Below are 115,343 nucleotides of genomic sequence, written 5' to 3' on the forward strand. Positions count from 1 at the left end.
GACGCCATCGGCGGCGAGGTCAGCGGCTGGTCCGTCGGAGATCGCGTGGCGGTCGGCTGGTACGGAGGCAGCCTCCGTGCTCGTCACCGTTCCTCGGACCTGGACATCGACGCCCACCCCGTGGGCTTCGGCGCGGGCAGGCGGCCACCGCCGTTGCCGTTGCCGTGACCGTTGCCGTTGTTGCCGCCGGCCACGTCGCCGTTGGCGGTCTGCGGGAACCCGGCGTCATCGCCGCCGTCGTCGATGGTGGGCTCCTCCGTGGGGGTGACGTTGTCGTCGCACGGGTTGACGAAGCAGTCCTGGTTGTCCTGGTCGCCCAGGGGGTCGTCGCCGGTGTCGAACGGGTCGTCCTCGGTCGGCTTCGGCGTGGGCGTCGGGCTCGGCACGATGTTCTCGGGCACCCCGATCTCGGCCCTCTTCGGGAACTGCTCGATGGGCACGCCCTCGTGGGCGAGCGTCATGAACTTGTGCCAGGTGGCGGTGGGCGGACCGGCACCCTCGAAGCCCAGGGACACCTCGTACGCCCTCGAGTAGGGGTTGTTCCCGTTGTACTTCGTGCTCGGCCGGCCGCGGGGCGTCACCGGGCAGCTGGAGTTGATGGGCTCGACGACCGTGCCCTTCTTCGTCTTGCACTGCTCGCGGTAGAACCCGACAGCGGTGGAGATCTGCGGCGTGTAGCCGACGAACCACGCTTCCTTCTCGTCGTTGTTCGTGCCGGTCTTGCCGGCGGCCGGACGGTTGCCCAGACCCTGGCCCCTCGCGGTGCCGCTCCGCAGCACCTCCTGCATGGCGACCGTGGCGTCGGCGGCGACACCGGGATCGACCACCTGCTTGGAGGCCCGCTGCTCGCCGTAGACGACCTGCTTGCCCTGCTTGACTTCCTGCACCACGTGGTACTTGGTGTACTTGCCGCCGTTGGCGAAGATGGAGTAGCCGGCGGCCTGCTCGACAGGAGTCACCAGGGCACTGCCGATGGCGAACTGGTAGCTGTGCTCCTTGACGTCCGCTTCCATACGCTCCTGGTCGAACCCGGCCGACTCGACGAGGTTCTTCACTTCATCGAGTTGCCCCGGCAGCTTGTAGGCCATCGAGACGTAGGCGGTGTTGACCGAGTCGGCGGTGGCCTCGATCACATCGATGGAGCTGCCGAAGTTGTGGCTGTTCCTGATGCCTTCCTTCTGGATCCCGGGGATCTCCTTCGGCACCGTCTCGTTGCCCGGCACGTAGCTCTTGAGCGAGTAGCCGGCCTGCAGCCAGGCCGCCAGCACGTACGGCTTGAACGCGGAAGCGGCCTGCTTCTTGGCGTCGAAGGGTTCGTTGAACGAATCCTTGACGTAGTTGCTGCCGCCGTAGAAAGCCAGAACGCGGCCGTTCTTCGGATTAACCGCGGCCAGCCCCGCGTGGTACTCCTTCGCATTGCTCAAGCTGCTGGTCGTGCTCTGCACCGCCTCCTTGGCGGCCAGCATGAGCTTCCTGTCGAAGGTCGAGGTGATGCGGTATCCGCCGCTCCGGACCGCGTCGGGGGTGAGGCCACGGCGGTCCTTCAGCTCCTGCAGGACCTGGACCACCATGTATCCCTTGAGGCCGCCGTACTCGTTCTTGTTGTCTTCCTTGCTGAGCTTGGGGAACTTGACGGTCGGGGTGCCGTCGGCGCCCACGAGGTTGCCGTACCTGTCGGGCCACTGCTTGGCCATGTACCGGATAGTGGTGTCCCAGCGGGTCTTGAGCGCGGGTGCTTCGGGCTCCCAGTTGGGCTGCTGGATGCGCGCGGCGAGGTAGGCGCCCTGCTCGGGAGTCAGCTTCGCGGCCGTGGCCTTCTCACCGAAGTACGCCTTGGCTGCGGCCTCGACGCCGTAGGCCTTGCCGAAGTTGACGGTGTTCAGGTAGTTCTGCAGGATCTGGTCCTTGCTCAGCTTGTCGTTGAGCTTGACCGCGACGAAGATCTCCAGGACCTTGCGCTTGATGGAGACTTCCCGGTTGAGGCCGTCGTAGTAGTTACTGGCCATCTGCTGGGTGATCGTCGAGGCGCCCTGCAGTTGCTGCCCGGTCGCGGTCATGTAGAGCGCGCGGGCCATGCCGGAGATCGAGATGCCGGAGTCCTCGTAGAACGTGTTGTTCTCGATGGCCACCGCCGCGTCCCTGACCGTCTGGGCCATTCTCGAGATCGGGACGATCTCGCGCTTCGTGCCGAGCTTGGCGATCTCGGTCTTGCCGTCCCGGTAATAGATGGTGCTCTGCTCTGCGAGCGCCTCGGCCTTGGCCTGGTTGGCGTCCGGCACCGGCGTGTTGGCGTACGCGATCATGATCATGCCGAAGAGGCCGGCCGCGAGCACCACGAACCCGGCCACGACGATCTTCCAGCTCGGTATGAACCTGCGCCAGCCGCCCTTGCCGCCCTTCTCGGTCGGCGGCCCCGGAGGTTCGGGGGGGCCGCCCTCGCCCCGCCCGCCCTCGCCCCGCCTGCGCGAGCGCCGCGGCGCGTCGCTGACGATCGTCTCCTGGTTACTCAGCGTGCGCGGGTCCTGGCGGGCGCGCGAGCGCGGCGGCGGCTGGTCGCCACGGCCGGGGGACTCGTCGTACGGCTGCGCCGCCATGGCCCCGGTCTGCTCGTAAGCGGCTTCCGGACGACGCGGCGGCTCCGCCGCTCCCCATGCCGGTTCGCCGGTTTGCGGGGGAGGGCCAGCGGGCACAGAACGGGATGAGCTGGAACGACGGCGCCTTCCCGGGCGGCCCGTCCCCTCATTCATGCTGTTACTCAACACGTCCTCGCATCGTCGTCGGAACATAAACGGCGGTTGGGCGTGAGGTTCTCGCCGCCCTCGGTCATCACGCTTGGCCGGCTGGGTCAGGCGGTCCGTTGCCAAGGACGTACGAAACCGTCAGGTGGTTCCAGGAACAACCTTGGCAGACCTCGACCACGTACACCCGGAACTCATCGTAATCATGAGCCATTGCGATGAGTTCTGAAGCGACCTTTGCCTCACCGGCATGCCGTCCAAGCGAATCGCCGTAGACATAGGTCACGTTGGTGACGTTCTCCCTCTCGCAGACCGGGCAGAGGCGTTCGGTCGGCTCGCCGAAATAGCGCGCCGCGCGAAGGAGGTACGGCTGTGCGTCACAGACATCGCCGCGCGAGGATCGCCCCGCGCGTAGAGAGCGGACCACCGCCCGTTTCGCCAGGCCGTAATCCACCACCCTTCGCTGTGACCACATGAGCGCCAGACTACGGCGTTTTGCGACTCCATCCCAACGGCTTGGCATATTCGGAGATTGCAGCCATATAGCGGGGCGACGTATCCTCAGGATGTATCGGCTCGATACATCGACGCGAGAGGGGGCGGTTCCGGTGGGCGGCGGACAGGGCAGGGTCTTGGAACTGGCCGTGCTCGGGTCACTGCACGAGACGCCGCTACACGGCTATGAGCTGCGCAAACGGCTCAACGCCCTGCTGGGGATGTTCCGCGCGTTCTCCTACGGTTCGCTGTACCCCTGTCTGCGGTCGCTTCTGACTCAGGGCCTCATCGCGGAGGAGCAGCCCGCTCCTGCCACGATCGTCGGCGGCCGGTCAAAGATCGTTTACAAGCTGACCGCCGAAGGCAAGGAACGGCTGCAAGAGCTGCTGACGCAGGCCGGTCCTTCCGCCTGGGAGGACGAGAGCTTCGGGGTGCACTTCGCGTTCTTCCGCCACACCGAGGCAGAGGTGCGCCTGCGCATCCTCGAAGGGCGCCGCAGCCGGTTGGAGGAGCGGCTCGACTCGGTGCGCACGGCGCTGGCGCGCACCAGGGAGCGTCTCGACAGTTACACCCTCGAGCTGCAGCGTCACGGGCTCGAGTCGGTCGAGCGCGAGGTGCGCTGGCTGAACGAGCTGATCGCAACGGAGCGTCGGGCCTCATCCGAGGAGAGGCCCGAAGCAGATACCACGTCAACTGATGAGTAAGGGAGCGAGTGCGATGGGTTCGGTTCGCGTGGCCATTGTCGGTGTCGGCAACTGCGCGTCGTCGCTGGTCCAGGGCGTTCACTATTACAAGGACGCCGACCCGGACGTACGGGTCCCGGGCCTGATGCACGTGAAGTTCGGCGACTACCACGTCGGCGACGTCGAGTTCGTCGCGGCGTTCGACGTGGATGCCAAGAAGGTCGGCCGGGACCTCTCTGAGGCGATCGTCGCCAGCGAGAACAACACGATCAAGATCTGTGACGTGCCCCCCACGGGGGTGACGGTCCAGCGCGGCCATACCTTCGACGGCCTGGGTGAGTACTACCGGGAGATCGTCGAGGAGTCCGACGAGGCGCCCGTCGACGTGGTCCAGGTGCTCCGTGACAACCAGGTCGACGTCCTGGTCTCCTACCTGCCGGTGGGCTCGGAGGAGGCGGACCGCTTCTACGCGCAGTGCGCGATCGACGCCGGTGTCGCCTTCGTCAACGCGCTGCCGGTCTTCATCGCCTCCGACCCGGTGTGGGCGGAGAAGTTCACCGAGGCCGGGGTGCCGATCGTCGGTGACGACATCAAGTCGCAGGTCGGCGCCACGATCACGCACCGCGTGCTGGCCAAGCTGTTCGAGGACCGCGGGGTGGAGCTGCTGCGCACGTACCAGCTCAACTTCGGCGGCAACATGGACTTCATGAACATGCTGGAGCGCAAGCGGCTCCAGTCGAAGAAGATCTCCAAGACGCAGTCGGTCACCTCGCAGATCCCGCACGAGATGGGCAAGGCCGACGTGCACATCGGGCCGTCGGACCACGTGCCGTGGCTGGACGACCGGAAGTGGGCGTACGTGCGGCTGGAAGGGCGCTCGTTCGGCGACACGCCGCTCAACCTCGAGTACAAGCTTGAGGTCTGGGACTCGCCCAACTCGGCGGGGATCATCATCGACGCGGTGCGGGCCGCCAAGATCGCCCTCGACCGCGGGATCGGGGGGCCCATCCTCTCGGCTTCCTCGTACTTCATGAAGTCGCCGCCGAAGCAGTTCTCGGACGACGAGGCTCGGGAGTACGTCGAGAAGTTCATCAGGGGCGAGGTCGAGCGCTGACCCCTTCCTGATACGGCGCCGCGCCCCTCGCCCGAGGGGTGCGGCGTCACGCTACGGGCGTGCCGCAGCGGGCAGCTCGGACGGGGACGCGGGCTGCCAGGACGTCGGGTCGGCGCCGAGCTCGTCGAGCAGCGGCACCTGCTCCCTGCACCAGGGCGAGATCGCCAGCAGCCCGTTCAGCACCCCCTCGGCGAACTCCTTCCACGGCATCCACCGCGTCTCCCCCACCTCCTCGGGGTTGGGCACGACGGGCGAGGAGACCGTGACCCGGTAGACCGGGCAGAGCTCGTGCTCGACGATCCCGTTGGCCATGACGGCGCGGTAGGCGAAGGTCGGCAGCATCAGGTCGATGCTCTCCACCGCGAGCCCCAGCTCGTAGGAGAGCCGGCGCTCGACCGCCCGGTCCACCGGCTCGCCCGGCAGTGGGTGGCCGCAGCAGCTGTTGGTCCAGATCCCCGGCCAGGTGACCTTGCGGTCCGCCCGCCTGGTGAGCAGCACGCGGCCTTCATGGTCGAAGACATAGCTGGAGAACGCCAGATGAAGTGGCGTCTCGCGACCGTGCACCTCGGACTTGGGCGCGGTGCCGAGTGCATGGCCGGCGCTGTCGACCAGCACAACGTGTTCCTCAATCGTCACGCTATGAAGCGTACGAGATCACGCCGACCGCCCGGAACCCATGGGCCACCCGCAACCCGAACATCTCCCGGCATCGTAGGCGACGCGGAGGACTAGGCTTGCGGCGTGTCGTTCGTCGCCGACCTACGTGTCGTCCTGCGGGGCAGAGATTTCCGCCGGTTGTTCGCCACCCGGCTGATCTCCCAGTTCTCCGACGGGATCTTCCAGTTCGGCGTGACGGGGTTCGCCTTCTTCAGCCCCGAGAGCCAGACGACCGCGCTCGAGGTGGCCGCGGGGCTGGCCGTGCTGCTGCTGCCGTACAGCGTGCTCGGGCCCTTCGTCGGCGTGTTCATCGACCGCTGGTCGCGACGGCAGATCCTGGTGGTCGCGCCCATCGTGCGCGGCGCGCTCCTGCTGGTGACGGCGGGGCTGGTGGCCGCCGACGTGCCGGATCCGGTGTTCTACGCGGCGGCGCTCGGCGTGCTGGGGGTCAACAGGTTCTTCCTGTCCGCGCTCGGCGCCTCGCTGCCGCACGTGGTGCCGGCCGACCGGCTGATGGCGGCCAACGCGGTCGTCCCCACCTCCGGCACCGTGCTGACATTCGTGGGCGCGGGCGTCGGGTTCCTGCTGCGCGAGGTGTTCGGCGGCGCGGACCGGGGCGTCGCGCTGCTGCTGGTGACCTCCGGCGTGGTGTTCGGGCTGAGCGCGCTGGTGGCCCGGACGATGCGACGCGACCTGCTCGGCCCGCAGTACGACCCCAGGAAGCCGCAGGCACGCGAGGCCATGCGCAACGTGCTGATCGGGCTCGCGGACGGCGCGGGACACCTCCTACGCCACCGCGTGGCCGCCGCCACCGTGGGGGCGATGGCCGCGCACCGCTTCCTCTACGGCATGGCGACCGCGCTCGGCATCATCCTCTACCGCTACTACTTCACCGACGGCGACCCCGAGGCCGCCCTGCGCGGGGTCAGCCTGGTCGTGGCCACCTCCGGCGTCGGCTACTTCCTCGCCGTGATCATCACCCCGTACGCGACCGCGCGGTTCACGATCACGCGGTGGGTGTCGATCGCGCTGTCGGCGGCCGGGGTGCTGACGGCCGCGCTGGTGCTGCCGTTCCAGGAGTGGGGGCTGCCGGCCGCCGGGTTCGTGCTCGGGGTGGCCGGGCAGAGCGTCAAGATCTGCGCCGACACCACGGTCCAGCGCGACGTCGAGGACATCTACCTGGGCCGCGCGTTCTCCATCTACGACATGCTCTTCAACGGCATGTACGTGCTGGCCGCGGCCCTGGCGGCGGTGATCCTGCCCGCCAACGGCAAGTCCTACCTCGCCGTCGCGATCATCTCGGTCGGCTACCCCGTGGCGGCCGTCGCCTACCGGATGATCATCCGCCAAGGCCGTTCGACCGAGCCCACTCCGACAACGCCTCGGTAGCCGCCTCCTTGCCGATCATGCCCTTGTCGAGCCTGAGGTCGAGCAGGAACTTGTAGGCCCGCCCCACCACCGGCCCGGGACCGATGCCCAGGACGCGCTGGATCTCGTTGCCGTCCAGCTCAGGGCGGATCTTGGCCAGCTCCTCCTCCTCGGCGAGCCTGGAGATGCGCTCTTCGAGGTTGTCGTAGGTACGTGACAGCGCCGCCGCCTTGCGCTTGTTGCGCGTGGTGCAGTCGGCCCTGGTCAGCTTGTGCAGCCGGTCCAGCAGGTGACCGGCGTCGCGCACGTAACGGCGTACGGCGCTGTCGGTCCATTCCCCCGTGCCGTAGCCGTGGAAGCGCAGGTGCAGCTCCACCAGCCGCGCCACGTCCGACACCACGTCCTTGGGGAACTTCAGCTCCGTCATGCGCTTCTTGGTCATCTGCGCGCCGACCACCTCGTGGTGGTGGAACGACACCCGCCCGCCCGCCTCGTGGCGGCGCGTCTTCGGCTTGCCGATGTCGTGCAGGAGCGCCGCCCAGCGGAGGGGCCGGTCGGGCTTGCCGTCCTCCTCCTGCGCGATGGCCTGGTCGAGCACGGTCAGCGTGTGCTCGTAGACGTCCTTGTGGCGGTGGTGCTCGTCGATCTCCAGGCGGAGCTTGGGCAGCTCGGGCAGCACGTGCGCGGCCAGCCCGGTCTCGACGAGCAGCCGCAGGCCCTCGCGCGGGTTGGCGCCGCAGATGAGCTTGTCGAGCTCGTCGCGGATGCGCTCGGCCGAGACGATCTCGATGCGCTCGGCCATCTCGGTCATCGCCGCCACGGCCTGCTCGTCCACGCGGAACCCGAGCTGCGAGGCGAACCTGGCGGCCCGCAGCATGCGCAGCGGGTCGTCGCCGAAGGACTGCTCGGGGGTGCCCGGGGTGCGCAGCACCTTGGCCCGCAGGTCGTCGAGCCCGCCGTAGGGATCGACGAACTCGTGCCCGGGCAGCCGCACGGCCATCGCGTTGACCGCGAAGTCGCGCCGCTCCAGGTCCTCCTCGAGCGTCTCGCCGTACATGACCTCGGGCTTGCGCGACTTCGGGTCGTACGACTCGCTCCGGTACGTCGTGACCTCGATCAGCCAGCTGCCCTTGCGCAGCCCGACGGTGCCGAAGTCGATGCCGATCGTCCACACGGAGTCGGCCCAGTCCCTGACGATCTCCAGCACCCGCTCGGGGCGGGCGTCTGTGGTCAGGTCGAGGTCGTTGCCGATGCGGCCGAGCAGCAAGTCGCGTACGGGCCCGCCGACCAGGGCGAGCTCGTGCCCCTGCGCGGCGAAGAGGCGGCCGAGCTCGTCGGCCACCGGTGCGATCTTGCGGAACAGGTCCGTCATGGCCCGTCGCTGGCTGTCAGTCAGAGTTGAGTCGGACAAGCGGATTGGTCCTTCTTGTGCTGCCGAAACATATCCCCCGAGCCACACCGGGTCGGGGTTACCGTCGGTCTTGGGACCGTCGGGGGCCATGGAACAAGGCAAGGAGGACTATATGAAGGACGCCCTCGCGATCCACCGCTGGCTCCTCGCACACCAGGTCCATCATGAGATCGTACGCCTTCCGCGCCCCATGACTTGCGCGGAAGATCTGCCGGAGGCGGTCTCAGCGGCACCCGACAGGTGCCTGATGGTCACTGTGCTGGAGGTCGCCACGAGGGTCGGCCGCGAGGTCGTCATCGCGTTCACCTCCCCCGTGTCGGCGCCGCCACCGCTGGGAGCCATCGGCGGAGTGCTGGGTGTACGCCGGGTGCGTCCGGCCCCGGCCCACGTGGTCAACGCGGCCACCGACTACGCGAGCGGGCTGGTGTGCCCGCTGCTACTGCCGGAGTCGCTGCCCATGTTCATCGACGACCGGCTGCTGGAGGAGGACGATCCGGTCTACACGGCCACCGGCGAACGGCACACCGCACTCGCCTTGCGCGCGCTCGACCTGTTGGCACTCCTGCCAGGCAAGATGGTCGACCTCCGCGCAAAAGGATCACGTGAGGCGGTCGCGCGGCGGCACTGAGCCCGTACCATTGCGGGCGTGCGTCGTCGTACTCCAGCTCGGGCATTCGCGTGATCCGTAAGGCCACGCTGCTCTTCGCGTTGCTCGCCTTCACCGTGGTGGCGACCGCGCCGGGCGCGGCTGCCACGAAGATCACGAAGGCGAGCGACATCTCCATCTCGATTTCGTCGATCTCGCCGCAGCCGTCGACCGCGCGGGCCGATGTGATCAAGTTCACCGGCACGCTGCGCAACAACTCCGGCGCGCCGATGAACGGCCTGAGCGTACGCCTGCGTTACCAGCCGCAGAAGTTCGCCGACCGCGCCACCCTGGCCGCCTACGAGAGCGACCAGAACCCCGCGACACTCCCGGGCTACGTCTCCCCCACCTCCCGCTTCGACGTCCAGGCACTGGCCGCGGGCGCCCAGGTGACCTGGACGTTCATCGCGACGCCCGCGCAGCTCACCTCCCCCGCGATCCCCTCGTTCGGGGTCTACCCGGTGGCCGTGGAAGTGGCCCAGTTCAACGCGGGGATCACCGCGCAGCGCACGTACGTCACCTACGCGCCGCCCACGGTGCCGAAGCTGCCGCGCAACAAGCTCGCCATCGCCCTGCCCGTCATCGACCAGCCGCACCGGGCGACCGACAGCCCCCTGTTCCTGGACGACAAGCTGAGCCAGTCGGTCACCGGCAAAGGGCGGCTCGCCGACCTGGCGCGCATCGCGCAGGCGGCTTCCGAGAAGGTCAGCTGGTTCATGGAGCCCGGCCTGCTCGACGACCTCACCACGATGTCGAAGGCGAAGTACCAGGTCAAGACCAAGGACGGCGTCCAGGACAGACCGGCAAGCGCCGAGGCCGCGAGCTGGCTGACGACCATGCGCACCGCGCTGGCCGCCTCTTCGGTGTTCGCGGTCCCGTACGCCGATCCCGACGTGGCCGCGCTCGCGCACCAGGGGCTGGACGCGCAGACCGGCAAGGCCATCACGCTGGGCAAGCAGCGGCTCGGGGCACTGCTCGGCCACGAGGTCAAGACGGACGTCAACTGGCCGCCCGCGGGCATGCTCGACGCCGACGCGCTCGACCTGCTCTCTGTCAGCACGGACAAGGTCGACAAGGTCCTGCTCAACCCCACCAACCTGCCGCCGCAGCCGCCCGTGCCGTTCACGCCGGACGCCGCCGCCACGCTCGACTCGGTGAACGGGCCCATCACCGCGTTGGTGGCCGACGCCGGGCTGAGCAAGCTGTTCGAGCCGGCGGCCGGCACATCCACGCTGCTCAGCACGCAACGCTTCATCGCCGAGACCGCGATGATCGCCGCGGAGCCCGGCCAGACGTCGCCCAGGTCGATCGTCATCGCCCCGTCGCGCCGCTGGGACCCCAATCCGAAGCTCGTCACCGCGCTGCTGAAGGCCGCCGGCAAGCTGCCCTGGCTGCGGCTGACCCCGCTGGAGTCGCTGAAGCCGACGAAGCTGGCCGTCCCGCGCGCCGGTCTGACCTACACCGATCAGAACCGCAAGGACGAGCTGACTGCGAAATACCTCGCCCCGGTCAAGGACGTCACCGCGAAGGCGCAGCTCACCTCCCTGATCACGCAGGACAAGGTGCCGTCGGCCTTCGACGCGGCGGTGCTCAGACTGACCTCGTCGGCCTGGCGCAACAACACCCGCGTGGGCCGCTCGGCGTACAAGCTGGTCAGCACGGCGGTGACCGACCAGATCAAGCAGATCCAGATCACCGGGTCGGGCCCCAACCGGACGCGCACGCTGGCGGGCAGCAGCGGCGTGATCCCGATCAGCGTCAAGAACGAGCTGGGCGTGCCGATCGCCCTCTTCATCGACGTCACGTCCAACAACCTCGAGCTGTTGCAGGTCACCCCCCTGCCGAAGGACGAGCCGACGACGATCGGCTCTCGGCAGAGCGGCACGGTCCAGGTGCGGATGAACGCCGTTCCCGGCACAAGCGGCGACGCGACGGTGACCGTCCAGCTCAGGACCGCCGACGGCCAGCCGTACGGCGAGCCGCAGCGGCTGACCATCCGCACGACCGGCTACACCGGGATCGCCTCGGTGATCGTGGGCGCCGCGCTGACCGTGATGCTCGCCGCCGTGGTGACGCGGGTGCTGCGACGCAGGTCAGAACGGAAGCTCGCGCGCGCAGCCAAGACCCGGGAGAGTGAGACCGTATGAGCCGCATGCTTCGGGCCAGCGCCGTCATGGCGGCGGGCACGATGGTGTCCAGGGTCACGGGGTTCGTGCGGACCATGGTGCTGGCCTACGCCATCGGCACGTTCGCGCTGGGTGACGCCTACAACGCGGCGTACGCGATCCCGTACAGCATTCTCGACCTGCTGCTGCTCGGCGTGCTGAGCAGCGTCGTGGTACCGATGATCGTCCGCGCACAGCAGCACGACCCCGACGGAGGCCAGGCGTACGAGCAGCGGCTGCTGACGCTCTCCGCGGTGGCGCTGATCGCGGTGGCGGTGGTGGCGGTGTTCGCCGCGCCGCTGCTGATCGACCTCTACACCGGCTGGGCGCCGACCAGTCCCCAATACGTGGCCGCGGTCACGCTGGCCCGCTTCATCCTGCCGCAGCTCGCCTTCTTCGGCGTCGGCGCGGTGGCCGGCGCCATCCTCAACACCCGCGACCGCTACGGCGCTCCCATGTGGGCTCCCGTGGCCAACAACCTGGTCGTCATCGGCGTGTTCCTGATCTACGTCCTGCTGGGCTTCGGCAGCGACGTCAACATGGTCGGCACCGGTGGCCTCGCGCTGCTCGGCCTGGGCACCACGGTGGGCATCGTGGCCCAGGCGGTCATCCTCATCATCGCGCTCAAGCGGGTGGGGTTCGCCTTCGTGCCGCGCTTCGACCTGCGCAACGCCCGGCTGGGCGAGATGGGCAGGGCGGGCGTCTGGACGATCGGCTACGTGATCGTCACCCAGCTCGGCTTCATGCTGACCACCAATCTCGCCAGCACGGCGGGAGACGTGGTGGAGGGCCACGGCATCAGCCCGTACACGCTGGCGTTCCAGCTCTTCCAGCTCCCGTACGGCGTCATCGGCGTCTCGGTGATCACGTCCATGCTGCCCCGGATGAGCAGGGCCGTCGGCGAAGGGCGGCTCGACGACGTGCGCAGCGAGTTCGGGTCGAGCGTGCGGCTGATCTGCTCGCTCATGGTGCCGGTGTCGCTGCTGCTCATGGTGCTCGGGCCGGCGATCACCGTGCCCATCTACGGCCACGGCGCCAACAGCGTGGCCGACGCCGTCTACATCGGCAACGTGCTGCAGGTGTACGGCCTCGCGCTGGTGCCGTTCTCGCTGTTCCAGCTGCTGCTGCGGGTCTTCTACAGCTTCGGCGACACCCGCACGCCGGTGTTCATCGGCGCGGGCACGACGGCGGTCAACGCGGCCCTCATGCTGCTCTTCAACGCGCTGCTGCCGGCCCGCTACACCGTGATGGGGCTGGCGCTCGCGTACGCCATCGCGTACGCGCTGGGTGGGCTCGCCGCCTGGTGGCTGGCCAGCCGCCGGGTCCGAGGGCTGGGCGGCTGGACCATCGGCATGGCGCTGACCAGGATGTATCTCGCGGCCATGCCCACCGCCGCGGTGGCCCTGGCGGCGGTCTGGGTGGTCACGGGGGTGTTCACCGGGCTAGGGTTCGTCAACTCCCTGATCGTGCTGGCCGTGGGCGGGGGTCTGGGATTGCTGCTCTATCTCGGCGTCGCCCACAGAATGCGCATCCCGGAGGTCAATTCCATCGTTGGGATGGTCGCGGGGCGGGTAGGTCGGTAAAGAACGCGGGCCGATTCCACTCGGCACTACCATGGAGCCCGACACGCGCGAATGGAAGCAGGAGGGGCGTGGGCGGATCCACCCGGCATAGCGTGCCTTCGTGGGACACCACCACGCAGGTGATTCAAGTCATGAGCACGCCCGATCGGCCTAGCGGAGTGAGCCTGTGAGCACGTCGGCCGTCGAACCCGGCACCCGTCTGGCCGAGCGTTTCCGGCTCGAGGACCGCGTCAGCGAGTCCGACGGCGCCACGCTGTGGAAGGCCATCGACGAGATACTCGCGCGTCCCGTGGCCGTCCACACGTTCGCGCCCGACTTCCCCCGCGTCCACGAGGTCGTCACGGCCGCCCGCGCCGCGAGCCGGCTGACCGACCCGCGCCTGACGCAGGTGTTCGACGCCGCGGAGGAAGAGAAGGCCGCGTACGTCGTCAGCGAGTGGGTCACCGGCGAGTCCCTGACCGATCTGCTCGCCTCCGGCCCGCTGGAGCCCGAGCGGGCGGCCGGGCTGGTGGCCGAGGCGGCGGAGGCGCTCGCGCACGCCCACGAGGCGCAGCTCTACCACCTGTGCCTGCGCCCGTCCCACCTGGTGTGGACGACCGGCAACACGGTCAAGGTGCTCGGCGTGGCCGTCGACGCGGCGCTGTCCGGGCTCACCACCGACCAGCCGGCGCTCGACGACGCCGAGGGCCTCGGCCGGCTGCTGTACGCGGGGCTGACCGGCCACTGGCCGGGCGACGAGGAAGAGGGCGGACTGCCCGCCGCCCCCATGACCGACGGTCACTTCTGCACACCCCGCCAGGTCACCGCCGGGGTGCCGAGCTACCTCGACACGGTCACCGTACGCGCGTGCCTGCCCGAGGCCCGCAAGGGCCAGGGCGCGCTGGCCAGCCCGTCCCAGGTCGCCGAGGCGCTGGCCGACGTGGCCAGACCCATGCCGATCCCGATCTCCTACCCCTCGGCCCCCGCGGTGGCCTCCGCCTCCCTCACCGAGGGCCTCGACATCGCGCACCGCCAGCAGCTCACGGTCCCGCCGCTGCCGCCCACGCCGCGTCCCCCGCGTAACGGCGGCGGCAGCACGCTCAACCGGGTGCTGATGACGCTGGTCGTGCTGCTCGTCATCGCAGCCGTCGGAGTCGGCGCCTGGACGATCGGCCGCAGCCTGGGCAGCCCGACCACGCCCGAGGCGAAGGGCGGCACCCCCAGCTCCTCCACGTCGGCCTCGGCCGAGGCCCAGGTGGTCAAGCCGAAGAAGGCGCAGGGATTCGACCCGCTCGGCGACAAGGACGAGAAGTCCGACATGGCCGATCTGGCCATCGACGGCAAGCCCAGCACCCTGTGGAAGACGGAGGGCTACACCAGCGCGGACCTGGGCAACCTCAAGGAGGGCGTCGGCCTGCTGCTCGACATGGGCAAGTCCATGCAGATCAGCGATGTGGTCGCTACGCTGTCCAATGCTCCGGGTGCGACGGTCGAGCTCAAGGTGGGCGACTCGCCGGAGCTCGGCTCACTGAAGACGGTGGCCACCGAGAAGAACGCGGCAGGCAAGACCACGTTGGCTCCTGATCAGCCGGCAACCGGTCAGTACGTTTTGATCTGGTTTACTCGTGTTCCGGCAGATGCGGGCAACTTTCATGGCACCATCTATGAAGTAGTGGTGCATTCTCCCGGATCGGCATAATCAGGAATCCCTCTTGTGAACTCCCCACCCGAGACACCCTCAGCAGCGGAGCGGCCGGCGGTCACAGACGCCGAGCTGCTGACCGCGCATATCAACGGGGATCCACACGCCTTCAGCGAAATCGTCAAGAGACACCGCGACCGTATGTGGGCGGTCGCCCTGCGTACGCTCGGTGACCCTGACGAGGCCGCCGACGCCGTGCAGGACGCCTTCGTCTCCGCCTACCGCAAGGCCGCCACGTTCCGCGGCGAGGCGGCCGTCACAACGTGGCTCCACCGGATCGTGGTCAACGCCTGCCTCGACCGGATGCGCCGTAAATCGGTCCGACCCGTCGCGGACGACGAGTTGATCGAGGCCGCCGAGCGGGAGTCCCCGCTGCCTGACCAGACCCTCGAGCGCGAGGTCTCGATGGAGGTTTCGGCCGCGCTCAAACTGCTGCCCAGCGACCAGCGGGCGGCGCTGGTGCTCGTCGACATGATGGGCTACTCGGTCGAAGACGCAGCTCAGGTGCTCCAAGTGCCGAGCGGCACGGTGAAGAGCAGGTGCGCGCGAGGGCGCGCGAAACTTGCCCCAATTCTTTCGCATCTGCGGAACCGATCGGACCTCAATCGCGTCTCATCCGCGAAGGGAGCAGAACTTCGTGACGGGTGATACGCACTACGATCTGGAAATCCTGGCCGAGTTGGCCGAGGGTCTCCTAGACGTCGACACGGCGCGCCAGGTCCGCGGGCATCTCGCGGTCTGCGACCCCTGTGGGGAGCTTCTGGCAGACCTGGCGGCGGTTCGCGAGGTGCTCGCGGCGACCCCCACACCGGCCATGCCGATGGGTGTCGCACTGCGCATCGACAAGGCTTTGGCCGCCGAGGCGGACTCCCGGCGGGGAGGTGTCGGCCTCGTGGAACCACCCGACTGGGATGAGCTCATGCGGGACTCCCCGTGGGAGCGACCAGTCGAGGTTGCCACTGAAGAGGCCCCCCAACCGGCCCCAGAACCGGTACGCCTCGGAGTCGTCTCCGACGACGGCACGATCGTCCCGGCCAGGCGCCGGGCCTCGCGGCGGCGCCGATGGGCGATGCCCGCGATCGCTGCCGCGGCGGCCGCCGCGGTGGTGGGCGCGGTCGTGACCTCGACCAGCCTGCTGGTGAGCGCCGGCGGTGGCAGCGGGGCTCCGAAGGGTGGTGTCCAGGCGCAGCCCGCGCCCCAGACCACGGCCCCCTCCAAGGACCACTCGCGGGCCAAGTCGTACGGGCTGACCGACAGCGGCCACAACTACAGCGACCAGGACCTGCGTCAGCCGCTCGAAGGCATGTTCGGCTTCCAGCGCATGGTGCTCGACGGCTCCGACGACGCCGGCAAGGTCGACAAGTGCGTGAGCCGGGTGGCGAGCCGGTCGAAGCTGCCGACGTACGCGGTGGACCAGGGCCAGTACAACGGACAGGAGGCCCTCATCGTGGCTTCCTGGAAGGACAAGGCCACGCAGAAGCTGCGCATCGACATCGTGGACCCGTTCAACTGTAAGAACCTCCGAAAGCCCGCTCTGGGCCACTGGTAGGCAGAGCACGTGTAAAGAGCCCGCCCTGGCGGGCTCTTTCGCTTTGTGGGGGTTCAGTGGGTGGGCGTCGTGTGCAGGGCCGGGAATCACGGCGGCCTAGGATCTGTTGAGGCGGGTGCAACAGCAGACGAGGAAGGCGTGGAGCGTTGAGCGACGTTCGTAACGTGATCATCATTGGATCCGGCCCAGCTGGCTACACCGCGGCCGTCTATTCCGCGCGCGCCGAGCTCAAGCCGCTGGTCTTCGAGGGCTCCGTCACAGCCGGCGGCGCTCTCATGAACACCACCGACGTGGAGAACTTCCCCGGGTTCCCCGACGGCATCATGGGCCCCGATCTCATGGACAACCTGCGTAAGCAGGCCGAGCGGTTCGGTGCCGAGCTGGTGGCCGACGACGTGGTCGAGGTGGACCTGGAGGCCAACCCCAAGGTCGTCAAGACCCACACCGACACCTACTACGCCAAGTCCGTCATCCTGGCGATGGGTTCGGGTTACCGGGAGCTCGGCCTGGAGAACGAGAAGCGCCTGTCGGGGCACGGCGTGTCCTGGTGTGCGACCTGTGACGGCTTCTTCTTCCGCAACAAGGACATCGTGGTCGTCGGCGGCGGCGACACGGCGATGGAGGAGGCCACGTTCCTGACCAGGTTCGGCCGCATGGTGACCGTGGTGCACCGCCGCGACGAGCTGCGGGCCAGCAAGATCATGCAGGAGCGGGCGTTCGCGAACGACAAGATCCGCTTCGTCTGGGACTCCGAGGTCGTGGACGTGCTCGGCGACACTCACGTCGAGGCCGTGAAGCTGCGCAACGTCAAGACCGGCGAGGAATGCGAGCTGGCCACTGACGCGTTGTTCCTGGCCATCGGGCACGATCCGCGTACCGAGCTGGTCAAGGGGCAGATCGATCTCGATGAGGACGGCTACGTCAAGGTGGCCTCGCCCTCCACGGCGACCAACATCGACGGCGTGTTCGCCGCGGGAGACGTCGTCGACCACACCTACCGCCAGGCCATCACCGCCGCCGGCACCGGCTGCGCGGCCTCGCTCGACTCCGAGCGCTGGCTGGCCCACACCGAGAAGTAAGTAAGGAGCGCACCGTGAAGGCTGTCACCGACGCCTCTTTCGCAGCTGACGTACTCAAGAGCGACAAGCCCGTGCTGGTCGATTTCTGGGCCGAGTGGTGCGGCCCGTGCCGTCAGGTCGCGCCCATCCTCCAGGAGATCGCCAACGAGCACGGCGACAAGCTGGAGATCGTCAAGCTCAACATCGACGAGAACCCGGAGGTTCCGCGCCAGTACGGTGTGCTCCAGATCCCGACGATGAACGTCTACAAGAACGGAGAGGTCGTGAAGCAGATCATCGGCGCCAAGCCGAAGGCCATGCTGCTGCGCGAGCTCGACGGCATCATCTGACCCGCTCTCCCGCGGTCGCGCCCGGCCCCCCGCCCTCTGTGGTGGGGGGCTTTCGCGTTCTCTGTTGTACGGCGCTGAGTGGTCGTCAGACGGGACGTAGGGCGCGTTCCGGACTCATGGAGCCCAGGAGCCGCTCCAAGGCCACCTCGACGTCCTCACGCCACGAGACGGCGGTCTTGAGCTCAAGCCGGAGCCGCGGGAATCGCAAATGCGGACGAACCGTCTTAAAACCAACAGAAAGGAAGTATTCCGCCGGAACTACGCAACTAGGCTCTTCCCACTTGAGGTCGCCAAAAGCTTCAATGGCTTTCACCCCGCGCCTGGTCAAGTCTTTGGCCACGCCCTGGATGAGCATTCGCCCCAGCCCGCCACCCGAGAACTCCGGAATGATGTGCGCCGTCATGAGCAGCACCGCGTCGGCGCTGACCGGCGAGGTGGGGAAGGCCACGGAACGAGGGCTGTAGAGCGGCGGGCTGTAGAGCACGAACCCCGCGGGGACCCCGTCGACGTACACGATTTTGCCGCAGCTGCCCCATTCGAGCAGTGTGCCGGAGATCCAGGCCTCCTTCTCCAGCGTCGGATCGCCCGACTCCACCGCCCGCTCCCCGCTGACCGGATCGAGCTCCCAGAACACGCACCGTCGGCAGCGCCGAGGCAGATCTTCGAGATTGTCCAGGGTTATGTTGACCAGCCGGCGCGACAACTACGGCCCCCCTGTCGTTGACCCGGAAAAACGCGCGAAAACCGCGTCCACAGGTGGCATCGTAGCCCAGTGGAGATGCCGCCAGCGGACACCACGACGGTCGAGCCCGTCACGGGCGACATGTCCGGTTAGCGTAATCTGGTATTTCAGTCCGATATGACACCTAGGAGGTGGGCCGTGACAGGAGAGCTGGATCACGGTCAGACACCCGCGACTCAAGGGTCGCGCATCGACGCATACGTCGATCGGTACGCCGCGCGAGCTACCGGGATGGTCGCCTCCGAGATCCGAGCTCTTTTCGCCGTCGCGTCGAGGCCCGAGGTGGTCTCGCTCGCGGGCGGCATGCCGTACGTCACGGCTCTTCCCCTCGACATGGTCGGCGAGCTGGTCTCCGACCTCGTCACCAGGCGCGGCCCCGTCGCGCTGCAGTACGGTTCCGGCCAGGGAGACCCGCACCTGCGTGAGCAGATCTGCGAGGTCATGCGGCTGGAGGGGATCCACGCCGGGGCGAACGACGTGGTCGTCACCGTCGGGTCGCAGCAGGCGCTCGACCTGATCACCCGCATCTTCATCGACCCGGGCGACGTGGTGCTCGCCGAGGGCCCCTCGTACGTGGGCGCGCTGGGCACGTTCGCCGCCTATCAGGCCAAAGTCGTTCATATCGCTATGGACGATCAGGGCATCGTGCCCGAGTCGCTGGCTCAGACCATCTACGCGCTGGAGACGGCCGGGGCGCCCATCAAGTTCCTCTACACGATCCCGACCTTCCACAACCCCGGCGGCGTCACCCTGAACATCGCCCGCCGGCAGCAGGTGCTCGACATCTGCCAGCGGGCCGGGGTCCTGATCATCGAGGACAACCCGTACGGGCTGCTCGGGTTCGACGGGGAGCCCATGCGGGCCCTGCGGGCCGACAATCCGGACGGCGTCGTCTACCTGGGGTCGTTCTCCAAGACGCTCGCCCCCGGCTTCCGCGTCGGCTGGGCGCTGGCCCCGCACGCCATCCGCGACAAGCTCGTGCTGGCCATGGAGTCGGCCGTGCTCTCGCACTCCTCGTTCACCCAGCTCGCCGTGGGCCAATATCTGGCCACGCAGCCGTGGCAGGAGCAGATCAAGACGTTCAGGGAGCTCTACCGTGAGCGCCGCGACGCGCTGCTGGACGCGCTCGACTCCCTGATGCCCCCCGAGGTGACGTGGACCCGTCCCGCCGGGGGCTTCTTCGTCTGGGCGAGCCTGCCGGAAGGGCTCGACTCGAAGGCCATCCTGCCGCGGGCGGTGGCCGAGCGGGTGGCGTTCGTCCCGGGGACCGGGTTCTACTCGGACGGGAGCGGCGCCCGGCACATGCGGCTCTCGTACTGCTACCCGGAGCCTGACCGGATCCGGGAAGGGGTGCGGCGGCTGGCCGGCGTGATCGAGCAGGAGATGCAGCTGCGCGACACGTTCGGCACCGGCTCGGTCCGCGACCACCTGGGCGTCGACACTCCCGGCCCCGATCTGGCCTAGCGCCGCTTCTCGGGCGGGGCCTGCCGGCCCCGCCCCCTCCGCATGCCGCCGGGCGGACGCGCCATGGCCTCGGCACCGTGCCTGGCGACGACGCCATGGCGGTACGGTTGGACAGCGGCGCGTGCGATCAGCGGAGGAGAAGTGATGAGCGATCTGGGCCACGTGCTCGTGCTGGCCGGAGGTCTCTCCTACGAGCGAGAGGTGTCGCTTCGCTCCGGTCGCCGAGTCAGCGAGGTGCTGCGTGCGGCGGGCGTCGATGTGGAGACCCGTGACACCGACGCTTCCCTCGTGCCGTCGATCCTCGCGGACCCGCCGGACGCCGTGTTCGTGACGCTGCATGGTGGCGCGGGCGAGGACGGCGCGATCCGTTCCGTCCTGGAGCTGCTCAACGTCCCGTACGTGGGCGCCGACCCGGACGCGTGCCGGGTCGCGTTCGACAAGCCCACCGCCAAGGCCGTCGTGCGCTCCGTCGGCCTGCGGACGCCCGAGTCGGTCACGCTGCCGAAGGAGACGTTCCACGACCTCGGCGCCACAGTGGTGCTGGGCCGCATCGTGGAGCGCCTCGGCCTCCCCCTGTTCGTCAAGCCCGCCCGGGGCGGGTCGGCGCTGGGCGCCTCCATCGTCCGTACGGCGGAGGAGTTGCCCGCCGCGATGGTCGGCTGCTTCGCGTACGGCGACACGGCGCTGATCGAGCGCTACGTGGATGGCGTCGAGGTCGCGGTCTCCGTCGTCGACCTGGGCAACGGCCCGGTGGCCCTGCCGGCCGTGGAGATCGTCCCGGACGAGGGCGTCTACGACTACGCGGCCCGCTACACGGCCGGGCACACGGAGTTCTTCGCTCCCGCCCGCCTTTCGGCCCAGGCGGCCGCGGCCTGTGCGGAGACGGCGGTGACCGCCCACACGGCGCTCGGTCTCCGTGACGTCTCCCGTACGGATCTGATTGTCGACGCGGCCGACATCCCACATTTCCTGGAGGTCAACGTGGCACCGGGGATGACGGAGACATCGCTCCTGCCAATGGCCGCCGAAGCCGCGGGCCAGGACCTGGGCGACCTCTGCCGCACCCTCCTCCAGAACGCGGCCTCCCGCTCCCACGCCTGACCCTCTCGCACAGCATGGCGCGGTGAGCCCGGCCGATGGTGCCGGTCCACCAGCACGTCCCGTCGCCACGGCGGGCACCTTGGAGCTTCCGGCGCCTGCTTCCAGAGAGCGACCCAATGAGGCGCCACGCAGACGGCCGACCGCTACGACGCCTGGTCCCCAGAGGACGGCTCTACACAAACGGCCGACCGCTACGGTGCCTGGTCCGCCGCCCCTCCCCTCAGCAGAGGGGGCGCGCCGTCGTCGGACTCGGCACTGCACTGCCCGATGCGACGGCACGGGGACGCGGTAGCTCGTGGTGCGCCCACTCCATGCCCCTCGCGCCCGCTGGTGCCGGACGGACGACAGGGCCGGGCGTCTGTCGAGGGCGAGTAAGTAGCCTTGCTGTGTGCTGATCGATTCGATGTACCCGAAGAGCTTCGCCAGCGACAACCACGCGGGCGTGCACCCGAGCGTCCTGGAAGCCATAGCCGCCGCCAACCACGGAGACGCGCCCGCCTACGGTGACGACAGGTGGACCTCGGTGTTCGAGGACAAGATCAAGGAGGCGTTCGGCTCGGGCGCCGAAGGGTTCGCAGTGCTCAACGGGGCGGGCGCCAACATGGTCGGGCTGTCCTTGACGCTCGGCCGCTACAGCTCGATTCTCTGCGCCGACAGCGCCCACATCGCCACCCATGAAACGGGAGCGGCAGAGCGCCTGCTCGGCGTCAAGCTGGTGACGATCCCCACCGAGCAAGGCAAGCTCCGCCCGAACGACATCAAGTCACAGCTGAACGTGATCGGCAATCCGCACATCCCCCAGCCCTCGGTCGTCTCCATCTCTCAAGTCACGGAGCTCGGCACCTGCTACTCCCCCGACGAAATCGCCGCCCTCGCGGAGACCGCACATGAGGCGGGCCTGCGCCTCCATGTGGACGGCGCCCGGCTCGCCAACGCCGCCGCCTACCTCGGCTGCGACCTGAAGTCCATCACTGCGGACGTCGGCGTTGACGTGTTCAGCTTCGGCGCCACCAAGAACGGCGCCCTCGCCGCGGAGGCGGTGGTCGTCCTCGACTCCTCGCTGGCTCCTGGCATCCCCTACCTCCGCCGCCAGTCGCTTCAGCTCGCCTCGAAGATGCGGTTCATCTCGGCTCAACTGTCGGCGCTGTTGACGGACGGCCTCTGGCGCGAGAACGCGTCGCACGCCAACAAGATGGCCGCCCGGCTCGCGGACGGCATAGCCGATCTGCCCGGCGTCTCCCTGACCTACCCGGTCCAATCCAACGCCGTCTTCGCCACCCTTCCGCCCGCCCTCGCGGAGGGCCTCAGGAGCCACTACCTCTTCCACTACTGGGACGAGGCCGCAGGCATCGTCCGGTGGATGACGGCTTTCGACACGACCCCGGAGCACGTGGACGACTTCCTGGGCGACATCCACAAGGCCGCCCTCACGTAGACGCCGTGACCGCACCGGCCGCTGTTTCACGTGAAACACGCTCCCCGCTCAGCTCCCTGTTTCACGTGAAACAGCGGCCGCCGCGAAGGGACGCCCCCGCACTGTCGACCGCGAGAGAGCGGGCGCCGCGTTTCACGTGAAACATAGGTTCCGCCTGCAGTGGCTTTGGTTTCACGTGAAACACGGAATGAAAGGCCGGTCAGTCTTCGGCTTCTCTCATCGCGCGAACGGCCTCCGGCGCCATGGTGCCGATAATGCGCTCAAGGTCGTCGATGGTGGCGAACTCTACGACGATGCGGCCCTTGCGCCGCCCCAGGTCTACCTTCACCTTGGTCTCGAAGTGATCCGAGAGACGGTCGGCGAGGTGCGTCAGGCCGGGTGCCGTGGGCTTGGCCACCTGGCGTTCGCGCGCGGGCTTCCCGGCCGCCTTGGCGCTCCCCATCGCGACGATCTCCTCCACCGCGCGCACCGAGAGGAGCTCTGCCACAATGCGCTTGGCCAGCTGTATCTGCTCCTCTGGGCTGCTGAGGCCGAGGAGCGCCCGGGCGTGGCCCGCGCTGATGACGCCGGCGGCCACCGTGCGCTGGACTTCGGGAGGGAGGTTCAGGAGACGGAGGGTGTTGGTGATGTGCGAGCGAGAGCGGCCGACCTTCTGGGCCAGCTGCTCGTGCGTCGCCTGGAAGTCATCGAGGAGTTGCTGATAGGCGGCGGCTTCTTCAAGGGCGTTCAGTTGCTCACGCTGAAGGTTCTCAATGAGCGCGTCCCGGAGAAGATCGGTGTCCTGGGTGTTGCGGACGATCGCCGGAACCGCGTCCAACCCGACCTGCTGACAGGCTCGCCAGCGCCGCTCCCCCATGATCAACTCGTACTGGCCGCCTCCGACGGGCCGGACCACGATCGGCTGCAGGAGGCCGACCTCGCGGATGGAGGCCGCCAACTCCTCAAGACGCTCATCGTCAAAGACCTCACGCGGCTGGCGCGGGTTGGGGACGATCGCGTCGAGCGCGACCTCCTTGAAGTACGCTCCGGCGATCGGCTTCGGACCCGTCTCCCCCGTTGAACCGTTCGACGAGGCCGGCGCCGTCCCCGAACCGTCAACGATGGGACCGGTCGGGATGAGCGCCCCGAGCCCCTTGCCCAATCCCCGCCGCTGCTGACTCACTGCGTCTCCTCATCCACCCGGTCGATTCCGGTCACTCCAGGAGAGGTTACCGTTGCACGCCCCGCCCGGTGCCCCCTCGCCACACACGGACCGGCGGTATTTACACCGACACGGCCACAAACCCGCCAACCAACCGACCAAGCTGACCCAACGGGCGACTCTGCCTCCGGTCACATCCGCCGGGGAAGCCCTCACACTCCTCCGCCGCAGCCACCTCACCGCCCCGCTGTCTCACGAGCCCACCCCTCCGGCTCAGGGGCACATGGCACGTGGTGTCGCGGCCCGCAGTGTCGCGGCCCGTCGCATCCCGGCCCGTCACATCAGGGGCCATCGCGTCACGGCCCATCGCGCCTCGGCCCATCGCGTCGCGGGGCCGCCGTTTCGCCTGCGCGCGATCTGGCTGTGCCGTCCTCATGGTGGGGGCGCCGGTGGCGTGGAGCAGCGCAGCGCCGTCTCAGCGCCGGCGGGGGCGGCAGTGTCATCGTGGCGATGCATCGGCGCCGTCTCCGTGCAGCTAGGCCAACGCCGTCTCTGTGGTCGTTCGCTGGCGCCGCCTCCGCGGCGCTAGGCCGGCGCCGTCATCGTGACGGTGGCTGACGTCGTCTCACTGGCGGCGGGGTGGCGGCGGGCCGGCGCCGTCTCCGTGGTGGCGATGGGCCGCTCGTTGAAGCGGTGGAGGCTTCTCCTCAGGACCGCTGCGGGATGCCTACCCGCACGCGAAAACACCGCGACAGCATGCAGAACATCCGTGGCGGCATACAAGCAAGCGGGCCCGACGGAACGCACCGGGGCCGGGTGTGTTCTCTCGGCGTGGGTTCAGAGTCGAAGGGGGGCTGCGGCGAGGGCCGGTCAGGACACGGTGGCGCGGTGGGCGATTTCGCGGGCCGCGTCCATGTACGCCATCGCCCCGCTCGACCCCGGATCATAGGTCATCACCGACTGCCCATAGCTTGGCGCCTCGGACAGGCGGACGCTGCGCGGGATCACCGTGTTGAGCACCGTGTCACCGAAGTGCGCCCGCACCTCGTCCGCCACCTGAGAGGCCAGACGGGTGCGCCCGTCGTACATCGTCAGGACGATGGTCGAGAGCTTCAGCGTCGGGTTGAGGTGGGCCCGGATCAGGTCCACGTTCCTGAGGAGTTGCCCGAGGCCCTCCAGGGCGTAGTACTCGCACTGGATGGGGATCATGACCTCGTCCGCCGCCACCAACGCGTTCACCGTCAGCAGGCCGAGCGACGGCGGGCAGTCGATCACGATGTAGTCCAGCTCGACCGCGTCGTACGCCGCCAGCGCGCGCCGCAGCCGGGCCTCGCGGGCCACCAGGGAGACCAGCTCGATCTCCGCGCCCGCCAGGTCGATGGTGGCCGGTGCGCAGTAGAGGTTCGGCATGTCGGGGACCTGCTTGACGATGTCCGCCATCGGAAGGTCGTCGACGAGGACCTGGTAGACGTCCGGCACGTCGCCCCGGTGCTCCGTGGCCAGGGCCGTGGAGGCGTTGCCCTGGGGGTCGAGGTCCACCACGAGGACGCGCTGGCCGTGCATGGACAGCGCGGCGGCGATGTTCACCGACGTGGTGGTCTTGCCCACGCCGCCCTTCTGGTTGGCAACCGCGATCACCCTGGTCTTGGCCGGGCGAGGCCAGGTGCCGTCCCCGTCGCTGGGGGTCTGGGCGGCGGTGGGGGTTGCAGATGTTTCACGTGAAACCACTGAGCTGAGCGCCTCTCGTACCAACGGCGAATCGCCGGGGTTCAGGGGGGTCTGGGTCACGATGGCCATCCTTTCAACCAGTGGTGTGCCGGTGTCGGGAATTGACTGTCGCGACACGCCCTTTTCGGGCCAGCCAACCCCGTTTGGACTCTCGGACGGACGGCTGCCCGGCCAGCCCAGACCGCTTGACGCGACTGGCACAACCGTCACCTCCCTCGTCGCCGCCTGGCCCGCTCCGGCGCGCGACCCGCTACCACCCGAACCAGTGTTGCCGGCGGCTCGACCTTACCGCGCCCGACCGTCACGAGCTCGGCCGATCGGGCTCCGATGGCCCGCAATTGGGGCTCCGCCTCGGCGAGCTCCTCGGCGGCGCGCTCCCCCTTCATGGCGATCAGCTCGCCACCCTCGCGGAGCAGCGGCATGGCCCACTTCAGGAGGCGGTCGAGCGGCGCCACCGCGCGGGCGCTGGCGACGTCGAACTCGCGCTTGCCCGCCAGCTCCTCAGCCCGCCCGCGCAGCACCTCGACGTTGTCGAGCTTGAGCGCCTCGACGCACTCCTCCAGGAACACGGTACGGCGGAGCAGCGGCTCGAGGAGCGTGACCGTGATGTCCTGGCGGACGATCGCCAGCACGAGCCCCGGCAGCCCGGCGCCGGACCCGATGTCCACCAGGTGTACGTCAGGGGGCACGGCCTCGGCCACGACCGCGCAGTTGAGCAGGTGGCGGTCCCAGATCCGGGGCACCTCACGCGGGCCCAGCAGCCCGCGGACCACGCCGGGCCCCACCAGCAGCTCGGCGAACGCGTTCGCGCGATCCCAAGCCTCCCCGGTGAAGACGTCCCGCGCTATGTCCGGCGGCGCCGGAAGCTCATCGCTCACTGGTCGGTGGCCCTTTCTGGGACTGATCCGTCCTGGTAGGCGGGCAACAGCCCGGCGTTGATCTACTGCGGGGTGGTCTCTACCCCAAGGCTAGAGGTGAGATCACAGTGGAAGACTAGCGGGCCGGTCTGAAGGCGACCTTTGAGCACGCCGCCGTCGGTATGGCGATGACCGAGCCGGAGAACGTCAACAAGGCGCATACGCGCCTAAACCACAGTTTCGGTGGATGTACAGGGACAAAGGGGTACAAATGCGAAACGGCCGTCCACCTCGCATGCGAGCGGGCAGACGGCCGGATCGGATGGCGTAACACTCCTCAGGCGGGGAGGACCACCACGTAGCGGTGCGGCTCCTCACCTTCGGACTCGCTGCGAAGCCCGGCGGCCGCCACCGCGTCGTGGACGATCTTGCGCTCGAAGGGCGTCATCGGGTGCAGCGACTTCGGCTCGCCCTGATCCTTGACCTGGTTGGCGATCTCGGTGCCGAGCTTGGTGAGCTCGGCCCTGCGGCGCTCGCGATAGCCGCCGACGTCGAGCATCAGCCTGGAGCGCTCGCCGGTCTGCCGGTGCACGGCCAGGCGGGTCAGCTCCTGCAGCGCCTCCAGGACCTCTCCCCCGGGACCTACGAGCTCGTTGCCCTTGAGACCCACGACGGAGACCATGGCGCGGTCTCCCTCGACGTCCATGTCGATGTCGCCGTCGATGTCGGCGATGTCGAGAAGGCCCTCGACGTAGTCGGCAGCGATCTCGCCTTCCTGCTCCAGCGCGTTGAGATCCGGAGCCTTCTCCTGCTCGGCCTCGGTCATGGCCGGCCTCTCCTTCGTGTTCAAGACTTCTTGCTGCCGGTGCGCTTGCTGCGGGACTGGCGGCTTGGCTGCTGCCTGACGATCTTAGGCTCAGGCGGGGGCGGAGGGGCCTGCTCTTCCGGCGCAGTCTTGCGGAGCTTGTTGATCAGACCCGGCTTGGACTGCACCGGAATCTGGTTGCCCTTGGCGTCGAACTGCGGCATCGGGTGGCGGCTGTAGAACCAGTGCTGCTGACCGAGCGTCCACAGGTTGGTGGTGACCCAGTACATGATCAGACCGAGCGGGAAGTTCAGGCTGAAGAAGGCGAACAGCGGCGAGATGTACATCAGGATCTTCTGCTGCTGCGCCATCGGGTTGTCCGGCATCTGAGCCATGGAGCGGGTGACGCTCTGCCGGACGGTGAGGAAGGTGGTGCCCGAGCTGATCGCGACGAAGATACCGATGACGATCTTCTCGCCGACGTGGGCCGCCTCGAAGAACGTGGCGGGAAGCGGGGCTCCCAGGATGAGGGCCTGCTTGGCGCTGTCGACCAGCTCCTGCGTCATCCCGAACTTCGGCTGGTCCGCCGCGATCGCCCGCAGCACCGTGAACATCGAGATGAAGATCGGGAACTGGGCCACGACGGGGAGGCAGCCGCCCAGGGGGTTGGCGCCCGCTCCTTGGTAGAGCGCCATGACCTCCTGGTTCATGCGCTGCTTGTCGTCCTTGTAGCGCTTGCGGAGCTCCTGGACCTTCGGCGCCAGCTCCTGCATCTTTCGCGATGAGCGCATCTGCTTGAGGAACAGCGGGAAGATCAGGATCCTCATGCAGATGGTCAGCGTGATGATGGTGAGCGCCCACGTCAAGCCGCTGTTAGGGTCGAGGACAGTGCTGTACGCCTGGTGGATCCAGGTGATGACTTGGGCGACGGCTGTGTACAGCCAGTTGAGCCAGGACAGCTCCACCGAGCTATCTCCCTTGCGTTTCGTGGGACCGGACCGGGCGTGGGGGCACCGGGTCTATACCTCCGGGATGGAATGGGTGGCACCGCCCGATGCGCCGGACAGTCAGCCAAGTGCCGCGCAGTGCTCCGTGCGTGGCGATCGCCTCGAGTCCGTACGCACTGCACGACGGATAGAAGCGGCAGCGTGGACCGAGCATCGGGCTGATGAAGGCCCGGTAGAACCGGATCGGGATGATCAGTGCCCGAGCTGCGAAGCTCGGCGTCACCCCTTGCGGTTGCTCCGTCATTTCTGTCCACCCGTCGAGGACTCGCGCCGCCTGAGCAAACGTTCCAGCGCGGAGTCGAGCTCGGCGGCCAGGTGCTCGAATCGCGCGGACGCGGCCGGTGGATTGGCGCGTACCACCAGCAGGCTACCTCGCGGCAGCCGGTCGAGACGGTCCCGCATCAGGTGTCGGAGCCGTCGCTTGACCGTGTTACGGGTCACGGCGCCACCGACGGCCTTGCTCACTACGAAACCCACCCGAGGGGACTCTTCCCCCGAAATGGCAAAATGCACCACCAGAGTCGGGCGACCTGCGCGCTTGCCGCGCTTGACCGCCGCCTCGAACTCCTCCCCGCGCCGCATGCGGGATTGACGGGACAGCACCGTATACGCCTATCGCCCGCCGGTGAGATCCACCGGCGGGCCGAAAACGCGTGGGACGGTCAGGCCGACAGCTTCTCGCGGCCCTTGCGGCGACGGGAGGCGAGGATGGCGCGACCGGCCCGGGTGCGCATCCGCAGCCGGAAGCCGTGGGTCTTCGCGCGGCGACGGTTGTTCGGCTGGAAAGTACGCTTGCTCACGGGTGGGCTCCAGGCTTGATGGTGCGCCGCAGGGACGCTTATACACACATGGATGGCCTGCCAGGGAAGCGAGGGCACGCGAAATAGCCGTCGCGTGACAAGCCGACCGTCGTACGTTACGGGGGAAGTACCGTCCAGGTCAAACTGAACGGGTTATCCACCTTTCCACAGGCGACTTTTCCACCGCCAGACCACCGTCCACAGTATGTGCACTCAGGTACCACTAGGCTGTGGACAACGCTTGAACACAGCTGTGCACATGGATACTGTCGGCCCTTCCGGACCCGCTCAAAGGCTGTGCACAACTTGTGGATCTCCTGTGGAGGACCTGGGCACGGAGCCCGGCCTCCACGCTGTGGACGAAGGGGCCGCCGATCACAGCGGGCGGCCGCGCATGTGGATAAACGATCGCGGGGGGCCGCGAGAGGAAGGAGGGGAACCGCACCATGAACGGTGTCGACCTCGGCACGGTATGGGCGAGGGCCCTGGGCAACTTCCTCAACGAGAACGTGCCGATCCAGCAGCGCACGTGGCTGGCCATGGTGCGCCCGATCGCACGGGCCAACGACACCATAGTGCTCGGTGTCCCCAACGACTTCCTCAAGGACCTCATCGAGGGCAAGCTGCGCTCGCTCGTGACGCACGCGCTGTCACAGGAGCTCGGCCAGAACATGCGGCTGGCCGTGATGATCGACACCACGGCGCCCGAGCAGCTCCCGCGCGACCCTCATCAACAGCCTGTGACTCAGAGTTATCCCCAGGATGTGGAGAGTCAGCCGCGTTACGCACAGCCCCTGCAATCGCAGCACCAGCAGGCCTCCGAGCCGCCGCAGTTCTATTCTCCACAGCCGGAGCAGCCCCAGATATCCACCGAATATCCACAGCCGGGCTTCTCTTTTGAACAGGCGCAGCCGTACACACCGCCTGTGGAGAAAGAGCCGGAGCCGGCGCCGAACCGGTGGGAGGCGAAGAGCACCAAACCCAGCGAACCGGCCCGGCTCAATCAGAAGTACACATTCGAGACATTCGTCATCGGGGCCAGCAACAGGTTCGCTCACGCGGCGGCCGTGGCGGTGGCCGAATCCCCCGCAAAGGCGTACAACCCGCTCTTCATTTACGGCGACTCGGGGCTGGGGAAGACGCACCTGCTGCACGCGATCGGGCATTACGCACAGAGCCTGTACGACGGCGCGCGGGTCAGATACGTGAGCTCCGAGGAGTTCACCAACGACTTCATCAACAGCATCCGCGACCACAAGGCCGACGGCTTCCGCGGACGCTACCGGGCGATCGACATCCTGCTTGTGGACGACATCCAGTTCCTGGAGGGCAAGGAGCAGACGCAGGAGGAGTTCTTCCACACGTTCAACACGCTCCACAACGCCAACAAGCAGATCGTCATCTCCAGCGACCGCGCGCCCAAGCAGCTGACCACGCTGGAGGATCGGCTGCGCAACCGGTTCGAGTGGGGCCTGATCACGGACGTGCAGCCGCCCGAGCTGGAGACTCGCATCGCGATCCTCAGGAAGAAGGCCATCCAGGAGGGCCTGGCCGCGCCGCCCGAGGTGCTGGAGTACATCGCCAGCCGCATCTCCACCAACATCCGCGAGCTCGAGGGCGCCCTGATCAGGGTCACCGCGTTCGCCAGCCTCAACAGGCAGGGTGTGGACCTGCAGCTGGCCGAGGTGGTGCTGAAGGACCTGATCACCACGGAGTCCGACACCGAGATCACCATCGCCGCGATCATGACCGAGACCGCTCAGTACTTCGGCATCAGCATCGAGGACCTGTGCGGAACCTCGCGCAGCCGGGCGCTCGTCACCGCCCGGCAGATCGCCATGTATCTGGCGCGTGAGCTGACCGAGTTGTCGCTGCCCAAAATCGGACAGCAGTTCGGCCGCGACCACACCACCGTCATGCACGCGGAGCGGAAGATCCGCTCGCTCATCGCCGAGCGCAGGTCGATGTACAACCAGGTCAACGAGCTGACTTTGCGTATCAAGCGGACATCCCGCGGGGCCTGAGCGTCATGCACAGCCTGTGGAAAACACTGTGGATCTGCGAAAACACCAAATCCCGTCGGCTCTTCGCCACACAATGCCCGAAAAAATCCCCCACAGGTCCTGGGGACAACTCTGGGGACACCCTGGGGAGAACCTGGGGACTACTCGTGGATAACGTGTGGACGGCCTGTGAACAGGCGATCTGGGACTCCAGGGGTGTCCGTTTTACCCCGTGGACAACCTGTGGAAACCTCGTGGATAACCCGCCGATGCCGGTGGATGAAGGCACCAAGATCTGGGGACGGCCTGTGGGTGAAGTTTCTTCATCCCCAGGCGCGCGAGTTCTCCCCAGGCGTCACCCACATCCCCAGTGGATGAAAACAGGGCTGCTGACCAGCCGGAACGTTGGTTGTCCCCAGTTTCCACAGCCCCTAGTGTGATGACCTCTTCTATCTCTAACTAAGAAACTCAAAGACCCATAGAGGGTTCTCCCGGAGCTCAGGTGCGGGAGAGTGAAGACTTGAATCAACGACGAACCCAGGAGGCTGATCACCGTGATGTTCCGAATCGAGCGAGACGTCCTCGCTGAGGCGGTGGCATGGACGGCACGCAGCCTCCCGGCGCGCCCGTCGGTGCCCGTTCTCGCGGGCATGCGCCTTGAGGTCACCGACGAGCAGCAGCTGAAGCTGTCCGGATTCGACTACGAGGTCTCCGCCGAGGTGACGCTCGAGCTCCACACCGGCGAGCCCGGTGTCGTGCTGGTCTCCGGCAAGCTGCTCGCCGAGATCACCCGCTCTCTTCCTGCACAGCCTGTGGACTTCGTGGTGGACGGCGCCAAGGCGGTCGTCACCTGTGGCAGCGCCCGATTCACACTCCTCACCATGCCTGTGGAGGACTACCCGTCCCTCCCGGCCATGCCGCCGGCCGCCGGCCGGGTGGGCAGCGACGTGTTCGCCTCCGCCGTCGCCCAGGTCGCCGTCGCCGCGGGCCGGGACGACACGCTGCCGATGCTCACCGGTGTGCGGATGGAGATCGAGGGCGACACGGTGACCCTCGCCGCGACCGACCGTTACCGGCTCGCCGTACGCGAGCTGAAGTGGCAGCCGGGCCAGCCCGACTTCGCCGCCATCGCGATGATCCCCGGCAAGACCCTCGCCGACACGGCCAAGGCGCTCGGCACGACCGGCGCGGAGGTGGAGATCGCGCTCAGCTCCGCCGGCGGCACCGGGGAGGGCATGATCGGCTTCTCCAGCGCCGGACGGCGGACCACGACCCGGCTGCTCGACCCCGAGTTCCCCAAGTACCGCTCGCTGCTGCCCACGGAGTTCTCCGCCCGCGCGGACCTGTCCACAGGGTCGTTCGTCGAGGCCGTCAAGCGCGTGGCCCTGGTCGCCGAGCGCAACACCCCGGTGCGGCTGGCGTTCAAGAGCGGCGAGGTCGTGCTGGAGGCAGGCAGCGGCGACGAGGCACAGGCCGTCGAGGCGCTCCCGGTCGACTACGAGGGCGAGGAGATGAACATCGCCTTCAACCACCAGTTCCTGCTGGAGGGGCTGGGCGCCATCGACTCCGATGTCGCGCGGCTCCAGATGACCACATCGACGAAGCCCGCTATCCTCACGGGTGGCAAGCCTGTGGAGGACGGAGCCGCTCCGGACTACCGTTACCTGATCATGCCCATCCGCCTGTCAGGCTGAACCTGTCATCGGGGATGATGGAAGTCTGACAAGGGGGTAGACAACATGCAGATCGGCATGGTCGGACTTGGCAAGATGGGCGGCAACATGGCCGAGCGCCTGCGCCGCGGCGGCCACGACGTCATCGGCTACGACCGCGATCCGGCGATCAGCGACGTCTCCAGCCTGAAGGAGCTGGTCGAGCGCCTGCAGGCACCACGCGCGGTCTGGGTCATGGTCCCCGCGGGGAAGCCCACCCAGTCCACGATCGACGATCTCGGCGAACTCCTCGACACAGGCGACATCGTCGTCGACGGCGGAAACTCCCACTACGTGGACGACCAGAAGCACGCGGCCGAGCTGAGCGAGAAGGGCATCGGCTTCGTCGACTGCGGCGTCAGCGGCGGCGTGTGGGGCCTGGAGAACGGCTACGCGCTCATGTGCGGCGGAGCCACGGCCGACGTCGAGCGGCTGATGCCGCTCTTCGAGACGCTCAAGCCCGAGGGCGAGGACGGCTTCGTCCACGCGGGTGACGTCGGCGCCGGGCACTTCGCGAAGATGGTCCACAACGGCATCGAGTACGGCATGATGCAGGCGTTCGCGGAGGGCTGGGAGCTGCTGGAGGCCTCCGACGTCGTCAAGGACGTCAAGGGCTCCTTCAAGAGCTGGCGCACGGGCACCGTGATCCGCTCCTGGCTGCTCGACCTGCTGGTGCGGGCGCTCGACGACGACAAGCACCTCGACCAGCTCCGGGGTTATGCACAGGACTCCGGAGAGGGCCGGTGGACGGTGCAGGCGGCTGTGGACCACGCGGTCCCGCTGCCGGTCATCACCGCCGCGCTGTACGCCCGGTTCGCCTCGCGGCAGGACGACTCCCCCGCGATGAAGGCGGTCGCGGCCCTGCGTAACCAGTTCGGCGGCCACGCGATCACTTCGACAGAGGGCAGCACCGGCAAGGGCGCCGACTCGCCGGGCGCCGACGTGGTCCCGCCGCGCGAGACCGAGCGTCGGTGACCACAGCGATCCCCGAGGCGCACTAACCTCGTGGGGTGCATGTCGCCCACCTCTCGCTGACCGATTTCAGGTCGTACGCGTCCGTGGAGCTCGGCCTGGAGCCGGGCGTCACGGCGTTCGTGGGGCCCAACGGCCAGGGCAAGACCAACCTGGTCGAGGCCCTCGGCTACGTCGCGACGCACTCCAGCCACCGGGTGTCGAGCGACGCGCCGCTCGTGCGCAAGGGCGCCACGCGGGCGATCGTGCGCTGCGCCGTCCACAGGGACGACCGGCGGGCGCTGATCGAGCTGGAGATCAACCCGGGGCGGGCCAACCGCGCCAGGCTCAACCGCTCCCCCGTCTCGCGGGCGCGTGACGTCATCGGCCTGCTGCGCACGGTGCTGTTCGCCCCCGAGGACCTCGCGCTGTCCAAGGGCGACCCCGCCGAGCGCCGCCGCTTCCTCGACGACCTGCTGGTGGCCAGGGCGCCCAGGTTCGCCGGTGTGCGCGCCGACTACGACCGCGTGCTCAAGCAGCGCGGCGCGCTCCTCCGTACGGCCGCGCAGGCCCGCAGGGGCAGCAGGAGCGGCAGGCGGGCGGAGAGCGACAGCGCGTTCGCGGCGGCGGGCGCGGGCGACGCGCTGAGCACGCTGGAGGTGTGGGACGCCCACCTCGCCAGGCACGGCGCGGAGCTGTTGCGGGCGCGGCTGGAGCTCATCGAGGCGCTGCGCCCGCTGGTGGCCGGCTCGTACGCCGCGCTCGCCCCGGGCAGCGACCCCGCGACGCTGGCGTACCGCAGCACGTTGTCCACAGGTGGGGACACAGATGAGGACGGCCGGGGCGGTGAAGTCCCCGGTGAGCGCGGATCTTTCGATACACACACGTTATCCACAGACTTGGGGAAAACCCTTGAAGAACGGCTGCGGGAGCGGCTATTGGAGGTCCGCTCCGCCGAGCTGGAGCGAGGCGTCACGCTCGTCGGCCCGCACCGCGACGACCTGATACTCGGCATCGGCGACCTGCCCGCCCGCGGCTACGCCAGCCACGGCGAGTCCTGGTCGTTCGCGCTGGCGCTGCGGCTGGCGGCGTACGACCTGCTCCGGGCCGACGGCGGCGACCCCGTGCTGATCCTCGACGACGTGTTCGCCGAGCTCGACAGTCAGCGCAGACGCCGGCTCGCCGAGATCGTCGCACCCGCCGAGCAGGTGCTCATCACCGCGGCCGTGCCGGCCGACGTCCCCCCGGAGCTGGTGGGGGCGAGGTTCGACGTCGCAGAAGGGAGCGTGACCCGTGTCCGCTGACGACAATCCCGCGGCCAGGGGTGCCGCGATGGCCAGGGAGAAGCTCGCCCAGGCCAAGGCCGACGCGGCCAAGCGCGGCCAGCTCCCCCGGCGCGCGCCCAGGCGCAAGGCCGCGCCGAGCAGGGAGGGCGGCGACCCGCAGCTCTTCGGACGCGCGATAGCCGACCTGCTGGCGGACCGCGGCTGGGAGCGGTCGGCGGCCGTCGGTGGAGTTTTCGGACGCTGGATCGACATCGTCGGTCCTGACCTGGCCGCCCACACCAAGCCGGAGTCGTTCGAGGACGGCGAGGTGCTGATCGCGGCCGACTCGACGGCGTGGGCGACGCAGGTGCGGCTGCTCGCCCGCACCCTCGTACGCAGGCTGAACGAGGAGCTCGGCGACGGCACAGTCACGAAGGTCAAGGTCAGAGGCCCGCAGAACGCGCCGAGACCGTCCGGCGGGTTGAGGGTGACCGGAAGCAGGGGCCCCGGCGACACCTACGGATAGGACGTGTGGTTAGGCTCCAGGGGCGATCAGAAAGCCACAGACGCGATAAGCCCCCTTTCCGGAGGGGGGATGCTGGACTGGGGGCAAAACGAGCTAGGGAGCATCACAGGCGCGTTCCTTGCCACCATCAGGCTCCGGACCCGGTAGAATGAAGACGGATTCCGGACACGTCCGCTTGCGTGTCACCCCGGCAGCAAACCGACTCCCCTGGGTGACCGCGCATCGGGGCACTCACGACGGTGACGGGCACGGTAGGGGCAGCTTTGTATTTGATCGCCTCCCCCGCCGCGTGTCCGCGGCAGGAGGATTTTGCAGTTGTCCTACGACGCTAGCTCTATCACCGTACTCGAGGGGCTTGAGGCGGTTCGCAAGCGCCCGGGTATGTATATCGGCTCCACCGGTGAGCGCGGCCTGCACCACCTCGTCTACGAGATCGTGGACAACGCGGTCGACGAGGCCCTCGCCGGTTACGCCACCAGGATCGACATCACGCTCTTGGCCGACAACGGCGTACGCGTGTTCGACAACGGCCGTGGCATCCCCACAGGCATCCACCCGGTGGAGAAGCGCTCCGCCGTCGAGGTCGTGCTGACCACGCTCCACGCGGGCGGCAAGTTCGACAGCCAGTCCTACGCGGTCTCCGGCGGCCTCCACGGCGTCGGCTCGGCGGTCGTCAACGCGCTGTCCACCGCCATGGACGTCGAAATCATGCAGAACGGCCACTACTGGCGCCAGCGCTACGAGCACTCCAAGCCCGTCGCGCCGCTGGCCAAGGGCGAGGGCACCGACGAGACCGGCACCACGATCACGTTCTGGGCCGACCCCGACGTCTTCGAGACCACCACGTGGAACTACGAGACGCTCTCGCGGCGCTTCCAGGAGACGGCCTTCCTCAACAAGGGCCTGACGATCACGTTCACCGACGAGCGGCCCGACCACGTCAACGGTGAGCCCCTCACGGTCGAATACCACTACGAGGGCGGCCTGGCCGACTTCGTCCAGCACCTCAACACCAAGAAGGAGCCGGCGCACGCGTCGATCATCTCCTTCGAGGAGGAGGGCGACGGCATCGCGGTCGACATCGCCATGCAGTGGAACAACTCCTACTCGGAGTCGGTCTACACGTTCGCCAACATGATCAACACCGCGGAGGGCGGCACCCACGAGGAGGGCTTCCGCGCGGCGCTGACGACGATCGTCAACCGCTACGCGCGCGAGCAGAAGTTCCTCAAGGAGGGCAAGGACGACAACCTCAGCGGTGAGGACGTCCGCGAGGGGCTGACCGCGATCATCTCGGTCAAGCTGTCCGACCCGCAGTTCGAGGGACAGACCAAGACCAAGCTGGGCAACACCGAGGCCAAGTCGTTCGTGCAGAAGGCCTGCAACGACCACCTGCGCGACTGGTTCGAGCGCAACCCCGGCGAGGCGAAAGACATCATCAACAAGTCGCTGCAGGCCTCGCGCGCCCGCATCGCCGCCCGCCAGGCCCGCGACCTGACCAGGCGTAAGTCGCTGCTCGAGTCGGGCAGCGGCCTGCCCGGCAAGCTGGCCGACTGCCAGTGGAACGACCCCGAGCGGTGCGAGCTGTTCATCGTCGAGGGTGACTCGGCCGGCGGCTCGGCCAAGGGCGGCCGCGACTCGCGTTTCCAGGCGATCCTGCCCATCCGCGGCAAGATCCTCAACGTCGAGAAGGCGCGGATCGACAAGGTCCTGAAGAACAACGAGGTCCAGGCGCTGATCACCGCCCTGGGCACCGGCGTGCACGACGAGTTCGACATCGCCAAGCTGCGCTACCACAAGGTCATCCTGATGGCCGACGCCGACGTCGACGGCCAGCACATCAACACGCTGCTGCTGACGCTGCTGTTCAGGTTCATGAGGCCGCTGATCGAGGCCGGCCACGTCTACCTGTCGTGCCCGCCGCTCTACAAGATCAAGTGGGACCGCAAGGGCGAGGACGCCTCGTACGCCTACTCCGACAGCGAGCGCGACGCGGTCATCGCCGAGGGCATCGCCAACGGAAAGGCCGACCCCCGGCCGCGCGACAACGTGCAGCGCTTCAAGGGCCTCGGCGAGATGAACGCGAGCCAGCTCTGGGAGACCACGATGAACCCGGAGACCCGGCTGCTGCGGCTGGTCACACTCGACGACGCGGCGCAGGCCGACGACCTGTTCAGTGTGCTCATGGGCGAGGACGTGGAAGCCAGGCGCGATTTCATCATCCGCAACGCCCGCGACGTGCGCTTCCTCGATGTTTAAGGACATTTACCTGTGACGGACGTGAACACCACTCCCCCGGCTGAACGCATCGAGCCGGTGGACATCCAGTCCGAGATGCAGCGCAGCTACATGGACTACGCGATGTCGGTCATCGTGTCCAGGGCGCTGCCGGACGTCCGCGACGGTCTCAAGCCGGTGCACCGGCGGGTGCTTTACGCGATGTACGACGGTGGCTACCGTCCCGACCGCGGCTACTTCAAGTGCGCCCGCGTCGTCGGTGACGTGATGGGCACCTACCATCCCCACGGCGACACCTCGATCTACGACGCGCTGGTCCGCCTGGCGCAGGACTGGTCGATGCGTTACCCGCTGGTCGACGGGCAGGGCAACTTCGGTTCGCCCGGCAACGACCCGGCGGCGGCGATGCGGTACACCGAGTGCAAGCTCGCGCCCATCGCGATGGAGCTGCTGCGCGACATCGACAAGGACACCGTCGACTTCCGTCCCAACTACGACGGCAAGTCGCAGGAGCCCGACGTCCTGCCGGCGCGCTTCCCGCAGCTGCTGGTCAACGGCTCGGGCGGCATCGCGGTCGGCATGGCCACCAACATCCCGCCGCACAACCTGCGCGAGGTCGCGGCGGCGGTCAAGTGGGCGCTGGAGAACCCGGAGGCCGGCGACGAGGAGCTGCTCGAAGCGGCGATCAAGCTGGTCAAGGGCCCCGACTTCCCCACCAAGGCGCTGATCGTCGGCCGGCGGGGCATCGAGGACGCCTACCGCACCGGGCGCGGCTCGATCACCATGCGCGCCGTGGTCGAGGTCGAGGAGGACAAGGGGCGGCAGGCGCTCGTCGTCACGGAGCTGCCGTACCAGGTCAATCCCGACAACCTCGCCCTCAAGATCGCCGAGTTGGTGCGTGAGGGCAAGCTCGCCGGCATCGCCGACGTACGCGACGAGAGCTCCTCGCGGGTCGGGCAGCGCCTGGTGATCGTGCTCAAGCGCGACGCGGTCGCCAAGGTCGTGCTCAACAACCTGTACAAGCACACCCAGCTGCAGGACACGTTCGGCGCCAACATGCTGGCGCTGGTCGACGGGGTGCCGCGTACGCTCCGGCTCGACCAGTTCGTCCGGCACTACGTGGCGCACCAGATCGAGGTCATCGTCCGCAGGACCCGCTACCTCCTGCGCAAGGCCGAGGAGCGCGCCCACATCCTGCGTGCGCTGCTGAAGGCCCTGGAGCGGCTCGACGATGTCATCGCCCTCATCCGGGCCTCCGAGTCCGCCTCGGCCGCCCAGCAGGGCCTCATGGCGCTCCTGGAGATCGACGAGGTGCAGGCTCAGGCCATCCTCGACATGCAGCTGCGCAAGCTGGCCGCCCTGGAGCGGCAGTCCATCCAGGACGAGTACGACTCCCTGATGACGCAGATCGCCGAGTACAACGCGATCCTGGCCAGCGAGGCCCGGCAGCGCGAGATCATCGGCGAGGAGCTCGGCGAGATCGTCGGCCGCTACGGCGACGACAGGAAGACCGAGATCATCGCCTACGACGGCGACATGTCGATCGAGGACCTCATCGCCGAGGACGAGATCGTCGTCACGATCACCCGGGGCGGCTACGCCAAGCGCACCCGTACCGACCTCTACCGGGCGCAGAAGCGCGGCGGCAAGGGCGTGCGGGGTGCCCAGCTCCGCCAGGACGACATCGTCGACCACTTCTTCGTCACCACGACCCACCACTGGCTGCTGTTCTTCACGAACAAGGGCCGGGTGTACCGGGTCAAGGCGTATGAGCTGCCCGACGCCGGGCGCGACGCGCGTGGCATGCATCTCGCGAACCTTCTGGCGATGCAGCCCGACGAAACAGTCATGGAGGTTCTCGACCTACGCGACTACGACGTCGCCCCCTACCTTGTCCTCGCCACCCGCAGCGGGCTGGTCAAGAAGACCCGCCTGTCCGAGTACGACTCCCCCAGGACCGGCGGTCTGATCGCGATCAACCTGCGGGAGGACGACGAAGTCATCGGAGCCCGCCTGGTCTCCGAGCACGACGACCTGCTGCTGGTCTCCAAGGGCGCCCAGTCGATCAGGTTCACCGCCTCCGACGAGGCGCTACGGCCCATGGGCCGCGCGACCAGCGGTGTCATCGGCATGAGGTTCCTCGATGGTGACGAACTTCTCGCCATGAATCGGATGGCCGACGGTCAAGATGTGCTTATCGCCACGGAGGGTGGGTACGCAAAACGGACGCCAGTGGAGCAGTATCCAGTTCAAGGACGTGGCGGTAGGGGAGTGCTTACTGCGAAAATCGTGTCTTCCCGTGGCAAGCTGGTCGGAGCCGTCATGGTCAACCCAGAGGACGAGGTCTTCGCGATCACGTCCGCCGGCGGGGTGATCCGGACGAGTGCCGGCGAGATCAAGCAGTCCGGCCGCCAGACCATGGGAGTGCGATTGATGAATCTCGCTGAAGGCGACAGCGTGGTGGCCCTCGCCCGGAACGCGGAGTCGATGGAGACTTCTGTGGAAATTGAGGAAAACGGGGGAGGAGAGTAGTCCATGAGCGCCCAGGGTGGCCCCGCCAGGACAAAGGCGGCTTCGGGTAACGGACAGCAACCGAAGAAGCCCAACCAATCCGAGACATTCGGCGCGGTCGACGACAGCAAGGACACGAAGCCCGCGCAGCCCGGGCCGTCCTCGCAGCCTGCACAGCCCGGGCCGTCCGCACAGCCCGGGCCGTCCGGGCCGTCCGCGCCGTCCGCGCCGGGCAAGCCAGGTCCGGGCAAGCCGGGTCCAGGCAAGGAGGACGCGCGGTCGTCGGCTCCCGCGCCTGCGCCCGCTCCCTCTGCGGACGGTGGCAACGAGACGGTCCGCCTGCGCCCGTCGCTGGCCACGGAGGCACCGCCTGCGATCGAGCTGCCCAACAAGAAGAAGTCATCCGGTGCCTCGGGGGCCCGGCTCCCCCGCAAGGCTCACCTGGTCCTGCGCCGCGTAGAGCCGTGGTCGGCCATGAAGTTCAGCTTCGTGGTGTCCCTGGTCTGCTTCGTGGTGCTGTTCGTGGCGGTGGCCGTCCTGTACGGCGTGCTGTCGGCCCTGGGGGTGTTCGACTCGCTGGTCGACCTGGTCAACCAGCTCGGCCAGGGCGAGCAGGGGCAGAACTCGATCCCCATCAACATCGCCTCGTGGTTCGAGCCTGTGCGGATTCTTGGCTACACGGCATTGATCGGGGCTGTGAACGTCGTACTGATCACGGCGCTTTCGACGTTGGGGGCGGTCATCTACAACATCGCCTCTGACCTGGTCGGAGGCGTCGAGGTCACCTTCAGCGAGGCCGAGTAGGCGAGGCTGCTCGCGCCGGGACCGATGACGGGAACGGCGCGAGCAGCACTTCGGACACGGTAAGCTTTTCCTCGTCCGAACAACCGGTTCGCCTCCTTCCTGCGGATGCGATAACGTTCGGTGTGCGCGGGGCTATAGCTCAGTCGGTTAGAGCGCTTCCCTGATAAGGAAGAGGTCCCAGGTTCAAGTCCTGGTAGCCCCACCACGAAGTATCAGCTCAGAGGCCAGTTCCCAAGATCGGGGACCTGGCCTCTTGATCGTTTGCCATCGATTTGCCATCACGGGTGTCCGGCACCCGGTAGCAGACATCGATCCACATCGACAGGTCCCGACAGCCGGCCTCCCGTGCCGGCGGCCGAGATTGAACGCCACGAGCGTAGGTCGCGGCGGTTGGTGACAGCGTCATGGCGTGCGGCTAGGTCGGCGCCGGCCAGGCGGGTCAGTGCGGTGGAGGGCAAGGCAGTCCCCGATGACGTCGCAGCAGCGTCTGATCTCCGATTCAGTTGCTCCAAGGGGTTGGTCGACCAGACCTTCTCCAATGTTGTTGGAAGTCGGCGAAGGCGGGGATGTCGTCGGCGCTGCGGTTTAAATACTCCAGCAGGTCAAGCGGGCCAGACTGGTCCAGAGCCATCCTGCGGTGTCCTCCGCGAGAACCTTTGGTCCGGAACTCGCTGACTGTCACACTATGGCTCGCCGATGTTAGCCAGGACTTGCGTCAACAGGCTTGAGGTACACCATCTGTGGACGGACAGGAGTTTCTCCTGGTACACGGCATCACGATCCTGGTACACGGCCACGAGTCCTCCCGGTGGGCGGTCATAAGGAAGGCGGGTTGGCGGCCAGCGCCGAGCTGCCGCCTTGATGTTGAGCGCGGCGAGAATGTCAGTGGAGACGGGGACGAAATATCAGTGGTCAGATAGGTCTCCGACCAATTCCTTCTCCTTGGTGTCGACCGACACGACCGGCTCGCCCTCGGCCATGTAGGCGGTCACCTGGGAGTGGATGTACCCGACCTGGGCATTGCGGTCCGGGTGCTGGTTGCCCTCCAGTACCTCGGCGTTGCCCTGCAACGAGTTCCTTGCCTCGATCAGCAGTCGCCGTACGGCGTCTTCACTGGCCGGATGCCCCTGGCAGGGTCCACTCGGTGGCGAGCGTGTTCCCCGACAACGCTGTCCAGCGCAGCGGCGAATCCGGATCGCCCCGAGTGACCGGCGTCGCCAGCGTATCCAGCGCCCCGGGCAGCCCGGGCCGACCTGTTCGGCGCGCTTGCGGCCCGCTCCAGAGCGAGGCATCCGGCTCTCGGCCAAGGCGAGCGGCGGACGCATCGCCTGGGCCGGTAAGTCCTCGGCCGGTCAGAGCGAGATCGGATCCACCGGAGATCAGCTGCTTCCAACCGATCAGCACGCCGAATTCGAGGTCAGCCTTCCATGAGTTGGGCCAGGCGATCCCAGGCCGGGGATGAGGCTCCGGGCTGGGATTGCGCGGCCAAGCGCGCGATCGTCGGGTTGTGGACGGGGCGGGTCTCGGATCGGCTGTGGTGGTTGGTGAACCAGTTCCGGGTACGGTCCGCGAGGTCGGGCAGGCGGGGATCGTTCGGTGACCAGTCGTAGGCGGCGTCGTGTTCGAGGTAGAGGGCGTGGAACTCGGGATCGGTCATGAGCTCGCGTTTTTCGGCGATCCATAGGCGGGCGTCCTCGGGTGAGGCTGTTTGCATGAGGATCCAGCCGTCGCGTTCCAGGTGTATCTGGCGCTCGCTGACGCCGAGTTGGCGCAAGTCGTCGAGATAGTCGGCGACCTCCGGGGAGACGAAGAGCCGGTCGTCGCCGCGCAGCTGGGCGAGTTGATCGCGGGTTCGCTGCAGCTGCGCGATGCGGTCTTGGAGGTTGTGGTCGATCTCGGAGATGGCTGCCGTGAGCGCGTCCGGGTCGGCGTCAAGGAGGTCTTTGATGCGGGCCAGTGGCACGCCCGCATGGGCCAGGGTCCTGATCTTGACGAGGTCGATGGCGTCTTTGGCGGTGTAGCGCCGGTAGCCGGAGGAGTCGCGGTCTGGCTCAGGGAGCAGACCGCGCTCGTGATAGTGGCGGATGGCTTTGCTGGTCACTCCGGCGTACTCCGCGAGCTGCCCGATCGTGAGCATGTTGGACATCCTTCCACCCGGTAGGTCGTTCGGTTACGGTCAGGCCCGTCGGGTCAGGCGGCCGCCGCCGTTGCGGAAGCGCGCCTGGCCGTCGCGGAGGTCGTGGTAGGAGACCAGCAGCAGTCGCAGGTATCCGTTGAACGTCTCCAGCGGGTATCCGGCGGGTGCGAAAAGGCCGGGACGGATGGGCACGTAGCGCTGCGGCGGGGCGGAGGTCATGCCGCCGGCGAACTCGGTGAAGATCCGCTCCTGCGATTCGTCCGCCGGTTCGTAGGTCGTCCGCTCCTCGAGCTGACCGTCGACGATGCTGGCCTCGATGCGGAGCTGGTTGGAGCGGTAGGTGCCCACGTACGGGGTGAGGTCGACGTCCTGTTCCACTTCGGTGATCAGAGTGGGGATCTGGACGCCGAGATGCTCGCTCAGGAGATGCTGCAGGATCTGGTCCTGCAGCATGATCGCCCCCGGGTTGTTGCCGTAGGCGGTGAAGACCAGGTCGTGTTCGGGTACGACGCACAGGATGGACACGCCGCCGGGCGAGGCGCCGGACATGGCCAGGACGGTGGTGTCGCCGAACGGGTACCGTACCCAGCCCAGACCCATCGGCGGGACGTTCGGTGTCGCCATGTCGTGCCAGAGCTGCTGCATCAGCGCGACGGACTCGGCTGACAGGACGCGCGTGCCGGAGGGGGACACCCCGCCCGCGAGGTGGGTGCGTCCGAAGGCGAGCAGGTCGGCGATGGTGCCGATCGGCGTGCCGCCGGCCGGCCCCCAGGTGTCGGGCAGCATGAACATGCGTGTGGGCTTGGCCGCCATGGTGTCGAGGTCCAGGAAGTGGCCGACAGCCGTGCTGCGCAGGATGGCCTGCTCGGCTGAGGTGCTGGAGTTCTTCATGCCGACGGGTGCATAGAGATCACGCTCGAGCAGTTCGGGGAAGGGCATGCCGGTGACCACTTCCAGCAGGCGACCCGCGACGATCATGCCGCCGTTGGAGTAGCTGAGCTGCTCGCCGGGTTCGAACAGGCTGCCGCAGCCGCTCGCGAGGCCGTGGACGTAGCTCTTCAGGGCGTCGCGGCCCTTGTCGTCGGGGAAGAACAGGTCAGCGTCGATGCCGTTGGTGTGGGAGATCAGGTGCCGGACCAGGATCTTGTCCGCCGCGCCCGGCGCGGTCAGGGCGAATTCGGGAAGGTACGTCACCACCGGCGCGTCGAGGTCCAGCAGTCCGCGTTCGACCTGCCGCAGGACCAGCGTGGTAGTCAGGACCTTGGTGACGGAGCCGAAGAGGAATCCGGTGTCTTCGCGCATCGGTGCGCCGGTGGCGACGTTCGCGGTGCCGTGGGCGACGACGATCTGCTCGCCGGCGTGGTGGACACCGGCGACGAACCCGGGGACGTTGTTGGACTCGCAGTAGGCGGCGGCCTGCTCGCGGATCTGGGCTTCGACGGTGTGCAGTGCGTTGTTGTTCATGCAGAGCATCGTCGAACCTTGCCCTTGGGGCAGGGTCAAGCCCGGAGGACGGAAAATCGGTGAGCTTCTTCGGTCGTGAACGCGAACGCTGACGACAGCACCGCCGATCGGCACCTGAAGACCCATGGGTTCATCGTGAAGACCCTTCGGTCAGCGCGCCCTATTTGAGAAGCCTCGGGTACGCTCATGCAGCCGCGCGGCAAGAATGGGCGCGCGGCGCGCATCCGCCCGCATCAGGCGGTACCGACGCCGGGTCGAGCGTGCGCGCCCGCAGGTTTTCGGGGGCGGTGACGATCAGGGTCTTGATCTGACGCTGGGCGGTCGCGCGCTGGTCGACGGCCGAGCGGCGGGCGATGCGCAGGCAGCGCAGCGCTTCCACCCGGCCGTCGCGTTGCTTGGGGGTGCCGGTGCGGTCGCCGGCGAGTGCGGCTTTGGCGGCGGCGATGGCGTCGATCGGGTCAGACTTGCCCTGGAAGCGGCGGGTCTTGCGGTCTGGCCGGTCGACTTCGGCCAGGGTGATCCCCTGCCGGCGCAGGTGGCGGGCCAGTCCGGCTCCGTAAGCGCCGGTGCCTTCGATGCCCACGACCGTCACCGTGCCGAACGACTGCATCCAGGTCAGCAGCGCGGCGTATCCGGTGCTGGTGGCGGTGAACTGCTCGCTGCCCAGGACCCGGCCGACCGTGTCGATGACGGCTGCGGTGTGGGTGTCTTGGTGGGTGTCGACTCCGCCGGCGACTTCGTTGATCGCTGGGTCTTCGGGTGTAATGGAGTGCATCGTCGTCCTGTGCTGTTGACCGATGGGCAGGGCGGCACGCACCGGCCGGGCAGCGTGGACAAGACAGAGAAGGGGCCTCTGGCCAGGCTCCTATGAGGTCACAGGCGCCAGTCCGGTAAGTGCAGGTGAGCACCTCCCGCCGAGGCCGACAGATCCCGTTGAAGACCCGAGGTCAGTCAGAGCTTGAGTCAAACCCGGTGGGAGGTGCTCACCTACATCATCTCTGTCAGTGCTGGACAGCACCGCTCCGAGCACGAAGCCCAGGGACAGCGGCAGCGGAGTGAGCCAGGCCGTCAGAAAGCCGACCGCGGCGGCGGAGGCGAGCACCAGCCCCACCGCGAGCAGCGACACCGGCCGCCACAGGCGTTTGAGCTCCGGCCAGGACAGCTCCTCGCCGGCCGCGTACAGCAGCGGCGGCAGCACCACCAGGCTGACGATCTCGGGAGTAACGTGGATCTGCTCCGAGAACGGCAGTAGCCCCACCCCGAGGCCGGCCACGACCAGCAGCGACGGCGCGGGCACGCTGATCCGGTCGGCGAAGGTGGCCACCACGGTCGCCAAGGCAACCAGAAAAAGCACCACCTGTACGCTCTGCACCACGTCTCCTCGGCTACCCGCAACGAATGCCGACCAGACTTCCCGGCGCACCACGGCAAACCGTACCTGAAGGACAGCCCGCGCAGTGAGGCTGTCAAAGAGCGTTACGGGCAGGGGCGCAGACGCCTGGGGGCGGTGGCGCGTAGAGATGGCGTCAATATTCCGGCGCTCGCCGTATGGAACCCGTCAAGAACGACAAAACGCCGCAAATCCCGAGATTTGCTTGCTTTGGAGCCGCCCCAGCCAAAGGTGTGGCCGAACCAACCTGTCCAGATTGAGGAGTGGGGATGGCTGACGTCATCTTCGTCGCCCTGACGATCGCGGTCTTCGCGATCCTGGGGCTGGTCGTCAAGGCGGTGGAGCGGCTGTGAGCGCCGTCAACGCCGTGGGTCTCGTCGTGGTCGCCGGCCTGGTGATCTTCATGGTCGCGGCCCTGCTGTTCCCGGAGCGGTTCTGATGTCATCGACCCTGGCCGGGATCCTGTTCATCGCCTCACTCCTGCTCGCCCTCGCCCTGTGCTACAAGCCGCTGGGCGACTACATGTACCGCGTCTACGCCGGCACCAGGCATTCCGGCGTCGAACGCCTGATCTACCGGCTGCTGGGCGTCAACCCCGACGGCGAGCAGCGGTGGGGCGTCTACGCCCGGAGCGTGCTGGCGTTCTCGGTGCTGTCGGTCCTGTTCCTGTACGGCCTGCAGCGGCTGCAGAACCACCTGTTCCTGTCCCTGGGGATGAAGCCGGTCGAGCCGGCGCTGGCCTGGAACACCGCGGTCAGCTTCGTCACCAACACCAACTGGCAGGCCTACTCCGGCGAGTCGGCCATGGGCCACGTGGTGCAGACCGCGGGCCTGGCCGTGCAGAACTTCGTCTCCGCGGCGGTCGGCATGGCGGTGGCCATCGCCCTGGTACGCGGGTTCGCCCGCAGCAGGACCGACACGCTCGGCAACTTCTGGGTGGACCTGGTCCGCGGCACCCTCCGCATCCTGCTGCCCATCGCCTTGGTGGCCGCCCTGCTGCTGGTGGCGGGCGGCGCGATCCAGACGTTCGCCGGCCACAGCACGTGGACGACCCTGATCGGCGGCGAGCAGACCTTCACCCCGGCCGCGGCCGCCTCCCAGGAGGCCATCAAGGACCTGGGCACGAACGGCGGCGGCATCTTCAACGTCAACTCGGCCCACCCGTTCGAGAACCCCACGTCGTGGACGAACTGGCTGGAGATCTTCCTGCTGCTGGTCATCGCCTCCTGCCTGCCGCGCACGTTCGGGCGCATGGTGGGCGACAACCGGCAGGGCTACGCCATCGTGAGCGTGATGGCGATCATCGCGATCATCAGCATCGGCGTCACCCAGTGGGCCGAGCTGTCCGCGGGCGGCACCGTACCGCAGGCCGTCGGAGCGGCGATGGAGGGCCGCGACGTGCGCTTCGGCACCTCGAACTCCGGCATGTTCGCCACCGCCACCACCCTCACCAGCACCGGCTCGGTGAACTCCTTCCACGACTCCTACACCGCCGTCGGCGGCGGCATGCTGATCTTCAACATGCTGCTGGGCGAGGTGGCGCCCGGCGGCGTCGGCGCGGGCCTGTACGGCATCCTGATCCTGGCCGTGATCACGGTGTTCGTGGCCGGCCTGATGGTCGGCCGTACCCCCGAGTACCTGGGCAAGAAGATCGGCGCCCGCGAGATCAAGCTGGCCTCGCTGTACTTCCTGGTCACGCCGGTGCTGGTGCTGGTCGGCACGGCCGCGGCGATGGCCACCGCCACCGGCCGCGCGGCCATGCTGAACACCGGCCCGCACGGCCTTTCTGAGATCCTGTACGCCTACACCAGCGCCTCCAACAACAACGGCTCGGCCTTCGCCGGCGTCAGCGTGAACACCCCGTTCCACAACACGACGCTCGGCCTGTGCATGGCCTTCGGCCGTTTCCTGCCGATCGTGCTGGCGCTGGCGCTGGCCGGCTCGCTGGCCCAGCAGGCGCCCGTGCCCGCCTCCGCCGGCACTCTCCCGACCTACCGGCCGCAGTTCGTCGGCCTGGTCGTCGGCGTGACCATCATCCTGGTCGCCCTCACCTTCCTCCCGGCGCTGGCGCTCGGCCCCCTCGCAGAAGGACTTCGCTAGAACATGTCCACGCAGACATTGCACGCACCGGGCCACTCCCCCGCCCCCAAGGGTGGGAGGGTCGGTGGCGGCCTGCTTGACCCCAAGCAGATGATCAGGTCGCTGCCGGACGCGCTGCGGAAGCTCAACCCGGTGAACCTGTGGCGCAACCCGGTCATGTTCATCGTCGAGATCGGTGCGGTCTTCACCACTGTGCTCGCGATCCTCACTCCGTCCTGGTTCGCCTGGGCCATCGTGGTCTGGCTCTGGCTCACCGTGATCTTCGCCAACCTGGCCGAGGCCGTCGCGGAAGGCCGTGGCAAGGCCCAGGCCGCCACGCTCCGCGCGGCCAAACGCGACACCACCGCCCGCCGCCTCAAGAGCCGCGACGACCACGGCCAGTGGGACGTGATCGGCGCGAGCGAGCTCCAGCAGGGCGACTTCGTGATCGTCGAGGCGGGAGAGATCATCCCCGGTGACGGCGACGTCATCGAAGGCATCGCGTCGGTGGACGAGTCCGCCATCACCGGCGAGTCCGCCCCCGTGATCCGCGAGTCGGGAGGCGACCGATCGGCGGTGACCGGCGGCACCAAGGTGCTGTCCGACCAGATCATCGTCCAGATCACGCAGAAGCCCGGCGAAGGCTTCGTGGATCGCATGATCGCCCTGGTGGAGGGCGCGAACCGGCAGAAGACCCCGAACGAGATCGCGCTCAACATCCTGCTGGCCGCGTTGACGATCATCTTCCTGGTCGCCACCGCGACCATGCAGCCGCTGGCCATCTACTCCAAGTCCATCAACCCCGGCGTGGCGGACTCACTCGCGCTCACCTCCGACGGCGTCACCGGCATCGTGCTGGTCTCGTTGATCGTCTGCCTGATCCCGACCACGATCGGCGCGCTGCTGTCGGCCATCGGCATCGCGGGCATGGACCGCCTCGTCCAGCGCAACGTCCTGGCCATGTCCGGGCGCGCGGTCGAGGCCGCCGGGGACGTGTCCACACTGCTGCTCGACAAGACCGGCACCATCACCCTGGGCAACCGGCAGGCGGCCGAATTCGTGCCCGTGCCCGGGGTGAGTGAGGCGGAGCTGGCTCAGGCGGCCCAGCTGTCCAGTCTGGCCGACGAGACCCCGGAGGGCCGCTCGATCGTGGTGTTCGCCAAGAAGGCCTACGGGCTGCGCGAACGCCAGCCGGGCGAGCTGGCACACGCCGAATGGGTGCCGTTCACCGCTCAGACCCGGATGTCAGGGGTGAATCTGGACGGGTGGGAGGTCCGCAAGGGCGCGGCCACCGCCGTGATGAAGTGGGTACGCGATGCCGGCGCCCACCCCACCGACCAGGTGGGGCACATCGTGGACGGCATCTCCGGCTCCGGCGGCACCCCGCTGGTCGTCGCCGAGAAGGGCCGCGTGCTGGGTGTCATCCACCTCAAGGACGTGGTCAAGGAGGGCATGCGCGAACGCTTCGACGAGATGCGCCGGATGGGCATCCGCACCGTCATGATCACCGGTGACAACCCGTTGACCGCCAAGGCCATCGCGGACGAGGCCGGGGTGGACGACTTCCTCGCCGAGGCCACCCCCGAGGACAAGCTGGCGCTCATCAAGAAGGAGCAGGAAGGCGGACGGCTGGTCGCGATGACCGGCGACGGCACCAACGACGCCCCCGCGCTGGCCCAGTCCGATGTCGGGGTGGCGATGAACACCGGCACCTCGGCCGCCAAGGAGGCCGGGAACATGGTCGACCTGGACTCCAACCCGACCAAGCTCATCGAGATCGTCGAGATCGGCAAGCAGTTGCTCATCACCCGGGGCGCGCTGACCACGTTCTCCATCGCCAACGACATCGCCAAGTACTTCGCGATCATCCCCGCGATGTTCGCGGCGGTCTACCCCGGCCTGGACGCCCTGAACATCATGCGCCTGGCCAGCCCGCAGTCGGCGACCCTGGCCGCAGTGATCTTCAACGCACTGGTCATCATCGCGCTGATCCCCCTGGCCCTGCGCGGCGTGCGCTACCGGCCCTCCAGCGCCTCCAAGCTGCTGTCCCGCAACCTCTACCTGTATGGCCTGGGCGGGATCATCGTCCCGTTCATCGGCATCAAGCTCATCGACCTGCTGATTCAGTTCCTTCCGGGGATGTCATAAATGGACCGCATGCCCAGCTGGATCCGCCAGCACGTCGCCGCGCTCCGCGCGCTGCTCGTGCTCACGGTGGTCACCGGCATCATCTACCCCCTAGTCGCCACCGGCGTGGCCCAGGCGCTGCTCAACGGCAAGGCCAACGGCTCGCCGATCGGAAAGGACGGCGAGACCGTCGGCAGCGCGCTGATCGGACAGTCCTTCACCGACGCCGACGGCAACCCGGTCAGGAAGTACTTCCAGTCCCGCCCCTCGGCCGCCGGCGACGGCTACGACCCGACCTCCACCAGCGCCAGCAACCTCGGCCCCGAGGACATCATCGACGTGTTGCCGGTGCCCGGCGCCAAGGACGAGGAAGGCAACCCGGACGAAGGCAAGCAGTCGCTGCTCACCCAGGTGTGCGCCCGCTCCAAGGCGGTCGGCGCGCTGGAGAGCGTCAGCGGCGCCCGCCCGTACTGCACGCCGGACGGGGTCGGCGCGGTGCTCAAAGTCTTCCCCGACCGGGCAGTCAGCGTGAACCAGGCCTGCCCCGTCACTCCCTTCGTGACGGAGTATCAGGGCCTGAAGGTGGAGTGCGCCAAGCCGGGCGAGGACTACGCGGCCGGCCGGACCGTCCCGGTCAGAGGCGACGCGGGCACGCCCGCCGTGCCCGCCGACGCGGTCACCGCGAGCGGTTCTGGTCTCGACCCGCACATTTCGGTGGCCTACGCCGATCTCCAGGCCCCCCGCGTCGCCAAGGAGCGCGGCCTGCCCCTCGACAAGGTCAAGACGCTGATCGACGAGCACACCACCGGCCGGGCGCTCGGCTTCATGGGCGAGCCCGCCGTCAACGTGCTCGAACTCAACCTGGCACTCGACGGGAGGTGACATGCGCGGGCGGCTGAGGGTCTACCTGGGCGCCGCGCCCGGGGTCGGCAAGACGTACGCGATGCTCGGCGAGGGCCGCCGCGCCAGGGAGCGCGGCCGGGACGTGGTCGTGGGCTTCGTCGAGACCCACGGCCGCCCTCGCACCGCCGCCCTCCTGGAGGACATGGAGGTGATCCCGCGCAAGACGCTGGTCTACCGCGGGGCCACCTTCACCGAGCTGGACGTGGACGCCGTCATCGAGTGCAAGCCGAGGGTGGCGCTGATCGACGAGCTGGCCCACACCAACGTGCCGGGCTCGCGCAACGTCAAGCGCTGGCAGGACATCGACGAGATCCTCGACGCCGGCATCGACGTCGTCTCCACGGTCAACATCCAGCACCTGGAGTCCGTCAACGACGTTGTCCAGCAGATCACCGGCATCCCGCAACGCGAGACCGTCCCCGACGAGGTGGTCCGCCGCGCGAACCAGATCGAGCTCGTCGACATGTCCCCGGAGGCCCTGCGACGCCGCATGGCCCACGGCAACGTCTACGCCCCGGAAAAGGTCGACGCGGCGCTGTCGAACTACTTCCGCGTCGGCAACCTCACCGCGCTGCGTGAGCTGGCCCTGCTCTGGGTCGCGGGCAAGGTGGACGAGCAGCTCGACAGCTACCGGACCGAGCACGGTATCTCCGCCACCTGGGAGTCCCGCGAGCGGGTGGTGGTCGCGCTGACCGGCGGTCCGGAAGGCGACACGCTGGTACGCCGGGCCGCTCGCATCGCCGCCCGTAGCAAGGGCGCCGACCTGCTGGCCGTCCACGTCACCAGCTCCGACGGGCTGGCCGGCGCCGATCCCGCCAACCTGGCCCGCCAGCGCTCGCTGGTGGAGGACCTGGGCGGCACCTACCACCAGGTCGTCGGCGATGACATTCCCAGGGGCCTGCTCGACTTCGCCCGCGGTGTCAACGCCACCCAGCTCGTACTCGGCGCATCGAGAAGAGGCCGCTTCGCGCAGATCTTCTCCCGCGGTGTCGGGGTGGAGACCACCGCCCTGTCCGGCTCCATCGACGTGCACCTTGTCACTCACGAGGAGGCGAAGAAGGGCCGCAAGCACCCGGAACGCTCCCGCGCGGCGCTCAACCGAAAGCGCCGCCTCATTGGCTGGGCCGTCGCCCTGGCCGGTCTGCCGCTGCTGACCGCCGCCCTGCTCCCCTTCCGCGACGTGCTCTCGCTGCCCAGCGAGATCCTGCTGTTCCTCTGCCTGGTCGTCGGCGTCGCCCTCATCGGCGGCACCTGGCCCGCCTTCACCGCAGCTGTCGCCGGGTCGCTGCTGCTCAACTGGTACTTCACCCCGCCCGTCGGGCAACTTACGATCTCCGATCCGGAGAACCTGCTCGCACTGATCGTTTTTGTCCTGGTGGCCGCCGCGGTGAGCACGATCGTGGACCTGGCGGCCCGCCGTACCAGAGAGGCGGCCCGCGCCCGCGCCGACGCCGAGGCGCTGTCCACCCTGGCCGGACACGTGCTGCGCGGCGAGGCGGCACTGCCGTCGCTGCTCGCCCGCCTGCGCGAGACGTTCGGGCTGGACTCGGTCACTCTGCTCGAACGCCTCGGCGAGCCCACCACCGACGACCAGTCCGAGCCCGGCGCCTGGCGGATCGTCGCGACCTCCGGTGCGACCCCGTGTACTGCTCCCGCCATCGCCGACACCGACGTACAGATCAACGACACGCTCGTGCTCGCCGCCCGCGGCCGGCTGCTGGACGCCAGCGACCGGCGCGTGCTGGAGGCGTTCGCCGCCGAAGCCGCCGTCGCACTGCGGCAGGAACGCCTGCAGGAGGAGGCCGAACAGGCCAAGCCCCTGGCCGAGGCCGACAAGATGCGCACCGCCCTGCTCGCCGCCGTCAGCCACGACCTGCGTACCCCGCTGGCAGCCGCCAAGGCCTCCGTCGAGAGCCTGCGCAGTCCCGACATCGACTGGTCGCCCCAGGATCGCGACGAACTGCTCGACACCGCCCAGGAATCGCTGACCCGCCTCGACCGGCTGGTGGAGAACCTGCTCGACATGAGCCGCCTGCAAGCCGGCGTGCTCGGCCTCTCCCTTCAACCCCTCGCCTTGGAAGAAGTCGTCCCCCGGGCCATCGACGACCTCGGCCCGCTACGCGACCGCATCGAAGGCGACATCTCCATCGACCTGCCCGAGATCGTCGCCGACCCCGCCCTGCTGGAGCGCGTCCTGGTCAACCTCATGGCCAACGCCATCCGCTACAGCCCGCCCGACCAGAAGGTGCTCATCACCGCCAGCTGGCACGACGACCAGGTCGAGATCCGCGTCATCGATCGCGGGCCCGGCATCCCGCCCGAGGCCCACGACCGGGTCTTCCAGCCGTTCCAGCGGCTCGGCGACCGCGACAACGGCACCGGCGTGGGCCTGGGACTCGCGCTCTCGCGGGGATTGACCGAGGCCATGGGCGGCACGCTCGTACCCGAAGAGACACCAGGGGGAGGTCTCACCATGATCGTCCAAATGCCCATCTCGTCCAGGCGGTGACACCATGACCAAGATCCTCGTCGTCGACGACGAACCGCAGATCCTGCGCGCGCTGCGCATCAACCTGGCCGCCCGCCACTATGAGGTCGCCGTCGCAGCCGACGGCGCCTCCGCCCTGCGCGAAGCCGCCGATTGGCACCCCGACCTCGTCGTACTGGATCTCGGACTGCCCGACATCGACGGCGTCGACGTCATCCACGGACTGCGCGGCTGGACCCGGATGCCCATCGTCGTCCTGTCCGGCCGGGCCGGGAACCAGGACAAGATCGACGCCCTGGACGCCGGCGCCGACGACTACGTGACGAAACCGTTCAGCATCGAAGAGTTCCTCGCCCGCATCCGCGCAGTCTCCCGCCGCGCCGCCTTCCAGGAGGCCGAGCTGGCAAGCATCCAACTCGGCGACCACACGGTCGACCTGGTCGGCAAGACCGTGTCAGGGGGCATGCGGCTCACCCCCACCGAATGGCACATCCTGGAGATCCTGCTGCGCAACCCGGGCAAGCTCATTCCCCAGCGCTACCTGCTGACCGAGGTGTGGGGCAGCAAGCACGTCAAGGAGACCCACTACCTGCGCCAGTACATGGCCCAGCTGCGCAAGAAGTTCGAACGCGATCCCGCCCGCCCGCTGCACTTGATCACTGAGCCTGGCATGGGCTACCGCTTCACACCATGACACTCCGGCGCCGGCTTGGTTCAGGACAGTGGCGGGCTGCGGTTTCGCGGCTATCCTGGCGGACACCTTCAAGGCCACCTATCCGGTGCTGAGCCTTGCTACGCCGAGAATGTGGTCGAAGTGGCGGAACGCGAACCGGTCCAGATTCTCGATGACGAACCCCGCCTCCCGAATGGCCGCCAGGGTGTCACGGCTGGGGCGGCAACCCCCGGCAGCACGCGACCAGAGCGGGGCCGCCAGGCTCTCCAGCAGCGTCACCGCTGGATTGCCCGAGCGTTGGTGCTCGTAGAAACGCAGCTCACCGTCAGGTACGAGGATTCGCCGTACCTCCCGCAACGTCTCCTGAACGCGTGCCGCGCAGCACAACACCAGCGAGCACACGACGGCCTGACAGGACGCATCCTCGACCGGCAGGTGCCGCAGATCTCCGTCAAGGATCCGGACCGGGGTCGAGAGATGCTCGGCGATACGCTTCGCCGCCGCCCGCAGGAACGGGTCCGGCTCCACCAGCACGATCTCGTCCACGCTCTCCGGGTAGCAGGTGAGTTTCACCCCGTCGCCTGCCCCGATCTCCAGCACCCGCCCGCTCAACCCGGCCAGCAGCCGCCGGCGCTGCGGCGACGGCTCCGATCCGCTGCACACTGGTCGCGGATGGTGGAACTGCTCCATGCCCTCGGTGAAGTGTCGCCCGGTATCCGGCGGTTCGACGAGATCACCCATGCGCGCTGCCATGTCTCCTCCTGAGGACCACCACCCCACTATCGGGCCGCACGGCTCCAGGCAGGCCCCGCTTCTACGCAATTCTGACGGCTTTGGCCAGAATTCATACGCGTCCATGATGCCGAGGTCGGGACATACCACCCGTCGTAGCCTGAGGTGTGAGACGTACCGGCGGGAGTGACCGATGAACCGAACGCGTGGCCGCCGGCTGAGGGTCTACGTGGGTGCGGCGCCCGGGGTGGGCAAGACGTACGCGATGTTGGGCGAGGGCCGCCGCGGCCGGGATGTCGTGGTAGACGGCGGCGAAGCGGGGCTTACCGTCCTTGCCGATGCGTTGCCGGGAGAACCCCACCGGCGATCACACCTCTCCGCTGTGATCTCTTGCCATCAATTTGATCGTTTGACTGTCACCACGAACGTCGTGACCGCGCGGTGCCGTGTTCAAGTGCGTTCTCCGGATCCTTCGAAGACGCTGAGCATCGCCCATACGGGTGTCGCTGTGGACCTGAAGAGATGATCTGTGACTTCGGCGGGCGCTAGCCGCGCTCCTCCAACCAAGCGAGGACGGAACTGACGAAACCGTCGACGTGCGACAAGGGTTTGCCGGCGAACACCGCGTGGAGGTGCCCGACCCCGACCGCTTCGTTCCAGGCCCAGGCCCGTCGGTAGGTCTTCTCGTCGGTGGCGCGGAGGACGTCCCAGCCGTGCCAGGTCGCGACGAGTGCCGCGTCGATCGCCGGGTCGGACAGGATCGCCATGTCCCAGTCGAGGACGCCGGTCAGCTTGCCGTCCTCGCCGAAGTGGACGTTGCTGCCGCCGAGGTCGCCGTGGACGAGCCGGGCCGGGACCTCCTCGAGCGCCAGCAGCGTGTCCAGCCGCTGCCGAACTCCGTCACGCCACTTCGTCGGCAGGCGCGGAATGATCTCGTCGTTCAGGATGTCGGCCCATCCCAAGCCATCGGCATAACGGCGCGGCCTGTGGAGAACGGCCTCGAGCTCCGGCGAGATATCAACCTCGCGCAGTGCCTCCAAGAGCAGGCCGAACGCCGCAGGGTCCCCGATGCCTTCCGGTAGCCCTTCGCCGTCGATCCACGAAATCGCGACGGCTGCGCGTTCCCCGAACGTGGCCACCGCAGTCAGCGGCTCCGGCACGGCGAAAGGCAGACCGGCCGCCCCAACGGCTCGAAGAATCTCGACCCGGCGCGGCAACTCGGCGGCGGCATCGGGGCGCTTGCTGATACGCACCGCGGCGACGCCGGGGAACAGCACGACGTGGTGCATATTCCCGTGCTCGGCCAGGCGTGCGGAGCCAAGAGGAGCGTCGGGGACAAGTGCCTCAGCGATTTCCAGCAGGTCAGCGGGGACTGGATGAGACATCCGGCCATTCTGCCGGACGATCGCACGTGGCGAAGCCCCTGGGCCGCCCGGAAACCATCGGACGCCGGGAGCTTCCCCTCCCTCTGGCTCACCGCAGCGAAGACCGACGACCAGGCAGGTTGCGGCGGGCTTCGGCCACCGTCGGCAACCGCCGAGAGGAACAGGCGGTTCAGCCCAGGTTGAGGCGGGCGAGTTCGGTGCGGGTGGTGACGCCGAGCTTGGGAAAGGCCCGGTACAGGTGGTGGCTGACGGTCTTGGGGCTCAAGAAGAGCTGGGCGGCGATCTCCCGGTTGGTGACCCCCGTAGCCGCCAGGCGTACCACCTGCAGCTCCTGGGGCGAGAGTGAGGCGGCCAGATCGAGGGCGCCCTGGGTCACGGTCTCGCCCGCCGCGCGCAGCTCGGCGCGCGCCCGCTCGGCCCATGGGCCGGCGCCGACGCGTTCGAAGGTCTCCAGCGCGGCGCGCAGGCGGGTCCGGGACTCGTTCTTACGGCGGGCGCGGCGCAGCCACTCGCCGTAGAGCAGGTCGGTGCGGGCCCGTTCGAACGGCCGGTTCGCCTCGGCGTGTGCCCGTGCGGCCCGCTCCCAATGCCGCCCCGCCTCCGCGTCGTCGCGGGCGAGCAGGGCACGGCAGCGGTGCAGTACGGCGTCCGCCCACGGATGGCGGGCCGATCTCGCCCAGGACTCGAAGCGGGCCAGCGGCCCGGTGGCGCGGTCGGGAACGCCCAGCCGTACAGCGGCCTCGATCTGGTCGGGAGCGAAGTAGAAGGGCATGATCTGGTGCCGGAGCGGCCCGCGGGCCGCGGCCTCGAAGCGTTCCAGCGCGACCTCGAAGCGGCCCTTACCGAGATCCAGCAGGCCGAGCGCCCACTCGGCCCAGCCGACGATCGTCGCCACCGGATGTGCGCTGATGTGCGCGATCGTGCGCTCGGCGAGCTCGCGGCAGTCCTCCTCCCGGCCCTGGACGGCGGCCACCATGGCCATGACGCTCTCGAAGTGCGCGATGCGGTGCGTCTGGCCGATGTCGATGGCGAGCCGGCGTCCCTCGGCCGCGGTCGTGACGGCGTCGCGGAAGCGCCCGAGGTACATCTGGTGGACCGCGAGCACCGCCTGGGCGAGCGGCAGCAGCCCGATCACGCCATCGGCCCGGCATTCCTCGATCACCGACTGGGCGATGGAGAGCCCGTTGTCGAAGTCCCCCGAGATCCCGGCGAGCGAGCAGATGCTGATCCGCAGGGCCGGCATGCCGGAAGGAATCGTCACGGCCAGGGCGATGAGATCGCGAAACGGCGGCAGCGCCCGGTCCAGGTCGCCGGCCAGGAAGTCGGCCATCGCGCGGGCCGCCCGGACGAACCCGTCCAGCCCGTCCTGCGGCGTCAGAGGCAGGCCGGCCAGCCGCGCCGCGGACTCGGCGACGGCCGCCGGATCGCTGAGGTACCACGCGTTGCGTACCGCGTCCAACAGGAGGAGCGCCGCACCCTTGTGGTCCAGATCGATGATGGAGGCGGCGCCGTCGAGGAGGATCCGGTGGGCGTCGTGCACCGCACCCCGGTCGAACGCGATCCGGCCGCGCAGGCCCGCCAGCCGGGCGAGGGTCTGCGGGTCGTCGCCCAGTCGCCGCGCCTGATCGGCCAGGACCTGCGCGTGTTCCAGGGCGCCGGCGTCGGCGGCGGCCTCGGCTGCCAGGGCCAGCCGCCGGGCACGTTCGGCCAGGCCGGGGGTGAGCCGCGCCGCCCGTTCCAGGGCGGCGGCGGCCGCGGCGTGGCCCGCGCGTTCGCGGGCGCGGCCCGCCGCCTGCTCCAGCGCGGCGGCGATCGCCTCGTCGCGGCCCGTCACGGCGGCGGCCAGGTGCCAGGCGCGGCGGTCGGCGTCCTGTTCGTCGTCGAACACCTCGGCCAAGGCACGGTGCACGGCCAGACGCTCGTCGTAGGCCGCCCGCCGCGCCGCCGCCGTACGCATCAGCGGGTGGCCGAACGACAGCCGCCCACCGTCGGCCGACACGAAACCGGCGCGCTCGGCCGGGCCCAGGGCGGCGGCATCGACCCCCAGCTTCCCTGCCGCGCGCACGACCACGTCGAGATCCCCGGCGTCGTCCAGGGCCGCGATCAGCAGCATTGTCTGGGTGTCCGGCGGCAGGACCGCGATCCGCGCCTCGTACGCCTCCTGGATCCGGCGCGGCAGCGGCAGCGGTTCCTGCTCGTGCCGCAGGGATTCGGGCACCCGGGGCAGCTCGAGCAGGGCGAGCGGGTTTCCGCCGCTCGCGGCGAGGATCCGCTCCCGTACGGCAGGGCCCAGGCCGGGCGTGTGCTCGCGCAGCACCTCGCCCGCGGCATGCCGGTCGAGCCCTTCGAGCTGTAACTCCGCCACCCCGGGCGCGTGGAAGGCGTCCCTGGCCGCGAACAGCAGCGCGATCCCCTCCGAGTGCAGCCGCCGGGCCGCGAACAGCAGCGCCTCGGCCGATGGCCGGTCCATCCACTGGGCGTCGTCGACCAGGCAGAGCAGCGGGCCGTCCTCGGCCAGCTCGGTCAGCAGCGACAGCGCGGCCAGGCCGATGAGGAACCGGTCCTCCGGAGCGGTGGCCAGGCCGAACGCACCCTCCAGCGCCCTGGCCTGCGGCGCCGGAAGCCTGCCGATCCGGTCCAGGGCCGGGCGCAGCAGCAGGTGGAGCGCCGCGAAGGGCAGCTCGGCCTCAGTCTCGATACCGGTACCGCGCAGCGGCTGCATGCCCTCCGACGAGCGGGCGGCATGGTCGAGGAGCGCGGACTTGCCGATGCCGGGCTCGCCCCGCAGGATCAGGCTCCCGCTCCGGCCACTCCTGGCCTGCGCGATCAGCGCGTCGATCTGCGCCTGCTCTCTCTTCCGTCCCCACAGCACGATCAGAAGGTAGCGTCCCCGACCGGACGGGCATCAGACGCCCCACCAGACAATCGTCCGATACCGGACGGACGCCCCCGCTCCCTACCGTCGTATCGCAAGACGCGGTCCGTATGGACGCACTGGCATAGGGAGAAACGTATGGATTTTCTGATCTTTCTGCTGTTATTTGCCGGTTTGTGCGGGTGGCTCGACCACTGGGCCACCCGCAGCCCCGAGCCAAACTCCAGGAAGGGACGCTGAATGTTCGTCGGACACTTCGGTCTGGCCGCCGCGGTCAAGACGGCCCAGCCGCGCGTCCCGCTGTGGTCGCTCATGCTCGCCACCCAGTTCCTCGACGTGGTCTTCGTGGTCCTGTACCTGGCGGGCGGGATCGAGTCCTTCCACGCCGTCGCCCCGGGAACGTACGGTGAGGCGTTGATCGACGCCCAGTACACCCACTCACTGCTGGGCGCGTTGCTGCTGTCGGCGCTGTACGGCGGCATCGCCGCCTGGCGGTGGGGCCGCAAGGCCGGGTGGGTGCTGGGCGCGATGGTGTTCAGCCACTGGCTGCTCGACCTGCTCGTCCACCGTGCAGACCTCCCTTTGCTGCCCGGCAATGCCGGCGGCCTGTCGCTGCTCGGCCTCGGACTGTGGCAGGTCCCGTGGGCCACGGCCGTGGTGGAGGGGGTGCTCCTGGTGGTCGGCGCGGTCCTGTACTTCCGCTCGGTACGGGAGCGCGCCGCGATCACCGGGCGCGCGATGGTCGCCGGTGGCGTCATGGCGCTGCTGCTCGTGCTAAGCCTCGCCGTCGATGTCCTCAGTTGAGTCCTCAGTTAGGAAAGGTGCTGACGTGTTCGTTGACGTACCGGGCGGCCGTCTGGCCTACGACTCCGTCGGCGAAGGGCCGCTCGTCGTGTGCGTACCCGGCCTGGGAGACACCCGCGAGGCCTACCGGGCGCTGCGCCCGCGACTGGTGGAGGCGGGCTACCGGGTGGTGACGGCCGACCTGCGCGGCCACGGGGAGTCGTCGCCGGGATGGGACGACTACTCCCAGGCTGCGGTGGGCGGCGACATCGTGGCCCTGCTGGAGGAGCTGGACGCGCCCGGGGCCGTCCTGCTCGGCAACTCCTACGCCGGAGGCGGCATCGTCCAGGCCGCCGCCCAGGCGCCCGAGCGGGTGGCCGGCATCGTCCCGATCGACGGATTCATCAGAGCCATCCCCCTCAACATCGCCATCCGCGCGCTCCTCAGACTGATCGCCGCCTCCCCGCGGCTGTGGGGCCTCTACTACGGCACGGCGCACCCCACCGCCAAGCCCGCCGACCTGACCGAACACCGCGCCAAGCTCGTGGCCATGCTGCGCGACCCCCAACGGCGCGAGGCGATGCGCACCATGCTCCTCAACCGCGAACTCGACGCCGAGCACGTCGTCGGCCACGTCCGCTGCCCGGCCCTGGTCCTCATGGGCGCCAAGGACCCCGACTTCCCCGATCCGGCGGCCGAGGCACAGATCCAGGCGTCACTGCTGCGCGGGCAGGCCGTCGTGATCGACGACGCGGGCCACTACCCGATGTCGGAGTTCCCCGAGCGTACGGCCGAGGCCCTGCTGCCTTTCCTGAAGAACGTCTTCTGACCGGGTCTGGGCTTCGAACTGGACCTCTGGAAGATCCTGAGCCAGAACGGAGCGGCTCGATCCCCCCACCACATGCTGTACGGAACACCTTGTCGCCCCGGGGCTACGAGTGATGTACTAAAAGTGATTGCCTGTAGCGGCTCGACTCTCATCAACGGGGCCGTGGCACTCGAGATCGTGTGGCAGCGCTGAGATGTGCGTATGCCTGGTCGTCGTGCGGTCAGTGTTCCGGGAACCGGCCGCTCCAGGCGGTTTGTCGAGCCTGCGGCCGCGACACCACGCCCGCATGAGAACCAGGAGCTCGCCTATGGCCGGCTGAAGGTGTGCTGGCCCCAAATGAAGCGACGATCGCCAAGGTCCCGTGGCTGGCAAGGATCCGTCCGAGACATCTGCGCAACACCTGGGGCGTCACCGCCAGGCACTTGAGGGCCACGTTATCGAGTTCTAGATCGTCGGTACCGCTCCCGCCGTTCATGACGGAGCTGAGACCGACCGCCAAACCACAGCGGCCGGCGGCCATCTATGACATGGCCGAGTCCCGGCCCGAAAGGCCAGTAAACAGGAGATCGACGTGCTGAAGGAGACCTCTGTCGGCCTCGCGATAGTCGCATCGGCCGGAGCTCTGCTCACGAGCTCGCCTGCATCAGCGCAGATGATCCCCGCGTCCACACAAGCCAACGTGGCCTATGTCCAGACGGCGGGGACGTCCATGGGGAGCAGTTGGGGTGACCCCTGGGTTCCTCACTGCCGAATCCACCACCACCGATTCCATCGCTTCGCCTGCTTCCACCACCGCTTCCGTCACTTCCATCGCTTTGACGGATTCCACGGGAACCGGAACTTCGACTTCCACGAGAACAGGAGCTTCAATTTCAACCGGAACGCCGACTTCGGTGCCATCCGAACGGTGATCAGCAACACCAACATCAACACCAACCTCGCGCGCTGATCACAGCACGGCGCGCCATTTCGGAGACGCCGCCGAGCGGCGGGTTGCGGGCGACTTCGGAGCCACCGTCCGCCGCTCCGCGGCACAGCTTTCGAGGCCGACCGGTCCATGCCCTGACGGGTCCGATCACTCAAATGTCATCGGCGCGTACGCCAGCACGGCCCGTACACCAGGCTCGACGGCTGCGCGGAAAGCGGCGTCCAGCTCGGCGGGTGAGGCGCTGGTCTCGCCGTCCAGCCACGCCCGTAGCAGCCCCATGAACGCGCCCACCACGCAGACCACCAGCAGGTCGAGCGCGGCCGATGCTCGCGCGCCCGCGGCAAGGAGCTCGCCCCCCGAGACCTGCTCGCCCCCCGAGACCTGCTCGGCACCCTGGTCCCAGACGCCGGATTCGAGGTGGAGTCCCAGGGCGACCTGCCGTACCTGCTCTACCACGTCCGCGCCACCCGGCCGTTGAAGGGATTGTAAGAACAGCGGCCGGCCGGTGCCGAGCGTGCGGATGGTTCTGGTCGCGGAGGTGGAGTTCCGCGAGATGTCTCACGTCGGGGGAAGCGGTGCCGCTGGGCTCGTCACGTTCTCGGCCAGTCCGCGAGTTCGGCGAGCAGGAGCGCCTCGGCGAGGCAGGCGCGTTCGAAGTCGGCCAGGTGCAGGTTCTCGTCGGTGCTGTGGGCGCGGCTGGCTGGATCGCCTCCGGGGCTGGTGATGAGGACGGCGGCGTTCGGGTATGCGGCGGCGAATTCCGCGACGAAGGGGATGGCGCCGCCGCCTCCCAGGTCGACCACGTCGCGCCCGAAGGCCCGTCGGTAAGCGCGGCGTGCCGCGTCAAAGGCCGGGCCGCGGGTGTCGACCGCGTACGGCTGCGCGATCTCCGCCTCGGTGACCTCCACCTGTGCGCCCCAGGGTGCGTGGTCGCGCAGGTGCCCGGCCAGGGCCGCGCGGGCCTGTACCGCGTCGTCGCCCGGCGCGATGCGCAGGCTCACCTTGGCCCGGGCGGATGCGGTGAGGGCGTTGGCGGCTCCGGACACGGAGGGTGCGTCGATGGCCAGGACGGTCGCCGCGGGTCCGGCCCAGACTCGTTCGGCGACGCTGCCCGAGCCGAGCAGCCTGACGCCGTCGAGCACGCCCGCCTCGGCCCGGTACCGTTCGGCGGGGTAGTCCGCCTGCGGCGGGCGGCCGGTGGCGAGGCTGTCCACCGCGACGTGGCCGTCCTCGTCGTGCAGGGTGGCGAGCAGGCGGCACAGTGCGGTGAGCGCGTCGGGAGCGGCCCCGCCGTATGTGCCGGAATGCACGCTCTCCGCCAGCGTCCGCACCTCGACGACGCAGTTGGCCATGCCGCGCAGCGTGGTGGTGAACGAGGGGACGCCCACGTCGATGTTCTCCGAGTCGGCGAGCACGATCACGTCGGCGGCGAGCTTGTCACGGTGCCGGTCGAGGAAGGCGCCGAGCGTCGGGGAGCCGATTTCCTCCTCGCCCTCGACGATGACGACGACTCCGACCGGCGGACGCCCGTTGTGCGCGAGCAGCGCGGCCAGGTGGGTGGCGATTCCCGCCTTGTCGTCGGCGGATCCGCGGCCGTACAGTCGCCCACCGCTTTCGCGTGGCTCGAACGGGCTGCTCGACCACAGGGCTGTGTCGCCGGCGGGCTGCACGTCGTAGTGGGCGTACAGCAGCACGGTGGGACGGCCGGGAGGTGCGGGACAACGGGCGAGGACCACCGGCCGCCCGCCGGGGATGTCGTCCAGGATCTCCACCTCCTGGGCGGCGCCGGCGCGGAAGAGCTCTGCCGTCAGCTCCGCGCAGCGGCGCAGGTCCTCGGTCGCGGCCGGGTCGGCGCTCACCGACGGGATGCGGATGAGGGCCTCGAGGTCGGCTCGTACGTCGGGCAGCACCTTCTGTACGGCGCGCCGCAGGTCATCGCTCATTGACGATCTTCCTTTCCGATCGGGTGTCGAGCCAGGAGGGGAGCAGGGCGAGAGCCAGCACCGCGACGATCAAAGCGAACCCCGCCGGATACCCCGCGGGCCCGGCCACGAGCCCGAACCCGACGGCGCCGATCCCCATCCCGCCGTCGTAGGCGAGGTTCCACAGCGCGCTCACCTGGCCGAACGCGGAGGAGGATGATCGCGCGAGCATCAGCACGAGGGTGACGTTCTGGGCGGCGCCGAAGCCGGCGCCGAAGAGCGCCGCCCCCGCGATCACCGTGTAGGGGTTGTCGAGCCAGACGATCCCGGCCATCCCGATGACCGCGGCGATCACCGCCGGCACCAGCAGGACGGACTGGCCGTGGCGGTCGCCGTACCGGCCGGCCGTCCACCGTGCGAGCGGCATCGCGCAGGAGTGTGCGAGCAGCGCCGTCGCGGCGGTCCCTGGCGAGCCGGCGGGGACGGCCAGCGGCAGGAACGTCAGCAGCACCCCGGCCGCCAGGGTGATCATCGCGAAGGCGATGACAGGCCGGGCGAGAGCGGCGTGGCGCAGAGGGCGAAGGACGCCCCCGTGCTGCTCGACCGGCGCCGCCTCTCGAGGCAGCCAGGGAATCCCGATGAGCGCGAGCAGCGCCAGCCCCGTTCCCGCGAGGAAGACCGGTCCGTGGCCGACGAGTGGAACCAGCCACAAGCCGATCGGCAGCCCCAGGATCGCGGGGATCCCGACGGCCACGCCGTACACGCCCAGCGCCTCCCCCCGACGCTCGGCCGGAGCCAGCTCGGCCACCAGGGCGGGACCCACCACGACCACGATGGCCAGGCCGGCTCCACGCGCCAGGCTCGTGGCCAGCACCACCGGCAACGCAGCGGACAGGACCAGCAGGGCCGAGGGAACGCCGAGGAGGAGGACACCCAGCGCCATGCTGACGCGGTAGCCGTACCGAGCCAGCAACCTCGGCATGACCAGTTCCATGAGCACGGTCGCCAGCATGGTGACGCCGGTGGACAGCCCAGCGCCCATGTTCCCCGAACCGCCTGATGCCGCATACAGCGGAACGATCGGAACGAGCAGGTAGAAGCTGGTCATCGAGGCGAGCGAGGTCACCCCCAGGAAGACCATCGGACGGCTGAGCAGCGGTTGCGCACCGGTTTGAATCACCGGGACAGCCTCGCCAGGATGGCCGCCGGACGCATCGGGCGAATGCCCTATCCGGCATCCCTAGTTCTCGTCCGGATCTGAGAGCCTGGGCTCATGGTCTTCGTAGGCAGGGACGCGGAGCTGGCCGCTCTGGCCGAGGCCTACGCGCATGCTCGAGAAGGTTCTGCCTCCACCGTGCTGCTCGGCGGCGAAGCCGGGGTGGGCAAGACCCGGCTGCTCGCCGAGTTCACGGCGCCGCTGACGGGGGAGGCGTGGCTGCTCTCGGGCGACTGCCCCCAGGTGGGCGAGAACGGCCTGGCGTTCGCGCCGTTCACCGCCATGCTGCGCCACCTGCTGCGCAGGATCGGCGCGGAGGGCTTCCTCCGCCTCCTGCCCCGCGGCGAGCCCGGCGAGCTGGGCAGGCTGCTTCCGCTCCTGGGCAGGCCCGTCGGCGACGGCGATCCCGCCCTGACGCAGGCACGGCTCTTCGAGGAGATCCTCACCCTCTTCGAGAACCTCGCCGAGGACCGGCCCTTGATGATCGTCGCCGAGGACGTGCACTGGAGCGATCGGTCCAGCCGGGAGCTGCTCGACTTCCTCATCAGAAACCAGCAGGCGGCCGCGGCTTTCCTCCTGGTCGTCACCTACCGGAGCGACCACCTGCACCGGACGCATCCACTCCGCCCGGTGCTGGCCGAATGGGATCGCAGGCCGTGGACGACCCGGATGGAGCTCGGCCGGCTCGGCAGGGACGAGGTGGTCCGTCAGCTTCGCGGCCTGCTCGGCGGCGAGCCGGCTCCCGCGGTCATCGAGGACGTCTTCCGGCGCAGCGAGGGCAACCCGCTGTTCGTCGAGGCGCTGTCAGCCCGGGCGGGCGCGCCGGTGCCCGCGTCCATTCGCGACCTGCTGATCACGCCGCTCGACAGGCTGCCGCAGGAAACGCGGCGGGTGGTCCAAGCCGCGGCCGTGGGCGGCGCTCAGGTCGGCCACGCGCTGCTGCGCGCCGTCACCGGGCTGGACGACGCCCGCCTCACCGACGCGCTGCGCCCAGCGGTGAGCGCGAACCTCCTCCTGATCGAGGAGGAGGTGTACGCGTTCCGTCATGCGCTGGTCCAGGAGGTGCTCTACGACGACGTGCTTCCCGCAGAACGCGGGCGGCTTCACGTACGGTATGCCGAAGCTCTGGAGCGGGACCCGGAGCTCGCTCCGCTGGGCCGGGCGGCGTACGAGTCCGCCCTGCACTGGCACGCCGCCAAGCGCCACCCGTCCAAGACACTGGCGGCCGCTCGCCGCGCCGCCGCCGACGCCGCGGCGTCCCTGGCGCACGCGGAACAGCTGCACATGCTGCTTCGCGTGCTGGAGCTGTGGGAACAGGCGCCCGATCCGGCCATGTCCAAGTCCGACGTGCTCGACGAAGCGGTACGCGCCGCCATCGCCGCAGGCGAGAACGCGACCGCCGTCCAGCTGGTCGAGACAGCCCTCTCGGCCGAGAGCGATCCTGCGCGTGCCGGCTGGCTGATCGCCCACCGCGGCGAACTGCGCCACCTCCTCGGCATGCCGGGCGACCTGGACGATCTGCGCGAAGCGGCTCGTCTGACGCCGTGCGAGCATCCGGCACGCGCGACCGTGCTCAACCTGCTCGCCAATCGCCTCCTCACGGTCCCTCGGGAAGCCGAGGGCCGGGTCGCCGCCCGCGAGGCGCTGAAGGCGGCGCAGGCCGCGGGCGATGCCAAGGCCGAGGTCATCGCCACCGTCAACCTGACGTACGCGCAGGCACGGGCCGGCGACCTCGACGCGCAGCTGCCTCACCTGATCGAGGCCCAGGCGACGGCCCGCCGCATCGGCGACCAGGGTGGGCTCCTGCACGCCTATCGCTGTGAGGCGGACGTCCTGCAGGGCGCCGGCAGGTACGCCGAGGCGGCCGAGGCGGCCCGCCGGGGACTCGCCGCCGCCACGCGGTCGGGTCTGGCCCGAACGGCGGGCCCGATCCACGCGGGCAACCTCGCGGAGGCGCTGATCGCCCTGGGCCGGTGGGAGGAGGCCGCCGAGATCGTCGAGCACGCCCTGCGTGTCACCCCGACACCCAGCCTTCGCGCGTACCTGATGGTGCTGGCCGGCACGATCGCGCTGGCCAGGGGCGACCTCGCAGGCTGCGAGAGTGCCGCTGCCCACGCCCGCGAAGTCTTCACCAGAGGTACGTCCTACGCCCAGGACCACCTCTTGCTGGTGCGCATGGAGGTGGATCTCCGCAGAGCGCAGGGGCGCACGGCCGACGCCGCGCGACTCGTGGAGGAGGCGCTGATCAGCGGAAGAACGAGCCCGCGCTACCTGTGGCCGGTGATTGAAGCGGGCGCGTCCCTGCCCGTGCCCGGCCTGCCCGAGACCGCGGCCGCGTTGCCGGTGATCGGGCCCGTCCAGGAAGCCCACCGCCTGGCCTTCACCGCCGAGACCGGACAGCCGGACCTCTGGCCGTGCGTCGCGGCCGCGTGGAGAGATCTTCACCAGCCATACCCTCAGGCTCTGGCCCTGCTGCGCGCCGCGGAGCACGCCGCGGAAACGGGAGACCGCTCCGCAGCCTCCTCCCGTCTGACCGACGCCGCCAGGGAGGCGGACCGCCTGGGCGCGGAGCCCCTGCGTGCCCGGATCGAACGACTGGCGCGCCTGGCCCGGATCTCCCTCGCCGTACAGGGCGAGACCGACCCGGCCGAGGAGCGCGACTTCGGCCTCACGCCGCGCGAGCGGGACGTGCTACGCCTGCTCGCCGACGGCCGCACCAACCGGCAGATCGCCGAGGAGCTGTTCATCTCGGTCAAGACGGCGGGCGCGCACGTGAGCAACATCCTCGCCAAGCTCGGCGTACGCAGTCGTGTCCAGGCCGCCACGGCTGCGCACCGGCACGAGTTGATCTAGCCGTTGTTCTTCTCAGGGCGTGGGTGCGGCTCGTCACCAGGCGGCGGCAGGACGCATTCAGCCAGGCGCCGGGGGTGAGCCCACGACTGTCCTTCCGCAGGCCGCGCATCCTCACCGTCTTCTTGGCTTGACCTGTCTTGGCATGGGCAGAGTTCGAGCGCCACTTCACCCGGCAGGGTAGAGCTGGGCTCGTGCATCAGGCCCTATGGAGCGCCCTGCCGCCACGAGCACGCCTGCCTGAGATATCCGATGCTGCAGGATGGGCGCCATGATGGAGATCAACTTCCTGACCGAATCCGACCGCGCCTGCTGGGAATTGCTGGCCCGCGGTAAAGACACATACTTCAAGACTGAACGCAGCGACGACGACTACGAACGGACCTGGCGACGCCTGCTCGACGACGAGCAGATACGCGGGATCGCCGCCCGCCTGGACGGCAAAATGGTCGGCATCGCGCACTACCTGTTCCACGCCAGTGTCTGGTACGCCGGGAAATGCTATCTGGCGGACTTGTTCGTGGACGCGGAAGTCCGGCGGCGGGGTATCGCGACGGCAGTGATCGAGTGGGTGGCGCGGGACGCCAAGGAGCACGGCTTCCCAGGCCTCTACTGGAACACGTTGGTAGACGCCCCGGCTCGCGCGCTGTACGACAAGGTGGGCAAGTTCCACAAAGGGCTCATCCTCTACACCTACCGGCGTGACGCGAACCAGACCTCCACCCAGCGCTGAGGGACGACCGGCATAGGGCGAAGGCCTGATCGCGCAGACGTGCAGACCGGGGCGGCCAAGTACGCCGACAGCAGGGCGGTTCGTAGCTTTACGCTAATTATAATGAATATAGTATGCGTAAAACGCCGACGTCGCGGCGCAAGCCAAGGGAGGGAAGCACGTGAAGCTCGTGATCTTCGGGGCCAACGGCCCGACAGGGAGGCTCGCCACCGCCCAGGCGCTCGCCGAGGGCCACACCGTCACCGCGGTCACCCGGCACCCGGAGGCCTTTCCCCTCAGTGATTCCGCGCTGCACGTGGCGAAGGCGGACGCCTTGGACCCCGAGGCGGTGAACCGGGTGGTGACCGGGCATGAGGCGGTGATCTCGACACTCGGCGTCCCCTACGGCTCCGAGGTCCCCACCACGTTCTCCCGCTCCGCCGAGAACATCGTCGCGGCCATGGCCGCCCACGGCATCCGGCGCCTGGTGTGCGTGACCTCGACCGGTGTCCCCATGAAACCCCCGCCCGGCGAGACCCTCATCTACCGCAAGGTCATCATGCCCCTGCTCATCAGAATGGGCCGCCCGCTGTACGAGGACGCCGCCCGCATGGAAGAGATCGTCGCCCGGACCGACCTCGACTGGACCATCATCCGTCCCTCCGGCCTGTTCGACGGCGACGCGGTCACCGACTACACCGTCGCCCCGCCGCAGATGATCGGCCGGTTCACCGCGCGCCGCGACCTGGCCGACGCGCTCATCCGCGAGGCCGTCGAGGGCCGCAACATCCGCTCCATCGTCGAGGTCATCACCACCGAGGGGACGCCGAGCGTCTACCGCGTGTTCCTGAAGGAAGCGCTCCGCATCGGCAACGGCAGCGCTTGAGCGGCGCGCGGCCACGAACGTGGAGAAGACCGCGCTCCCGACGCCTATTGGGGGCGGAGGTGCGCGGGCTTGGCCAGGAACCGGGATCGGCCGAGGATGACAATGCCCGCCACCATGGCGATCAGACCGGCCACCTCGCCCACGAGCGCTTCCGGAGTCACCCGCAGATGCTCGGAGAAGATCGCCGCTCCCAGCACGATCCCGATGATCGGCTCGGCGGCCGTGGTGGCCGGCAGCGAGATCTGCAGCGGAGCGGCGTCGAACGCGCTCTGGTTGAGGAGCAGCCCCACTACGGCGACGCACGGCAGCACGTACGGTTGCCAGGTCGCGAGCACGCTGGGCCCGTTGCCGAGGGTGAGCAGGGTGTTGCGGGTCAGCACGTCCTGCAGCCCGTACAGCACTCCGGCTGCGGCGGCCAGCGACATCGCCTTGACTTTCAGGGAACGCCGCAGCCCGAAAAGGACCAGCGCCCCCGCGGCCAGGACCACCGGGAGCGCCGCGAGCCATCGCGTGGAGAGCGGATCTGGAAGCTGGCCGCCCTGAGGCCGCCCGGCGAAAAGGAAAAGAGCCACTCCTCCGCTCACCAGTACGGCGCCCAGTTGTAGCGTGCGGCCGAACGGCTCCTTGTAGACGACATGGGCCGTGGTCAGGGCGAACAGCAGGTTCATGGAGAGAAGCGGCGTCACCTGCGCCACGTCCGCCTCCCGCAGAGCGACGGCGCCAAGGACCTGGCCGCAGAGCATCAGCCCCATCCCGGCCAGCCACAACGGCATGCGCATCAGGTCCAGCAGCAGGCGCGCGTGCAGAATCTCCTCAAGGGGTTCGCGATAGGCGGCGTGCTGCTGGGCGACGAAGCCGATGCCGAGAAAACAGGCCGCCCCCAGAGAGATGATGATGATCATCAATGGTGTTGCTCCCGGATGTCCTGTTCGACAGGGACGGGTGCCGGGGCGGAAAGGTCTTCCCCCACGTCTTGATCGCCCATGCGTACTGTTCGAGGCGTTCTCGGATGGGCTTTGACCCAGCAGCCTCTGCGTTCCGCCTTCCCCGAAATGGCGGCTCCGTAACAGCGCAGCTCACCCTGAACAGACGTGGCCGAGGCCGCTTGACGCGCCGGTGATGAGCCGGGTTCGGGGGCCTAGCGTTCGTCGGCGGGGTAGTCGGCCGAGCGGCTCACGTCGGCCCACTTCTCGGTTTCGGCGGCGCGGATCTCGGCGGCCTTCTGGGCTGCTGCGACGGCGTCGCTGCCGAGGAGGAGGCGTCGGGGCGGGGAGTCGTCGCGGACGACGTCGATGATGATCTTGGCGGCGCGGGCGGGGTCGCCGGGCTGGGTGCCGTCGGTGTCGCGTCGGTAGCGGTGGATGGCGCCCACGGTCTCCTCGTAGTCGGGGCCGACGGGGTGGATCTCCATGGAGGAGCCTTGCCAGTCGGTACGGAACGCGCCCGGCTCGACGATGACGACCTTGATGCCGAAGGGCGCGACCTCGCTGGCGAGGACTTCCGAGAAGCCTTCGACGGCGAATTTCGCGGTCTGGTAGGCCCCCATTCCTGGGGTGCCGCCGACGCGTCCTCCGATGGAGGAGAACTGTACGAAGACTCCTGATCGTTGGGTGCGCAGGACGGGCAGGGCGGCCCGTGTGACGTTCACGACGCCGAAGAGGTTGGTTTCGACCTGGGCGCGGAAGTCGTCTTCGGCCATCTCTTCGATCGGCGCGCTGTTGCCGTAACCGGCGTTGTTGACGACGACGTCGAGACTGCCGAAGGTGTCGGTGGCCTCCTTGACCGCTCGGGCGGCCGCGGCGGCGTCGGTGACGTCCAGCGCGACCGCCCGTATCCGGTCGCCGTGGCGGGCCACCAGGTCGTCGAGCTGCTTGGGGCTGCGTGCGGTGGCGATGACCCGGTCGCCTGCTGCGAGGACGGCTTCGGTGAGGTGACGTCCGAAGCCGCGTGATGCTCCAGTGATGAGCCATGTCTTGGCCATGGGGGTTCCTTCGATCGATGCTCCCATTAACTGTCTCATCAATGTAGCACTTAAAGAGTTAATATCCGCATTTATGTGACATAGACCTCTGGCGGTGGTGGCCCCGATCACGACCACGTCATAGGTACGGGTGCCTTCGGGTCAGCGGCCGGGCAGCCGCTGGGTGATCTCCTGGAGGAACCAGCGGTTGCCGTCGGGGTCGGCGAACGAGGCGAAGGAGCCGTAGCTGGCACGCTGCGGGTGCAGGCCCATGACGCGGCCCGTCTCGCCGGCCTGGTGGAAGGCGCCGGTGGCGTCGTGGAACGGGCCGGTGACGTCGACGCCGCGGCCGGTCAGCTCCTTGTGGGCCTGCTCGATGTCGGAAACGATCAGGTGCAGCCCCTGGACCGTGCCGGGTCGGGCCTCGGTGAGGCCTGCGCCGAAGATGATCGAACAGGCGGAGCCGGGGGGAGTGACCTGGATGATCCGGTAACCGTCGTTGACGGGGAAGTCGGCGTCGAGGCGGAAGCCCAGCTGCCGGGTGTAGAAGTCCTTGGCGCGGTCGACGTCGGAGACGGGCAGGACGACGACTTCGAGCTTCATGTCCATGGGTGGTGATCTTTCTTTCGCTTCGTGGGGCTATCGGGTGGCTCGTGCGGCCTTCTCGATGACACCGGACACGGTCTTGGGCTGGGAGACGGCGACGGAGTGGGAGGCGCGTACTTCGATGGAGTGCGCGTGGGCGCGCTTGGCCATGTAGCGCTGGACCTCGGCGGGGATGTTGAGGTCCTGGGTCGTGATGACGGCCCAGGTGGGCTTGTCCTTCCAGGCTGCGGTCTCGGTCTTCTCCTCCAGGGCGGACTGGGCGATGGGCCGCTGGGTGGCGGCCATGAGGGCCGCGGTGCCGGCGGGTACGTCGGCGGCGAACTGGTGGTGGAACTTGCCCGGCTTGATGTACAGGTCGGTTCCTGCCGTGCCGTCGGGAAGGGTGAAGGGGGTCGGGTCGAGCGTGGCGGGGAGGGTGGAGCCGGGGTACTTGTTCGTCAGCTCGAGGGCGGTCTCTCCGGGGGCGGGCAGGAAGGCTGCGACGTACACGAGGGCCTTGACCTGCGGGTCGTTCGCGCCGGCCACGCTGATGACCGAGCCGCCGTAGGAGTGCCCGACGAGGATCTTGGGTCCGGCGACGTGGTCGAGGACGCTGCGGAGTGCGGCCGCGTCGTTGGCCGGTCCACGCAGCGGGTTGGCCGCCGCGACGACGGGGTAGCCGTCCGCGCGCAGTTCCTCGATCACCGCGTTCCAGCTGGAGGCGTCGGCGAAGGCGCCGTGCTCCAGCACGATGGTCGGCTTGGCGGGTTTGTCCGCGGCGAGGGCGGGCGTGGCGGCGGCGGTGGCGAGGAGACCGATCGCCACCACTGACAGGGCACCCGACGCGAGCCGCCGGCCGCGTACACCTTTGCTGCTGACCACGACATTCCCCTTTCAGAAGGCTTCAGAGATCTGGTGCCTCACTGTCGTCCGGGAAGGGCCGCGGTCACATCCGTCACTTGACGGTCAGTCACGAGGAGCCAGGTTCAGCAGCACAACAGCGCTGCTCGGCGCATTGAGACGCACCGCAACAGCTGACAACCCCGTACCTCAGCGAGAGGAACGTCATGAAACGCCTACTGATCATGTTCGCGGCCGGAGCGGCCGGAGCGGCCGGAGTGCCGCTGGCGGTGACGCGCGAGCTGTGCCGGTACCCGTCCGTCTCCCGCTACACCGGCCACGGCGACCCGGCCGACGCCGGCAGCTACTACTGCGCCCGCCGACCGTGGACGCGGACCGTCTGACGGCAGGCGCCCTCGAACGCGCCGACAGCCTGCCGGATCGCATCCGGCAGGCTGTCTTGGTATCGCTTGCCGGTCAGAGGTGGTCCACGTCGACGACGGCTTGGGCGAAGGCCGTAGGTGCTTCCTGCGGCAGGTTGTGGCCGATGCCCTCCAGGGTGCGGTGCTCGTAGGCGCCGGTGAACATGTTCCGGTACGACGAGCCGTCGCCCGGCGGTGCCGTGAAGGGGTCGCGTTCGGCGTCCAGGGTGATGGTCGGCACCTTGATGGCCGGTCGTGCGGCGAGTCGCTTCTCCAGGCCGTCGTAACGGCGTTCCCCGTCGGCCAGGCTCAGCCGCCACCGGTAGTTGTGGATGACGATGGCGGCGTAGTCGGGGTTCTCGAAGGCCGCGGCCGTGCGCTCGAACGTGGCGTCGTCGAAGTTCCACGTCGGGGAGACGGTGTCCCAGACGAGCCGGGTCAGGTCGTGGCGCTTGTCCTTGTTCTCCATGGCCAGCCGGCCCCGCTCGGTGGCGAAGTAGTACTGGTACCACCAGGCGTATTCGGCCTTCGGCGGCAGCGGCGTGAGGTTGGCCTCGAGGTTCGTGATGAGGTAGCCGCTCACCGACACCAGGGCCTTGCACCGGTGCGGCCACAGGGCCGCGATGATGTCGGCGGTTCTCGATCCCCAGTCGAACCCGGCCAGTACGGCCTTGTCGATCTTGAGGGCGTCCATCAGGGCGACGATGTCGAGCGCGATCGCCGACTGCTGGGCGTTACGGAACGTCTTGGAGGACAGGAACCGCGTCGTGCCGTGCCCGCGCAGGTAGGGAACGATCACTCGGTAGCCCTGCGCCGCCAGCAGCGGAGCGACGTCGACGAAGCTGTGGATGTCGTACGGCCAGCCGTGCAGGCAGATGACCACAGGCCCGCGCGCCGGGCCCACCTCGGCGTACCCGACGTCCAGCAGCCCGGCCTTGACCTGCTTCAGCGAGGCGAAGGACGTGTGCGTGCCGGGCGTGACCGCCGGCAACGTCGGGGCCGCCCCACGCCGCGTGGCGGCGGAGGCGGCCGGGAGCGCCTGCAAGCCCGCCAGCGAGGCGACGGCCGCGCCGGTGGCCAAACCGAGGGCCTTGCCGAAGGTGCGCCTGTCGATCATGTGGAAGTCCTCCGTGTCATGTCACCAGTAAAAGCGGCATTTCTTACTGTTTCCGGCAGGGATTTCCCGCACATCAGTCAGATGACGGCGAGACACGGCGAACGGCAGCCCTGCCGATCACGCGAACCCTCCGCTGCAGCACGGCGCCCCGGCAGACCGAGCCGGCACCGGCGAGCGAGGGCAGGCAGGAACATTGAGTCATTCGACTGTTCCCCCTCCAGGCGCGTCCGGACGATCCTTGGTCGCGGCCCATACGAGCTGGAGGATCCGTGAAGCCCACTCCTGTTGTCTTCATCCATGGCGCGTGGCTCCACGCGTCGTCGTGGGAGGCATGGAACGAGCGCTTCTCCAGCTTCGGGTTCGCCGTCTGCGCGCCGGGCTGGCCGGGAGAGCCCGCCACGGTGGACGAGGCCCGCCGGCATCCCGAGACGCTCCACGAGCTGGGGCTCGACGCGCTCACGGATCACTACGCGCGCATCGTCCGCTCCTTCGACACCCCGCCCGTGATCGTCGGCCACTCGGTGGGCGGGCTCATCGCGCAGCACCTCCTCGGCACGAACGCGGGCCGGGCCGCGGTCGCCATCGCCCCCGCCCCGGTCGGCCACCTGACCTTGCCGCCGCCGGGGCAGCCGTGGCCGGTGTCGATGGACGCCGGGAGGTTCCGGCGGCTGTTCGCCAACGCGGTCACCGAGCAGGAGTCGGCCGAGCTGTTCGAGCGCCACGTCGTGCCCGGGCCGCGCCGGCTGCTGGCCGAGCTGGGACACGGCGGCGCCGTACGGCATCCGCGGGCGGTCGTGGACCACGGCAACACCGGCCGCGGCCCGCTGCTGCTGATCTCGGGGCAGGAGGACCGGCTGGTGCCCGACCACGTCACCCGGGCGGTGTACAAGTCGTACGGCGACTCGACGGCCACCAGCAGCCTCAAGCAGTTCCCGGACCGGGCCCATTCGCTGGTCGTCGACAGCGGCTGGCGGGCGGTCGCCGACCACGTGCTGGTGTGGCTGGCAGAGCGAGAGGTACGCGCGGGCCCGTCGAAGTGGTGAAGGGAGCTCACGTATCTTGGGCGCGTGAGAGCAGACGCGACACGCAATCTGGAACGCGTCCTGAGCACGGGCGCCCGCATGCTCGCCGACGACCCCTCGGCGACCATCGCCGCCATCGCCGCCGCGGCAGGAGTGGACCGCCGCACGGTCTACCGCCGCTTCGCCTCCCGCGAAGACCTCATGGCCGCCGTCTACACGGCACGCTACGACGCGGTCGAGGAGGCCGTCGAGGCCGCCAGGCTACGCGAGGCCCCGGTCGCGGTCGCACTGCATCGCTACGTCGAAGGCATCATCGCCGTCAATCGCAAATGGCCCGTGGAAACGAGCCGCATGCTCCGCGAGGCCACGATCAGCGAGCGTCGCCGCCGCCTGGTCGACGAGGTCGGCGTCTTCTTGCGGCGCGCCACCGACGAGGGCCTGCTCCGCTCCGACCTGCCGCCCGGCTGGGCGGCCACGGTCCTGTCGCCGCTGATGGAGCACGCCGCCGAGGACCTGTCCGAGCTGAGCGCCGCGCAGGCCGCCGACGTCGTGGTCGACACGCTGCTGCGGGGCGTCGGCACCCCAGGCGCCCCGCAGCAGCGCTGACCGCGGCATGGTGGCGTGCAGAACGGCTGCTATGGTGAAAGACGCTCGAGATCGGAAGCCAAGGAGACCAGACATGGCAGGTGACGACGACATCTCCGGGTGATACCGGAGATTGACCGGCCCCGGCAGGCGCACATGACCGCCGCCGACGTGGCCTCTGGTCGTCGTTCCCCGAATCCCTGTTCCCTTTTGCCGGGCGGCTTCGGCGCGCCCGCGTTCTCGTACGAGGTCTTCTCGCATGTCCGCTGCTTTCATCGTCTGTTCCGACCTGTCCTTCTCCTGGCCTGATGACACGCCCGTCTTCAGCGACCTGTCCTTCACCGTGGGCGGCGGCCGTACCGGTCTCGTCGCTCCGAACGGCGCGGGAAAGAGCACGCTGCTCAAGCTGATCGCCGGCGAGCAGCGGCCCCGTGGCGGCAGCGTGTCCGTCGAGGGCGTGCTCGGTTACCTGCCGCAGAGCCTGCCCCTCACCGGTGACCTGACCGTGGCCGAGGTCCTCGGCATCGCCCCGGTGATCGCCGCGCTGGACGCCATCGAGTCGGGTGACGCCGCCGAGGAGCACTTCACCACCATCGGCAACGACTGGGACATCGAGGAGCGCACCCGTGCCCAGCTCGACCGGCTCGGACTCGGCGAGATCGCGTTCGACCGCACGCTGGCCACGCTGAGCGGTGGCCAGGTCGTCTCGCTCGGCCTGGCCGCCCAGCTCCTCAAGCGGCCCGACGTCCTGCTGCTCGACGAGCCGACGAACAACCTCGACCTCGGCGCCCGCCGCAGGCTCTACGACGTGCTCGGCGACTGGAACGGCTGCCTGCTCGTGGTCAGTCACGACCGGGCCCTGCTCGACCGCATGGACCGCATCGCCGAGCTCGACCGCGGCGAGGTCCGCTTCTACGGCGGCGGCTTCACCGCGTACGAGGAGGCCGTGCGTACCGAGCAGGAGGCCGCCGAACGCAACGTGCGCAGCGCCGAACAGGAGCTCAAGCGCGAGAAGCGGGAGATGCAGCAGGCCCGCGAGCGCGCCGAGCGCCGGGCCGGCACCGCCGCCCGCAACCTCAAGAGCGCCGGCCTGCCGCGGATCTTCGCCGGGAACATGAAGCGCGGCGCGCAGGAGTCGGCCGGGCGGGCGGGCCAGATGCACGCCGCCCGCGTCAGCGACGCCAAGGCCAGGCTCGACGAGGCCGGGCGGGCGCTGCGCGACGACCAGAAGATCGCGCTGGAGCTGCCGGGCACCAACGTGCCCGCCGGCCGCACGGTCTTCCACGGGGAGCGCCTGCAGGCCCGCGGCCTGTTCGCCGAGCCGGGCATCGACCTGACCGTCCGCGGACCGGAGCGGATCGCGCTGACCGGCCCCAACGGCGCGGGCAAGTCCACCCTGCTCCGCCTGATCAGCGGCGACCTGGAGCCCGACGGCGGCACGACCAGGCGGGCCGACGGCCGGGTCGCCTACCTGTCGCAGCGGCTCGACCTGCTCGACGTCGAGCGCACCGTGGCCGAGAACCTGGCCGCGTTCGCCCCCGGCATGCCGGCAGCGGAGCGGATGAACCTGCTGGCCCGCTTCCTGTTCCGCGGCGCGCGTGCGCACCTGCCGGTGGGTGTGCTGTCGGGCGGCGAACGGCTGCGCGCCACGCTGGCCTGCGTGTTGTGCGCCGAGCCGGCGCCCCAGCTCCTGCTGCTCGACGAGCCCACGAACAACCTCGACCTGGTCAGCGTGGGGCAGCTGGAGAGCGCGCTCGGCGCGTACGAGGGGGCCTTCGTGGTGGTCAGCCACGACGAGCGGTTCCTCGCGGAGATCAAGGTGGAGCGCCGGCTGGAGCTGTCCGGCGGGCGGCTGCTGGAGACCGGGGGGCCCGCCGGTGAGTGACGCGCTGCTCGCCCGCGATCTCGTACGGACGCTGGGCGCGCGGCGCGTGCTCGACGGCGTCTCGCTCACCGCCGCGCCCGGCCACCGGATCGGGCTGATCGGCGAGAACGGCGCGGGCAAGTCCACCCTGCTGAGACTGCTGGCCGGAGCGGACGAGCCGGACTCCGGCGCCGTCGTGCGCCCCGCCGACCTGGGCTTCCTGCACCAGGAGCTCCCGTTCGCCGGCGATGCCACGGTGGCCGACGTGCTCGACGACGCCCTGCGAGAGGCCCGTACGGACCTGGCCGAGCTCGACCGGCTCACCCGGGCGCTCGCCGAGGCCCCGGACGACGCCGCTCTGCTGGAGGCGTACGGGGCCAAGCTCGACCAGGCGCAACAGCGCGAGTCCTGGGACGCCGACCGGCGTGCGGAGATCATCCTCGACCGGCTCGGCCTGGGCGGCGTGCCGCACGGGCGCGCGCTCGCGTCGCTGTCGGGAGGGCAGCGCGGGCGGCTCGCCCTGGCGGCGCTGCTGATCAGACGGCCCGCCGCGCTGCTGCTGGACGAGCCCACCAACCACCTGGACGACGACGCCGCGGTGTTCGTGGCGGAGCAGCTCCGCGGCATGGCGGGGGTGGTGGTCGTGGCGAGCCACGACCGGGCGTTCCTGGACGAGGTCTGCACGGACCTGGTCGATCTCGACCCGGCGGTGGACGGGCCCGTCCGGTACGGGGGCGGGTACGCCGCGTACCTGGCCGAGAAGCGCGCCGAGCGCGAGCGCTGGGAGCGGCGCCACGCGGAGGAACAGGAGGAGCTCGGCGAGCTGCGCCGCGCCGTCGCGGTGACGGCGCGGCAGGTGGCATTGGACGGGCTCCGACGCGACAACGAGAAGATGGGGTACGGGCACCGCGGAGGACGCGTGCAGCACCAGATCTCGCGGCGGGTGCGCAATGCCGCCCGCCGGCTCGCCGAGCTGGAACGGGAACAGGTTCCCGCCCCACCACCCCCGCTCCGTTTCCACCGTCGCCCCCTGGCCACCGTCGCGGAGACCCCTCACGACGAAACCTTGCTGTCACTGCGGGACGTGCGGGTGCCGGGACGGCTCTCGATCGACCGGCTCGACGTGGCGCCGGGGGAGCGGCTGCTGGTCACCGGGCCGAACGGTGCGGGCAAGTCCACGCTCCTGGCGGTGCTGGCGGGACGGCTGGACGCGGAGGGAGAGGTGCGGCGACGGCGCGGGCTGACCGTCGGCCTGCTGGCTCAGGACACCGTGTTCGAGCGGCCGGACCGCACGGTGCGGGAGACGTACGAGCGGGCACTCGGTCCGGAGCGTGCCGAGTCCGTACCGCTGCGCTCGCTGGGCCTGATCGGCCGGCGTGACGAGGGCCTGCGAGTGGGGGAGCTGTCGGTCGGCCAGCGTCGCCGGCTCGCGCTGGCGCTGCTGGTGGCCGATCCACCCGAGGTGCTCCTGCTCGACGAGCCCACCAACCACCTCTCCCCCCGCCTGTCCGACGAGCTGGAAGAGGCCCTGGGCGCCGACGGGCCAGGCGCGATCGTGATCGCCAGCCACGACCGCTGGTTGCGCGCCCGCTGGCAGGGCCACCACCTCCGCCTGACGTAGAACCGCCGTGCGTCACCGGCTTGACCGGTGACTCATTGGCTGCCAATATCGTCACCAGTTGAACCGGTGACGCACAAGGTGTCCCCGGGCCTGTTTCCACCTGCCCAGAAGGGAAGAGCCATGGCTGCCAGCTACACCGGGGTCGTCACCGTCACGGGGGAAGGCCGCAACGGCGGCCGGGTCCAGGCCGACGACGGTCTCCTCGACACCACGCTCGCCATCCCGCAGGCGTTCGGGGGAGCTGGCGGGGCCACCAACCCCGAGCAGTTGTTCGCCGCGGGCTGGGGCGCCTGTTTCCTGGGCGCCGTCAGAAGGGCGGCGGCGCAGCGCAAGATCAGGCTGACGAGCACGGCCATCACGGCGGAGGTGACCCTGCACCACGGCGACGACGGCGAGTTCGGCCTCAGCGCCGTGCTCAACCTGGAGCTCGGAGGCGTGGACCAGCAGACGGCTCACGAGCTCGGCGCCGCGGCCCACCAGATCTGCCCGTACTCCAAGGCGACCCGAGGCAACATCCCGGTCACCATCAACGCGAAAGCCGCCTGAGGTGCGACCGGTGCGGGATCAGACCTGTGCCTGATCGCGGGTCCATTCCTGGCCCTGCCAGGCCGGGTCCAGCGGGGTGTGGGCGATGTGGTTGGTGTAGTTCGACAGCGTCTTCATCCCTACGCCGAGGACGATGTCGAGCACATGGCGACGCGTGTAGCCGGCGGCCAGGAACGCCTCGATCTCCGCGTCGTCCACCCAGCCGCGCCGGGCGACCATCACCCGGGTCAGGCGCCGGGCCGCCTCCAGCGCGGCGTCCGGCAGCGGCTTGCCCGTCCGTAGGGCCTCGACCACATCGGCCGGGACGCGGGCGCGCAACGCCAGGGTGGAGTGCGCGGCCACGCAGTACTCGCAGCCGTTCTCCACGCTGGCGGTGATCCACACCACGTGCTTGGCCGGTCCGGGCAGGGAGGACTTGCCGAACTGCTCGGCCAGGGCGTTGTAGCCGGCCAGCAGCTCGGGCGATTCGGCCATCACCCCGTTCAGGGTGGTCACGAACCCCATGCGCTTCTTGGCGGCCTCCAGCATCGGGCGGGCCGCCTCGGGGGCGTCGCTCTCGTTGTAGACACGGAAATCGATCATCATCTCTCCTCGGTGCGGGTGAAACCATCCAGTACGGCGCGTACGCCCGCCATCAGCTCGGCCGCGTCGGCTCCGGCCCGCGAGCGCAGGTTGACCCCGTAGGCCAGCAGCGCCAGCGTCTCCGCGCCCGCCTCCAGGTCCATTCCGGGGCGTACCTGATCGCGATGCCGTGCCGCCTCCAGCGCGGCGCGCATCGCCGCTCGCAGGGCGGCGTGGTGAGCATCCAGGACCTGCCGGACCTCGGGAGCCTCGCGGGCGGCGCCGGTGTGCGTGTTGGTGACCAGGCAGCCCCAGCGGGCGTGCTCACCGGTGCAGCGCGCCGCCACCAATCGCTCGAAGAAGCCGGTGACAGCAGGCAGGCCACGCTCGTCGGCGGCCAGCGCGTCGAACACCGGCCGTGACTGCCGCTCCAGGTAGCGGCGCAGCGCGGCAGCCTGCAGCCGCTCCTTGCCCCCGAAGGTCGCATACAGGCTGGAGCGACTCAGCCCGGTGGCCTGTGTGACCTCGGCGATGCCGGTGACATCGGCGCCGCGTTCCCAGAACAGGCGCACCACCTGGTCCAGCGCCACGTCGGGATCGAAGTGCTTGACGTCCGGCATCCGCCGACCTCCTATCTTGGAACGACCATTCCAAGTTAGCGGCATGCGGCATGAAGCGCAATCCATCCGATTCAAGAGCTCAGTTCAGGGCCATCGGGGCGAGACCGAGATCGGCGAGAGCGGCGGCACCGCGGGCGGCATGGTCGCCGCCGGCGAGCACCAGGGTCCGTGCCGACTGGTACCGGCAGCCGGCGGCGTCGAAGACGTCCGCCGTGGCGAGCAGTCGCTCCTGGTCGTTGTCGAGCAGGGCTTCGGCACGCTCCACGATGGCACTGGCGACCGGGTTGCCGGCCGTGACGGTCCGGGCGTCGGCCAGACGGGCGCGTGCGTCAGGGCTCCCGGCGAGCACGGTGGCCTCCGCGCGTAGCGCCACGTACCAGTGGAGCCAGATCCAGGTGACCCATTTCCATACCTCGCCGGCCTCAGAGGCCATCCGCTCCAGGGCCTCCTGTGCCTGCCCGTGGTGGAGCAGCAGCATCGCGTCGAAGATCGCCCCGTAGCCGTAGGCATGTTCCGGCGTGGTGCCGAACTGGTCCAGGACCGTACCCCACTCGCGCCGGGCGTCGTGGTCGTCACGGAGGCCGTGGATCATCGCCACCGCGGCCACCGCCGGGCCGAGGGCCGACCTGGGAGGGCTGCCGGCCCGCCGCCACGCGTCGAGGAACCGGACGCTGCCGGTGAGCACCTGGTCGACGTCGCCCGCCAACGCGTCGGCGACCAGCAGCCAGCTCATGGCGCGGTGGCCGACCTCGGCCAGCAACGGATGGTCGGCGAGTTGCCGTGCCCACCGGCGAGCCCCTGGTAGATCGCCGGTGCCGAGGCCGGCCTCGGCGGCCTCACCGAGCGCCTCGATCAGCTCGTGGGTGGCGGCCGGCGTGTTCGGTGTGGACGACAGCAGCGCGATCCGGCGCCGGGCCGTGGCGGCGGCGGCGAACGCGTCACCGGCCCAGCTCAGGGCGCCGGTCAGCACATCGAGCGCGGCGGATTCTGCGAGCGGATCACCCGCACGGTGGGTCAGCTCGACGGCCCGTTCGGCGCGTGCGATCTTCTCAGGTACGGAGTCGTCGGGCTGGCCGTGGGCGGCACCGATCGCGTCGTTGAGCTCCCGCGCGGCCTCGGCCAACGCCACCGCGGCCTGCGCCGCCGGGTCCTCGCCGGCCAGCTCCCGCGCCTGGGCGATGAGCGCGCCCGTCTCCTCCGACGGCAGCTTCCTGGCGAACTTGCCCGCGAACCGGTAGGCGTTGGTGGCGATGGTCGCCAAGTCACAGGCGGCGACGGCGGTGTCCCCGGCGCGGCGGGCGGCTTCCGCGGCCGCGAGGTGCAGGCGGTACATGTCATCACCACGCATCCGGCAGCCGGCCACGGCCGCGGCATGCCGGAGCATCGACGCGGTGGTGGCGGGATCGTCGGCGAGCGCGGCGGCCTGCTCATAACGGCCCTGGGACTCGCTGACCAGGTGACGGGTGAACGTCAGCTCCGCCAGGTATCGAGCGAGGCGGCGGGCGTCCGCGCGCTGCTCCGGCTGGTCGGCCGCCCACGCCAGGGCGGCGCGGAGGTCGTCCGCGACCGCGTCGAACCGGGCCCGCCAGTCCGCTCCCACCACCGCCAGGTCTGCGGCCTCGGCCAGGCACCAGCGAAGGTGCCGGGATCGGGTCTCGACCAGCTCACCGGCCTCGGTGAGCCGCTCCTTCCCGTACTGCCGGATGGTCTCCAACGCCCGGTACCCGGTCCCGCTCGGGCAGGCCGTCACCACCAGCAGACTCTGTTCGGCCAGCCGGGCCAGCCCGTCGGCGACCAGGCCTTCCTCGGACCCGGAGACCGCCGCCGCAGCGGCAGCGGTGAACGGCGCCACGAACACCGACACCTGGCGCAGCAGTGCCCGGTCGGCCGGCTCCAGCAGGGCGTGGCTCCAGTCCAGCGCCGCCCGTACCGAGCGATGCCGGTCCTCGGCGCGGGAGCCGCCGGTGAGCATCCGGAGCGGGTGGGACAGGGCAGTGGTGATGCCATCCAGTCCGAGGGTGGGATACCGGGCGGCGGCCAGCTCGATCGCCAGCGCCATTCCGTCCAGCCGCTCACAGATCTCGGCGATGTGGTCGAACAGCGGAGGGTCCAGCGGCCGGCCGACCGCCGTCGCCCGTTCCATGAACAACGCGACCGCGTCCGACTCGCCATCGACGGCCAGCGACAGCGGCGGGACCGGATACACCCGCTCGAACGGCACCATCAACCGGGCCCGGCTGGTCGCCAGCACCGTCACTCGAGGGCACGTCGCCAGCAGCCGCTCGAGAAAGAGCGCCACCCCGTCCACCGCTTGCTCGCAGTTGTCCAGCACCAGCAAGGCATGACGGTCGGCCAGCGCGGCGACCACGGACTCGGTCATGCCATGGCCGGGCTGCTCGCCGAGGCCGAGCGCGCCGGCGACCGCGGCCGCGACCATCCCCGCGTCGGTGACCGGGACGAGGTCGACGAACCACACCCCGTCGGCGTACTCGCCGGCCGCTTCCGCGGCCACCGCCAGCGCGAGCCGGGTCTTGCCCACTCCGCCGGGACCGACCGCGGTCACCTGGCGGTGCTCCTTGAGCATCTCGACCAGCAGGGCTCGCTCGCTCACCCGGCCGATGAACGAGGTCAGCGGGGCCGGGAGCACCGGTGCCGGACGAGACGGGCCGGCGCCGACCGGCTCGGGCGCACGCTGGGCGAGCGCCCGCCGATCCGGCACCTCCAGCTTGCGCAGCAGCGAGGAGACGTGACTCTCCACGGTACGCACGGAGATGCACAGTCGTGCCGCGATCTCGGCGTTGCTGAGATGGGCCCTGACCTGTTCCAGTACCTCGGCTTCACGAGGCGAAATGTCCAGCACTGCTGCCACTGTCCCAGTTTGCCGCATCCCCTTCGGGCTCCCGTCCGTAGTGGCCATCGTGCGCGATCCGTGCCGTCGATCCGTGGACGGTTCCGTGGTCGCCACGGATGCGGATCGGTGGGGCCGGAAGGGAAGCTGTGAACACGAACACAGCGGGTCGATGGGACCCACGACCACAGGAGGTGACCATGACCGGCTCTTCCAACCAGGGCATCAAGACGGTGCTGCACCCGGTGTCCGACCTGGCGAAGGCCAAGGCGGTGTACGCGGCCCTGCTCGGTATCCCGCCGCATGTCGAGTCGTCCTACTACGTCGGTTTCGAGCTCGAGGGCCAGCACATCGGACTGGTGCCGGGCGGTGGGCCGCAGGGCATGACCTCGCCGGTGGTCTACTGGCACGTACCGGACATCGAGACGAAGCTGGCCGAGATGACCGCCGCGGGGGCCACCGTGAAGGAGGCCGCGCACGAGGTCGGCGCCGGTCGCGTGGTGGCCACCGTCATCGACCCCGACGGTAACGTCCTCGGGCTCCTGCAGGACCGGTGAGCGCCGACCTGCCCTGCCATTCCGCCCACAAGACGACAAATCCACTTCGTTCTTAAGGAAGAACCGCTATGACCTCCCTTGGCTCAGCCATCCTCGAAGTTCCCGACCCCACGGTCGCCGACGCCTTCTACCAGGCCTTCGGACTGGGATCTTTTGTGAACGTACGCGCCTCGGACGCGCCGACCACCGGCTTCCGTGGGTTCGCGCTGTCACTCGTGGTGTCCCAGCCGGGCAACGTCGACGCCTTCGTCGGCGCCGCCCTCGACGCCGGCGCCACGACCCTGAAGCCGGCCACCAAGAGCTTCTGGGGCTACGGCGCCGTCGTACGCGCCCCGGACGGGACGATCTGCAAGATCGCGACCTCGAACAAGAAGGACACCGGCCCTGCCACCCGGCAGGTCGACCAGGTGGCGCTCCTGTTGGGAGTGGCGGACGTCAAGGCGAGCAAGCGGTTCTACGTCGACCGCGGCCTGACCGTGGCGAAGAGCTTCGGTGGCAAGTACGTCGAGTTCGACACCTCGTCGGCCGTCACGCTGGCGCTCTACCCTCGCCGCGCCCTCGCCAAGGACACCGGCATGCCCCAGGAGGGCACCGGATCGCACCGGATCGTGATCGGCGGCGCTGCCGGGACCTTCACCGACCCCGACGGGTTCGTCTGGGAGAACGCAACCGTCTGATGCACGCGGCGGGACCATCAGGTCCCTTCGCAAGACCTCGAACATCCAAGATCTTCAAGGGAGAACTCCGTCATGAGCAACACCGAGAGCAGCACGTACGAGGGATTCACGGCCGATGAGCGGGCCGCGATGAAGGAGCACGCCCAGGAGCAGAAGAAGGCGGCGCGCCGCAGCAAGGCGGCGGACAAGGCGGCGGAGGAGGCGCGGGACGTGCTCGCGAAGATCGCCGAGATGCAGGGCTCGGACCGGATCATGGCCGAGCGCGTCCATGCCGTCATCACCGCGAGCGCCCCGGTCCTTGCGCCGAAGCTCTGGTACGGGATGCCCGCCTACGCGCTGAACGGCAAGATCGTCTGCTTCTTCCAGAGCGCGGCGAAGTTCAAGTCGCGCTATGCGACGCTCGGGTTCAACGACTCGGCGAAGCTGGACGAGGGCACGATGTGGCCGGCCGCTTTCGCCCTGACCGAGGTGACGCCCGAGGTGGAGGCCCGGATCAGCGAGCTGGTGAAGCAGGCGGTGAGCTGAGGACGCTCATGCGGGCTGCGGCTCCTCGTAAGGGATGCGGCTCAGGTGCAGGATCGAGCCCAGCGTCCCCCACTCGTCCGCGCCGAGCTTGGTCAGCGGACGCAGTCGTTCGGCGTCAGGCCGGCCCCGGACGACGTAGTCCTCGTGCACTGCGGCGAGGAACACCCGGCCGAACACCAGGGTGGAGTTGCCCATGCGCAGGGTGGTGTGCGAACGGCACTCCAGGACGACGGGGGAGGCGGCCACTCTGGGTGGCCGCACATGACGGCTTGCCTCACGTTCGATCCCGGCGAAATCGAATTCGCTGACGCTCCGTGGGAAGTCGGTCGCGGTGGCGTTGATCAGGTCCAGCAGCGGTTCGGCGGAGAAGTTGACGACGAACTCCCCGGTGTCCTCGACATTGCGCAGGGAATCCTTGCGGCCGATCGAGGTGAACTGCACGATCGGCGGATCGGTGCTGGCGATGCTGAAGAAGGAGTGCGGGGCGAGGTTCTCGATGGCTCCGTCCGGAGTGACGGTGGAGATCCACGCGATCGGGCGCGGGATGACGACCGAGGTCAGAAACCTGAAGAAAGCCATACCGCCCATGGCCTCGGGATCGAAATCGACGCGCATGACGATCAGTATTCATCGCATCGACGGTGTGTGATGGTCGCCGCGCGGGACGAGCGCCGAACCCGGGCGCGGCTCGGTGGCCGCGCCCGGCCGGCTGGTGCGAAGGTGCCGTCAGCGCTCGATGAACACCGGGTTGGAGTAGAACCACAGGTCGGCCCACGGGTCGGAGCCGTGCGGGTCGGGCTGGGGCTCGAGCTCGTCGGTGTTGGTGCCGCGGACGCGGACGTACATGGGGCCGTCGATGTCGCGCAGCGTGTGACGGACGACGATCTCGTCGCCCTGGCGCCGCCACTGGCCGGGGCCGTAGCGGGCCTCGACCTTGGTGGTGGGGTTGGTGTCGGCGGAGCGGTCCTCGACCGGCCCGGTGATCCGGCCGGTGATGATGTCGAGGCGGTTGACCTGCGGGCGCTCGCCCTTGGCGTTGGGCGTACGCGGCACGCGGAAACGGACCTCGACCTCGGCGTCACGGTCGCCGCCGCGCAGCCGGAGGGTCTCGCCGACGCTCGCGGTGTTGCCGTCGGCCTGGCCCTGGGCCTGTCCGGTGCGGGACACCGTCAGGTCGAGCCGGTCGATCAGGTCGCCGATGACGACGAAGATCCGGCCGCCGCGGAGGCCGTCCAGGATGTCGGCGTAGTCCCAGCCCGCGTGCACGTACGTCTTGGAGTATTCGCCGGGCCAGAAGTCGCTGCCGCCGTCGCTGTAGTGCCTGTGGGAGTCGGAGGTGGAGGTGATCCACCAGCGGCGGCCCTCGCCGAGCAGCGAGTCCCACAGGCCGCCGAGCCGCGCGGTCATCTGGTCGAAGCCGCCCATCGTGGGGTAGTTGCCGTAGCCGCCACGCTCGCCGTCGGGCTTGACGCTGCCGTCCTTGTTGAGCGATCCGGCCTGGTGGCCGGGTGCGCCCTCGAAGCCGTGCGCGATCTCCGGCGCGGTGTCGTGCCAGTTGCGGAACTCCGCCGGGGTGTCCTGGCCGTAGACGCCCAGCCCGGTGGCGGAGCGGGCGGGGTGGTTGGCGAACAGCAGCGGCTTGTGCGGGAGCTGCCGCATCACCCGCAACGCTTCGAGCATCTTCTGCTCGGTGTCGAAGGTCGGGTCGGCCGGGAACGGGTCACGCTTGGAGAAGCGGCTCTCCAGCTGGAACAGGATGTCCCGCTCGGTGGCCACCTTCGGAATGATCAGGCTGGAGTGGTCGGCGGCGGGCGTGTCCAGCTCCATGCCGTAGAACTGCAGCACCCGCGGCACGGACCGGCGCGCCTCCAGGAGGCTCGGGTAGCGCTGCTCGGCGTCCAGCTTCGAGTGCAGCGGGCCACCGTGGTCGGTGGACACGATCCAGGCCAGCCCGAACTGCTGCGCATGCGACGCGTTGACCGACAACGGGTAGATCGCGTCCCCGCCGAGGATCGGCTTGGGCGGGGTCGTGGAGTTGTCGTAGCCGACGCTGAACTCGCTGTGCACATGGTGGTCGCCGGGCAGCCACCGCCGGCGGCCACCGCCGGGGCGCCGGTCGTCGGCCCAGGCCGGACCGGTCAGACCGCCTACGGCGACCGCGCCGACCAGCCCACCGGTGACGGCCAGCAGCCGCCGCCGCGTCACGACCTCGGGTTTCTCAGAAGCGGACATCGAGGTTGGTTCCTCTCCAAAGGGCGCTATACATCCGCCCGAGTCCATCGATGCCGCGTGACAAGCTATTGACCGATCACCGACCGCGAGGCGAACAGTCGAAATCCGGCGTCCCCGGTACTCCGCAAACGCAAGTACGTACTGCGTTAAGGTGAGGGGTATGGAGACGGACCGAGAGCGGACCCGGCGGCCGGGAGGCCGCAGCGCCCGCGTGCGCGCGGCGGTGCACCAGGCCGTCACCGACCTGGTCGCCGAGCGCGGGTACGGCAATTTCACCGTCGGCGAGGTCGCGAACCGCGCCGGCGTGGCCGACACGAGCATCTACCGCCGCTGGGGCAGCCTCGAAGCGCTGACCATGGACGTGGCGATCACCTGGCTGACCACCACGTCCCCGATCCCCGACACCGGAAGCCTGGAGGGCGACCTGCGCGCCTACGCCGCCAACGTGGCCCGCGACGTCACCGGGCCCGACGGGCCGGCCGTGCTGCGCCTGGTCATCGCCCTGTCCACGGCAGGTCAGGACGGCATGCGGGCACGCGACGCGTTCCTCGCCGAGCGCGCCGGCCAACTCCAGACCATGCTCGACCGGGCCCGTGCACGAGGCGAACAGCCGCCCGACGTCCTGGAGGTGGTCGACCACATCCTGGCCCCCATGTACATCCGCATCCTTTTCGGCGCGGGCCCCCTCACACCCGACTACGCCGACACGCTCGTGGACCGTCTGCTCGGCCTCAAGGGACCTGCTGAGGGCTGAACCCGGAAACCCTGGACCGCGTATCTCCATCCACAGGCGGCGCTCGGCCGTTCCAGGGAAAGGTTCACGTCAATGACCCTGTCCGTCGCGGTATCGGGAATGAGTTGCGGGCACTGCGCTTCGACGATCCGGCAGCAGGTCCTGCCGTTGCGGGGCGTCGAGCGGGTGGAGGTGGACGTGCCCGGCGGTCGCGTCACGGTGAGCGGAGGGCCGTTGCTTCAGGAGTCGCAGGTACGCGAGGCGATCGCTGAGGCGGGTTACCAGGTGGTCTCCTGACCCTGCGGCCGCCCCCCGGCGTCGGAGAACGTCCGCCGGTAGTGCTCGGCCGCCTGGGCCATGTCTGAGCTGATGAGGTCGAAGAACCGGCTGGCCGTCCGGAGCCGGATGCCGGCCGGGGTGTGGGCGCCGAGGACGTCGACGCCGTCCCGGACGGTGTCGGCCCACAGCGTCATCGACCGCATGCCCACCAACCACGCCCGATACCAGACGTCGGCGTCGATGGTGTACCGCTCACGCCGGTTGTCGCGCTCACGTTTGACGAGTCCCACCTGCTCGAGCCAGCCGACGCCCTTGGAGATCGACGCGGGGCTGACCCCCATCCGCTCGGTCAGCTCGGCGACGGTCATGTGGCCGGTATCGCTGACGAACAGGCAGGCCATCACCCTGGCCGCCATCGTCGGTATCCCCCCGAACCTCGCAGTGAGTCTCTCCTCGAGTTCCCGTACCGCCTGGGGGTCACGCCCGTCGGCATCCGCGCTCGCCTGAGTGGTCGACGGCGGGTTCGGCCGACGGCGGGCGCGCCATTCGGCCGCCTGCTGCGCCCGGGCCGCGTGGTAGCCGTGCGGGCCGCCGTTGCGTGCGATCTCACGGCCGATGGTCGACCTCGGCCGCTCCAGGCGGCGGGCGATCTCCGCGTAGGTGAGCTTCCCCGCCAACCCTTCGGCGATCTTGCGGCGGTCCTCGTACGTCAGGTGGCCTCGCGGCATGCGCCCTCCCTGGTCGCGGGGACGCACAAGTATGCCTTCAGTGGCGCTTCATCGCTACAGGCTGTTGCATTTGCCCACACTGTCAGTGCGCCAGTTGCTCCGCTCTGAGCTGGGATAACAGGGTTCACGGCTTGCTGAATTCGCAAACGCATCCGTAACTTTCCTGCTGCGCGAATGATCGCCGTTCTCTGGGAGAACCCTGACATGGCTGCCAAGATATGCCTCGTAACCGGCGCCTCATCCGGCATCGGCCACGCCACCGCACTCGAGCTCCTGCGCGCAGGACACATCGTGTACGGCGCGGCGCGGCGGGTCCACATGATGGGCGCGATCCGCGAAGCGGGAGGTCACGCCCTCCCGATGGACGTGACCAAGGAAGAAGACCTCCAGCGGGTCGTCCGTACCGTCCTGGACGATCACCAGCGGATCGACGTCCTGGTGAACAACGCGGGAGCCGTCGTGCACGGTGCGGTCGAGGACACGCCGCTGGAGATGGCGCGGGACGAGTTCGAGGTCAACCTGTTCGCGCCGGCCCGGCTGATCCAGCTCGTCCTGCCGCAGATGCGCCGGCAGGGATCGGGCACGATCGTCAACGTGTCGTCGATCGGCGGGGAGCTCGCCTTTCCGCTCGGCGCCTGGTACTACGCCTCCAAGCACGCCCTTGAGGCGTTCTCGGACACGCTCCGCATGGAGACCAGGCAGTTCGGCATCGACGTCGTCGTCATCCAGCCCGGCATCATCAAGACCGATTTCGAGGCCGGGACCGCGCGGCAACTGCGGGAGATCTCCGGGAACGGGCCGTACGGGCAGATGGCCGAGGCCATGGCCCGCGCGGCCGAGACGCCGATGGAGGGCGGCCCCTCGGACCCCGGCGTGGTCGCGACAGCGATCCGGCAGGCGGTCGAGTCTGACCGGCCGGAGACCCGCTACGTCGTCGGCTGGCAGGCCGAAGCTCTCCTGCAGCTCAACAGGTCCCTTTCTGACCGCGAGTTCGACGCACGGGTCGCCGGCCTCGCATGAGCACCCGCAATTCGGAGAAACCCATGACTCCTGCAATCGCCATTTCCGGGCTCGTCAAGGCGTACGGGCCGGCACACGCCCTTGACGGGCTCGACCTCACTGTGAACACCGGAGAGGTGCACGGCTTCCTCGGCCCGAACGGGGCGGGAAAAAGCACCACCATCCGCGTCCTGCTGGGCATGATACGAGCCACCTCCGGCAGCGCCAGGTTGCTGGGCGGCGACCCCTGGGCCGACGCCGTCGCGCTGCACCGGCGGCTGGCGTACGTGCCGGGCGACGTCGAGCTCTGGCCCAACCTCACCGGCGGCGAGGCCATCGACGTGCTCGGCCGGCTGCGCGGCGGTCTCGACGACAGGCGCAGGACCGAGCTGATCGAGCGGTTCGAGCTCGATCCGAAGAAGAAGGCGCGGACGTACTCCAAGGGCAACCGCCAGAAGGTCGCACTTGTCGCCGCCCTCTCCGCCGACGTGGAGCTGCTGATCCTCGACGAGCCCACGAGCGGGCTGGACCCGCTCATGGAGGCGGTGTTCCAGCAGGTCGTCGCCGAGGCGAAAGCCGCCGGCCGGACGATCCTGCTGTCCAGCCACATACTCTCCGAGGTCGAAACCCTCGCCGACCGGATCACCATCATCCGGGACGGAAAGGCCGTGGAGTCGGGGACGCTGGCGCAGCTGCGGCACCTGACCCGGACGACGGTCGCGGCCGACACCGCCGCCCCGGTCACCGGTCTCGAGCAGCTGCCCGGCATCCACGACGCGAAGGTCGAAGGCGCGAGCGTGCGGTTCGGCGTGGACGCCGAACACCTCGACGCCGCCATCAGGCACCTCACCACGTTCGGCATCAACTCGCTGGTCAGCCACCCGCCGACGCTCGAGGAGCTCATGCTCCGGCACTACGCGCGCAAGGAGGCGGCATGACCGCCACGGTTTCCCCGGCGCGCGGCCGTACCGGATCGAGACCGGCGGGCAGCCACCTGACCGGTACCGGCGCCATGGTACGGCTGGCGCTGCGCCGCGACCGGATCAAGCTCACCATCTGGCTGGTCGCCATCACGGTCATGGTCCCGCGCTTCTACAACGCCGCCGTGAGCGCGGTCGTCCCGACGCCTGAGGCCTTGGCCGAGGCCTCGCAGATGATCCGCGTCTCCTTCATGAGGGTGCTCGGCGGGCCGCTCGTCGGCGACGTCACCACGCAGAGCTACTTCCTCGCCGCCTACTGGGTCGAGTTCCTGCTGGCCGCCGCGATCATGAACATGATGCTCATCACCCGGCACACCCGGGCAGAGGAGCAGACCGGCCGGGCCGAACTCATCCGGGCGGCCGTCGTGGGCCGGCACGCGCAGCTCACAGGGGCGCTGATCACCGCCTTGATCAGCAATGCCGCGCTCGCGGTCCTCACCACCGCCGCGACGATCAGCATCGGGTTCCCGATCGGCAGCGCGCTGCTGTTCGGCGCCTCCCTCGCCGCGGTCGGGCTGGTGTTCGCCGGGGTCACCGCGGTCGCCGTGCAGGTCACCGAGCACCCCAGAGGCGCCAACGGGCTCGCGGGCATCGCGCTCTTCACCGTCTGGCTCCTGCGCGGCGCGGGGGCGCTGCAGAGCCAGGAGGGCGGTCCGCTGTTCTGGCTGTCCCCGATCGGCTGGTCACAGCAGACCCGGGTGCTGGCCGACGAGCGCTGGTGGCCGCTCGGCCTTTCGCTGCTCCTCGCCGGACTCCTCGTCGTGGGCGCCTACTCCCTGTCGAGCCGCAGGGATCTCGGCGCATCCTTGATGGCCCCGCGTCCCGGCCGGGCCTCGGCGCCTTCCTGGCTGCGCACGCCGTTCGCGCTCGCTCTGCGACTCCAGCAGGGGGCCATCGCCGGGTGGGGAGCCGCGTTCCTCGCCATCGGGCTCGTCCTGGGCGCCATGACCGGGGGAATGGAGCAGACCGATCTCCCCATCTTCTCCGCCGACGCGGACTTCGGGCGAGCCTGGATCAGTCTCATGGTCTTCACCGGGTCCCTCTACACCGGCGTCTTCGCGGTCCTGTCGGTCATCCGGCTCCGGGCGGAGGAGGTGGGCGGACGTGTCGGCCCCGTGCTGGCCGGACCCACCGGAAGAGCGACGTGGTACTGGTCGTCCCTGCTGGTCACCGCGCTCGCCGTGGTCGTCCTGCCGGCGGTGTACGGTGGCGCGCTCGGCATCGGCGCCGCCCTGTCGACCGGCGATACCGGCCTCGTGGGAGAGGTCTTCTGGGCAAGCCTGATCCGCGCCCCGGAGGTGCTGGTGCTGCTCGCCATCCCCGCCGCGCTGCTCGGGCTCGCCCCAAGGGCCATGGCCGCGGCCTGGGCCGTGCTCGTATACAGCGGATTCGTGCAGGTCCTGGGGTCCTACATGAACATGCCGGAATGGGTGGTGAACACGTCGGTGCTCTCCCACCTCCCCTGGCACCCGCTGGGGTCCTTCGCCCCGGTGGCCACGGTGGTGCTGACCGCGATCGCCGCGGTGCTGACGATCCTCGGTCTGTACGGCCTGCGCCGCCGCGATCTCGCCTCGGGCTAGTCGGTGAATATCGTGGCGGGGTGGACCGTATCGACACCCCCGCGCTCGTACTCCTCCCGTTGCGCCCTGAGCACGCCGACGAGATGGCCGTCGTGCTGTCCGACCCCGGCCTGCACACGTTCATCGGCGGGGTCCCGCTCACCGCGCAGGAGCTGCGCGCCCGCTACGAACGGCTGGCCGCCGGGCCGCCCGGCTGGCGCAACTGGGTGCTCTGGTCGCGAGAGGAAGAGCGCCTGGTCGGGTACGTGCAGGCGACGATCGAGGGCGGCACCGCCGAGATCGCCTGGGTGATCGGGACGCCCTGGCAGGGCCGCGGACTGGCCACCGCGGCCGCCAGGGCTCTGGTCGCGCACCTGGCGGACGAGGGGATCGGCACGGTCATCGCGCACATCCACCCTGACCACGCGGCCTCGGCCGCCGTCGCCGGCTCGGCCGGCCTGCGCCCCACTGACCGATGGCATGACGGGGAGGTCCGCTGGGAGCTCAAGATCCCCTACGCTTAGGGGCTCTTGAGTTGACGTCCTCGACGACAAGGTGCTGCATCGTGGTCACGCACGAAGAGATGGTCGAAGCGTTCGGTGACGAGGGCCTGCTGCTGATGGACGCGGAGCGGTGCCGCGAGCAGGGCCTGTCGGAAGCGGACGCGCGGATCCTGTCCGAGGTCGGGCTGCCGGTACGGGCGGATCTGGCCTTCACCACCTTCATCGCCGCCGAACCGCGGGTGGGCTCGCTGGTCGTGTTCAGGACGGGCCACGGCGATGTCAACGTCCTCACGCTCGGCGGGACCTCCGGCGACTCGGGCATGCGCTACTTCCTCGACATCCGCAACGGCGTCGTCGGGCTGCTCTCGATGGGCGACGAGCCGCAGGCGGAGAAGGTCAACAGCTCCCTGGAGCATTTCGTCGAGTTCCTCTACCGGCTCAGACTGCGCCAGCAGGCACTGAACGGCGAGTCCCCGGAGGCCGGTCAGAGCTACACGCAGGACTTGTGGCTTTCGCTGAAGGAGCTCGATCCGGACGCCTTCAGCGAGGCCGAGGCCTGGTGGTCCATGGTCATGGACACCTTGCTGAGCCGCAGCCACATCGCCGAGACGCGCGCGTTCCTCGAACAGCGCCGCGCGGAGATCGCCGACACGCTGGCCGACGCGCTCGAAGAGGCCTCATCGCAGCGGTCGCAGCGAGACGCCTTCGACCAGGCTCTCAGCCGATTGGAGCACGAGGGCTGGCAGATCGTCGACGCCAAGCTCTTCGCCTCCGACACCGAGACCAGCGGCCTGCTGAGCCCGGCCGACGACCTCGACGGCTATTTCACCCCGGACGGCGCGTTGGTCAGGGACGTGCCCATCGCGTGGCGGGGCGGGCTGTCCTCCAACATCCAGGCGTCGTTCGCCCGGGAGGGCCTGGTGGTCTCCGTTCCCGGACAGGCGGACCGCGAGGACTACGACGCGCTGCTGGATCTGGACCCCGATGAGCTGGGCAGGCAGGCCGACGCCGCGATGGACGCGCTCTTCGCCGCGGTCCACGGCCTGAACAAGCCGGAGGAAGGCGTCGTGACCTGCCTGGCCGGCGACCGGTCCTCCGACCTGTGCCGGATCGTCCGGGCCTTCGACCGGCTCGCGGCGCGCGGCTACGTCGCCGAGCCGGACCTCTGGCCGACCGCCTCCGGAGCCTGGCAGCAGGTCCACGAGGCGACCCCGGACGGCGAGGAGCCCAAGGCCGTCTTCTGGACCACCCAGTCCCACACGTCCTGCTTCGACGCCTACGGCGACCTGGTGGACGAGCTGGCGCTGCAATGGTCCGGCGACCGGGACCTGATCGCGAACGCGCTGGCCGGCACCGGACTCGCGGTGGAGACCCCACCGCACGACGGGGTCGCGTTCCTCCTCCGCCCGGCCCCGAAGCCGGAATAGGAACTGGCCGCCGGACTACGCGGAGAAGTTCGTCCACGACGGCGACTGGCTGTCCGAGGCCCGCTCGTACTGGCACTGGTGATCCACAATGAGCCGCCTTCATCCACAGGGTGTGGGTAACGGTTTGTGTATCGGAGCGCGGAGGGTTCCCGGGTGGCATGGGGAGTCCGTCAGGCCCGGTTTTTACGGCATCTGCCGGGGTTGGAGCCTCATTGGGCCATCGGCGATCGGGCTTGGGTCGGCGCGGATGCGGGCAGCGTGCGGGTGAAGTTATCCACAGGGCGAGGCGGTTATCCACAGTTGTGGAGTCCGGGCTCTCCGGCGGGATGGCTTTCGCGTACGAGCAGCAGGGCGAAGGCCGGAAGGGCGGCCAGGGCGGTCATCAGGATCACGGCTCCCGCCAGGTTGCCGGTTACCAGCAGCGGGGTGACGAGGGCGGCGCCGATCGGCGGGGTGGCCTGCATCATCGTGCGGAAGACGCTGAAGACGCGGCCGCGCTGGGACGGTGGGATGCGCTCCATGCGCAGCGATTGCGCCCAGACGGTCATGGGTGCGCTGAACGCGCCGATGACCAGGAACCCGACGGTCACCGGGATCCAGTCGGGAGATCCGAGGACCGCTGGGAAACCTGCCGCCGCCACAAGCTCGACCACGGCGATCGCGATCAGCCGGCCGGCTCTGGGGCGCCAGGCGCCGGCCGCGAACCCGCCCAGGAGCTCGCCCGCCGACAGGGCCGCCATGAGGAGGGAGAGTGCGGCGCCGTTGCCCGGGAGCTGCTCCCTGGCCAGCCAGGGCGCGACGACCATGGTCAGCGCGCCTTCGGCGACGTTGAACGCCATGAAGGCCAGCGTGGTGCTGACGAGCACCTTGTCGCGGAAGACCGCCCTGGGGGCTGTCCCGGTTTCTGGGCTTTCGTGAGGGCGTAGGGGGCGGCGGATCAGGGCCACGGCCGTGGCGAAGCAGGCGTAGGTGGCGGCGTCCACGGCCAGGACGTTCGCCGGGCCGACGGCTCCCAGGAGAGGTGCGGCCAGGGCGAAGCCGATGATCCCCGACAGTGAGTAGCTCACGGATTCCAGCGCGTTGGCGGCGTCGCGCTCCTCCGGCGCGACCAGCTCGGGGATGGCGGCGGGGACGGCGGCCATGGGGAGCATTTTCAGCAGGCCGTAGAGGGCGGCGACAAGGAAGGGGAGCCAGGTCGGCACGGTCGCGACCACTGCGGTGAAGGGGATGGAGCCGACCGCGACGCCGCGTACGACGCTGTCGGCGATCAGGGCTGTCCGCTTGTCGGACCGGTCGAGCAGCGGACCCGCCACCAGGCCACCGACCAGGACAGGGGCGGTGTAACAGACGGCCAGGATGCCCAGCTTCGCCGTTCCGTCCGGCTGGGCCAGGACGAGCCAGGAGAGGGCGACGAACGTCATGCTGTCGCCCATCACGGAGACGGACGCGCCCAGCCACAGGCGGCGGAAGTCGCGCCTGCGTCTGAGCAGGGACAAGTAGGTCGACACGAGGGGATTCCTTGCACGAGGAGGTGGCGCTCAACGTCCGGTGGATGTCGCGCTCAGGTGCTGCATCGCGTACGAGCGCCATGGGCGCCAGCGTCGCGCGTGCTCCGCCGTCAGCCCGAGGTGACGCAGTCCCTCCTGTACAGCCGGGTCTGCGGGGAGGAAGACGTCGGGGTCGCCGAGGGCCCGCAGGCGGATCCGGGCCACCGCTTCCGCGCCCACGCCCGGCAGGGCGAGAAGCTCAGGTTCGATCCGGTCGCGGTCGGCTTCGGGGCCGAGGTGGAGGGCGCCGGTGAGCAGCGCCCGGGCCAGCGCGGCCACGGGAGCCGGTGCGTCCGAGTTCTCCAGCGTCTCCATGCGCGGGAAGGCGTGGGTGACGCTGCCGAGGGCGGCCGGATACCACGGTGCCGGCGGTTGGAGCAGTGGGGTGCCGTAGCTGTGGATCAGCTCGGTGAGGAGGGCTCTGCCGGTGGTCGTCTCCTCGTTCAGGATCGCGCGTACCGCCATCTCCGCCGCGTCCACCTGGCCGGGCACCCGCCGGCCGGGAGCCGCCGACACCGCGGGTGCCAGGAGAGGGTCGCGGGTGAGGTGGTCGGCGATGTCACGCGGGTCGGCGTCCAGGTCCAGGAGGCGGCGGCAGCGCTGTACCGCCGCCGGAAGGTCTTTCAGGTCCTCCAGACGCAGTTCGCAGGAGACGTACGAGTCCGCGGGCCGCAGGGTGACCAGGCCCAGGCCATGGGGAAGGTTCAGGCAGCGGCGGTAGTGGCCGGAGGTGGCGTCCTCCAGGCCGGGCAGCGCTCGGGCGGCGAGGAAGGCGAACAGCGCCGTCAGGTCCAGAGGCGGGCGGTAGGCGAGGCGCAGGCGGAGCGCGCCCGGGGGACGACCGGTGGCGCGGGCGCCCCGCAGGGCGGTGGGCGTCACGCCGTAGAACTTCCGCATGGTGTCGTTGAACTGGCGGATCGTGGAGAAACCGGCCGCGAACGCTATCTCGCTCGCGGGCAGGTCCGTCGTCTCCAGGAGCGTCCTGGCGTTGGCCGCTCGCTGAGCCCGGGCCAGGGCCTGCGGGCCGGCGCCCAGGTCGGCCGTGAGCTGCCGGTGCAGCTGGCGTTCGCTGTAGCCGAGCCGGGCGGCCAGGCCACCGACTCCTTCGCGGTCCACGAGACCCTCGGCGATCAGTCGCATCGCACGGCCCACCACGTCCGCCCGGACGTTCCAGTCTGGGGAGCCGGGGGCGGTGTCGGGCCGGCAGCGTTTGCAGGCGCGGAAACCTGCCTCCAGGGCGGCCGCGGCGGACGGGTAGAAACGCACGTTCTGGCGTTTGGGCAGCGCGGCCGGGCAACTGGGGCGGCAGTAGATGCCGGTGGTCACGACGGCGACGAAGAACCGGCCGTCGAAACGGCCGTCCCGGCTTCTGAGCACGGAGTACGCGTCCTCGTCTGTGAGCATGCGGTCCACTCTTCCGGCTCCGGGGCCGCGTCCACTAGTGACGATCGGACATCGACCTTCAGGCGCCGTACGTCGTGTCAGCCCAGGTCGCGGTCGCGCAGGCGGATCAGCGCCGCGGTGGTGAGCAGCGCGGTCAGCGCCAGGATCACGACAGGTGGCGTGATGCTGAAGGGCTCGCCCGACACCGTGTTGGGCGTGTAGTGGAAAGGCTCGATCCGGCTCCACCCCCACAGCCCGATCAGCGGCCCCAGCAGGTCACCGACCACGACCACCACACCCCAGACCGTCCACGAGAGCGCCACCGACACCCGCGGCAGCACCGTAACGGCGAAGGCGGCGGCCGCCCCGACGAGCCAGGCCGCCGGGACGTGCTCGAGCGCCGCGAGCAGCATCCTGCCCACCGCAGGCTCGTCCATGGACAGCGTGTAGACCAGCCCCGTGACGAACCCGCCGAGCGCCAGCAGCGCCGCCGTGCCGAGCGCGCCCAGGACCAGGTGCGCCGCCGCCCACCGGAGCCGGCCCACCGCGGTGGACAGCAGGACCTCGGCGTGGCCGGAGTACTCCTCCTGGTGCAGCCTGAGCATGGCGAGCACGGGATAGAGCGCGACCGTGTACGCCAGCAGGAGCACGATGATCCACAGGTACGCGTCCACCGGATCGCCCGACGGCCCTCCGTACCGCTGGATGAACGCGTCCAGCACCAGCCCCGGCTGCTGCGCCAGGCGGGGCGCGACGCTGCTGAGGCCGGCGAAGAGCGCCGCGGCCGCCGTCACGCCCACGGCCCACTTCGCCAGCATGCCGCGCTGCAGCCGCCAGGCCAGACTGAACGGCCCCTTCAGGTACGGCCCCGTGGCGGGCCCCGGGCGTTCGGGGAGCAGGCCGGAGTCGAGGTCGCGACGCGCGGACAGCCCGTACGCGAGCACCAGCAGGAGACCGGTCGCCACCAGCGACACGATCAGCACCCACCACCGGTCCGCCGCGTACGCCCGCACCAGGTGGCTCCAGCCGAGCGGCGACGCCCACGTCAGCAAGCTCACGCCGGAGGCGTCACCGGCGTAGCGCAGCACGTAGGACACGCCGAGCACGAGCAGCCCGAGCGTGGTCGCGGTCCGCGCCGTCCGTACGAGCTGCGAGACCACCGCGCCCACCGCGGCGAAGACCCAGCCCGCCGCCGTGATCGCGGCCCCGTACGCGAGCGACCCGGCGGCCTCCATGCCGACGGCGATGAGCATGGCCGAGGTGAACGCCCCGGCGAGCAGTGCGGTGACGGCGGCGGTGGTGAGGGCCGCGGTGAGCGGCGCGGCCCGGCCGATCACTCCGGACAGCATCAGCTCCTGCCGCCCTGACTCCTCCTCCGCCCTGGTGTGCCTGATGACGATGGTCAAGGTCATCCAGGCGGTCAGCAGGAAGAGCAGCCCGCCGCTCCGCCACGCTGCCATCGCGCCGACGGAGGGCTCGGCCACGGGTCCGCCGAGGCCGAGGAGGATCGGGTTGGTGGAGATCACCCGCGCGTACGTGCGCAGCGCCTCCGGGGTGGTGAAATAGCCCTGGATGTAGGAGACCAGGCCGGCGCCGAGCATGACGACGGTGAGGATCCAGACGGCCGAGCGCACGCGTTCCCCGCGCATCGCCAGCTTGAGCAGCAGCGTCATCGCGCGGCCTCCTGGTAGTGCCGCAGGAACAGCTCTTCCAGGCTCGGCGGGCTGCAGGTCAGGCCGCGCACGCCGATGACGGACAGCCGGGCGAGCAGCCCGTCGAGCGCGTCCGAGTCGGCCTGGCAGGTGAGGCGGCCGTTCTCGACCAGCACGTTGTGCACGCCGGGGAGGTCGCGGAGAGAGTCGGGAAGGCCCGCCAGGTCGGCGGTGATCGAGGTACGGGTGAGGTGGCGCAGGTCGGAGAGGGTGCCCGACTCCACGGCGCGCCCCGAGCGGACGATGGTGACCCGGTCGCACAGGGTCTCGACCTCGGAGAGCATGTGGCTGGACAGCAGTACCGTGCGGCCCGCCTGCTTCTCCTCCGCCACGCTCGCCCTGAAGGCCGCCTCCATCAGCGGGTCGAGGCCCGAGGTCGGCTCGTCGAGGATCAGCAGCTCGGCCCGGGACGAGAGCGCGGCGACCAGCGCGACCTTCTGGCGGTTGCCCTTGGAGTACGTGCGGCTCTTCTTACGTGGGTCGAGCTCGAACCTGTCCATCAGCTCGGCGCGGCGCCGCTGGTCGAGCCCGCCTCTCGCGCGCCCGAGCAGGTCGATCACCTCGCCTCCGGTGAGCGTGGGCCACAGGGTCACGTCGCCCGGCACGTACGCCAGGCGCCGGTGCAGCTCGGTGGCCTGCCGCCACGGGTCGCCGCCGAGCAGCCTGACCGTGCCGGAGGTGGCCCGGATCAGGCCCAGGAGAATGCGGATGGTCGTGGACTTTCCCGCGCCGTTCGGGCCGAGGAAGCCGTGCACCTCGCCGGCACGTACGGACAGGTCGAGCCCGTCGAGTGCGCGGGTCGCGCCGTACGACTTCGTCAGTGCGGCGACCGAGATCAAGTCGTCCATGGGGTTCCTTGTGAGGAGGCATGGCGGGATCGCGGCGTGGCGCAGAGGCCCGCCGCGTCCGCTCAGGGTGTCAGTCGGAGGCCTGGTCGAGGACCTTGGCCAGGGAGGCGATGGCCTCCCTGGCCGACTCGATGCGCCTGGCCTGCGCCTCGTCGGTCCAGCCGAGCCGCAGGCCCTCCGCCGCCAGCTCGTCGAACGCGGTGAACGCGGCGAGCTTCTGCCGGATGACCTTGGACCAGGCGTCGTCCTCTATCTGGTAGTAGACGTTCCGCTCCCCGGGCTTGCGGAACCGCCGGATCAGCTTGACGGACGTCAGGAGATGCATGTTCGTCGTCAGCGACGCGCGGCTCGCGCCGATGGCCTCGGCGATGTCGCTCGCGGTCTGCTCCGGCGGGTCGCAGGCCATGAGCCAGCCCAGGACGCGGCCGGTGATCGGCGCGAGCCCCCATTCCTGGGAGACGAACGCCGCCACCCGCTCGACCCACGCGAGCACCTGCTCGCGGTCGGGGCCGTCCTGCGCAGTCATGCCGTCATCCTAACGTTCAGCCTTGTGGCCAGTAATTTCAGGCTAGACTGAAACTACTGGCATCGCAAGTCTGGCGATCTCACCGAGTCATTCGCCGGACCAGCTGCGCCTTCGCTCCCTCGTCCCCTGGCAGCCCCCGGCCGGCGAGCGCGTCCCTGACCCGCTCGCGGAACTCGACCGGCCGATGGTCGTCGTACTTGAACTTGGCCCGCACGTCCACCACCTCCAGCCGCAGCCCCCGGATCGCCGAGAGCATCTTGCGGTACGGCCCCGCGTCCGCGGCCATCTCGCCGTAACCGCCGCCGGGCTGGTGGTAGGCCAGTTGGCGGCGGAGGATGTCGGCCTTGCCCTCCCTGTCGTCCACGATCCGCGCCCGGCACGTGAGCTGAACCGAGGCGTAGTAGCTGGTCGGCACGCCGTCGTCGGGGGAGTCGGAGCGCCAGGTCGAGGGGATGTAGGTGTAGTCGTCGTGCACGCTCACCACCGTCGCCGGGTTGGCCTCCAGCGCCGCCCAGATCGGGTTGGGCCTGGCCAGGTGGAGCACGATCTCCTCGTCGCCGTCGAACAGGAAATGCGTCGGCACCACGACCGGCGGGCCGCCGTTCACGCCGTTGGCGGTGAGCTGGCCGAAGTCGCGCGTACGCAGCCAGGTCCGCCATTCGTCGGTGTCGTGTGCCGCGTCCCAAGGATGAATGAGCACCCATACCTCTTTGTATTAGTACATAATGGACTTTGTGTCAGAAAAGTACCTGATTGTCGGCGGGACGGCCAGCGAGATAGCGGCCGGGGTCGAGCTCGCCGTGTCCGAAGGGCGGCTGCCACCAGGCGCGATGCTCCCTCCGGTGCGCGAGGTGGCCGCCGGCGCCGGGGTCAGCCCCGGCACGGCGGCGGCCGCGTACCGGCTGCTGCGCGAGCGAGGCGTCATCGAGACCGCCGGGCGGCGGGGCACCCGGGTCAGGCCGCGCCCGGCCAGCACGTTCCGGGAGGAGATCCGCATCGAGGTGCCCCCGGGCGTGCGCGACCTGTCCAAGGGCAACCCGGATCCAGCCCTCCTGCCGCGGCTGGGCGACGCCCTCGCCGCCGCGGCCCGCGCGCACGAGGAGCGGCCCGCCATGTACGGCACGGGCGACGACGAGGAGCTGCTCGCCCTGGCTGGGGAGCGCATGCGCGCGGACGGCATCCCGGACGCGCCGGTGGCGGTCACCTCGGGCACTCTCGACGCGGTCGAACGCGTGCTGGCCACCTACCTGCGCCCCGGCGACGCGGTGGCCGTGGAGGATCCCGGCTGGACAGCCCTGCTCGACCTGGTCGCCGTCATGGGGCTGCGTCCCGTGCCGATGCGGCTCGACGACGAGGGTCCCTTGCCGGAGGAGCTCGCCCGGGCTCTGCGCACGGGTGTCCGCGCCGTGGTGATCACGGCTCGCGCCCAGAACCCGACCGGCGCCGCCGTCTCAGGCGAACGTGCTCATGCCCTGCGTGAGCTGCTGGCGGCCCACCCGGACGTGCTGCTCGTCGAGGACGACCACGGCTCCGGCTTCGTGGACCTCCCCTTGCACCCGCTGGCAGGCATCACGCAGCGCTGGGTGGTCACCCGCTCGACGGCCAAGGCGTTCGGCCCTGACCTCCGCGTCGCCCTGATCACCGGTGACCCGGTCACGCTCGACCGCCTGCGCGGTCGCCAGCGGCTCGCCGCGGGCTGGGTCAGCCACCTGTTGCAGCGCGCCGTCGCGTACCTCTGGAAGACGGGCGCGGTGGACACGCCGGCGGTGGCGGCCTCGTACGCGCGGCGCCGGGACGGCCTGGTGACGGCGCTTGCCGGACGCGGCATCCGCGCGCACGGGCGCAGCGGGCTCAACGTGTGGGTCCCTGTCGCGGACGAGGCCACCGCGATCACCCGCCTGCTGGCCCGTGGCTGGGCGGCCGCGCCCGGCGCGCGCAACCGCGTCGGCACACCACCCGCGCTGCGCGTCACCGTCGCGCTCCTGCGAGCCGACGAGGTGGACCCGCTCGCCGACGCCCTCGCCGAGGCCGTACGACCGGGTTCACGCGGCGGCCCGTACGGCTGACCGGCGTGTCCTCAGCCGTCGCCTGACGGGTCGGGGATGCCGGCCTCCGTGCGGTCGGCGTCGACCACGTCGCCGAGGAGTGCGGCGACGGCGGTGGCGAGGTCGCGCAGCGCGGCGTCGGAGGGGGCCGCCTCGCTCTCGAACGCCCGCAACACCGTGCCGCCGAGCAGGTCGGCCCGCTGCTCGCGCCCGTCCTCAGGGGCGCCGCCCTCCGCTCGCAGGAAACCCTCGAAGGTCGCCTGGTAGGCGTAGCCGAGCTGGTCCACGTCCAGGTCGTCGCGGAGCAGGCCGTGCTCGGCGAGCAGCTCCAGATAGCCGCGTGCCATCTTGACGTGCCGCTCCTCGCGGTCGGGGGAGCCGGTGAGCTTGCCGAGCAGCTCGGGGTCGGTGAGGAGGAAGCCCAGCAGCAGCGGCCTGGAGGCGATGGCCAGGAAGTAGGCGCGGGCGAAGCGGTGCAGCCGGCACGCCTGCGGGTCGTCCGCCAGCACCTGCCGTACCTGATCGATCGCCGAGCCGACCTCGCGCGTGAGAACGGCCCCGAACAACTGCTCGCGCGTCTTCCAGTGCAGGTAGACGGTGCCCTTGCCGATGCCGGCCCGGGCGGCCACGTCGTCGATCGTCACCCGCCGGTAGCCGTGGAGCAGGAGCAGGTCGGCGGCCACATCGAGGATCCGCTTCGCGCGTTCGGCCCGCTGGCGCGGGTCTCGGAGTCGTTCGCTCACGATCAGCATTATGGCACATAAGAAGTAGTTGACGAATTTTCATAATCAGTCATAAGTTGTGGGCCGTCACGAGACGAGAGGAGCACGACATGTCCCCCACTGTTCTGATCTCCGGAGCCGGCATCGCCGGGAGCACGCTGGCGTACTGGCTGGCCCGGCACGGCTTCCGCCCCACCGTCGTCGAGCGCGCGACGGGGCTGCGTTCCAGCGGGAGCCCGGTCGACGTGCGCGGCCCGGCCGTCGAGGTGGCCGAGCGCATGGGTCTGATGGACAGGCTGCGCGCCGCCGCCACCACCGCGACCGGCATGGCCTTCGTCAACGACGCGGGCCGGCGGGTGGGCGGCGTCAACACCCGGGCCATGCAGCGGGCGGGCGGCAGTCGCGAGGTCGAGGTGACGCGTACCGACCTGGCGGCCATCCTGTACGAGGCCGCCCGCGACTCGGCCGAGTACCTCTTCGGCGACACCATGACCGCCATCCGCCAGGACGAGACCGGCGTCGAGGTCACTTTCGACCAGGCCGCGCCCCGCCGGTTCGACCTGGTGATCGGGGCCGACGGGCTGCACTCGATGACGCGCCGGCTGGCCTTCGGCCCCGAGAGCGCCTTCGTCCGCCACATGGGCCTCTACGTCGCCACCATGCCGCTGGACGGCCCGGCCGAGCAGCAGAGCGAGGTGGTCATCCACAACTCTCCCGGCCGCATGGTCGCCATCCACCCGGTCCGGGGCCGCGCCCTGGCCGCCTTCATCTTCCGCGCCCCGGCCGTCGAGGGCTTCGACCACCGCGACACCGAGCAGCACAGGCGCATCCTCGCCGATGCCTACGCCGGCGCCGGCTGGCAGGTGCCGGAGCTGCTGGAGCGGGCACGGACCGCCGAGGACCTGTGGTTCGACTCGGTCAGCCAGGTGCGCATCGACCGCTGGCACGACGGGCGCGTGGCGCTGCTGGGCGACGCCGCCTCGTCGGTGTCGCTGTTCGGCGACGGCTCCACGCTGGCCATGGCCGGCGCCTACACCCTGGCCATGGAGCTCGCGGCCACGCCCGCCGATCCCCAGGCGGCCTTCGCCCGCTATGAGGCCGCGCACCGTACCCTGGTCGACCCCAGGCAGGACAACGTAGCGGCGGCGGCCGCGCTGATGGTCCCGGCCACCAGGATCGGCATCGACACGCGTAACCTCGCCTCCCGGCTCTGGCCCGCCGCGGCCGCCGTGAGCTGGGTGCGCAACCGCCTCGCCCCGCGCCGGGAGCTCGAGGCCGCCGCCTGATCCTGGCTCGCGGATCTTAGATCGGTGTTATGCCCTTCCTTTTATGGTGACGCCCAAGGAGATTCCGGGAGCTGCCATGTCACAGCGGAAGGTGAAGCTCAGGCGCGCCGCCCTGCGGCGCGAAGAAGCGGTGCGGCAGGAGCACCGCAGGCGTCTGAGACGAAGGCTCTGGTACGCCACCGCCGCCGTCGTCACGGTGGTGGCCGCCGTGACCGGTGGGCTGGTGCTCACCTCCGTCAACAAGCCGAACAGGGCCTCGCCGGCCGCGACCGTCTCAACCACCCCTACCTCGCCCACCGCCAGTCCGTCGCCAAAAGCGACGACGTCCAAGCGGTGAGGGGTCCGCACGCCGCTGCTTGATCTACACAATGGCCGTTCGGCAAACTGATCAAGCCGAGTGCGTCGCCTCGGACTGATCCAGCATGAAGGAGCGGGCCGGTGTTACAGGTGGGCACGGAATACATGCTGCTGGCCGCCCTCATTGTCGGCGCTCTTGCGTGCTTACTCGGCGTCTTCACTCTGGTCACCCGTAAGATTCCGCGCTGGGTGCCGTCAAGCCGTGCACGACAAGCTCAGTGGAAGCCGTACGGCTGGGCACAGATTTTTACGTTTGCCTGGATGACGACGATGTTCCTTCCCAGGATGCTGGACGTCGATCCGCTGCTGGGACTCGGCTTGATGGTTCCCGCCATATGCTTCATGGTCACCTCGTGGTTCTTCCTCTTCAGGGCTATTTCGCCCATGAAAGGCGGAGAATCACGCGGTGGCGGCGGCTGAAGTCATCCAGCCTCGACGAGCGCGGCCAGGTTCGCCAGTGCCATCCGCGTACCGGTCTCATTGTCGGCGGCGGGCACGACGTCAGGGATCCCGTCGTGCACGATGACGACCTCGGTGCCGCCGCCGGAGTCGGCGAGCGTCGTCGTCATCGTCATGGTCCCGCCCAGCGCGGGATCCGCCGTCTCGAACTCGAACACCTCGACCACCCGCTCCTCCGGAACGAGCTCCGCGAAGTGGCCGTGGTAGGTGTCAGTGTGCGATCCCGACTTGCCGGCCGGTCCCGGCGCGTCATAGGTGAGCGAGACCCGGAACGAGCCGCCTTCGCGCGCGTCGAACTCGTGGACCTGGCTGCTCATACCCGCCGGCACCCGCCATTTCGCGATCGCGTCCGCGTCCACGAGCGCCTGGTAAACAGCCGACCGTGGCGCGTTCACGTGCCGAGAGACCCGAGTTGAGTACATGGGGCCAACGTAGGCTCTCATGGGGCCATAATGGCGGCCGATGCCGAAAATTCGGGAATTGTCGGAATATGCGGCGGCGATCGCGCCCGTCATCGACGCGGCCCACGTCAACGTGCATGCTGCGGCTCGCAGAGCGGTCACCGAACTGTCCGAGTCCTCCGGTGTGAGCCCCGGATTCCTGTCCGACCTGCGGTTCACGCTGCCGCTCCGCTCACTGACCCGGACCGACCTCGCCACGGTCTACCGGTACGGGGACGCCGACGGGCGTGAGTCCGGCATCCAGGAGCACTTCCGCGAGGGCACCCTGGCCGATGACGGTGACGGGGTGCTGCGGGTGACGGCGGCGGGGCTGGAGTTCATCCGGCGCCTGTACGAGGTGCACGGCGCAGCGGCCGAGCGGATCTGGGCCGGGCACGACCTGGCCGGGCTGGCCGGGCTCGCGGGACGGGTGCTCGATCAGGCCGAACGCGTGCCAGGAGGCGCCCTGGCGCTGATGGCGCCTCCCTATGAGCCCGCCGGAGCCGCCCCCGGCGTGCTGCTGTTCAACCGGCTCGCCGCGCTCCGGTATCACCGCGCCGACGCGCATGCCGTGGCCTGGCAGGCGGAGGGCCTGTCCGCGGCCGAGATCGTCGGCCTGCGGGACGGGCCCGTCCGTGCCCGGATCGAGGCGGACACCAACCGGCGGGCCGCCGCGCCGTACGAGATCCTCTCCGAGGACGAGCGGCAGACCCTGTACGACGGCCTGCTGAAGCTCATCTAGAGCGACGCCAGGAGCCGGCCCACCTGCGTGCGGTCGTTCACGCCCAGCTTGTCGTACGCCGCCTGCAGATGATTGGCCGCCGTGCGCGTGGACAGCGTCAGCCGGTCGGCGATCTGCCGGTTCGTCAGGCCGGCCGCCGCGAGCTGCACGATCTCCCGCTGGCGCGGCGTGAGCTCGGGCGTGGCCAGCTCCACCAGCGCCGGGGTCGTCACGCCCGGGCAGCGCTTGGCCAGCGCCCACGCCCTGGTCTGCGCGCCCCTGGCCAGCGTGCCGCGGCCCTCGTCGCGGTACGCCGCCGCCTCCTGCGCCGTGGTCTCGGCCGCGTACAGCAGCATCCCCGACCGCTCGAACTCCCCGGCCACCGCCCGCAGCGAAGCCGGATCGCCGACGGCCCGCGCGTGCCTCGACAGGAGACCGGGCAAGGGCCCATCCACCCGCTCCGCCAGCGAGGACAGCCGCTCCGCCGACGAGGACAGGTGGTCCGCCGCCGGAGCTCCCAGCCGCACCAGGTCGTGCAGCGCGAACATCAGGCTCCCGTACAGTTCGTGCCGCTCCGCGTGATCCGCGGCCTCCAGACAGAGCCGTACCGCCCCCTCCAGGTCGCCGTCCGCCGCGGCCACCCACACCGCGGCCTGCATCGCGTGCTGCCGGGTGAACGCCCATCTGGACGCCGCCGCCGAGGCCTCCGCCAGCACCTCGCGAGCCTGCGCCGTCCGGCCCAGCAGCGCCAGCGCGTGCGCCTGCTCGGCCAGCACCCGTCCCAGGTACGGCTCCCGGGCGGGCATCCTGGCCAGGTCGTCCCCGCACCAGCGCAGCGCGCCCGCGACGTCGCCGCGCAGCCGGCTGACCGTCGCCCGGTGGGCCGCGAACCCCGACACCGACAGCTCCGCCGCGGGCAGCTCCATCCCCTGCTCCGCGGTCCTGGCCGCCGCGTCCAGCCGCCCGGAGAACACCTGCGCGGCACAGAGCGCGTCCAGGAAGCTCGGCAGCGCGTGCGGCGCCTCGTCCTGCCAGCTCTCCAGCCCGGCCAGCGTCCGTTCGGCGATGGCCAGGCCGGACTCGGCACGCCCCGAGTACGCCGCGACCCACGCCTCCATGGACGCCGCGTGCGCCTCGGCGCGCACCGTCATCGGCCCGAACGTACGGGATCGCGCCAGCGACCGCGCCGCCCCGGTCAGCCGGCCGGCGAAGCAGTCAGCGACGGCCCGGTACACGTGGGCCTCCTGGAGCCAGACGGGCTCGGTCAGCGTGCGCGCGGCCGCGTCGAGCACCTCGCACGCCTCGGCGTCCGCGCCCGCCCACGCCAGATTGATCCCCAGGCTGAAGGCGTACTGGGCACGATCGGCCTCGGTGACCGCGTCGCGTGCCGCCTGCCGCAGCGTCGCCAGCGCCGAGTCGGCGTCGCCCAGCACCATGAGCACCTCGCCGAGCAGCGCGACCCCGGCCACGCCCGCCCCCGCCTCGATCGCGGCCCGCGCCAGGCGTTCGGCCAGCCGGGGATCCTGCCTGCCCCAGGCCAGCCGGGCGGCCGAGACCAGCGTCTCCGGGGCGGCGGCCGAACCGCTGTCCAGCCGCCACACGGCCGCCCGCAGCTCGTCCTCGCGCCGCCGGAGCCCGCTGGCCTCCAGCGCGTCGGCCAGCATGCGCAGCCGCCGCCGCGTCCGCAACGTGCCGCAGCCGCCGCGTACCACCTCGCCGTAGAGAGGGTGGCCGAGCCGTAGGTGCTCGCGCCTGCCGTCGTCCACGGCGACGATCAGGCCGCGGTCCTCGACCCGCTCGACCGCCCGGGACGAGTTCAGCGACGCCAGCAGCTCCGTGCCCAGCGGCTCCCCGAACGCCACCAGCTCCAGCACCTCGCGCTCTTCCTCGTCGAGATGGCCGATCCGCTCGCCGACCAGCTCACGCAGCCGGGTCGTCATCGACAGCTCGCCCCGCCAGCGCCACTGGCCGTCCCGTTCGGCCAGGCAGCCGCTGCCCAGCCCCGCCTGCACGACCTCGCGCAGGTAGAGCACGTTCCCCTCGCTGACCCGCGCGAGATGACGTACGGTCTCCGCGGCCACCTCGCCGCCGAGCGCGCCCGCGAGCACCTGCCCGACCTCGTTCCCGGTCAGCGGCGGCAGCTCGATCCTGTCGAGCAGCTCGTCCTTCCACAGCGCGGCCACGGGGGCCGGCTGCGGCTCGCCGGAACGTACGGTCACCACGACGCGGGCCGTGCCGCTCTCCACCAGGAAGTGCACCAGTGCCGCCGAGGCCGGGTCCAGCCGGTGCGCGTCGTCCACGCTCACCAGCAGCTCGCCCCGCCGTGCGCGTTCGCGCAGGTGGCGGGCCGCCCAGTGCAACAGGTTCTCGCCGCCCTCCGGCGGCCCCGTCAGCACGTGCGCGAACGCGCCGAACGGGATCATCGACGCGGTCTCCGTGCCCAGCGCCCGCACCACCACGTACCCCGGCATTCCGGCCAGCGCCTCCACCGCCAACCGGCTCTTGCCGACGCCGGCCGCACCGGCGATCATCACGCCCGCTCCCGACCGCACCGCCCCGCGCACGGCCGCCAGCGGCTCCCCTCGCCCGACGAACGGCCAACCGCTCCCCTGCTCGCTCATCGCGCCTCCTCTCGACACCCATCGTGGTGACGGAGGTTTGGGGGAGGTTCAGGCTGAATCCCGCTTCAAACCGGCGGAGATACGCAGCAGCTCCATGAGCGCGTCCGCGCCGACGAACGGCACCGCCTCGCCCCCCACCTCTTCGAGCAGCCCGCGGAGCTGGCCGCCGGATTGCTCGGGCTCGACCAGCCGGACGATGACCGTTCTCATCTGGAAACCATCTCGCCGCCCGGTTCAGGTCTGGTTCAGGCGGGGTACGGGGCGGGCTCGACCTCCAGCTCGCGCATGCGTTCCGCATAGAGGTGGTAGCGCCGTCGCGCGTCGCCGCGGCGGCCCGCCCGGTCGAGCACGCGTACCAGGCCGAGGTGGGCGCGCTCGTCGTAACGGTCCCGCTCCAGCAGGCGCAGCCAGTAGCGCGCGGCCTCGTCGTAGCGCCGCTCCTCCGCGCGCGCCGTGGCCAGCCTGGCCGCCGCCTGCGTGTAGGCCAGCCGGGCCTGCTCGCGCAGCCCCACGGCCCAGTCCGCGTAGGGGTCCTCCTCGCAGAACTCCCCGCCGTACGCGCTCTCGGCCGCCGCCCACCGCTCCAGCGCCTCGGCCGTACGCCCTGCCTGATCGAGCCGTACGGCCTCAGCCACCAGATCCAGAAATATCTCGACATCGACGTCGACGTTCGACAGGTCCAGCCGTAACGTGCCCTCATCCGAGACCACGATCTCGTCCGCCGGCCTCTCGCGCTCCGGGTCCAGCACCGCGCGCAGCGTGGAGACCATGACGTTCAGCCGCCGCAGCCCGACCGCCTCGCCCTCCTGGTCCGGCCAGAGGACCTCGACCAGCCGCTCCCTGGCGGTCCCGCTCCCCCTGCGGCTGACGAGGATCTTCAGCAGGTCACGGGCCTTGCGCGACTGCCAGGCCGTACGGGGGACCGGCACGCCGCCGCGCAGCACCCGGAACGTCCCCATGGTCTCGACGACCACTCGCGCGCCCGGCGCGGGAGCGGCCCGCGCGATCAGCGCGTCGATCCGGTGGTCGAGCGCCCGGCAGCCGATCGCATGCATGCGCTCGCGCACCCTCGCGGCCACCCCGCCGCCGGTCGCCGGATCGGTCAGAGCGGCCCTGATCAGCTCGGCCCTGGCCTGCCCGATCGGGTCGCCCAGCATGCTCCACCTGCGTACCGCCTCGTCGGCCAGCCGGGCGTCGCCGTCCAGCTCGGCCCGCAGCTCGGCGACGGCGGCCTGCGCGACGTGGTCCCTGCGGCTGACCGCGACCGGTTCGGCCTCGTCGAGCAGCGCCCTGGCGGCGTCGGGCCGCCCGCCCGCCAGCGCCGCGCGGGCGGCCGCGACCCTGGCGGTCACCCCGGCGATGCCCTCGGTGTGCCGGAGCGCCTGCTCGGCCACGCGGGCGGCCTCTTCTGGGTCGTCGTCGGCGAGGAGTTCGGCCAGCGCGTTGAGTGCGTTGGACACCACCTGAACGTCGCCGGGCGGCGCCTCGGCGACGATCCGGCGGTAGATCGCGATCGCCGCCCCGCGGTCGCCACGCAGCGCCTGCACCTCGGCCAGCCGGAGCAGCCCATACGTGACCAGCCTGGAGCCGATCGCCTCCCACCCGGCCACCGCCGCGGCGGCCTCGGTGGCGGCCTCCTCCAGGCGGCCGAGCCCGATCAGCGCCTTGGCCCGGTTGGCGGCGCTGAGCGCGGCGAACGGCGCGAACGACACCAGGCCCGACAGCCTGCCCGCCTGGTCCGTCTCGGCCAGGGCCTCGGCGTACGAGCCCTCGTCAAGGTAGCGGGAGGCACGGTTGGCGTGGATGCGGATGAGCTGGACGATGTCGCCCGCGCGTTCGGCGTACTCCAGCGCGCGCAGATAGTGGGCGTCGTTGGCGCGGCGGTCGCCGTCGAGGGAGGCGAGCATGGCCAGCACCGTGTTCGCCTCCGCCAGGGCGCCGGGGTCACCTAAGGCTGCGGCCTGCTCCATCGCCTTGTCGGCGAGCTCGGCGCAGCCTGCCCGATCGCCCTTCAGCCAGAGCACGGAGGCGGCGGAGGCCGCGCACATGGCGGCGTCGGCGGGCGGGAAGCCGTACTCGTGGCCTTTGTGGTACATGGCGAGCGCGACGTCGTACTCGCCGCGCCGGTGGTCGATGAAGCCGAGCCGCCTGGCCACGGACGCGTCGAACGCCGGCCCCTCGGCGGCCTGGGCGAGCAGCTCGCGGGCGCGGGTCCAGTGGCCGCGGTTCTGCTCGGCGAAGCCGGCCAGCTTGACCATGGAGGGCGAGTGCCTGGCGGCCTCGGGCAGCAGTTCCAGCGCCGCGAGCACGTCCCCGCGCTCGGCCAGGCGCAGCCCGTACGCGTCGAGGAGCGCGGCCGCCAGGCCCGGATGCTCGGTCGCGACGGCCGCGCGCAGGGCCAGCTCGGGCCGGTCGCGCTCGGCGTACCAGCGGGACGCGACCGCCGCCACGTCGTGGGCCTCGTTCCTGTCGAGCGGGGCATGCTTGGTCAGCACGTGCCTGCTGGTCGAGGTCAGGCGGTGGCCGTCCTGGCCGGCCTCGAGGAACAGGCCGCGGCTGGTCAGCGAGTCGAGCGTGTCGGGCGGCGCGCCGAGCGCGGCGGCCAGCTCGGCGGTCAGCACGGGCAGGACGGTGGCGGCACGCAGCAGCTCGCGCATGGTCGGCGGCAGGTCCCTGAACGCGGCGAGCGTGAGGCGTTCGAGCGTGGCGGAGTTCGCGGCCAGGCCGGCGGCCGTACGGGGCCAGCCGGAGGGGTCCTCGCGGGCCAGCGTGTCGAGCGCGGCCCGCACGGCGGCCGGCCAGCCGCCGCAGGCGTCGTGCAGCGTGGCGGCGACGGCCGCGCCCTGCTCGCCCAGCCGGTCACGTGCCCAGGCGGCGGTCTCGTCCGGGGTGAGCGCGAGGTCCGTCGCGTCCAGGTCGAGCACCTCGTGGTCCTGGCGCAGCCGGGCGGTCGGGAACGGCAGCGGCGTCCGCGACGCGGTGACCAGGTGCAGATGTCTGGGAGCGGCGCGGACCAGCGTCTCCACGTAACGGACGGAGCCCGGCGCGCCGGCGATGGCGTCGACGTCGTCGAAGACCAGGGCGAGCCCGCGCCGCAGCCGCCTGGCCAGCGCCTCGGCCAGCGCGCCCGCCAGCGCCGACGCCCTGGCCAGTTCGTCGGCGTCGGGACCGAGCGGGGCCCCCGCGGCGGTCACCAGGTCGGCGGGCAGACCGGACACCTTCTCCGACAGGGCCGACGCGACCGCTCCCGCCAGCGTGGGCAGGTCGCGGTCGGCGGGCCCGAGCCGGTGCAGCACGGCGCCGACGGCCTGACTCCAACCCGCCAGAGCGGTCGACTTCCCGTAGCCTGTAGTTGCGACGAGCGAGGTGAGCCTGTACGTAAGTGCCCCGTCGAGCCGCCGGTCGAGGGCGGGACGGGGTCGCACCCACCCTCGGTCCACCCCCGCATGCTACGCCGGGGGTTCGCCAGGGACTCCATAGTTCGGAAAGTGCCACCTCCCGGTAACAAGCCGGCAGGCGCACTATGGTCGTACTTCTTAACGGGAGGCACCGTGGAACAGGATCTGCCCGGCGGTGCGAGGCTGATAGTGGGGGTGGACGAGTCCCCGGCCTCGCGTTGGGCGCTGGCCTGGGCCATCGGGGCGGCCAGGCTGCACCGGATGGCCCTGGTCGCCGTGCACGTCAGTCGCGCGCCCGTCCATCCCTTCCCTGAGGCGCTGCCCGTCCAGCACGCGCTCAGATCCGGCGAGGAGGCCCGCTGCACCGAGGTGGTCGCCGGCGTGTTCGACGACGTCGCGGGTGGCGTGCCCGACGACATCAGGACGGCCGTGGTCGGCCGGGTCGGCGATCCCGGCTACCATCTCGTCGACCTGGCCCGCGAAGGCGACCTGCTGGTGCTCGGGCGGGGCCGGCGCGGGCTGCTCAGTCGCATCTTCCTGCCTTCGACCAGCATGTACTGCGCCCGCCACGCGAAGACCACGGTCGTCATCGTGCAGCAGCCGTCGCCGCCCGACGATCCGGAGCTGTCAGGGGAGCGGGCCCGCCGCTTCTGGACCCGCCGCCATCTGTAGCCGCCGCAGCCCTTCGGGGATGTCGTCCCTGGCGATCCCGCCGTAGCCCAGGACCACACCGGGACGGGTCGGGCTCTCGCCGCAGTACGCCTCCAAGGACTCCACCGCCAGGCCCGGCACAGGACGTACGGACACCCCCGGGGCGAGGCGGGCACACAGGTGCAGGCCCGCGGTGGACGGGACCAGGAGCAGGCGCTCGTCCCCGGCCAGCATCTCGGTGATCATGGCGTGCCTGGCGGCGTACTCGCGGGTCGCCTTCCTGATGTGCCTGGCCAGGAGCCCCTCGTCGATGAAGCGGGCCAGTGCCGCCTGTGAGGGGACGTCGCTGTGCCAGTCGGAGAGCTGCTTGGCCGCGTGCAGCGCGGGCGCGAGCGAGGCGGGGGCGACGAGGAAGCCGAGCCTGAGCATGGGGAGCAGGGTCTTGGAGAACGAGCCCACGTAGATGACGCGGCCCGCGCGGTCGAGGCTCTGGAGGGGCTCCAGCGGGCGCTCGCCGTACCGGAACTCGCTGTCGTAGTCGTCCTCGATCACGACCGCGCCGCGGCGCTCCGCCCAGGCCAGAAGGGCGGCGCGGCGGCCCAGCGACATGGGTGTGCCCAGGGGGAACTGGTGCGACGGCGTGACGTACACGATGCGGGCGGCGCGGGGGATGGCGCGGACGTCGATGCCCTCCGCGTCCACCGGCACCCCGGTCACGCGGGCGCCGAGCGAGCGGAACAGCAGGCGGGCGGGCGGGTAGCCGGGCTCCTCGACGGCCACGCAGGTGCCGGGCTCGATCAGGACACGGCCGATGAGGTCGAGCGCCTGCTGGGCGCCGTTCGTGATCAGCACGTCGCCGGGGCCGGCGTGGACCGAGCGGCTGATGCCGATATGCCGGGAGATGGCCTCTCTCAGCGGCTCGTATCCGGCAGGGCTGTGGTACGTGGCGACGCTCACCCGCAGCTCGCGGGCCACCAGCCGCCGCCACGCCTCCATCGGGAAGAGGCGAGGGTCCGGCACGCCGACGCGGAAGTCGTACCGGACGCTCTGTACGGCCTCCGGAGCGCCGATCTCCCGCCAGAACGCGCGCGGGCGCACGACCCCCTTCGGGGCCGCCCTGCCGCGTACCGGCTGCTGATGGAGCGGCGCGGCTGACACGAACGTGCCCGCGCCCGCCCGCCCCACCAGGAACCCGTCGGCGACCAGCCGGTCGTAGGCCACCGCGACCGTGTTCCTGGAGATCTCCAGCCTCCGCGCCAGCTCCCTGGTCGGGGGGAGCCGCTCGCCCGACCTGAGACGGCCGTCGAGTATGGCGTCGAGGAGCTGCCGGTAGACCTGTGCGGCCAGGTCACCGCGGCCTTTCAGGGTGATGTGGACGTCCATCTTGGCCCAATCAATTCGCCGGAAATTGGAGCTTATCTAGGGACAAAGAGGGATCCAAGATGGGCACATGACAGAACGTATGAACCTTGGACCGCTGGTCGGCGACGTATACCGGCACGCGGGCGCCCTCGACGGTTTCGTCGAGGAGAGCACGCTCCCCAAGTCCCTCCTCTACCTGGTGCAGCTGCGCGCCAGCCAGATCAACGGCTGCGTCTACTGCGTGGACCAGCACAGCGCCGACGCCAGACAGGCGGGGGAGAGCGACGCCCGGCTGCACTCGGTCGCCGTCTGGCGGGAGTCCCCGTTCTTCACCGAGCAGGAACGTGCCGCCCTGGCCTACACCGAGGCCGCCACCCGGCTCTCGACCGATGACGTCACGGACGAGATCTGGGGTCAGGCGGCGGCCCATTTCGCCGAGAAGGAACTGGCGGCGCTGATCGTGGCCGTGGCGACCATCAACTTCTGGAACCGCCTGGCCGTTTCCACC

General features: G+C 69.8%; 105 protein-coding genes and 1 tRNA gene (1 of these 106 running past the window's edge). 59 read left to right on the top strand and 47 right to left on the bottom strand.

Annotated elements, in window-relative coordinates; translation table 11 throughout:
* Positions 1-83: 83 nt before the first annotated feature.
* On the bottom strand, positions 84-2,594 hold the full coding sequence (locus AB0J64_RS20060) for a transglycosylase domain-containing protein (RefSeq protein ID WP_364028730.1): 2,511 nt from the start codon (positions 2,592-2,594) through the stop codon (positions 84-86).
* Positions 2,595-2,826: 232 nt separating this feature from the next.
* Positions 2,827-3,261: a DUF5318 family protein gene (locus AB0J64_RS20065; RefSeq protein ID WP_364028732.1), complete on the bottom strand. Its 435-nt coding sequence runs from the start codon at positions 3,259-3,261 to the stop codon at positions 2,827-2,829.
* A gap of 85 nt (positions 3,262-3,346) precedes the next feature.
* Between AB0J64_RS20065 and AB0J64_RS20070 the strand changes: the two genes are divergently transcribed.
* Complete coding sequence (locus tag AB0J64_RS20070; RefSeq protein ID WP_364028949.1) at positions 3,347-3,937, top strand: PadR family transcriptional regulator; 591 nt, start codon at positions 3,347-3,349, stop codon at positions 3,935-3,937.
* A 13-nt stretch (positions 3,938-3,950) separates the two neighbouring features.
* Positions 3,951-5,030 (top strand): inositol-3-phosphate synthase, encoded by a 1,080-nt coding sequence (locus AB0J64_RS20075; protein ID WP_364028734.1) that lies wholly within the window; start codon positions 3,951-3,953, stop codon positions 5,028-5,030.
* A gap of 51 nt (positions 5,031-5,081) precedes the next feature.
* On the opposite strand, the gene idi is transcribed toward AB0J64_RS20075, so the two are convergent.
* Positions 5,082-5,666 carry an isopentenyl-diphosphate Delta-isomerase gene (gene idi, locus AB0J64_RS20080; protein WP_364028736.1) on the bottom strand — a complete coding sequence of 195 codons (585 nt, stop codon included), beginning with the start codon at positions 5,664-5,666 and terminating at the stop codon, positions 5,082-5,084.
* A 105-nt stretch (positions 5,667-5,771) separates the two neighbouring features.
* Between idi and AB0J64_RS20085 the strand changes: the two genes are divergently transcribed.
* A complete protein-coding gene (locus tag AB0J64_RS20085) occupies positions 5,772-7,076 on the top strand; it encodes an MFS transporter (protein WP_364028738.1) in 1,305 nt (434 codons plus the stop codon).
* On the opposite strand, the gene AB0J64_RS20090 is transcribed toward AB0J64_RS20085, so the two are convergent.
* Positions 7,027-8,427: a CCA tRNA nucleotidyltransferase gene (locus tag AB0J64_RS20090; protein ID WP_364028951.1), complete on the bottom strand. Its 1,401-nt coding sequence runs from the start codon at positions 8,425-8,427 to the stop codon at positions 7,027-7,029. The genes AB0J64_RS20085 and AB0J64_RS20090 overlap by 50 nt on opposite strands.
* 229 nt (positions 8,428-8,656) lie before the next feature.
* Between AB0J64_RS20090 and AB0J64_RS20095 the strand changes: the two genes are divergently transcribed.
* From AB0J64_RS20095 to trxA, 8 genes are all read left to right on the top strand, one after another.
* Positions 8,657-9,094: a YbaK/EbsC family protein gene (locus AB0J64_RS20095; protein WP_364028953.1), complete on the top strand. Its 438-nt coding sequence runs from the start codon at positions 8,657-8,659 to the stop codon at positions 9,092-9,094.
* Positions 9,095-9,144: 50 nt separating this feature from the next.
* On the top strand, positions 9,145-11,259 hold the full coding sequence (locus tag AB0J64_RS20100; protein WP_364028740.1) for a DUF6049 family protein: 2,115 nt from the start codon (positions 9,145-9,147) through the stop codon (positions 11,257-11,259).
* Complete coding sequence (gene murJ / locus AB0J64_RS20105) at positions 11,256-12,860, top strand: murein biosynthesis integral membrane protein MurJ (RefSeq protein WP_364028742.1); 1,605 nt, start codon at positions 11,256-11,258, stop codon at positions 12,858-12,860. The genes AB0J64_RS20100 and murJ overlap by 4 nt, the downstream gene beginning before the upstream one ends.
* A gap of 166 nt (positions 12,861-13,026) precedes the next feature.
* Entirely contained in the window at positions 13,027-14,538 is a 1,512-nt protein-coding gene (locus tag AB0J64_RS20110) for a protein kinase family protein (RefSeq protein ID WP_364028744.1), read from the top strand.
* A 15-nt stretch (positions 14,539-14,553) separates the two neighbouring features.
* Entirely contained in the window at positions 14,554-15,189 is a 636-nt protein-coding gene (sigM, locus tag AB0J64_RS20115; RefSeq protein WP_364028746.1) for an RNA polymerase sigma factor SigM, read from the top strand.
* Positions 15,179-16,090, top strand: coding sequence for a hypothetical protein (locus AB0J64_RS20120; protein ID WP_364028748.1), 912 nt, complete (start codon positions 15,179-15,181; stop codon positions 16,088-16,090). Before sigM ends, AB0J64_RS20120 begins: the two co-directional genes overlap by 11 nt.
* A 146-nt stretch (positions 16,091-16,236) precedes the next feature.
* Complete coding sequence (trxB, locus tag AB0J64_RS20125; protein ID WP_344999714.1) at positions 16,237-17,169, top strand: thioredoxin-disulfide reductase; 933 nt, start codon at positions 16,237-16,239, stop codon at positions 17,167-17,169.
* A 14-nt stretch (positions 17,170-17,183) separates the two neighbouring features.
* On the top strand, positions 17,184-17,498 hold the full coding sequence (gene trxA, locus AB0J64_RS20130) for a thioredoxin (RefSeq protein ID WP_344999712.1): 315 nt from the start codon (positions 17,184-17,186) through the stop codon (positions 17,496-17,498).
* 85 nt (positions 17,499-17,583) lie between these two features.
* Here the strand turns inward: trxA and AB0J64_RS20135 are convergent, their stop codons facing one another.
* On the bottom strand, positions 17,584-18,201 hold the full coding sequence (locus AB0J64_RS20135) for a GNAT family N-acetyltransferase (RefSeq protein ID WP_364028750.1): 618 nt from the start codon (positions 18,199-18,201) through the stop codon (positions 17,584-17,586).
* 270 nt (positions 18,202-18,471) lie between these two features.
* Here AB0J64_RS20135 and AB0J64_RS20140 point away from each other — a divergent pair, with 270 nt between their 5' ends.
* The 3 genes from AB0J64_RS20140 (at position 18,472) to AB0J64_RS20150 (ending at position 22,240) form a co-directional block, all read left to right on the top strand.
* Positions 18,472-19,704, top strand: coding sequence for a PLP-dependent aminotransferase family protein (locus AB0J64_RS20140; RefSeq protein ID WP_345002235.1), 1,233 nt, complete (start codon positions 18,472-18,474; stop codon positions 19,702-19,704).
* Positions 19,705-19,848: 144 nt separating this feature from the next.
* The gene (locus AB0J64_RS20145) at positions 19,849-20,805 is read left to right on the top strand and encodes a D-alanine--D-alanine ligase (protein ID WP_364028752.1); all 957 of its coding nucleotides are present in this window, start codon (positions 19,849-19,851) and stop codon (positions 20,803-20,805) included.
* Positions 20,806-21,193: 388 nt separating this feature from the next.
* Positions 21,194-22,240 carry a low specificity L-threonine aldolase gene (locus tag AB0J64_RS20150; RefSeq protein WP_364028754.1) on the top strand — a complete coding sequence of 349 codons (1,047 nt, stop codon included), beginning with the start codon at positions 21,194-21,196 and terminating at the stop codon, positions 22,238-22,240.
* A gap of 199 nt (positions 22,241-22,439) precedes the next feature.
* Here AB0J64_RS20150 and AB0J64_RS20155 read toward each other — a convergent pair whose 3' ends face one another.
* The 8 genes from AB0J64_RS20155 to rpmH form a co-directional block, all read right to left on the bottom strand.
* On the bottom strand, positions 22,440-23,402 hold the full coding sequence (locus AB0J64_RS20155; protein ID WP_344999704.1) for a ParB/RepB/Spo0J family partition protein: 963 nt from the start codon (positions 23,400-23,402) through the stop codon (positions 22,440-22,442).
* Between the two features lie 849 nt (positions 23,403-24,251).
* The gene (locus tag AB0J64_RS20160; protein ID WP_364028956.1) at positions 24,252-25,019 is read right to left on the bottom strand and encodes a ParA family protein; all 768 of its coding nucleotides are present in this window, start codon (positions 25,017-25,019) and stop codon (positions 24,252-24,254) included.
* Positions 25,020-25,315: 296 nt separating this feature from the next.
* The gene (gene rsmG / locus AB0J64_RS20165; protein WP_364028756.1) at positions 25,316-25,987 is read right to left on the bottom strand and encodes a 16S rRNA (guanine(527)-N(7))-methyltransferase RsmG; all 672 of its coding nucleotides are present in this window, start codon (positions 25,985-25,987) and stop codon (positions 25,316-25,318) included.
* Positions 25,988-26,303: 316 nt separating this feature from the next.
* Positions 26,304-26,792: a R3H domain-containing nucleic acid-binding protein gene (locus AB0J64_RS20170; protein ID WP_364028758.1), complete on the bottom strand. Its 489-nt coding sequence runs from the start codon at positions 26,790-26,792 to the stop codon at positions 26,304-26,306.
* 20 nt (positions 26,793-26,812) lie between these two features.
* Positions 26,813-27,736, bottom strand: a complete 924-nt coding sequence (yidC, locus tag AB0J64_RS20175; protein WP_364028760.1) for a membrane protein insertase YidC — start codon at positions 27,734-27,736, stop codon at positions 26,813-26,815.
* Between the two features lie 4 nt (positions 27,737-27,740).
* A complete protein-coding gene (gene yidD, locus AB0J64_RS20180) occupies positions 27,741-28,022 on the bottom strand; it encodes a membrane protein insertion efficiency factor YidD (protein ID WP_349447690.1) in 282 nt (93 codons plus the stop codon).
* The gene (rnpA, locus tag AB0J64_RS20185) at positions 28,019-28,381 is read right to left on the bottom strand and encodes a ribonuclease P protein component (protein WP_364028762.1); all 363 of its coding nucleotides are present in this window, start codon (positions 28,379-28,381) and stop codon (positions 28,019-28,021) included. Before rnpA ends, yidD begins: the two co-directional genes overlap by 4 nt.
* Before the next feature lie 59 nt (positions 28,382-28,440).
* The gene (gene rpmH, locus AB0J64_RS20190) at positions 28,441-28,578 is read right to left on the bottom strand and encodes a 50S ribosomal protein L34 (protein WP_020547366.1); all 138 of its coding nucleotides are present in this window, start codon (positions 28,576-28,578) and stop codon (positions 28,441-28,443) included.
* A gap of 446 nt (positions 28,579-29,024) precedes the next feature.
* Here rpmH and dnaA point away from each other — a divergent pair, with 446 nt between their 5' ends.
* The 9 genes from dnaA (at position 29,025) to AB0J64_RS20235 (ending at position 40,793) form a co-directional block, all read left to right on the top strand.
* A complete protein-coding gene (dnaA, locus tag AB0J64_RS20195) occupies positions 29,025-30,602 on the top strand; it encodes a chromosomal replication initiator protein DnaA (RefSeq protein ID WP_364028764.1) in 1,578 nt (525 codons plus the stop codon).
* Positions 30,603-31,135: 533 nt separating this feature from the next.
* Entirely contained in the window at positions 31,136-32,275 is a 1,140-nt protein-coding gene (gene dnaN, locus AB0J64_RS20200; protein WP_364028766.1) for a DNA polymerase III subunit beta, read from the top strand.
* A gap of 45 nt (positions 32,276-32,320) precedes the next feature.
* Positions 32,321-33,268 carry a phosphogluconate dehydrogenase (NAD(+)-dependent, decarboxylating) gene (gene gnd, locus AB0J64_RS20205; protein ID WP_364028768.1) on the top strand — a complete coding sequence of 316 codons (948 nt, stop codon included), beginning with the start codon at positions 32,321-32,323 and terminating at the stop codon, positions 33,266-33,268.
* Between the two features lie 35 nt (positions 33,269-33,303).
* The gene (gene recF / locus AB0J64_RS20210) at positions 33,304-34,548 is read left to right on the top strand and encodes a DNA replication/repair protein RecF (RefSeq protein WP_364028770.1); all 1,245 of its coding nucleotides are present in this window, start codon (positions 33,304-33,306) and stop codon (positions 34,546-34,548) included.
* Positions 34,538-35,035, top strand: coding sequence for a DciA family protein (locus tag AB0J64_RS20215; protein WP_364028772.1), 498 nt, complete (start codon positions 34,538-34,540; stop codon positions 35,033-35,035). The genes recF and AB0J64_RS20215 overlap by 11 nt, the downstream gene beginning before the upstream one ends.
* A gap of 336 nt (positions 35,036-35,371) precedes the next feature.
* Positions 35,372-37,294 (top strand): DNA topoisomerase (ATP-hydrolyzing) subunit B, encoded by a 1,923-nt coding sequence (gene gyrB, locus AB0J64_RS20220; protein WP_364028958.1) that lies wholly within the window; start codon positions 35,372-35,374, stop codon positions 37,292-37,294.
* A 12-nt stretch (positions 37,295-37,306) separates the two neighbouring features.
* Positions 37,307-39,805, top strand: coding sequence for a DNA gyrase subunit A (gene gyrA / locus AB0J64_RS20225; protein ID WP_364028774.1), 2,499 nt, complete (start codon positions 37,307-37,309; stop codon positions 39,803-39,805).
* Positions 39,806-39,808: 3 nt separating this feature from the next.
* A complete protein-coding gene (locus tag AB0J64_RS20230; protein ID WP_364028776.1) occupies positions 39,809-40,588 on the top strand; it encodes a DUF3566 domain-containing protein in 780 nt (259 codons plus the stop codon).
* Between the two features lie 128 nt (positions 40,589-40,716).
* Positions 40,717-40,793 (top strand) — tRNA-Ile (locus AB0J64_RS20235).
* A 700-nt stretch (positions 40,794-41,493) separates the two neighbouring features.
* On the opposite strand, the gene AB0J64_RS20240 is transcribed toward AB0J64_RS20235, so the two are convergent.
* From AB0J64_RS20240 to AB0J64_RS20260, 5 genes are all read right to left on the bottom strand, one after another.
* A complete protein-coding gene (locus AB0J64_RS20240) occupies positions 41,494-41,913 on the bottom strand; it encodes a hypothetical protein (protein ID WP_364028778.1) in 420 nt (139 codons plus the stop codon).
* 92 nt (positions 41,914-42,005) lie between these two features.
* On the bottom strand, positions 42,006-42,725 hold the full coding sequence (locus tag AB0J64_RS20245) for a MerR family transcriptional regulator (protein WP_364028780.1): 720 nt from the start codon (positions 42,723-42,725) through the stop codon (positions 42,006-42,008).
* 39 nt (positions 42,726-42,764) lie between these two features.
* Positions 42,765-44,189, bottom strand: a complete 1,425-nt coding sequence (locus tag AB0J64_RS20250) for a serine hydrolase domain-containing protein (RefSeq protein WP_364028782.1) — start codon at positions 44,187-44,189, stop codon at positions 42,765-42,767.
* A 184-nt stretch (positions 44,190-44,373) separates the two neighbouring features.
* Positions 44,374-45,006: a transposase gene (locus AB0J64_RS20255; protein WP_364028784.1), complete on the bottom strand. Its 633-nt coding sequence runs from the start codon at positions 45,004-45,006 to the stop codon at positions 44,374-44,376.
* A 48-nt stretch (positions 45,007-45,054) separates the two neighbouring features.
* Entirely contained in the window at positions 45,055-45,561 is a 507-nt protein-coding gene (locus AB0J64_RS20260; protein ID WP_364028786.1) for a cation:proton antiporter, read from the bottom strand.
* A 367-nt stretch (positions 45,562-45,928) separates the two neighbouring features.
* On the opposite strand from AB0J64_RS20260, the gene kdpF reads away from it, so the two are divergent.
* The 6 genes from kdpF to AB0J64_RS20290 are packed head-to-tail and all read left to right on the top strand — an operon-like array spanning position 45,929 to position 53,870.
* Positions 45,929-46,018, top strand: coding sequence for a K(+)-transporting ATPase subunit F (gene kdpF, locus AB0J64_RS20265; protein WP_344745511.1), 90 nt, complete (start codon positions 45,929-45,931; stop codon positions 46,016-46,018).
* Positions 46,018-47,679, top strand: coding sequence for a potassium-transporting ATPase subunit KdpA (gene kdpA / locus AB0J64_RS20270; RefSeq protein WP_364028788.1), 1,662 nt, complete (start codon positions 46,018-46,020; stop codon positions 47,677-47,679). Before kdpF ends, kdpA begins: the two co-directional genes overlap by 1 nt.
* 3 nt (positions 47,680-47,682) lie before the next feature.
* Positions 47,683-49,806 carry a potassium-transporting ATPase subunit KdpB gene (gene kdpB / locus AB0J64_RS20275; RefSeq protein WP_364028790.1) on the top strand — a complete coding sequence of 708 codons (2,124 nt, stop codon included), beginning with the start codon at positions 47,683-47,685 and terminating at the stop codon, positions 49,804-49,806.
* On the top strand, positions 49,807-50,667 hold the full coding sequence (locus tag AB0J64_RS20280) for a potassium-transporting ATPase subunit C (protein WP_364028792.1): 861 nt from the start codon (positions 49,807-49,809) through the stop codon (positions 50,665-50,667).
* A 1-nt stretch (position 50,668) separates the two neighbouring features.
* Entirely contained in the window at positions 50,669-53,197 is a 2,529-nt protein-coding gene (locus AB0J64_RS20285) for a DUF4118 domain-containing protein (protein WP_364028794.1), read from the top strand.
* Positions 53,198-53,201: 4 nt separating this feature from the next.
* A complete protein-coding gene (locus AB0J64_RS20290) occupies positions 53,202-53,870 on the top strand; it encodes a response regulator (protein ID WP_364028796.1) in 669 nt (222 codons plus the stop codon).
* A gap of 78 nt (positions 53,871-53,948) precedes the next feature.
* Here the strand turns inward: AB0J64_RS20290 and AB0J64_RS20295 are convergent, their stop codons facing one another.
* A complete protein-coding gene (locus tag AB0J64_RS20295; RefSeq protein ID WP_364028798.1) occupies positions 53,949-54,602 on the bottom strand; it encodes a class I SAM-dependent methyltransferase in 654 nt (217 codons plus the stop codon).
* 172 nt (positions 54,603-54,774) lie between these two features.
* On the opposite strand from AB0J64_RS20295, the gene AB0J64_RS20300 reads away from it, so the two are divergent.
* Positions 54,775-55,107, top strand: coding sequence for a hypothetical protein (locus tag AB0J64_RS20300; RefSeq protein ID WP_364028800.1), 333 nt, complete (start codon positions 54,775-54,777; stop codon positions 55,105-55,107).
* A gap of 19 nt (positions 55,108-55,126) precedes the next feature.
* On the opposite strand, the gene AB0J64_RS20305 is transcribed toward AB0J64_RS20300, so the two are convergent.
* Together AB0J64_RS20305 and AB0J64_RS20310 are read right to left on the bottom strand one after the other, a co-directional pair.
* A complete protein-coding gene (locus AB0J64_RS20305; protein WP_364028802.1) occupies positions 55,127-55,870 on the bottom strand; it encodes an aminoglycoside phosphotransferase family protein in 744 nt (247 codons plus the stop codon).
* A 265-nt stretch (positions 55,871-56,135) separates the two neighbouring features.
* Positions 56,136-58,838: a LuxR C-terminal-related transcriptional regulator gene (locus AB0J64_RS20310; RefSeq protein WP_364028804.1), complete on the bottom strand. Its 2,703-nt coding sequence runs from the start codon at positions 58,836-58,838 to the stop codon at positions 56,136-56,138.
* 243 nt (positions 58,839-59,081) lie between these two features.
* Here AB0J64_RS20310 and AB0J64_RS20315 point away from each other — a divergent pair, with 243 nt between their 5' ends.
* From AB0J64_RS20315 to AB0J64_RS20325, 3 genes are all read left to right on the top strand, one after another.
* Positions 59,082-59,645, top strand: a complete 564-nt coding sequence (locus AB0J64_RS20315) for a permease (RefSeq protein ID WP_364028806.1) — start codon at positions 59,082-59,084, stop codon at positions 59,643-59,645.
* Between the two features lie 25 nt (positions 59,646-59,670).
* The gene (locus tag AB0J64_RS20320; protein WP_364028808.1) at positions 59,671-60,453 is read left to right on the top strand and encodes an alpha/beta hydrolase; all 783 of its coding nucleotides are present in this window, start codon (positions 59,671-59,673) and stop codon (positions 60,451-60,453) included.
* Positions 60,454-61,024: 571 nt separating this feature from the next.
* The gene (locus AB0J64_RS20325) at positions 61,025-61,402 is read left to right on the top strand and encodes a hypothetical protein (protein WP_364028810.1); all 378 of its coding nucleotides are present in this window, start codon (positions 61,025-61,027) and stop codon (positions 61,400-61,402) included.
* Between the two features lie 126 nt (positions 61,403-61,528).
* Here AB0J64_RS20325 and AB0J64_RS20330 read toward each other — a convergent pair whose 3' ends face one another.
* The 3 genes from AB0J64_RS20330 to AB0J64_RS20340 form a co-directional block, all read right to left on the bottom strand.
* The gene (locus AB0J64_RS20330) at positions 61,529-61,837 is read right to left on the bottom strand and encodes a hypothetical protein (protein ID WP_364028812.1); all 309 of its coding nucleotides are present in this window, start codon (positions 61,835-61,837) and stop codon (positions 61,529-61,531) included.
* 134 nt (positions 61,838-61,971) lie between these two features.
* Entirely contained in the window at positions 61,972-63,324 is a 1,353-nt protein-coding gene (locus AB0J64_RS20335) for a M20/M25/M40 family metallo-hydrolase (protein ID WP_364028814.1), read from the bottom strand.
* Complete coding sequence (locus AB0J64_RS20340) at positions 63,314-64,483, bottom strand: MFS transporter (protein ID WP_364028816.1); 1,170 nt, start codon at positions 64,481-64,483, stop codon at positions 63,314-63,316. Before AB0J64_RS20340 ends, AB0J64_RS20335 begins: the two co-directional genes overlap by 11 nt.
* A 93-nt stretch (positions 64,484-64,576) precedes the next feature.
* On the opposite strand from AB0J64_RS20340, the gene AB0J64_RS20345 reads away from it, so the two are divergent.
* The 3 genes from AB0J64_RS20345 to AB0J64_RS20355 all read left to right on the top strand — a co-directional run bounded on the left by AB0J64_RS20345 (position 64,577) and on the right by AB0J64_RS20355 (position 68,967).
* Complete coding sequence (locus tag AB0J64_RS20345) at positions 64,577-67,372, top strand: AAA family ATPase (protein ID WP_364028817.1); 2,796 nt, start codon at positions 64,577-64,579, stop codon at positions 67,370-67,372.
* 268 nt (positions 67,373-67,640) lie between these two features.
* Positions 67,641-68,102, top strand: a complete 462-nt coding sequence (locus AB0J64_RS20350; RefSeq protein ID WP_364028819.1) for a GNAT family N-acetyltransferase — start codon at positions 67,641-67,643, stop codon at positions 68,100-68,102.
* Between the two features lie 160 nt (positions 68,103-68,262).
* Positions 68,263-68,967 carry an SDR family oxidoreductase gene (locus AB0J64_RS20355; RefSeq protein ID WP_364028821.1) on the top strand — a complete coding sequence of 235 codons (705 nt, stop codon included), beginning with the start codon at positions 68,263-68,265 and terminating at the stop codon, positions 68,965-68,967.
* A gap of 44 nt (positions 68,968-69,011) precedes the next feature.
* On the opposite strand, the gene AB0J64_RS20360 is transcribed toward AB0J64_RS20355, so the two are convergent.
* The 4 genes from AB0J64_RS20360 to AB0J64_RS20375 form a co-directional block, all read right to left on the bottom strand.
* Positions 69,012-69,869: a DMT family transporter gene (locus AB0J64_RS20360; protein ID WP_364028823.1), complete on the bottom strand. Its 858-nt coding sequence runs from the start codon at positions 69,867-69,869 to the stop codon at positions 69,012-69,014.
* Between the two features lie 236 nt (positions 69,870-70,105).
* Complete coding sequence (locus AB0J64_RS20365) at positions 70,106-70,948, bottom strand: oxidoreductase (RefSeq protein WP_364028825.1); 843 nt, start codon at positions 70,946-70,948, stop codon at positions 70,106-70,108.
* A gap of 141 nt (positions 70,949-71,089) precedes the next feature.
* Positions 71,090-71,536: a VOC family protein gene (locus AB0J64_RS20370; RefSeq protein WP_364028827.1), complete on the bottom strand. Its 447-nt coding sequence runs from the start codon at positions 71,534-71,536 to the stop codon at positions 71,090-71,092.
* A 30-nt stretch (positions 71,537-71,566) separates the two neighbouring features.
* Positions 71,567-72,394, bottom strand: a complete 828-nt coding sequence (locus tag AB0J64_RS20375) for an alpha/beta hydrolase (RefSeq protein WP_364028829.1) — start codon at positions 72,392-72,394, stop codon at positions 71,567-71,569.
* A gap of 185 nt (positions 72,395-72,579) precedes the next feature.
* On the opposite strand from AB0J64_RS20375, the gene AB0J64_RS20380 reads away from it, so the two are divergent.
* The gene (locus tag AB0J64_RS20380) at positions 72,580-72,756 is read left to right on the top strand and encodes a hypothetical protein (protein WP_364028831.1); all 177 of its coding nucleotides are present in this window, start codon (positions 72,580-72,582) and stop codon (positions 72,754-72,756) included.
* Positions 72,757-72,829: 73 nt separating this feature from the next.
* Here AB0J64_RS20380 and AB0J64_RS20385 read toward each other — a convergent pair whose 3' ends face one another.
* Positions 72,830-73,891 (bottom strand): alpha/beta hydrolase, encoded by a 1,062-nt coding sequence (locus AB0J64_RS20385; RefSeq protein ID WP_364028833.1) that lies wholly within the window; start codon positions 73,889-73,891, stop codon positions 72,830-72,832.
* A 269-nt stretch (positions 73,892-74,160) separates the two neighbouring features.
* Between AB0J64_RS20385 and AB0J64_RS20390 the strand changes: the two genes are divergently transcribed.
* From AB0J64_RS20390 to AB0J64_RS20410, 5 genes are all read left to right on the top strand, one after another.
* Entirely contained in the window at positions 74,161-74,934 is a 774-nt protein-coding gene (locus AB0J64_RS20390; protein WP_364028835.1) for an alpha/beta fold hydrolase, read from the top strand.
* 24 nt (positions 74,935-74,958) lie between these two features.
* Positions 74,959-75,519: a TetR family transcriptional regulator gene (locus AB0J64_RS20395; RefSeq protein WP_364028837.1), complete on the top strand. Its 561-nt coding sequence runs from the start codon at positions 74,959-74,961 to the stop codon at positions 75,517-75,519.
* 238 nt (positions 75,520-75,757) lie between these two features.
* On the top strand, positions 75,758-77,383 hold the full coding sequence (locus AB0J64_RS20400) for an ABC-F family ATP-binding cassette domain-containing protein (protein ID WP_364028839.1): 1,626 nt from the start codon (positions 75,758-75,760) through the stop codon (positions 77,381-77,383).
* Positions 77,376-78,983, top strand: coding sequence for an ABC-F family ATP-binding cassette domain-containing protein (locus AB0J64_RS20405; RefSeq protein WP_364028841.1), 1,608 nt, complete (start codon positions 77,376-77,378; stop codon positions 78,981-78,983). Before AB0J64_RS20400 ends, AB0J64_RS20405 begins: the two co-directional genes overlap by 8 nt.
* Before the next feature lie 120 nt (positions 78,984-79,103).
* Positions 79,104-79,529 (top strand): organic hydroperoxide resistance protein, encoded by a 426-nt coding sequence (locus AB0J64_RS20410; RefSeq protein ID WP_364028843.1) that lies wholly within the window; start codon positions 79,104-79,106, stop codon positions 79,527-79,529.
* A gap of 18 nt (positions 79,530-79,547) precedes the next feature.
* Here the strand turns inward: AB0J64_RS20410 and AB0J64_RS20415 are convergent, their stop codons facing one another.
* From AB0J64_RS20415 to AB0J64_RS20425, 3 genes are all read right to left on the bottom strand, one after another.
* Positions 79,548-80,111 (bottom strand): carboxymuconolactone decarboxylase family protein, encoded by a 564-nt coding sequence (locus AB0J64_RS20415; protein WP_364028845.1) that lies wholly within the window; start codon positions 80,109-80,111, stop codon positions 79,548-79,550.
* Positions 80,111-80,710 carry a TetR/AcrR family transcriptional regulator gene (locus AB0J64_RS20420; protein ID WP_364028847.1) on the bottom strand — a complete coding sequence of 200 codons (600 nt, stop codon included), beginning with the start codon at positions 80,708-80,710 and terminating at the stop codon, positions 80,111-80,113. The genes AB0J64_RS20415 and AB0J64_RS20420 overlap by 1 nt, the downstream gene beginning before the upstream one ends.
* A gap of 79 nt (positions 80,711-80,789) precedes the next feature.
* Entirely contained in the window at positions 80,790-83,579 is a 2,790-nt protein-coding gene (locus AB0J64_RS20425; protein ID WP_364028849.1) for a LuxR C-terminal-related transcriptional regulator, read from the bottom strand.
* Positions 83,580-83,758: 179 nt separating this feature from the next.
* Here AB0J64_RS20425 and AB0J64_RS20430 point away from each other — a divergent pair, with 179 nt between their 5' ends.
* The 3 genes from AB0J64_RS20430 (at position 83,759) to AB0J64_RS20440 (ending at position 85,317) form a co-directional block, all read left to right on the top strand.
* Positions 83,759-84,115, top strand: coding sequence for a VOC family protein (locus AB0J64_RS20430; protein WP_364028851.1), 357 nt, complete (start codon positions 83,759-83,761; stop codon positions 84,113-84,115).
* 68 nt (positions 84,116-84,183) lie between these two features.
* Positions 84,184-84,792: a glyoxalase gene (locus AB0J64_RS20435; protein ID WP_364028853.1), complete on the top strand. Its 609-nt coding sequence runs from the start codon at positions 84,184-84,186 to the stop codon at positions 84,790-84,792.
* Between the two features lie 72 nt (positions 84,793-84,864).
* Positions 84,865-85,317 (top strand): DUF1801 domain-containing protein, encoded by a 453-nt coding sequence (locus tag AB0J64_RS20440; protein WP_364028855.1) that lies wholly within the window; start codon positions 84,865-84,867, stop codon positions 85,315-85,317.
* Positions 85,318-85,323: 6 nt separating this feature from the next.
* Here AB0J64_RS20440 and AB0J64_RS20445 read toward each other — a convergent pair whose 3' ends face one another.
* Together AB0J64_RS20445 and AB0J64_RS20450 are read right to left on the bottom strand one after the other, a co-directional pair.
* Positions 85,324-85,932: a flavin reductase family protein gene (locus AB0J64_RS20445; RefSeq protein ID WP_364028857.1), complete on the bottom strand. Its 609-nt coding sequence runs from the start codon at positions 85,930-85,932 to the stop codon at positions 85,324-85,326.
* Between the two features lie 111 nt (positions 85,933-86,043).
* Positions 86,044-87,549, bottom strand: a complete 1,506-nt coding sequence (locus AB0J64_RS20450; protein ID WP_364028859.1) for a phosphoesterase — start codon at positions 87,547-87,549, stop codon at positions 86,044-86,046.
* Between the two features lie 160 nt (positions 87,550-87,709).
* On the opposite strand from AB0J64_RS20450, the gene AB0J64_RS20455 reads away from it, so the two are divergent.
* Together AB0J64_RS20455 and AB0J64_RS20460 are read left to right on the top strand one after the other, a co-directional pair.
* On the top strand, positions 87,710-88,303 hold the full coding sequence (locus tag AB0J64_RS20455) for a TetR/AcrR family transcriptional regulator (RefSeq protein WP_364028861.1): 594 nt from the start codon (positions 87,710-87,712) through the stop codon (positions 88,301-88,303).
* Between the two features lie 72 nt (positions 88,304-88,375).
* Positions 88,376-88,579 carry a heavy metal-associated domain-containing protein gene (locus tag AB0J64_RS20460; RefSeq protein WP_364028863.1) on the top strand — a complete coding sequence of 68 codons (204 nt, stop codon included), beginning with the start codon at positions 88,376-88,378 and terminating at the stop codon, positions 88,577-88,579.
* Here AB0J64_RS20460 and AB0J64_RS20465 read toward each other — a convergent pair.
* Entirely contained in the window at positions 88,561-89,289 is a 729-nt protein-coding gene (locus AB0J64_RS20465) for a helix-turn-helix domain-containing protein (protein ID WP_364028865.1), read from the bottom strand. The genes AB0J64_RS20460 and AB0J64_RS20465 overlap by 19 nt on opposite strands.
* A 204-nt stretch (positions 89,290-89,493) precedes the next feature.
* On the opposite strand from AB0J64_RS20465, the gene AB0J64_RS20470 reads away from it, so the two are divergent.
* Genes AB0J64_RS20470 through AB0J64_RS20490 form a run of 5 tightly spaced genes read left to right on the top strand, consistent with a single transcriptional unit; the run spans position 89,494 to position 94,757 of the window.
* Positions 89,494-90,309, top strand: a complete 816-nt coding sequence (locus tag AB0J64_RS20470; protein ID WP_364028867.1) for an oxidoreductase — start codon at positions 89,494-89,496, stop codon at positions 90,307-90,309.
* Between the two features lie 23 nt (positions 90,310-90,332).
* The gene (locus AB0J64_RS20475) at positions 90,333-91,226 is read left to right on the top strand and encodes an ABC transporter ATP-binding protein (protein WP_364028869.1); all 894 of its coding nucleotides are present in this window, start codon (positions 90,333-90,335) and stop codon (positions 91,224-91,226) included.
* Entirely contained in the window at positions 91,223-92,848 is a 1,626-nt protein-coding gene (locus AB0J64_RS20480) for a hypothetical protein (protein WP_364028871.1), read from the top strand. Before AB0J64_RS20475 ends, AB0J64_RS20480 begins: the two co-directional genes overlap by 4 nt.
* A gap of 20 nt (positions 92,849-92,868) precedes the next feature.
* Positions 92,869-93,351, top strand: a complete 483-nt coding sequence (locus AB0J64_RS20485; RefSeq protein WP_364028873.1) for a GNAT family N-acetyltransferase — start codon at positions 92,869-92,871, stop codon at positions 93,349-93,351.
* A 41-nt stretch (positions 93,352-93,392) separates the two neighbouring features.
* A complete protein-coding gene (locus tag AB0J64_RS20490) occupies positions 93,393-94,757 on the top strand; it encodes an SUKH-4 family immunity protein (RefSeq protein WP_364028875.1) in 1,365 nt (454 codons plus the stop codon).
* 290 nt (positions 94,758-95,047) lie between these two features.
* Here AB0J64_RS20490 and AB0J64_RS20495 read toward each other — a convergent pair whose 3' ends face one another.
* The 6 genes from AB0J64_RS20495 to AB0J64_RS20520 form a co-directional block, all read right to left on the bottom strand.
* A complete protein-coding gene (locus AB0J64_RS20495; RefSeq protein ID WP_364028877.1) occupies positions 95,048-96,265 on the bottom strand; it encodes an MFS transporter in 1,218 nt (405 codons plus the stop codon).
* A 30-nt stretch (positions 96,266-96,295) separates the two neighbouring features.
* Positions 96,296-97,708 (bottom strand): AlkA N-terminal domain-containing protein, encoded by a 1,413-nt coding sequence (locus AB0J64_RS20500; protein ID WP_364028879.1) that lies wholly within the window; start codon positions 97,706-97,708, stop codon positions 96,296-96,298.
* A gap of 77 nt (positions 97,709-97,785) precedes the next feature.
* Entirely contained in the window at positions 97,786-99,360 is a 1,575-nt protein-coding gene (locus AB0J64_RS20505) for a polyketide antibiotic transporter (protein ID WP_364028881.1), read from the bottom strand.
* Positions 99,357-100,247 carry an ABC transporter ATP-binding protein gene (locus AB0J64_RS20510; protein ID WP_364028883.1) on the bottom strand — a complete coding sequence of 297 codons (891 nt, stop codon included), beginning with the start codon at positions 100,245-100,247 and terminating at the stop codon, positions 99,357-99,359. The genes AB0J64_RS20505 and AB0J64_RS20510 overlap by 4 nt, the downstream gene beginning before the upstream one ends.
* Positions 100,248-100,317: 70 nt before the next feature.
* Entirely contained in the window at positions 100,318-100,773 is a 456-nt protein-coding gene (locus tag AB0J64_RS20515) for a transcriptional regulator (RefSeq protein WP_364028885.1), read from the bottom strand.
* Between the two features lie 79 nt (positions 100,774-100,852).
* A complete protein-coding gene (locus AB0J64_RS20520; protein WP_364028887.1) occupies positions 100,853-101,473 on the bottom strand; it encodes an FMN-binding negative transcriptional regulator in 621 nt (206 codons plus the stop codon).
* A gap of 25 nt (positions 101,474-101,498) precedes the next feature.
* Between AB0J64_RS20520 and AB0J64_RS20525 the strand changes: the two genes are divergently transcribed.
* Positions 101,499-102,839, top strand: a complete 1,341-nt coding sequence (locus AB0J64_RS20525) for an aminotransferase class I/II-fold pyridoxal phosphate-dependent enzyme (protein WP_364028889.1) — start codon at positions 101,499-101,501, stop codon at positions 102,837-102,839.
* 11 nt (positions 102,840-102,850) lie between these two features.
* Here the strand turns inward: AB0J64_RS20525 and AB0J64_RS20530 are convergent, their stop codons facing one another.
* Entirely contained in the window at positions 102,851-103,561 is a 711-nt protein-coding gene (locus AB0J64_RS20530; protein WP_364028891.1) for a TetR/AcrR family transcriptional regulator, read from the bottom strand.
* An 89-nt stretch (positions 103,562-103,650) separates the two neighbouring features.
* On the opposite strand from AB0J64_RS20530, the gene AB0J64_RS20535 reads away from it, so the two are divergent.
* The 3 genes from AB0J64_RS20535 (at position 103,651) to AB0J64_RS20545 (ending at position 105,603) form a co-directional block, all read left to right on the top strand.
* Positions 103,651-104,826: an FAD-dependent monooxygenase gene (locus AB0J64_RS20535; protein ID WP_364028893.1), complete on the top strand. Its 1,176-nt coding sequence runs from the start codon at positions 103,651-103,653 to the stop codon at positions 104,824-104,826.
* A gap of 76 nt (positions 104,827-104,902) precedes the next feature.
* Positions 104,903-105,163 carry a hypothetical protein gene (locus AB0J64_RS20540; protein ID WP_364028895.1) on the top strand — a complete coding sequence of 87 codons (261 nt, stop codon included), beginning with the start codon at positions 104,903-104,905 and terminating at the stop codon, positions 105,161-105,163.
* 101 nt (positions 105,164-105,264) lie between these two features.
* Positions 105,265-105,603 carry a hypothetical protein gene (locus AB0J64_RS20545; protein WP_364028897.1) on the top strand — a complete coding sequence of 113 codons (339 nt, stop codon included), beginning with the start codon at positions 105,265-105,267 and terminating at the stop codon, positions 105,601-105,603.
* A gap of 2 nt (positions 105,604-105,605) precedes the next feature.
* On the opposite strand, the gene AB0J64_RS20550 is transcribed toward AB0J64_RS20545, so the two are convergent.
* Positions 105,606-106,064, bottom strand: a complete 459-nt coding sequence (locus AB0J64_RS20550; protein WP_364028899.1) for an SRPBCC domain-containing protein — start codon at positions 106,062-106,064, stop codon at positions 105,606-105,608.
* Positions 106,065-106,104: 40 nt separating this feature from the next.
* Here AB0J64_RS20550 and AB0J64_RS20555 point away from each other — a divergent pair, with 40 nt between their 5' ends.
* Complete coding sequence (locus tag AB0J64_RS20555; protein ID WP_364028901.1) at positions 106,105-106,824, top strand: hypothetical protein; 720 nt, start codon at positions 106,105-106,107, stop codon at positions 106,822-106,824.
* On the opposite strand, the gene AB0J64_RS20560 is transcribed toward AB0J64_RS20555, so the two are convergent.
* The 3 genes from AB0J64_RS20560 to AB0J64_RS20570 are packed head-to-tail and all read right to left on the bottom strand — an operon-like array spanning position 106,821 to position 112,864.
* Positions 106,821-109,424 (bottom strand): LuxR C-terminal-related transcriptional regulator, encoded by a 2,604-nt coding sequence (locus tag AB0J64_RS20560; protein WP_364028903.1) that lies wholly within the window; start codon positions 109,422-109,424, stop codon positions 106,821-106,823. The two genes, AB0J64_RS20555 and AB0J64_RS20560, sit on opposite strands and share 4 nt — an antisense overlap.
* A gap of 48 nt (positions 109,425-109,472) precedes the next feature.
* A complete protein-coding gene (locus tag AB0J64_RS20565) occupies positions 109,473-109,634 on the bottom strand; it encodes a hypothetical protein (RefSeq protein WP_364028905.1) in 162 nt (53 codons plus the stop codon).
* A gap of 35 nt (positions 109,635-109,669) precedes the next feature.
* Entirely contained in the window at positions 109,670-112,864 is a 3,195-nt protein-coding gene (locus AB0J64_RS20570; RefSeq protein ID WP_364028907.1) for a BTAD domain-containing putative transcriptional regulator, read from the bottom strand.
* Between the two features lie 111 nt (positions 112,865-112,975).
* Between AB0J64_RS20570 and AB0J64_RS20575 the strand changes: the two genes are divergently transcribed.
* Positions 112,976-113,494, top strand: a complete 519-nt coding sequence (locus AB0J64_RS20575) for a universal stress protein (RefSeq protein ID WP_364028909.1) — start codon at positions 112,976-112,978, stop codon at positions 113,492-113,494.
* Here the strand turns inward: AB0J64_RS20575 and AB0J64_RS20580 are convergent.
* Positions 113,450-114,856: a PLP-dependent aminotransferase family protein gene (locus AB0J64_RS20580; protein WP_364028911.1), complete on the bottom strand. Its 1,407-nt coding sequence runs from the start codon at positions 114,854-114,856 to the stop codon at positions 113,450-113,452. The two genes, AB0J64_RS20575 and AB0J64_RS20580, sit on opposite strands and share 45 nt — an antisense overlap.
* Before the next feature lie 67 nt (positions 114,857-114,923).
* On the opposite strand from AB0J64_RS20580, the gene AB0J64_RS20585 reads away from it, so the two are divergent.
* Positions 114,924-115,343 carry the 5' portion of a carboxymuconolactone decarboxylase family protein gene (locus AB0J64_RS20585; RefSeq protein ID WP_364028913.1) on the top strand. Its footprint extends 30 nt past the window's final position, so the window shows 420 of its 450 coding nt (coding positions 1-420); the start codon lies at positions 114,924-114,926; its stop codon lies beyond the right edge, outside the window.

This window comes from Nonomuraea sp. NPDC049695, from assembly GCF_040674955.1.
Taxonomy (GTDB): domain Bacteria; phylum Actinomycetota; class Actinomycetes; order Streptosporangiales; family Streptosporangiaceae; genus Nonomuraea; species Nonomuraea helvata.

Coding starts and splice junctions, on each gene's coding strand:
- AB0J64_RS20095 (WP_364028953.1), top strand. CDS start 8,657: ATGACTTGCGCGGAAGATCTGCCGGAGGCGGTCTCAGCGGCACCCGAC.
- AB0J64_RS20060 (WP_364028730.1), bottom strand. CDS start 2,594: ATGGCGGCGCAGCCGTACGACGAGTCCCCCGGCCGTGGCGACCAGCCG.
- AB0J64_RS20240 (WP_364028778.1), bottom strand. CDS start 41,913: ATGCGTCCGCCGCTCGCCTTGGCCGAGAGCCGGATGCCTCGCTCTGGA.
- AB0J64_RS20435 (WP_364028853.1), top strand. CDS start 84,184: ATGACCTCCCTTGGCTCAGCCATCCTCGAAGTTCCCGACCCCACGGTC.
- AB0J64_RS20500 (WP_364028879.1), bottom strand. CDS start 97,708: ATGCTCACAGACGAGGACGCGTACTCCGTGCTCAGAAGCCGGGACGGC.
- AB0J64_RS20305 (WP_364028802.1), bottom strand. CDS start 55,870: ATGCACCACGTCGTGCTGTTCCCCGGCGTCGCCGCGGTGCGTATCAGC.
- AB0J64_RS20580 (WP_364028911.1), bottom strand. CDS start 114,856: ATGGACGTCCACATCACCCTGAAAGGCCGCGGTGACCTGGCCGCACAG.
- AB0J64_RS20565 (WP_364028905.1), bottom strand. CDS start 109,634: ATGAGAACGGTCATCGTCCGGCTGGTCGAGCCCGAGCAATCCGGCGGC.
- AB0J64_RS20370 (WP_364028827.1), bottom strand. CDS start 71,536: ATGGACATGAAGCTCGAAGTCGTCGTCCTGCCCGTCTCCGACGTCGAC.
- AB0J64_RS20285 (WP_364028794.1), top strand. CDS start 50,669: ATGCGCGGGCGGCTGAGGGTCTACCTGGGCGCCGCGCCCGGGGTCGGC.
- AB0J64_RS20420 (WP_364028847.1), bottom strand. CDS start 80,710: ATGCCGGACGTCAAGCACTTCGATCCCGACGTGGCGCTGGACCAGGTG.
- AB0J64_RS20480 (WP_364028871.1), top strand. CDS start 91,223: ATGACCGCCACGGTTTCCCCGGCGCGCGGCCGTACCGGATCGAGACCG.
- AB0J64_RS20295 (WP_364028798.1), bottom strand. CDS start 54,602: ATGGCAGCGCGCATGGGTGATCTCGTCGAACCGCCGGATACCGGGCGA.
- AB0J64_RS20350 (WP_364028819.1), top strand. CDS start 67,641: ATGATGGAGATCAACTTCCTGACCGAATCCGACCGCGCCTGCTGGGAA.
- AB0J64_RS20465 (WP_364028865.1), bottom strand. CDS start 89,289: ATGCCGCGAGGCCACCTGACGTACGAGGACCGCCGCAAGATCGCCGAA.
- AB0J64_RS20335 (WP_364028814.1), bottom strand. CDS start 63,324: ATGAGCGATGACCTGCGGCGCGCCGTACAGAAGGTGCTGCCCGACGTA.
- AB0J64_RS20230 (WP_364028776.1), top strand. CDS start 39,809: ATGAGCGCCCAGGGTGGCCCCGCCAGGACAAAGGCGGCTTCGGGTAAC.
- AB0J64_RS20555 (WP_364028901.1), top strand. CDS start 106,105: ATGCCGAAAATTCGGGAATTGTCGGAATATGCGGCGGCGATCGCGCCC.
- AB0J64_RS20380 (WP_364028831.1), top strand. CDS start 72,580: ATGAAACGCCTACTGATCATGTTCGCGGCCGGAGCGGCCGGAGCGGCC.
- AB0J64_RS20300 (WP_364028800.1), top strand. CDS start 54,775: ATGAACCGAACGCGTGGCCGCCGGCTGAGGGTCTACGTGGGTGCGGCG.
- AB0J64_RS20415 (WP_364028845.1), bottom strand. CDS start 80,111: ATGATCGATTTCCGTGTCTACAACGAGAGCGACGCCCCCGAGGCGGCC.
- AB0J64_RS20450 (WP_364028859.1), bottom strand. CDS start 87,549: ATGTCCGCTTCTGAGAAACCCGAGGTCGTGACGCGGCGGCGGCTGCTG.
- AB0J64_RS20550 (WP_364028899.1), bottom strand. CDS start 106,064: ATGTACTCAACTCGGGTCTCTCGGCACGTGAACGCGCCACGGTCGGCT.
- AB0J64_RS20145 (WP_364028752.1), top strand. CDS start 19,849: ATGAGCGATCTGGGCCACGTGCTCGTGCTGGCCGGAGGTCTCTCCTAC.
- AB0J64_RS20385 (WP_364028833.1), bottom strand. CDS start 73,891: ATGATCGACAGGCGCACCTTCGGCAAGGCCCTCGGTTTGGCCACCGGC.
- AB0J64_RS20560 (WP_364028903.1), bottom strand. CDS start 109,424: ATGAGCGAGCAGGGGAGCGGTTGGCCGTTCGTCGGGCGAGGGGAGCCG.
- AB0J64_RS20140 (WP_345002235.1), top strand. CDS start 18,472: ATGGTCGCCTCCGAGATCCGAGCTCTTTTCGCCGTCGCGTCGAGGCCC.
- AB0J64_RS20365 (WP_364028825.1), bottom strand. CDS start 70,948: ATGGCCAAGACATGGCTCATCACTGGAGCATCACGCGGCTTCGGACGT.
- gnd (WP_364028768.1), top strand. CDS start 32,321: ATGCAGATCGGCATGGTCGGACTTGGCAAGATGGGCGGCAACATGGCC.
- AB0J64_RS20360 (WP_364028823.1), bottom strand. CDS start 69,869: ATGATCATCATCATCTCTCTGGGGGCGGCCTGTTTTCTCGGCATCGGC.
- AB0J64_RS20280 (WP_364028792.1), top strand. CDS start 49,807: ATGGACCGCATGCCCAGCTGGATCCGCCAGCACGTCGCCGCGCTCCGC.
- AB0J64_RS20460 (WP_364028863.1), top strand. CDS start 88,376: ATGACCCTGTCCGTCGCGGTATCGGGAATGAGTTGCGGGCACTGCGCT.
- AB0J64_RS20525 (WP_364028889.1), top strand. CDS start 101,499: ATGGACTTTGTGTCAGAAAAGTACCTGATTGTCGGCGGGACGGCCAGC.
- AB0J64_RS20535 (WP_364028893.1), top strand. CDS start 103,651: ATGTCCCCCACTGTTCTGATCTCCGGAGCCGGCATCGCCGGGAGCACG.
- dnaA (WP_364028764.1), top strand. CDS start 29,025: ATGAACGGTGTCGACCTCGGCACGGTATGGGCGAGGGCCCTGGGCAAC.
- AB0J64_RS20515 (WP_364028885.1), bottom strand. CDS start 100,773: ATGACTGCGCAGGACGGCCCCGACCGCGAGCAGGTGCTCGCGTGGGTC.
- AB0J64_RS20400 (WP_364028839.1), top strand. CDS start 75,758: ATGTCCGCTGCTTTCATCGTCTGTTCCGACCTGTCCTTCTCCTGGCCT.
- AB0J64_RS20440 (WP_364028855.1), top strand. CDS start 84,865: ATGAGCAACACCGAGAGCAGCACGTACGAGGGATTCACGGCCGATGAG.
- AB0J64_RS20250 (WP_364028782.1), bottom strand. CDS start 44,189: ATGAACAACAACGCACTGCACACCGTCGAAGCCCAGATCCGCGAGCAG.
- AB0J64_RS20290 (WP_364028796.1), top strand. CDS start 53,202: ATGACCAAGATCCTCGTCGTCGACGACGAACCGCAGATCCTGCGCGCG.
- kdpB (WP_364028790.1), top strand. CDS start 47,683: ATGTCCACGCAGACATTGCACGCACCGGGCCACTCCCCCGCCCCCAAG.
- AB0J64_RS20445 (WP_364028857.1), bottom strand. CDS start 85,932: ATGCGCGTCGATTTCGATCCCGAGGCCATGGGCGGTATGGCTTTCTTC.
- AB0J64_RS20455 (WP_364028861.1), top strand. CDS start 87,710: ATGGAGACGGACCGAGAGCGGACCCGGCGGCCGGGAGGCCGCAGCGCC.
- AB0J64_RS20065 (WP_364028732.1), bottom strand. CDS start 3,261: ATGCCAAGCCGTTGGGATGGAGTCGCAAAACGCCGTAGTCTGGCGCTC.
- AB0J64_RS20470 (WP_364028867.1), top strand. CDS start 89,494: ATGGCTGCCAAGATATGCCTCGTAACCGGCGCCTCATCCGGCATCGGC.
- AB0J64_RS20245 (WP_364028780.1), bottom strand. CDS start 42,725: ATGCTCACGATCGGGCAGCTCGCGGAGTACGCCGGAGTGACCAGCAAA.
- yidD (WP_349447690.1), bottom strand. CDS start 28,022: ATGACGGAGCAACCGCAAGGGGTGACGCCGAGCTTCGCAGCTCGGGCA.
- AB0J64_RS20540 (WP_364028895.1), top strand. CDS start 104,903: ATGTCACAGCGGAAGGTGAAGCTCAGGCGCGCCGCCCTGCGGCGCGAA.
- AB0J64_RS20510 (WP_364028883.1), bottom strand. CDS start 100,247: ATGGACGACTTGATCTCGGTCGCCGCACTGACGAAGTCGTACGGCGCG.
- AB0J64_RS20505 (WP_364028881.1), bottom strand. CDS start 99,360: ATGACGCTGCTGCTCAAGCTGGCGATGCGCGGGGAACGCGTGCGCTCG.
- AB0J64_RS20410 (WP_364028843.1), top strand. CDS start 79,104: ATGGCTGCCAGCTACACCGGGGTCGTCACCGTCACGGGGGAAGGCCGC.
- AB0J64_RS20315 (WP_364028806.1), top strand. CDS start 59,082: ATGTTCGTCGGACACTTCGGTCTGGCCGCCGCGGTCAAGACGGCCCAG.
- AB0J64_RS20430 (WP_364028851.1), top strand. CDS start 83,759: ATGACCGGCTCTTCCAACCAGGGCATCAAGACGGTGCTGCACCCGGTG.
- murJ (WP_364028742.1), top strand. CDS start 11,256: ATGAGCCGCATGCTTCGGGCCAGCGCCGTCATGGCGGCGGGCACGATG.
- AB0J64_RS20090 (WP_364028951.1), bottom strand. CDS start 8,427: ATGACGGACCTGTTCCGCAAGATCGCACCGGTGGCCGACGAGCTCGGC.
- kdpA (WP_364028788.1), top strand. CDS start 46,018: ATGTCATCGACCCTGGCCGGGATCCTGTTCATCGCCTCACTCCTGCTC.
- AB0J64_RS20475 (WP_364028869.1), top strand. CDS start 90,333: ATGACTCCTGCAATCGCCATTTCCGGGCTCGTCAAGGCGTACGGGCCG.
- AB0J64_RS20345 (WP_364028817.1), top strand. CDS start 64,577: ATGGTCTTCGTAGGCAGGGACGCGGAGCTGGCCGCTCTGGCCGAGGCC.
- AB0J64_RS20075 (WP_364028734.1), top strand. CDS start 3,951: ATGGGTTCGGTTCGCGTGGCCATTGTCGGTGTCGGCAACTGCGCGTCG.
- AB0J64_RS20170 (WP_364028758.1), bottom strand. CDS start 26,792: ATGACCGAGGCCGAGCAGGAGAAGGCTCCGGATCTCAACGCGCTGGAG.